Here is an 84,774-nt window from a genome sequence, read left to right as displayed (position 1 = left end):
TGATTTGGCCGTGGTGCGAGGCCGACTGCATTGGCGTCCTGATCCTGGTAGCGATGGCCGGATGAAAAAGTCCGCAGATCGACGCAGATCACGCAGATCAAAGACAAGAAGTCGCGGTCGTTCGCTGTCGTCTGACGCACGCGCCACGCGCTTCCTCATCTGTGCAATCTGCGTAATCTGTGGTTCCGCTTGAGGAACGAAGCCATCACACGCTCGCTTACCGAACTGCGCACACAGGCACCCTCTGCGAATTGCCGTTAGCGTACGGCGCGAACATCTCACCGCCCGGCCTTCGAGCAATCTCCCTTTCGCCTTATTCGCGTGTCTTCGCGTTCATTTGCGGACAACCTACTTGCCTGAGTGCAGCAGCTGCGTTTGAGCCAAGATCGAGAACCCATCGGTTCGTGGATTGCGTAGATGGGTTGTTTGGGCCGTGATTGGCAGTCGCTTCGCTTGCCGGGCCGCGGCCCACGACCGCGCCCGCCAACGCGTACAATACCCGCCTCGATTTCCCACCTCGCGATGTTGTCGCGCCCATGATTCTGCAACTGCGCAACCTGCGTCTGGCCTACGGCACCCATCCGCTGCTCGACGACGCCGAACTGAGTATCGACCGCGGCGAGCGCGTCGCCCTGGTCGGGCGTAACGGCACCGGCAAATCCACGCTCATGCGTATCGTGTCGCGCGAGATCGAGCCGGACGAGGTCATCCGCGAACAAAAGCCGGATCTGCGTATCGCGCGCCTCGAACAGGAGGTGCCGGCGGGTACGTCCGGCGCAGTATTCGACGTGGTGGCCGGCGGACTCGGCGACGTCGGCGCGGCCCTAGCGCGTTTTCACGAACTCACCGCCCGCCTGTCAGCCGGCGAGGACGTGATGGACGCCTTTTCCAAGGCCCAGGCCCGGGTCGAAGCCATGGACGGCTGGACGCTCGCGCCCCAGGTCGAATCCACCCTGTCGCGTTTGAATCTGGACGCCGACTGGCAGTTCGAAGCCCTGTCGGGCGGGCAGAAACGCCGCGTGCTGCTGGCCCGCGCGCTGGTGCAGGAACCCGACCTGCTGCTGCTCGACGAGCCCACCAACCATCTGGATATCTCGGCCATCGCCCAGCTCGAGGAAATGCTGCTGGCCTGGAACGGTGCGCTGCTGTTCATCACCCATGACCGCGCCTTCCTGAAGAATCTGGCCACCCGCATCATCGATCTGGATCGCGGCAAGCTCACCTCCTGGCCGGGCAATTACGACACCTTCATCGAGGGCAAGGAAAAGATGCTGGCCGACGAGGAAAAGGCCAACGCCCTGTTCGACAAGCGCCTGGCCCAGGAAGAAGTCTGGATTCGCCAGGGCATCAAGGCCCGGCGCACCCGCAACGAAGGGCGCGTGCGCGCGCTCAAGGCCATGCGGGCCGAGCGCGCCGAACGGCGCGAACGCGGCGGCACCGCCAATATCGTTACCCAAGACGCCGCCCGCTCCGGCAAGCATGTGATCGTGGCCGAAAACCTGGCCTATACCTGGCGCGACGGCGACAACGAAAAACCGATCGTCAACAATCTGTCGACCGTGATCCAGCGCGGCGACAAGGTCGGCATCATCGGCCCCAACGGCTGCGGCAAGACCACGCTCATCAACCTGCTGCTCGGGCGCATCGAGCCGGATGCCGGCACCATCAAGCTCGGCACCAATCTCGATATCGCCCATTTCGACCAGCACCGGGCCGCGCTCGATGACTCCATCAGCGTGCTCGACAACGTGGCGCAGGGCCGCTCCTCGATCACCATCAACGGCCAGGACCGGCACGTGATGAGTTATCTGCAGGATTTCCTGTTCTCGCCCAAGCGCGCCCGCAGCCCCACGCACGTCCTCTCGGGCGGCGAACGCAACCGCCTGCTGCTGGCCAAGCTGTTCACCCGCCCGGCCAATCTGCTGATCATGGACGAGCCCACCAACGATCTCGACGTGGAGACGCTGGAGCTGCTCGAAGAACGGCTGATGAGCTACGAGGGCACGCTGCTGCTCGTGTCACATGACCGTGCCTTTCTCGACAACGTGGTCACCAGCAGTCTCGTGTTCGAAGGCAACGGCGCGGTCAACGACTATGTAGGCGGCTATACCGACTGGCTGCGCCAGCGCCGGCGCACGGCCGAGCCCGCCCCGGCTGCGGCAAAGAAGCCCCAGGCCACGCCCCAGCCCGCGCCGGCCGCCGCCAAGCCCAAACCGGCCAATCCGTTAAGCAGCGCCGAGCGCAAGGAATTGCGTGCCCTGCCGGACACGATTGAAAAGCTCGAAACGAAGATCGAAGGCTACGAGGCGGAGTTCGGTGAAGCCGGCTTCTACGACCGGCCGGCCGACGAAATCAAGCGCAAGACCGAAGCGCTGGGCAAGGCGCAGAGCGATCTCGAGAACGCCCTGGAGCGCTGGGAGGCTTTGGAAGCCCGACAGGGCTGATTCGCGGCAAGCCGCGTCGGGCGTTTGTTCTGCAACAAATGGAATGGCGCGGCCCGAAGGTTTAACCGGCGCTCACGAAGTAGATTCGAAACGCGCGATCAGACAAGCCCGTGTTTTCGAGCCCAGCACAACCTTCCAGACGGGCCGCCATTCGGCCCGGCTGCTGTCAGGCAGCATCAACCGGGCGCGCCGAGGCGAGCCCTTCGCGGCCGCGGGGTACGCCAAAACGCTGCCGCAGCCGGGCCGCTTCATCGAGCACGGCATCCTTGGCGGCCACTTCCAGCATTTCGCGTTCGCGATCCATGCGCCGGATCTCGTCACGCGGCCAGGCATCGCGCTCTTCGCCGCGCGGCATGGTGCAGGTCGACAGAAACAGGCTGTAGATCGCCGGATAATCGGCCTGGGCACCCCCCGGGGCATGGTAATGGTCGAGCAGTACCTTGAGCCGGATCGCGCCTTCGGAGAGATTGAGCTCGCCGGTGAGCAGGCTGTCGGCAATGATGGCCATGCTGTGTTCGAGGTCGGCCTCGGTTTCGGCGAGCACGGCCGCATTGTGGGTTTCGCGCTCTTTTTGCTGGTTGAGCACGCGCCACCAAAGCCGGCCGGCATAGCCGGCCAGCGCTAGGACAACAACCACCGCAAGCGCGGCGAGCCAGCCCATCACCGCTTAGCGCTGCGTCTGGGCTTGACCGACCGTACCCGGACGCAATGCGTACTGCTCGGTGATATCGATCGTGGCCATGCCGGAGCGGTTGTTCGGGCGGTAGAGCACGATCTGGATCGCCCGATCCGGATAGCTGAAATATACCCGCGAGGTGCTGGCATCGCCGCTCACGCCGGTATCGGTGTGTACCGCCGGCGTATCACCCTGGTTGGGCGCACGCGCGAAGGTGGCGATCAGATTCTCGATGGCCTGTTCGCCATCCTCGCTACGAAACGAGCCGAGGTTGCGCGATATGCGGGTGAGCTTGTCATCGCGAATGGTGAGCGTCCCCACCGGTTTGCCGTAGGTATCACGGCCGACCACCACGGGGCCCTGCTTGGGAAAGAGCATGTACTGGCCGTCGGCCTGGGCCGGTATCGTATTGAAGTGGGCATTGGCGATGGCCAGCGTGTCGGCGCGCGATGCACCCAGCTCCAGGCTGGTGCCACCGATGGACACGGTCTGTGCCGAAGCCAGCGGCGCGATACAAAGCGCCAGCAAACCCAGCGCCGCGCAAGTCCAGAGATGTCGTGTCATGTTCTTTCTACCTCGTTGTTGCTCGAACCCACTCGTGCATCTGCTACTCACTATGCCTGCAACGTACTCAACGAGCGAGGCCCGCAGATGCGGGCCTCCTTCACGGTTGGTGTCGTAAGGCTGTCCGCACCGGCCGTGTCGCAGCCGGTACGGCATGCGCGAACGCCTAGGCGGCCGCGCCCTTGGATACCGCCAGCAGCATCTGGTTCATGCGGCGCACGAAGGTGGCCGGGTCGTCGAGTTCGCCGCCCTCGGCGAGTACCGCCTGCTCGAAGAGCAGCTGCGAGAAGGCGTCGAACTCGTCTTCGCCCTGCTCGCCGGCCAGTTTCTCGACCAGCGGATGCGTCGGGTTGATTTCCAGATGCGGCGCCGTGTTGGGCATTTCCTGACCGGCTTCCTTGAGAATCCGTTCCAGATGGGCGGACATGCCGTGCTCGTCGGCGACCAGACAGGCCGGCGAGTCGGTCAGGCGATGCGTCACCCGTACTTCGTTGACCCGTTCGCCGAGCGCTTTCTTGACGCGCTCCACCAGATCCTTGGACTCTTCTTCGAGCTTGGCCTGCTCGGCCTTTTCTTCCTCGGTTTCGGCGCCGCCGAGATCGAGCGCGCCCTTGGCGACCGACTGGAAGGTCTTGCCTTCGTATTCGGTCATATGGGCCATGACCCACTCATCCACGCGATCGGTGAGCAGCAGCACCTCGATATCCTTCTTCTTGAAGATTTCGAGATGCGGGCTGTGCTTGGCCTCGGCCAGCGTGTCCGCGGTGATGTAGTAGATCTTGGCCTGGCCTTCGGCCATGCGGGCGATGTAGTCGTCCAGAGATACGCCCGGGTCAGCGCTTTCGTCCTTGGTGGTCTTGAAGCGCAGCAGCTTGGCGATCTTGGCCTGGTTTTCGTGGTCTTCGACGATGCCTTCTTTCAGCACCTGGCCGAATTCGTTCCAGAACGTCTTGTACTTCTCCGGCTCTTCGTCGTCCCGGGCCATCGACTCAAGCAGGCCGAGCACCTTCTTCACCGAACCCGCACGGATCTTGTCCAGCAACTGGTTGTTTTGCAGGATCTCGCGGGACACGTTCAACGGCAGATCGTTGGAATCGATGACGCCTTTCACGAAGCGCATGTAGCGCGGCATGAGTTTTTCGGCATCATCCATGATGAACACGCGCTGCACGTACAGCTTCACGCCGTGGGCCTTGCCGTTCGGATCGAACAGGTCATAGGGCGCGCGCTTGGGAATATAGAGCAGGTTCGTATATTCCTGGCTGCCTTCGACCTTGTTGTGGGTCCAGGTCAGCGGGTCTTCGTAGTCGTGGCAGGGGTGCTTGTAGAACTCGGCATAGTCCTCGGCCGAAATCTCCGACTTGGGCTGGGTCCAAAGCGGCGCGCCGCGGTTGACCTGTTCCCAGCCGGCTTCCTTGCCCTCCTTCTCGTCCTCCTCGGACAGCTGCTCGCGCATCATGATCGGGAAGGCGATATGGTCCGAATAGGTGCGCACGAGATGGCGCAGGCGCCAGTCGTCCAAAAATTCGTCTTCGCCTTCGCGCAGGTGCAGGACGACCTCGGTGCCGCGCTTGTCCTTGCTGATCTCTTCCAGCGTGTACTCGCCGCCGCCGTCCGAAGTCCAGCGCACGCCCGCCGTTTCACCGCCATGGCGGGTGTCGACCACGACCTTCTCGGCGACGATGAAGGCAGAATAGAAACCGACGCCGAACTGGCCGATCAGATGGGCATCCTTCTTTTCGTCACCCGACAGCGAATCCAGGAATGCGCGCGTGCCGGACTTTGCAATGGTGCCGAGCCGGTCGATGACCTGCTCGCGGGTCATGCCGATGCCGCTGTCACCGATGGTGACGGTACGGGCGTCCTTGTCGTAGTCGATCCAGATCTTGAGTTCGGGATCGTTCTCGAAAAGGGCATCATTCTTCAGGCCCTCGAAGCGCAGCGTATCCAGCGCGTCGGAGGCGTTGGAGATCAGCTCGCGGGCAAAGACCTCCTTGTTCGAATACATCGAATGGATCATCAGCTGCAGCAGCTGCTTGACCTCGGCCTGAAAGCCACGGGTTTCGGTGTTCTGATTTTCGCTCATGGCGGTATTGAATCGTTGTTGAACGGTGTATGGGCGGCGATCACTCGACAAACTATCGCCTTGATAGCCTTGAGTGTGGCCCGCGGCGGCCATTTTCAAGCGCCGCATGCTGCACAGCGGCATCCAGCCCTTGCACTCACCCGCTCGTGTCCGGATGATGCGCGCTCCGAATTTGCAGCCGGCGTGCCCATGGCCTATACCGAAGACACCCCGATAAACAGCCTGCTGGCCGGGATGGCAGGCGTGGACGCCGAGGCCTGCCACGAATTCGCCCGCCGCCAGCATGTCGCCGGCCATGGCGCGGACCTGCAGACCGCGGCCCGACTACTGCATGATCAGGCGTTTGCCGCCCAGCTCGAGCGACCGGCCGAACTCGTTGCCTGGAAGTATCCCGAGCGCTTCGAGCCGGTGGATCAGGCCCTGCTCACCACCCTGCTCCAGGCGGCATCCAATAACGAGCAGGCGCAGGTACGCAGCCTGATCGCCGACCTCGATTTTGCCGACATCACCGCGTTGTCGAGCATCGCCAATCATCTGGCGCGTGCCTGCGAACAATTCGGGCGCTTTGGCGCTCGCCGGCCCGATCCCCAGCAGTCGCTGTTCTAGTCGTAGGCGGGGCGTGAAGCTCGACCTATTGGTATTGCGCTGCCGGCAACTCGAACCGAGCCGCCAGTTCTACGAAAGCCTTGGGTTTCGCTTCGCCGCGGAAAAACACGGCACCGGGCCGCTGCATTACGCCGCTGTGGGCGACGGTTTCGTTTTCGAACTCTATCCCGCCTCGGCAAACGAAGCAGTCGATAACACCCGTCTTGGCTTTGGGATAGAACACATACCGCAATCGCTAGCGCAGGTACCGGAGACCACCACACGCGAATTCGACGGTACACGGATTTATATCGTGCGCGATCCCGATGGCCGCAAGATTGAACTGCGCGAGAAAACGGCGTCCTGATTCTGTACCAAGTTCGGCACGGGCGCGGGTATCAGTCCCGGGCTTCGAGCAGGCGATGTTCTGCCTTGTTCGCGTGTCTTCGCGTTCATTCGCGAACAATCTGCTTGCTCGAGAACGGGCCCCTCTTTCATCCACAGATTACACCGATTACACAGATGAATTGATTAGGCCGTAGCGGGCAACCGGCGTCATTTGAGCCGTGGCGTTGGTGAGATTAGCGACAAGCAAAGGTCCGCAGATCATGCAGATCAAAGACAAGAAGCCGCGGTCGTTCGCTGTGGTCTGGCGCCTGTGCCACGCACTTCTTCATCTGCGTAATCTGCGAAATCTGTGGTTCCGCTTGAGGAACGAAGCCGACACGGTCGCTTATCGAGCTCCGCATACACCGTGCTGCATTTGCGGACTGCCTCTAGCGTGCGGTGTACACATCAAGTCGCCGGGCCTTCGAGCGATCCGTGGCTTGCCTTATTCGCGTGTCTTGGCGTTCATTTGCGGACAACCTGCCTTTTAACAACAGCCAGCTGCGTTTCATGCATGCCGAAGCGCCACGTCGCCAGACCGCCCATCGCAATCGCGCGCAGCTGAGATTCGGGGCACGGCCGCTACATCGCGCCCCGAACTCCGTTCATTCAGTTCATCGTCAACACCACCCGAAAGCGGGCTTCGTTGTTGATCATGCGTGCATAGGCTTCGTTGACGTCGGCCAGCGGATAGGTCTCGATCCGGGTTTCGATATCGCGCAGCGCCGAAAAGCCTAGCGTGTCCTGGGAATCCTGGGGCGCACCGCTCGGATGCCCGGCCACGCTGCGCCGTGCCATGAGCAGTTGAAACGGCGATACCTCGATCGGCTCCGGCGACGCGCCCACCACCAGTAACTGGCCGTTCACGCCGAGGCCGTCGATGACCGAACTCATCAGCCTGGGGTTCGGTGCGGTGGCCAGAATCACGCGCGCGCCGCCAAGTGCCTGCAACGCCTCCGCAGCGTCCTGTGCTTCGGTATCGATATAGGTATCGGCCCCGAGGTCGAGCGCCAGTTCCTTTTTGTCGGTACCACGCGACAGCGCCACGGTATGAAAGCCCATCGCGTACGCGTATTGGACGGCCAGATGGCCCAGCCCGCCAACACCCAGCACGGCTACGACATCGCCCGGCTGGGCGCTCGAATTGCGCAGGGCGTTGTAAGTGGTTACACCGGCACACAGAAGCGGCGCGGCCGCGACTGATGTCAGCTCATCGGGGATGGCCACCAGCGCTTCAGCCGGTGCGAGCATGTATTCGGCGTAGCCGCCGTCGTACGAAATGCCGCAGATCTGTTGATTCGCACAGGTCACGAAGTCGCCGCGCCGGCAGGAATCGCAGGCGAAGCAGTGCCCGCCGTGCCAACCCACACCCACGCGCTGGCCGGCCTGCCAGTGGTCGACATCGTCGCCGACCGCATCGATCACCCCGGCGACTTCATGGCCGGGCACGCGCGGATAGTCGAGCCCGGGAAAGCCGCCCTCCTTGACGAAAGCATCGGAATGACAGATGCCGCAGGCTTCGACCCTGACCCGAACCTGATCCGGCCCCGGCTCCGGAATATGCCGATCGACCAGTTCGAAATCGCCGCCCGCGCTGTTGATCTGAGCCACTTTCATTTGCGCCATGACACCCAACTCCTGTGGTTTGGCTGAACGTGACAGACGATACCACCGGCGTTCGATTACGCGCGTCCGTGCCAAAGGGCAACACAGTGCTTGCCTCCAGCGAAACACCGTCGCAAGATCGCGTGATGTCGATACGTCAAATCAGTGCCGTCACGCTGTTCGTGACGGACATGGCACGTAGCTGTGCCTTTTATCGGGGGCTGGGGTTCGAGCTGAAATTCGGCGGCGAGGAGGCGGGATTTTCCAGCTTTCATGCCGGCGAGAGCTTTCTTAACCTCAGCGCGGGGGAGAAGGCGCGTCCCGGCGGCGGCCTGACGATATTCTACGTCGACGATGTCGATGCCCAGCACGAACGGGCGCTCGCAGCGGGCCTCAAGCCGGATTTCGAGCCGGCCGATGCGCCCTGGGACGAGCGCTATTTCCATATCCACGATCCGGACGGCTATACCCTGTCGTTCGCCACGCCGCTGGCCGAGTACCGACGCCACAAGCGCCGGCTGCGCGAATGTGTCGGCATCGATGGCTGCCCCGGCGGCTGGATCGGGGTATCGCACGAGGGCGCCTTCGTCGATCGCGATCTGGCCAACCTGCTCAACCGACTGGCCCCGGCCGTGGTCGCCATCGACATGCCCATCGGCCTGGCCGACGAACAGCAGACCCGCGGCTGCGACCATGCCGCGCGCCAGCTGCTCGCCGGACGGCGGGCAACCAGCGTGTTCCCGACCCCGGTACGCGCGGCCCTGCTCGGCCGCGATCACAGCGAGGCCAGCGCCATCAACGCCGAGTACTGCGGCAAACGCTTATCGGCCCAGACCTACAACCTGCTGCCCAAGATTCGCGAACTCGACGACCTGCTGCGCCGTTCGGCCTACTGGCAGGCACGACTCTACGAAACCCATCCCGAAGTCAGCTTTGCGGCCATGAACGGCGGCGAGGCGCTGGCCGACCCCAAGCGCAGCAGCGCCGGCCACATGCAGCGGCGCGAACTCATCGCCGCCCACTTCGGCCGCGATGCCTTTGCCAATGCCCGTGCGCTGGTATCCAAACAACAGGCCGGCGACGACGATATCGCCGACGCCTTTGCCTGCCTGTTCACCGCCGAGCGTATCGCCAACGAAGAAGCAGTCACGCTGCCCGATACGCCCGAATACGACAGCGAAGATCTGCCGATGCGTATCGTCTATTGAACGCAGGCCCGGCAAGGACCGCAGGCCGTAGGTTGGATTAGCGAAGCGTAATCCAACATGGAACAGGGCACCCAGTCCGCGTCTCGCCGCGTGGCTGCGAACATCCGCCAGGCAGTTCTTGTTGGCTTACGGCCTTCGGCATAAGCCAACCGACGCGCCCGGGCCAATCGCGGCGCCGCCGGCCCCGTAACCCGGTTCAGCCGCCGCCGAAAAGCTGGCCGACGATACGAAAACCGGCGATATAGGTGCCGGCCGCCGAGCCGATGGTGGAGAACACGAACACCAGCAGCGTGCGCGATACGCGGTTCTTCCACCAGCCGGTGGCTTTCGTCACGTCGCTCTTGAGTGTGGAGAAATCGCCCACCCGCGGCTTGCGCAGCCACAGCTCGGCGGCAGCGGTGACCATACCGGCGCCAATGGTCGGGTTGAGCGAAGTCAACGGCGCCGCGATGAAGGCAGTGACCACCGTCAACGGGTGCGCAAGCGCCGCCGCCGCGCCGAGCGCGGACAGGGCGCCGTTGATGATCACCCATTCGATGACCATCTGCTGGCCGAGGCCCGCGCTGCGGGAAAACCCTATCGCGAAGCCGGTGAACACCAGAGCGACCACGACCCAGGGAATCCATTTCACCCAGCGCGCGCCGGGCGGTACCTGATCGAGCTCTTCCACCACGGCATTCGGGTCGTCCATGCCGTTTTCGAGATAGCGCGCCAGGCCTTTGAGATGGCCGGCGCCAACCACCACCAGCGTATGGCGCGCCGGCTTGAGCCTGAGCAGCTGGGCGGCCATGTAACGGTCGCGCTCGTCGATGAGCGTTTCGTGCATGGTGGCGGATTCGGCCGCGAACTCGTTGAAGGTCGATTCGAGCATGTCGCCTTCCTTGAGCCGCTCGATATCGGATTCCTCGATCTTTTCGCGCGATAACAGGCTGGCGAACAAGGCGCCCAGGGTGCTCATGCGCTGCCACCAGGGAATACGCCGATACACCCGTTTCAGGGTGACACCGATATTGCGATCGACCAGCTCCAGCGGAAGATCGGCGGCCGCGCAGCTGTTGATCGCCGCCCGCATTTCCGCGCCCGGCTCGATACCGAACTGATCGGCCAGACGCTGCTGATAGGCCCCGAGCGCGAGGTTGGCGGCCACCATGCCGGCCTTGCCCTGACGCAGCACCTGGAACAGATCCATCTGTTCGAGTTCGCCGGCACGCGTGAGCGCGGCATGACGGGCATCGCAGAGTTCGATGGCGACCGTGTCGTAGTCGCCGGCTTCGATTTCGTGCTGCACCTCCTCGGCGCTGGCACGCGAGACGTGGGCGGTGCCCAGCAGCGTGTATCGATGCTCGCCGCGCATGACCACGCGCCGTGGGCCGCCGGTTTGCGCGTCGGCCGCGCTGTCCATATCCGTCATATCTGGCCTTGTCGGCGCCCTCGGGCGCGCTCGTGCCATCGCATCAAGTCGGCGACGCCACTAGAAGTTGTTTGGATTGCCCTCGACGAGCGTGCCCTTGCCCTGGACCTCGCCCTGGCGATGCCATTCCAGCGAACGGCCGTCGATCTTCACGCGGTAGCAGTCGATCTGCAGCGCTTCGTCGTAGTCGAAGCACATCTGATCGTCTTTGATGGTCCAGCGCGCCTGATAGCTCGGCCCGCGAATCGTGCCGTCCGGCGCATAGAACTCGGTATAGGCGCTGTCGGGCGACATCGTGCCCGTCACGGTATTACCGATCACCCGCTCGCGAATGGTATCGGCGTTGACGAAACCGTCGGCGTCGGCGGTTGCGGCATCGGCGTTCGGGGACGCTTCGTCAGCGCTCTGGCTGTCGTCGTTGTTGCCGCAGCCGGCAAGCACCAGCGCGATAGAGGTGGCGATGGCGAAGGCGGCATATCGGGCGGCGCCCGAACGCGCGGCTAAGAGGCTCGGTGTCTGCTGCACGACGATTCTCCGAAAGATGGTTTTGCCGATGGTAGCGGTTTCGCAGGCAAGCGTCAGCGCAAACGCTATACAAGGCGACAGCGTCGCACTATTATTGCGAATCGTTCTCAATAACACTTTCCGGCTTCGGCTTTATCTGGGGGAATTATCTTGCGCTATCCATCCACACGCGCAACGCGTGCGCTTCGCTTCGTGTTTCTGCCGAGCCTGGGGGCAAGCCTTCTTTATAGCGGCATCGTCCTTGCCCAGGACACCACGGGCGCGACCGGTAGCGAAACCCTTTCCACCATTCAGGTCGAGGGGGAATCGGCGCTGGAAACAGCCACGAGCCCGGTCGACGGGTATACCGCCAAGCGCACCCGGTCGGCGACCAAGACGGACACGTCGATCGCGGAAACGCCGCAGTCGATTTCGGTGATCGCCGCCGACCAGATCCAGGCCCAGAACGCACGCGATATCCGTCAGGTACTGCGCTATGTATCGGGCGTGGTACCGGAGCTGCGCGGCAATGTCGCCAGTCGCTACGACCAGCTCACGCTGCGCGGCTTCCAGCCCGACACCTATCTCGACGGGCTCAAGCAGCTGGGTTATTTCTACACCATCCCCAAGACCGACCCCTACCTGCTCGAGCGTGTCGAGGTCATCAAGGGGCCGGCCTCGGTGCTCTATGGCCAGACGCCGCCGGGCGGGCTGATCAATCTCGTATCCAAGCGCCCGACCGAAGATCAGACCAACGAGTTCTATCTGGAAACCGGCAACGACAGCCGGCTGGGCGCGGGCTTCGATATCGGCGGCACGCTCGATGAAGAGGGCGATGCCCTCTATCGCGTGGTTGCCACCGGCAGCCAGCGCAACGGCCCGCAGGAAACCGTCGAAACATCGAACTTCTCGATCGCCCCCTCACTGACGCTGCGCCTGTCCGATGCGACCGAACTCACCCTGCTCGCCAAGTACCGCAACGATCCGGATTCCGGTTCCTACGGCGCGCTGCCGTATCAGGGCACCGTCGATCCGCTGAACGACGGCAGCAAGCTGGCCCGCGACTTCTACGACGGCGACAAGAACTTCGAAAGCTTCGACCGCAAGACGGTACAGCTCGGCTACGAATTTTCGCACTGGTTCAACGACAGCCTGCAGTTTCGCCAGAATTTTCGGTTTCGCGATGCCGAGGTCGACTATCGCAGCGTCTACGGCTCCGGGCTGAGCGCCGACCAGACCACGCTCATCCGGGGCACGGCGGCCTCCCAGGAAAACGTCAACGGCATTTTGGTCGACAACCAGCTGCTCGGTTATGTCGATACCGGCCCGGTCAAGCACACCCTGCTCGGCGGCTTCGATTATCAGAACCTGGATGCCGATCGCTACTACGGCCTCGGGCGTCCGGGTACGGCGACCGCCCCGCCACCGCTTTCGCTCGACAACCCGGACCACGACCAGACCATTCCTGAAATCGAGCGCAATCGCTTCGAATTCGACCAGGATCAAATCGGTTTCTACCTGCAGGATCAGGCCAAAATCGGTCGTCTGACGATGCTCGCGGGCGGGCGCTATGACGTGATCGACACCACCGCGCTGGGCCCGGACGGCAGCAATCGCGATACCCGTACCGACCGAGCCTTCACCGGCCGCCTGGGCACGCTCTATACCTTCGACAACGGCATCGCGCCGTTCTTGAGCTATACCGAGTCGTTTCAGTCGCCCGCGACCAGCGGCACCCGTAACGACGTGCTGGACCCGACCGAGGGCGAGCAGTACGAGGGCGGCGTGAAGTTCCAGCCGCCGGGCACCAATACGCTGGTCACCCTTTCCGCTTTCGAGCTCAAGCAGACCAACGTCACCGGCTCGCTGCAGCCGGACGGCACGCGCTCGCAGACCGGCGAAGTAAGGGTTCGGGGCCTGGAGCTCGATACCAAGGCCAGCCTCGCCAACGGCCTGGATATATCGCTGGCCGCCGCCTATCTGGATTCCGAAATCACCAGCGCGGACGACAACACCGAAGGCAACGAATACCAGCGTACCCCGGACTACACGGCTTCGGTTTGGCTCGACTACACCCAGCCCACCGGGGCCTGGAAGGGCGCGGGCGGCGGTATCGGCGTGCGCTACGTCGGCGAGCAGCAGGTCAGTAACGACAACGAAAACCAGGTGCCCGACTACACCGTGGCCGACGCCGCCCTGCACTACGAGCTGGGCGGCCTCGATCCCGCCTACGAGGGCTGGCGCGTGGGCCTTAACATGCAGAACGTGTTCGACAAGAAGTACGTGGCGTCCTGCCTGAGCTCGAACTTCTGCTACTTCGGCTACGGCCGCGAGACGACCGCCACGGTCAGTTATCGCTGGCAGTAGGCTTCGCCAGAAGCGGCGAAAGGCGGTCCTTCGGGGCCGCCTTTTTTGTTTGCGCGCGACCTAATCGCCTACGCCCGACCCTTGCACTGTCGACCTTCGTATATAAAATGAGAATCGTTCGCATTTGCATCCAAGCGGTTGCTGATGGAACGGAGGGAAACCTTCATCTCGGTGGATTGCGCGGCCCGGATCGGGCCGCGCTCTTTTAACAGCCGCCGGATGAACAGCCATCGGTAACGCCAGCCGGCGTCGACCGATATTCGATTCGGGGGCCATCATCATGAAAAGCTCGCACGTCCTGCGGGACGCCGTGCTCTGCCTGTGCGTATATAGCCCGCGCACGGCCACTCGGCCTGTATCCCAAGACGCGGCCCATGGACGGCCGCCGACATGAGTCTTCGCTCCCGACTGCGGGCGTTCGACCCCCTCTTTCAGCTGCACTGGCTGCTCGGCATCACCGCCGGCACGGTGCTGATGCTCATCGGCGTGACCGGCGGGCTCATGTCGTTCCAGGAAGATATTCTCGGCGGGCTCAACGCCGATCAGGTCGCACACTTCCAGAGCGAGGAGCGCCTGAGCCCGCCCGAACTGATCGCGCGCTATCAGGCCGAACACCCCGACCACAGCGTGGGCAGCATCTTCTGGCGCCAGGACCGCCCCTACCCCGTCTTTCTGGGCTATCGCACGGCGGAGACCACCGGCCAGCGCGGCGAACGCGCCATGCTCGATCCGACCACCGCCGAGCCCATCGGCATGCTGCGCGGCCAGTGGACGTTTGGGCTGATTCGCCAGCTGCACCAGCGCCTGGCCGCGGGTGCGACCGGCAAGCTCATCGTCGGCATCTCGACGATCGCACTGGTGGTGCTTTCGCTCAGCGGTCTGTGGATTCGCTGGAAACGACGTCCGCGCCAGGCCTGGCGCTGGCTGTGGCCGCGTGCGCTCGGCGGCAAACTCGCCGGCGAATGGCATGCCGTACTCGGCCTGTGGGCCCTGCTGGCCTATCTGGTGGCATCGCTGACCGGCCTGTGGTGGTCGTTCGAGTGGTATCGCAGCGCCGGCAAGGCCCTGTTTGAAAGCGATACGGCCGTCCAGGTCGAACTCGAGCGACCTGTCGAAGATGTCGATATCGACCGCCTATGGGCATCGCTCGCGCCGCGGCTGGAAGACGCGAAGTCCGTGTTCATCCGTCTGCCGGAACAGGCCCGCGCCCCGGCCGAGGTCCATTACGTCCCCGGCGACGCCTTCCATCGCTATGCCGACGACGAGCTGTTCGTGCATCCGGCCAGCGGCGAGATTCTCGGCGATGCACGGTTCGCGGACGAGCCGGCCGGCAATCAGCTGCTGGCCAGCCTGTATGCGCTGCATATGGGCGCCTTCTTCGGCACGCCGGGCGTGGTGGTGATGATGCTCGCCAGCTTTTGCCTGCCGGTGTTCTTCATGACCGGCCTTCTGCTGTACCTGCGCCGTCGACGCATGAAACGACAGGTCGCCGCCCCGCCGGTCGTTCAGGCCGATGCCCCGCCCGGCGCGGATACGTTGCTCGTGGCCTACGCCAGCCAGAGCGGTCTGGCCCAGCGTATCGCCAGCCAGACCACCGCCGCGCTGCAGGCAAGCGGGCGCGCGGTACGCCTGTCCGGCCTCAACGAACTACAGCCACCTTCCCTGGCCGCACATCGCCAGGCGCTGTTCGTGGTGAGCACCCATGGCGAGGGGGACGCGCCGGTGGCCGCCCGTGGCTTCGATCGCCGCTTCTGCAGTGCCACCGAGCCGCGCCTGGAAGCCCTCGACTATGCCCTGCTCTCGCTCGGCGACAGCGATTACGGCGACAGCTACTGTGCCTTCGGGCGTCGCCTGGACCGTGCCCTGCGCGAACGCGGCGCGCGCACGCTCATCGCCCCGATCGAGGTCGACAAGGCCGACAGGCACGCACTGGCCGACTGGCATGCCGCGCTGGCCGGCCTGTTCGGTACGGCCCTCGACAACGCCGAACCCGTATTCGACCGCTGGCGCCTGGCCGCGCGCCGTATCGCCAATCCGGCCAGCCTGGGGGCCCCGACCGCCTATCTGCGACTCGAGCCGATCGAAGCCCAGGCAACGAACTGGCAGGCCGGCGACATCGCCGAGATCCGCCCGCGCCATCCACAGACCACTATCGATGCCTGGTTGCGACGACAGGGTATGGACGGTGGGCGACACGTAGTGCATTCCGGCCAAACGCTAGCGCTGCGCGCGGCCCTGGGCGATCGCCAACTGCCGGAGGCTGCCCCGGATCACAACGCCGACTTACAGCACTGGTTCGACGACCTGCCACCGCTGGCCGCCCGGGATTACTCGATCGCCAACGTCAGCGACGGCGACGGCGCGATCGAGCTGCTGATTCGTCTGGCCCGCCACGAAACCGGCACCGGCCTGGCCTCGGGCTGGCTGATCGAGCGGGCCGCGATCGGCGATATCGTCGAACTGCGCCTGCGCACCAACCCCGGCTTTCGCGGCGACGAAGACAGTCGCCAGCAGCCAGCGGTCTTCATCGGCAACGGCACGGGCATGGCCGGGCTACGCAGCCATCTGCTCGCCCGCATCAACGCCGGGCAGCAGGCCAACTGGCTGCTATTCGGCGAACGCCAGCGTGCCGTCGACTTCTATTACGGCGACGAAATCCGGGCCTGGCACCAGCACGGCGATATCACCCATCTCGACGCCGTTTTTTCTCGCGACGCCGACGACGGCCGCTATGTCCAGCACGCCCTCGCCGAGCACGCGCCGCGCCTGCGCGACTGGATCGACCACGGGGCGGCGATCTTCGTGTGCGGCAGCCACGACGGCATGGCCACGGGGGTGACTGAAACGCTCGTCGCCATTCTCGGCGCGCGCCTGTTCGAACGGCTCAACGAGTCCGGGCGTATCCGCATGGATGTCTATTAACAAGCCTTCCGGCGCCCGCCGCCCGGCGGGCCATAACAAACCGCTTTCATAGCCATATCGTTCAAGGGGGATTCATGCACGACCGTAACAGCCGTTTTGGGCTTCGAAACGCCGACATTCGTATTGCCAGCGCGCTCGCCCTGGCCATGGCCGCTTCGGCAACCGGCGCCCAAACCAGCACCACGCCAACGTCGCTTGCGCCGATCGACGTGGAGGGTGGCCGTATCAAAAGCGCCGATGCGCCGGTCGAGGGCTATGTGGCCGAGCGCAGCGCCACCGCCACCAAGACCGATATACCACTCATCGAATCGCCGCAGTCCATCACCGTGATCGGCCGCGACCAGATCGAGGACCGCGGTGCCGACACGCTGGCCGAAGCGGTCGAATATGCGCCCGGCGTGAATACCGCCAACAGCGTTAACAACGACGTCATCGACAGCAACGGTATCCAGATCCGCGGTTTTTCTGCTGCGGATGCGACCTATCGCGACGGTACGCGCCTGTTCGCCGGGCTGCCCTACGACGCCCCCATCGAGGCCTACGGCGTCGAACGTCTCGAGGTGCTGCGCGGGCCGGCCTCGGTGCTCTATGGCCAGGGCCAGCCCGGCGGCATCATCAACCTGGTGACCAAACAGCCCACCGACACACCGCTGCGCGAAATCGGGCTCGAAATGGGTACGTTCCATCACAAGCAGCTCAAGGCCGACGTCAGCGACAGGCTCGATAGCGAAGGCAAGTGGCGCTACCGCCTGACCGGGCTGGTGCAGGAGTCGGGCACGCCCATCGATTACATCGACGACGACCGCCTCTATATCGCCCCGGCGTTGTCGTGGACACCCAGCGCGCGCACCGAGCTGACCCTGCTCGCGCGTTATCAGAAAACCGAATCCGACTATTACTGGACCGGCTTTCCCCTCGCCGGGACGAAGCGCCCCAACCCGACCAACGGCCGGCGTATTCCCGAAGATCGCTATATCGGCCAGCCCGGGCTGGGCGGCTACGATTCCGAGGTTTACGAAATTGGTTATCTGTTCGAGCACCTGATCAACGACCGGCTTACCTTCGAGCAGAACGTGCGCTATCGCCAGATCGATTACGACGTCGTCGACGTGTTCCGAAACTATTTCACCGGCAACCCTTTCAACGCCGACCTCACCACGCTCGAACGCGATATTCGCGTGCGCTACGACGAGGCCGACACCCTGACCGCCGATCAGCGTCTGATCGCCGATGTCGAGTTCGGCGGTATCGACCACAGCCTGCTGGTTGGCCTCGATTACAAGAGCCTGGATTACGACGGCCGCAGCTCCGGTTTTCTGCGCCTTGGCAATCAGGCGCCGGTGCCGGATCTCGATCTCTACAATCCGGACTACACGCAATCGTTCGCCATTCCGGACGCACCCAACCAAAGCGGCACCGAAGCCAGCCAGTACGGGCTCTACGTGCAGGATCACATGAAGTTCGCGGACAAGTGGGCGCTCACGGTCGGCGCCCGCCAGGACTGGGTCGACGAACAATCGCTGGGCGCCGACAAGAACGATCAGGATGAACTGACCTGGCGCGCGGGGCTGGTGTATCTGGCCGACAACGGCCTGGCCCCGTATGTCAGTTATAGCGAATCCTTCGTGCCCCAGTACGGCGTGAACGAGGTCACCGGCGAAAGCCTGGACCCCATCAGCGGCGAACAGTACGAGGCCGGTTTGCGCTATCGTCCCGACGGCTGGAATGCATCGTTCGAACTCGCCGCATTCGAGATCACGCGTGAGAACGAAACCGTGGCACTGCCGGGTAGCCCGAACGTCCAGAGCCAGATCGGCGAAACCCGCTCGCGCGGCGCTGAAGCCTCGGCCCAGATCGATCTCGCCCGTGGTCTGAAAGCCATTGCCAGCTATACCTACAACGAGGTCGAAGTGATCGAGGCCGGCGGCAGCCAGACCACCAACGGCAACCGCGTACCGGACCGCCCCGACCATTTGGCCAAGCTGTGGGTCGACTACAGCTTCCAGCAGCCCGCGCTGGACGGGCTGGGTCTGGGCGCCGGCCTGCGCTATACCAGCTCCTCGTTCGCCGATGCCGCCAACGAGGCGCGTTATCCCTCGGCCACGCTGGTGGATGCCGCCATTCGCTATCGGTTCGACGACGTGACGCTACAGCTGTCGGGGCGCAACGTCTTCGACGAGGTCAAGCTCTACTGTAACGGCTCGCAGGCGACTTCATTCTGCAACTACGGCGTGCCGCGCAGCGTGGTCGGCAGCCTGAGCTATCGTTGGGACTAGCGCCAGAGCCGTGCCTGCGCCGCACAAAACGGCGCAGGCGTTCCAACCACACCATTCGACCCGATAAGCCAGATTCTGGTGCGTCGCCGGCCATTGATCGGAATAGATAAAACCGGTATTTCGCCGGATGCCGTCCTAGCTGACGACCGGGCGGGCGATCGCCGCCGTTCGAGGCTCGATGCGCTGAAAGCGCTGCGCATAGCCGGTATGGCCGCTCTCGGCGCGAGGGATGGCTGCGGCGCCATGACATGAACGCGTCTAGCCGATCACCGTATCGCGGGCGCGTGCCGGTGTTCGAGCGGCCCCGGCACCCCACGATCGCCGTTCAGCACGGTCGCCTCGATCCCGCCATTCATTTGCCCCCAATAGGATTGGGCGGCCGACTAATAGCGCCTACATACAACAACTTACCCTGCCTTGGTATTATTTGTTTCTAGGATCAGCCGGTTACACAGCCCAACGTCTCACCGCCCGGTGGCACGAAGCCGCTTTGTCCCGCAAGACCCCGTCAGCGTCGGCGATTCCGTCGACGACAGCGGCCGCATTCGTGGCCCGGACGAGGTCGCACTGCTGGTCGTGCTCGACTACGAAGCGCCCAACGCCACGCGCCGATGGCCGCATCGCCCACACGCCTATAACAGCAAAGCGCCCGTAAAACCCATGCCGGTCGGAAACACGTCATGAAACGCCCCCTCGGACGCGCCGCCGTTGCATTTCTGCTCGTCGCCGGTGCCGGTATGGCATGGTGGTTCGCGAGCAACCGCGCGACGCCAGCGAGCGTATTCGACGCAGGCGCCGGTGCCGATACGACGTACGTGGTCGGCCACCGGGTCACCGAACATCCGGCCGAGGGCCACGGCTTCGATCGCTGGGTGAAGGCGACCGGCGCCGTACGCTACCGGCTGGAAGATGTCGGCGACTCGCGCCGGCTGCATGTCGAACCGCTGTTCACCGAGGTTTACGGCGACGACGAGAAACGCATGGCCCGAATATGGTTCGAGGGTGATCTGGCACGACGTGTCGGCGGCTTCGATATGCCGATCGAGAACGGCCGCCCGACCTTTGATCTCGCCAGCGCCGAAGCAAATTCCCCGTTCGGCGAGGAACTCGATGCCCCCGCAGGCCATCCGCTCGTGGAATCGATCGTGGTGCCCGCCCTGCAACGCCCGATCGAGCCCCGCGTCGGTGCCGAATACACGCTCGCCGCCTGGCGCGGGCTCAGCGATATTCGCTTTCGCGTCGAACACGTCGACGAGCACAACCTGGGCCTGCGTATCGAATCCACGCCCGCCACCCGCCTGCTCGATACCGATACCCAACCCGAGAACCTGCGCCTGCTCGGGCGCCTGCGCATACGCCGCACAGACGGCTGGTTGGACACGCTTACGCTTGTACGACACGACCGAGTCGAACGCGAAGGCAGGCCGGTGGCTATCGATCGCGTCACCCGTGTCTATCGCAAGCCCGACCTGGCCAGCGGCGATATCGAAGACACGCTGGCGCCCTTCTACGGCGCCAGCGACAGCTACCGTGACGCTATCGAGTTCGCACAGACGCCGGATGACATCGCACGACCGGAGCCGGCCACCCGCAACCCCTCGCTGCAAGCCTATGAAACCGCGCTCAACCACGATTTTCGCGGGCTGAACCTGCACCTGCGCTTCAGGCAGGACGAACGCATCCCGGCGTTTTCGCTGGGCATCGCCGACGTGATCTTCTACGACGCCGACGATAACGTCCTCGACGTGCCGGCCGCCCTGTATTACATCGACCCGTTCTTCGACCATGAGAACTACGACGACGGCCAGACGTTCACCTATAAGCACCTGGGCGGCGACCCGGCCGTGCTCGAACAGGTCGCCCGCGCCGAAGCCACGCTGATCTATCACGAACAGCAGGCGCACTATTTCACGCTGCGTCTCGACGACGACAGGCATACCCTCGAACACGCGGGCGCACGGCTACAGGCCACGCCCGACCCCACGCACGCCCACCGCTGGCGGCTGCGTGCCGACAACACGGCCGATACCCGCTATTACCCCAGCCGTCACGCGATCGCACCCGGGTTGACCGGCGCCTATGACATCGCGCTAGACGACAGCTGGCTGAGCGTTGGCGAAGCGACCCTGCTTTCCCGCGTCGACGGTCTGGGCCGCGACGTCTCCAGCATTCGTATCGACGCCGACCACTCGCCCGTCGACTTGCCGCTGGTGCGGCTGAGCCGCGGCAAGCGCCATGAATACCGTGTCGGATTCAAACGCCGCACATCGCCATGAGAGCACGGCCGAGTTGTTGACGCCCCTTTTCTGATCGTGGGTCTCTCCCAGGCCCTTGCCGCTTTTATCCAACAGGAGTTGCGCGTGCCGCATAGAAAACTCATTTCGGCGCTGGTCGCTGTTTTAGCGCTTAACACCCTGGGCGCCGCCGCATTCGCGGCAGATCCGGCAGTGGCCTTCGACCCGGCCAAGGGCGACCATCGCGATTACCGCGTCGGCATGCGCATGCAGTTCAAGGCCGACGACGAGCCGGCCGCCTCTGCCAGCCGCTGGTTCACGCTTCAAAGCGTGATGCGCTATCGCGTCGACGCGACCGAGCCCATGCTGCAGATCAATATGGAACCCCGCTTCATGCAAGCCGAGAACAACGACGAGGTCCTGTTCTCGAGCGCACAGCCGCAGGCGTTCGAAAAAACCGACATTCCGGACCTGATGCGTGCCGGCTTCGATCTGACCATGAACCGGGAAAGCGGCGAAACACGGTTGCAAGACAACGGCCGTATTGCCATGCGAACGCTCGCGAACGAGGCCGAGGCGCCCATCGATCAGTTCGAGCCACAGCTGTTCGCGCCGGCGCTCGCGCAGCCCGTGCCGGCTCGCCCGGGCGAACAGATCACGATCGACGGCCTCGAGAACTTGCCGCCCCTGCTTCTCACCGTTACCCAGGTCGACAGCAACAGCGTGACCGCCACCTTCAAGCCCGCCAAAGACAGCTCGGCGACGGCCCACGCCATGGACGGCACCGCCTATGGCACCAGCGCACGTTTTACCGATATCCACGGGCGCGTGCGTATCGATCGCGACAGCGGGTGGATCGACGCCATGACGATCATCAGCGAACAGACGTTGAAAAAAGGCGATCGCACCGCCCGCATGCGCAGCGCCACGACCATGCACGCTGTCGATAAGCCGGCGACGGGCGCGCTCCATGACAGCCTGAAGCAGTTCAAGACCAATACCCTGCTCGCAGCCATGCCCGGCAGTGAACTGTATCTACCGGACAGCGCAGAAGACGTACCGGAAGATCAAGGCTTCGACGTATCGCAACAACCGCTGGCCGATGCCGAGGGTGACTTTCATATCGACGATGAAGATGGCGCCCTGGTGCTCACGATCCGGTATCACACAGCCGCTAACCCGAACCTCGATCAACTGACGCTGGACACGCTCACGCTGCGCGATGCCAACGGCAAGGCGCTGGACAACGACTTCGTGCTGGCATGGATCGGCCCGAATTTCACCGAAGAAAACACCGCGGCCGTGCGTCTTCTCCCGCTCGGATGGGACAAGGCAGACCTGGATGATATCGCCGAGGTAGAAGCAGGGTTCACCTACCAGGCGATCGATGCCCCGGCCGATGCCCGATTACCGTTGCAAGACACGCCGAGCCAGCTCGACGACGGTCCTGCACATGCCCGCGCCGTGCCGATCAATGGGGGGTGGCTGGTAACGCTGCGCGGAAGCTATACCCACTACTACGCACCCGACCACAACGCTGTGTTCGAAGGCGATTCGGCGGTCTCCAGCGACCGTGCCGACAAAGGCATGCGCCCCACCGACCGGAGCCTGCTCGACCGTGTCTCCAATACCGATGTGTGGCGCCAACAATACGAGATAAAGGGCGACGTCGACTCATTCGCGCTCGTTCTCTTGCGGCCGACGCCCGGCACGAGCCGGCAAAAGCTGACATTCACCCGACAGAACGCGGCGCCCTAGCGACCGTGACCGGCTACAGCCTGCCATCAACCGGCCCGATAGCGGCCTGCGCGCATGACAGGCGGGCGGGTGGGTCGAATGGCCGCGGCGAATCCGCGCTCGTCGCGAAGCTGTCGACAACTCAGCCGCATCGCCGCTCCTGCAGCGCAGCAACCCGCTGTCGGCAAAAATCGGGGCACGTCAACGCGCACACGAAAGTCGAGTGCTGTACACCCGTTTTCATCCTCCGCTCTCAAAACCCATGTCGCCTCATCCAGCAAGCCTTGCCGGCTCCATGCACGCGACCCTTTCTCGTAGGTCTGTTTTGAATCGAAAAGCTCTTTGGATCGCTTTACTCGTCATCATCGGCGGCTTCGCTCTTGCCGCCTATACGCTGTATTCGCCGGGCGGTGCCGTGCGCTTTACGCCCACCGAAGGCGAGGTGCGCGATTATGCGGTGGCCAGCCGGGTGGAAATCATCCCCGAGGATGCATCGCGCGCCAATGAAACAAGCAGTACGGGCGTGCTGCGCTATCGCGTGGATCATGTCGGCGAAAGCACACGGCTGCGCGTGACCCCGGAACTGCTCGAGATCAAACGCGGTTATCAAACGCTGTTCTCCAGTAGCGAGGCCGAGGACGGCAACGCCGGCGAGGTCGCCGATATGCTGCGCGACGGCTTCGATCTCACCATCGATGCCGACGGCAAGAGCGATATCGCCCTGGTCGATCAGGACAAGATCGACGCACTCGAGATCGAGGCTCCCGGGCTCACCGGCGATGCCTTTCAGACCCAGATCGTCGATCCGACGATCGCCGCATCGCTGCCGGCACGCGAAGGCGCCGAAGTTCGTCTGGATGCCTATCGCGGCATGCACGACGTTGCCGTTAAGGTCACGCGGGTAACCGACGACTCGGTCTTGCTGCAAATCACCGGCCGTGCCGACACCCTCGACAACGACAACCCGATTAGCCGGCAACTGGCCGGCCTGGCCCTGGACGCACGTATCTCCGACGTACGTCTTGAAGCACGCGTACGCCTGGATCGCGCCACCGGCTGGCTTGAGTCGATGGCCGCCGTTTCGCATATGAATATACGCGTCGGCGACCACTCGGCCGCCGTTCGCAGTCTGGCCTATGCCGTGCACCGCGAGGACCTGGCCACGGGCTTGTATGCCGATGGCCTGTCGAACCTGATCACCGGCCCGTCGTTCGACGACGACCGCGAGTACCCCATACCGCAAACCCAGGCACAGGCCCAGGATGAGTCGCCCACCGCGCCCACCGAGCTCGATCTCGACGCGCGCAACCCGGTGTTCATGGCCGACGGCCACCAGCTGGGGCTGGCTTTTGAAGTCGACGCCTTTGACGAAATACCCTTCGGCTCGCTCGAGCTGACCGATATAACGCTCTACGACGACCAGGATCAACCGCTGAATATCCCGCTGGTATTCGACACACTCGACTACGACAGCCGGCCGGACAACCCCGGTGCCCTGCAGATATTCAAACTCCGCAGCCTGGGCTGGAACACGCCCGCGCTCGATCGCGTGGCCCGCGTCGAGGCGCAGTTCGAATACACGCCGACCGACGCGGGAGAGAAGACAACGCTCAAGCTCGGCGAACAACCCACGCAAGTGGGCGAAGACCGCGTCAAGGTGACCGCAAAGCCGGTCGCCAATGAAGACGACAGCTGGTGGGTGGATCTGTATACCTCGGGCACCGCGTATTACTGGCCCGATTCGACCACGCCCCAGCCCGGTCTGAGTGCACGAACGCTGGGCACAGCCCATGACAGCTGGCTCAGCACCACCGAAGAAATCGCACTGGCGCGTGTCGATCAGCCGCTGACCTGGATACAGCACTTCAAGGTGCAATCCGACCACACGCCCGCCGAGCTTGCGCTGCGCCATGCAAAGACCAGCACCGAAAGCCGCGCCTATCGCGTGTCATTCCGGGATTTCGCCGCGCGCTATAGCAACCGCGATCTGGCGCCGCCCGAGAAGAAGACGTTAAGCCGGCCAGACGAGCAGGCCACGCCGGCCGAAGGCCCGGTCGCATTTGACGACGTCCACACCGAGGATGCCGACAAGAACCGCCTGCGCCTGGTACTGCCCGAAGGTTTGGCCGGCGCCTGCGAACTGACCGCCGACGCCCCCGCGCTGGCCGGCCATGCGCTGCTCTGGCAACCCCGGCCCAGCGCCAATCGTTACGGCAGGCGCGCAGACGACGAAGACGCGCCGGGCGAGCAAACCTGGGAGCTGGCAACCGACGACGGCGTGCGGACCTATTTCTACGGCATCGAAGTGCAAACCACCCTCGCCTGCCCCGGTACGCCGCGCTGGCAGCGCATCGCGATCGACTCCGACAAGCCCTGGCTGATCGACCTGAAAGCCGTAACCGGCCGTACGCCAGATCCGCAGCGTTCCGCAGCGGCCTTTTTCGACAGCATTCGGTTTTACGACGCCGACGGCCATGCGTTACGTCCGATGCGCAAGGACGCCGCACCGGATCAACGCCTGGACGACTGGCAGACAGAAGCCAGCGAGCACGCACTGGACGATTACATGTACGACGATGGAGTCATCCGGCTCTGGGGCGCGGCGGATCACGTGATGGTCATGCAACTCGACGGCGAACCGCGCACACACAGCTGGCATGACACGCTCAAGGCGCTGCCATGAAGTGGATCCGGCATAGCGCAATCGCACTCAGTCTGGCCTGTGCGCATAGCGCAGCATTCGCCCAGGGCGTGTTCTGGCTCGATGAAGATTTCGACCCCGTAGCCAAAGCACAGGCCGTCTACAAGGCCACCGTCGCCGACGAGCGCGACGGCCCTGGCTGGCTGACCGATGTCCACACGATCGACAGCGATCGGCTGCGCTATCGCAGCTATCTGTCCGACCCCGACATAAACGCCGACGACAGCTACTGGGTCGGCTATTACGAAAGCCACGACCCGGAAAGCGGCGCGCTGCAACAGGTCGGGATCCACGACGCCGAGGGCCGCTTCAACGGTCTGGTGGTCGGTTTCACCGACGACGGCAAACTGGGGTTCGAAAAACCGGTCAAACATGGCGTGGTGGACGGCGAGGTGCGCTGCTACAACCGTGTTACCGGTCTGCTTCGCTGTCGTACGCCCTATGTCGACGGCAGGATCGAAGGCATCAAGCAAACCTACTCGGCGGGTACGCTCTACCGTCTCGAACAGTACGAAAACGACGAACGCAACGGCTGGGCCGAAAGCTATGGCAACGACGGCGAACACCTGACGCGGCGCAGCCACTATCGTAATGACAAACTCGACGGCGAGCAGCGTCACTGGAACGAAAAGGGCCGGCTTGTCCGGCTATGGCGCTACGCCGACGGCAAGCGACACGGCGAACAACGCAACTGGTTCGATAACGGCCAGCTCAGGAGCGTCGAACATTATCGCAACGGAAAATACGTTGGCGAGAATCGATGGTACGACCAGAAAGGCCGACCCTCGCGTTCGCGCACCTATGCCGACGACGGCAGCGGCGAACTCATCGCCTCGAAGAGCTACAACGGCGGCAAGCCCAGCGTGTTCATGCACCATGTCGAGCGCGATGGTGAAACGCTCAAGATCACGCGCTGGCACGACAAAAACGGCTATGTAACCTCCAAACGTATCGAGAACCCCGACACCGGCTATCGCGAGAATCTGTCTTTCTCCAGCAACGGCCTGGTTCGTCGGCACACAGTCGAACGCAACGGCCACCCGGTCGGCAAGCAATACAAGGCCAGCGGGTCCGACGGCGGGCGCTACACGATCGAACGCTATGACGACAACGGCAAACGCCACGGCGAGCAGGCCAGCTACCGCGACTTCGAGCTGTACGAGCATTCGCGTTTTCGCCATGGCACCCAGGTGGGCGATGCCGTGTCATACGACTACAGCGGCCTGCGTACCGAAAGCCACTACGACGATCACGGCGAACTCCACGGTACGCTGACGCATACCGACGACAAAGGCGAGCTGGTCTCGCGCGCACACTATCGACACGGCGTTCAGGTGGGCGAATACGTCGAATATCGTGCCTACGATCACCGGCTGGCGGCACAGGGTCGCTACGAAAACGGTAAGCGCGATGGCCCGTGGCGCACCCGCACGAACGAGCAGCTCTGGCAGGGGCGTTATCGCGACGGCGTTCAGGTCGGCCGCTGGGTCGCCAAGGACGAAGCCGGCTATGTCCTGGCATCCGGACAGTTCGACGATCAGGGCCGGCGCGATGGCCGCTGGTACCAGTTCGCGGACAACGGCCGCATGGTCGAGCTGACGACCTACAGCCACGGCGCCCGCGACGGACGCAGCGCGCGCTACGACGACGATGGCTCGATACTTTACGAGCAGCACTACCGCGACGACCGACGGGTCGCGCTCCCCGCCGACGACGCCTGAAACAAAGACAGCCCCCGCTGGCCTACAGCCAGCGCGGGGCGATCGTCGGCGTCAAAGTCGCCGGCTGCGGATCAGAAATCCGCGGTGAGGCTCACATAGGCGTTGCGGCCCGCGCCGGGCAGGCGCTGGCCGACGTCGATATCGCTGCCCGTCGCCCGGTTATAGCCGGCCAGGAAGTCGCGATACCCCTTGTCGAAGAGGTTGTCGAGGCCGGCGGTCACGGTCACGCTCGGGCTCACCCGGTAGCTCGCCGCGATATCGGTCAGCGCATAGCCGGCCGTTTCGGGCTCGCCCAGCCGTGCATCGGCGTGCGTACGCGAAACATGGTTCTGCTCGAAGATATAGCGCTGGGTGAGCGATACACGCCAGTCGGCGTCCTGCCAGGTCACGCCCGCACGCAGATTGGCCGGGGCGATACGATAGAGATCGTCATCGGTATCCCGACGCTTGCCGCGGGTATAGCCTGCCCCGGCATCCAGCCGCCAGGCGTCGTTGATGGCGTAGGCCGCGGCGATATCCGCGCCGTAGAGTTCGGCATCGACATTGGCATAGCGCAGCGGCGTGGGGTCGCCGTTGACGTTGCTCACCCGCTCGACATCGGAATCGATCGTGCCCGGCGTATCGTCGACCGCCACGCCGGTGATGTAGTCGTTCACGCGCCGGTAGAACAGCTGCGGCGAAAAGCTCAGGCGCTGGCCTTCGAAGTCGGTGCCCAGATTGATCTCGTAGGCCACCTCGGGGTCGAGATCGATATCGCCGATATGGTTGTTGCCGTCGGCGAGCCCCGCGGTGGCTTCCAGCGGGATATAGGCATAGCGCTCGACGTAGTGCGGAGAACGCGTCTTGCGCGCCAGCCCGGCATACACCGACCACTCGTCGGTGAGCGTACGGGTGAGCTTGGCGACGAGATCGATATTGTCGTCGCTTCGACGCTTGTCGGCGGCCGCGAAATCGGTAGCCACGTTCCGGGCCGGCTGCGGCAGACCGGGGGCCACGCCGCCGTCGCCGGCATCGGTGACCACCCGCGTGTAGCGCAGGCCCGCCTCGCCCGTCCAGAGCTCGGCCAGGGGCCCGGCCCATTGCCCGTACAGGCTATAGGTTTCGCGGCGGATATCGTCGAAGGCGTCGACGAAGAACATCGCGTTGTCCGGATCGCGCACGCGGGCATCGTGCTCGGCATAGCGCAAATCGAGCCCGCCGGAGAGCGTGCCGCCGAAGGCGGGATGGCCGAGATCAAGCTCGGCCGTATAACCACGACTGCTGGCGTCGATAAGACGTCGATCGGGCGCGCCGCCGTTGAGCGGACTGAAATCCGGCGCTTCGCGCAGGGTGTCGTTGCGCATCTGGTGGTCGACGTCATTGAACGAGATACGTGCATCGACCGTCGTATCGCCCAGCGTGGTCTTGCGCCCGAGCTGGGCGAGCGTGGTATCGAAGAACTCGATATCCAGCGGCAGGGCCGGCGTGCCGGTGCGCCCCGTATCCTGATGGCGTACGAACCCGGTGGTTTCGCCGGCAGACCAGCGTTTGCCGAAATCCAGGCCGTACTGGCGCCGGTCGTAGCTGGAGGCTCGAATACGCCCCAGCGGTGTTTTCTTATCGCTGGCCTGGTCGGTGACCGCGGACAGCCCGATCTTGTTGTGCTCGTTGGCCAGCTGTGCGCGCCCGCCCACGCTGTGGCTGTTATTCACGCTGCGCACGGTCGAGGACAGGCGCCCGCCCAGTTCGAATTGGTCGTTATCGCCGTACTGCCCCCGGTCGGTTTTCGCATCGATCACCGCGCCGATCTGGTCCACGCTGTCGGCAACCGACGACAGGCCACGTGTGACCGTTACGTCGTCCACGAGCGCGGCCGGCGCATAGTGCAGCGGCGGATCCATCCAGTTCGGCCCGCCGCTTGTCACGCCCATGCCGTCGATACGGACCGCGTTGCGATAGCCCGCACTGCCACGATACTGCGTCTGACCGGAGATACCGCCGTTGTCGAGCAGTGCGCCGTTGGGCACGTCGCGCAGTGCCGCTGCCGTATCCGCCGCCCCCGGCGCCGGTGTGCGCGTCTGCCGCTCGGCAGCGGGGGCCTCACCCTGGATATCGATCGGTTCAAGCGCGCTCGGCGACTGCGCCCAACCTGTCGTTGCCCAGACGCAACCCGTTGCCAACACGCCAAAAACAATACGCGACATGCTTTCCCCAAACGCTTGAAAGTGGCGAAACCATAGCGGGCACGGCCACTTGCGCCCATGCGGCAAATCGTCGCAGCGCCGGCTTGAAAGTGGTATACGCTCACCTGCAGGCGTTGCCGCGGCAGACCCGACCCCCGCTGGTATGCTGTCAGCGATACGCTCAAGACGCTTTTTTTCATGTCCATCGCTGTCGATATTGTCGTCAACACCGGACTGCTGTTCCTCAAGGCAGCGCCCTGGCTGTTGCTCGGACTGGTGATCGCCGCCGGTATCCGCGCCTTCGTACCGCAGCCGCGTATCGCGGGCTGGCTGGGCGGGCACGGTGCCTGGCCCACGATCAAGGCCGCGCTCATCGGCGCGCCGCTACCGCTTTGTTCCTGCAGCGTGATTCCGGTGGCGGTCGGCCTGCATCGCAGCGGCGCGTCGCGGGCGTCGACCACCTCGTTTCTGATCGCCACCCCGGAAACCGGCGCCGATTCGGTCGGCGCCTCCTATGCCCTGCTCGGCCCGTTTTTCACCGTCGTACGACCCGTTGCGGCGATCGCCAGCGCAATCATTACCGGCCTGGCCTCGCACCTGATGCCGATCGCAAAGCCCAGCGCCGCAGCGACTACCGGCGGCTGTTGTTCCCGCGTCAGCAACGAGCCGAACTGCTGTGCATCGCCCCCCGCGGCGAGCGCGGACAATTGCTGTGCGGGCGCCGAACCGGCTCGGCATCGCTCGGCTGGCGCGGCGGCGGCCCAACCGTCGAACACCGCGACGAGTGCGGACTGCTGCGGCTCACGCGATACCCCGGCAGGCAAACGCGCCCGCCTGGCCGAGGGGATGCACTATGCGATCACCCGCATCCTCGACGAATTCGGACTCTGGCTGCTGGCCGGGCTGGTGGTGGCCGGCATCACGTTGACGGTGGTACCGCCAGAAACCCTGGCCACCTATGGCAGCGGCTTTCCGGCCATGCTCATCATGCTGGCGATCAGCGTGCCGCTGTATGTCTGCGCGACCCAGTCCACGCCGATTGCCACCGCCCTGCTCGCCGCCGGCATGTCGCCGGGCGCGGTGCTGGTCTTTCTGCTGGCCGGCCCGGCCACCAACCTGGCCACGATCGGCGCCGTGCGACAGGAGTTCGGCAGCGCCTTTGCCGGCTTCTACCTGGGCTGCATGGGCGCCTGTGCGCTGGCATTCGGCCTGGCCACCGATGCGGCGGTCGCGGCCTTAGGTATCGACATGGTCACCGGCGTCGACGCCGATCATGCATTGATGCCGCTCTGGCTGTCGTTGCCGGCCGCCGTCGTGCTCGTCGCGATCTCGATCAAGCCGCTGCGGGCGCCCCTGCTGCGGCGACTCGAACCGGCATGAGCGGCCGGCCGACACCCCGGCACCGGGCCACCGGCGTGCTGCTCATGCTCGCCATGGCCTTCGCGCCCGGGCTGCAGGCGGCCACGCCCTATGTCTTCAGTCAGGGATTCGATAGCCCGTCGCAGGCCGTGCCGGCGCCACGTGGCGGCACCACCCGGGGTGCGCCGGTAGAACTGGACGCACGGGTGCCCGACGCCTATCGGGCGGTCCACGCAGCCGGCCTCGACAAGCGCGAGCGCGATGCCCGAGCCATTCGTGCCCTGGCCGGCGACTATCGCGCGACCTTCGAGTTCATCGAAACCGCCACGCTCGCGCCCGATATCGAACGCGACGCCCGGCCCTATCGTTCCTGGGCCACCGAACGCATCTTCTTGATCGCCGACCGTGCGACCGAGATCGAGCTGCAGCACATCATGGTGATGCGCTTCGTCGGCGACGACGGCGAGATCAGCGAACCGATGGTGATGAAGCACTGGCGCCAGCGCTGGCAGTGGCAGCCGGCCTCGATCTGGCGCTACGCCGGTGATCGCGTCTGGCGCAAAGCCACCCTATCCGATCGCGAAGCCGCCGGGCGCTGGAAACAGACGGTCTATCAGGTGGACGACTCGCCGCGCTACGAAGCACTCGGGCGCTGGCATTACGACAACGACGTGGCGAGCTGGCAAAGCGAACGCTTCGGCCGGCCGCTGCCGCGCCGCGAGGCCAGCGTGCGCGACGACTATGACGTACTCTCAGGCCGGCATACGCTCACGCTGACCCCGCACGGCTGGCTACACGAACAGCATGCCCGCAAGATCGCCGAGCGCGATGGCAAGACCACAGCTCTGGCCCAGGAGATCGGCCTGGTTCGCTACCAGCGAATCGTGGATACCGATTTCTCGCCGGCCGATACCTACTGGGTGCAAACACAGGCGTTCTGGGCAGCCGTACGGCGCTACTGGGATCGGGCCATGGCCGAACACGACCGCCTGGAAATCCGCGCGAGCGTGGACGGTAAGCCCTTGTTCGCACGGCTTTTCGAGGCCGCACAAAATACCGACACCGACGATGGCGACGCGCTCTCGGCGCAAGTCGCGGATATCATCGCGCCCTATATCGACGCGCCCTGATCGGCTGGCCCGCGGCGGCGGGGGCTCGCCAGCGCGACACGCCGGCGTGCGCGTCGCTAATTGGCTGTCGTATTGACGCTGCGCAACACCCTGCGCCGCGAGTTGCGACGGCTGGTCGTGAGCCGGAATACAAACGCCAGGATGAACAGCGCGGTCAGAACAAGCACGATGGTCGGAGCGGTCGCGCTGTCGATGAAAAAACTCAGATAAGCCCCGCCGAGCATCGAGGCCAGGCATACACCGACCGACACCACCAGCATGCGCCCGAAGCTGCGCACGGTCAGAAAGGCGATAGCGCCCGGCGTGATCACCAGCCCCACCGCCAGAATCAGCCCCACCGATGTCAGCGTGGCGACGATGGTCAGCGACAGACACACCAGCAGGCCGTAATGCAGCAGCGCCGTGTTCAACCCCGAAGCGCGCGCCTGGGCGGGATCGAAGGCATGCAGAACGAAATCCTTCCACTTGAGCAAGAGCAGTGCCGACACAGCCGCGCCGATCACCCCCGAGGTCATCAGATCCTCCCGGCTGATACCGAGCATATTGCCGAACAGCACATGGGTGAGATGTTCGTTGGTGTGCACCCAGGTGTACATGACGATGCCCACTGCGAACATGCCCGAGAACACCACGCCCAGCACCGTGTCCTGCTTCACGCGGCTGTTCTGCGACAGATAGCCGGTCGCCAGCACGCAGGCCATGCCGGCCACGAACGCGCCCACGATCAGCGGCGCGCCCAGAATCCAGGCCAGCACCACGCCCGGCAGCGTGGCATGGCTGGCGCCGTCGCCCATCAGTGCCCAGCCCTTGAGCACGAGAAAACAGGACAGCAGCGCGGTCGGCGGCGCCACGCACAGCGCAATCCAGAACGCGTTGCGCATGAAAGAGAATTCGAACGGTAGCAGCAGGGTATCCACGCTCATGAGCCCGGCCCCGTGTTGCCCGGCGCCGGCCTGTGCTCGCTGCCCTCTGCCCGGCGCATGGCCCGCTGGTCGCGCAAAGCCTGCGCGGCCTCGCGGCGGCTGGCCAGCAGGCCGTGCTTGGGCGCGAAAACGAACGCGCCCAGGAAGATGAGCGTTTGCAGACTGACGATGATCCCGCCCGTCGCGCCATCGAGAAAATAGCTGATATAGGCGCCGACGAAGCTCGTGAGCGTGCCGATGAGCACCGACAGCGCGATCAGCCGCGGGAAGCGATCTGATAGCAGATAGGCCGTGGCCCCGGGGGTGACCACCATGGCAATGACCAGAAACGCGCCCACCGTGATCATCGCCGCCACGATCGCCGCCGAGAGCAGCGCGAAGAACAGCAGCTTGAGCAGGTCGGGCTTCAGGCCGATGGAGCGGGCATGGTTTTCGTCGAAGAAGGTCACCATCAGGTCCTTCCACTTGGCCAGCAGCACCGCCAGCGATACGAAGCCGATGAGTGCGAGCTGCAACGTATCCTCGGGCGTGATGGCGAGGATATTGCCCATGATGATGGTCTGAATGCTTACCGCCATCGGGTTGAGCGACACCATGAACAGGCCCAGCCCGAAGAACGAGGTGAAGATGATGCCGATGATCACGTCCACCTTGAGCCCGGAGCGCTCGCTGAGAAACAGCATCGCTCCCGCGGCCAGCCCGCCGGCGATGAAGGCGCCCACGGAAAACGGCAGGCCCAGCATGAAGGCGCCGGCCACCCCGGGCACCACCGAGTGGCTCAGCGCATCGCCGATCAGCGACCAGCCCTTGAGCATGAGGTAGGCCGACAGGAACGCACAGACCCCGCCCACCAGTGCCGACACCCACATGGCCGTAAGCATGTAGCTATAGGTGAACGGCTCGACGAGCGTAGCGATCACGCGTCGCGCTCGCGCTGGGCCCGGGTCAGCGGCGCCTGGCGATGGCTGTCGTGCTCACCCGGATCCCCGTAGTGCACGAAGGGCCGCTCGTCGTCGGTGATGATCGACACTTCGCGCGGGTCGTCATCGTCGTGCAAGGTCGCGCCGCCCAGGCTGAAATGACGCAGCACGCCGCCGAAGGCGCGTTCCAGGTTGGCCCGGGTGAAGGTGGTTTCGGTCGGGCCGTAGGCGAGCACGGTCTGCTTGACCAGCACGCTCTGATCGCAGAATTCGGGCACGCTGCCGAGATTATGGGTGGAAACCAGCATCACCCGCCCTTCATCGCGCAGTTCGCGCAAAAGAGCAACGATGCGCTCCTCGGTGCCCACATCCACGCCGGTGAACGGCTCGTCCAGCAGGATCACCTGGCCGTCCTGGGCGAGCGAGCGGGCCAGAAACACGCGCTTGCGCTGGCCGCCGGAGAGCTCGCCAATCTGGCGCTGACGAAAATCGGTCATGCCGACACGTTGCAGCGCCAGCTCGACGGCCTCGTGATCGGCCCGCCGGGGTCGGCGCAGAAACCCCATATGGCCGTAGCGGCCCATCATCACCACGTCTTCGACGAGCACCGGAAAACTCCAGTCCACATCTTCCGACTGCGGCACGTAGGCGACCATATTGCTGGCCAGGGCCTGCTTGACGCTGCGCCCGAGCAGGCGGATATCGCCTCCGGCGACCGGCACGAAGCCCATGATCGCCTTGAAAAGGGTGGACTTGCCCGCGCCGTTCACGCCCACCAGCGCGGCGATCGAACCGCGCGGCGTGGTAAAGCTGGCGTCGTAGAGCGCGGTATGGCCGTTGCGATAGGTCACGGTGACATGCCGCGCCGCGATGCCCTCCGCCCGGCTGTTTTCCGGCGTAGCCCGGTCGGAGCGCGCGCCAGACTCAGCCATGCTGCATGTCTCGGCGGGTGTTTCGGCTGCGATCAAGGCTCATTCGCGGCGCCCGTGCAGGCCGTCGGCGATGGTTTGTGCATCGACACGCAGCAGGTCCAGATAGGTGGGCACCGGGCCGTTGGCCTCGGATAGGGAGTCCACATAGAGCACCCCGCCGTAACGCGCGCCCGTGTCGCGGGCGACCTGCCGGGCCGGCGAGGTGTTAACGGTGCTTTCACAGAAAACGGCCGGAATAGCGTGTTGCTTGACGCCGTCCACCACCTTGCGCACCTGTTGCGGGGTGCCGGTGCGCTCGGCGTTGATGGGCCAGAGATAAAGCTCTTTCATCCCGAAATCGCGGGCCAGATAGCTGAACGCCCCCTCGCAGCTGACCAGCCAGCGCTGGGACTCGGGAATCCGGGCGATGCGATCGCGCAGCGGTGCGATGGTGTCGCGGATCTGTTTTTTGTAGGCGGCGGCGTTGTCGCGATAGGCATTGGCGTGGTCCGGATCGTGCTCGATCAACGCATCGCGAATGTTGTCGACATAGATTTCAGCCCCTTCAAGCCCCATCCAGGCATGCGGGTTGGCCATGCCTTCATAGTCGCCGGCCGCGATGGCAATGGGGCGCACGCCGTCGCTGAGCGTGGCCGAAGGCACATCGCCCAGATGGGCCAGGAACTGCTCGAACCAGCGCTCCAGATTGAAGCCGTTATAGAGAATCAGGTCTGCATCGCTGGCGCGTACGATGTCCTGCGGCGTGGGCGAATAATCGTGAATCTCGGCGCCCGGCTTGGTGATCGAGACCACCTCGGCATGATCGCCGGCGACGTTGCGCGCCATGTCGGCCAGGATGGTGAACGTGGTCGCTACCTTGAAGCGCGCATCGTCACTGGCCAAGGTGGGCGTCGCGCCCGCCCAGCAGGCCATGGCTACGACCGTGATCATCCAGCCTCGAATGCCCATGCGTAACTCCGCCAAGAACTGAACAAGAAACCAGGACGCGCCCACAGCCTGTATAACGTCTGGCCCTAAAGTTTAGCCAATGCTAAATTTTGGCGCCGAGGCTGTCAATCGCAATATTGGCGCCGAGCAATCGAATAAGAAGACTCAAGGAATCCCCATGCCCGGACACCGTACTCAGCCCGCCTCGAAACCGTCAGTTCGCCTCGCCTGGCGAACGACACGACGTTCAGGCGGTGCACTCGTCTCCACCCTGCTCCTTGGCGCGTTGATGGTCGGCACCGAACCGTCCATGGCCGAATCCACCGACGAGGCCGACGTGAGCGGCGCACCGGATATCGCGACCCGCGATACGCTGTTCGGCGATATGGGCGGGCTGCGCCCGGCCGCCGAAGCCGGTGGGCTGAGCTTCGACGCGGTGGCCATCGGCGATTATTCGATCGTACTCGATGGCGGCGCCGACCCGCGCGCCACCGCGGCACGCTATCTGATCGAGGCCGGCATCGAACTGGATACCGAGGCCGCCTTTGGCTGGCCGGGCGGCACGCTGCGTGCGTCCTACCTGGGCTTTCACGGCGACAACGGCAACCTCGACAGCGGCGATATTCAGGTGTATTCCAACATCGACGAAACGCCGCTGGATGCCTTCTATTCGCTCTGGTATCGCCAGGATCTGTTCGACGAGCGTCTGGCCGTCAAGCTCGGCAAGATGGACGCCAACGAAGACTTCGCCTATGTCGACAACGGCGACCAGTTCCTGAATTCCTCGCCCGGCTTTTCGCCCACGATCCTGGCGTTCCCCTCCTACCCGGATCCGGCCACCGCCATCGCGCTATTCGCCGAGCTGCCGGGCGGTGTCTATGCCCGTGCCGGCCTCTATGACGGCTCCAGCCTCAACGGCCGACGCACCGGCACGCGTGGGCCGGATAACTTCCTTGGCGACGACAGCGATCGCTTCAGCGTGGGCGAAGTCGGCCTCGATTACAGCTGGGCCGACCGGGATGGCCGCCTGGGCCTGGGTTACTGGCGCCACGACGGCGATTTCGCCCGCTTCGACGGCGGCATGGATGACAGCAGCGACGGCCTGTATCTGGTCTGGGATCAATCGCTCTACGAAGACCCGGCCTCGTCGCTGGCCGTGGACGGCTTTGCCCAATACGGCCAGGCAGGCCGACGAACAGGTGAGCGAATTGGCCACGCATATCGGCGCCGGGGTTCAGGCGACCGGCCTGGTCACCGACCGCCCCGACGATGTCACCGGCTTGATGGTCAGCCGGGTGGATTTCTCCGACGCGCCGGGCGCCGGCTTTATCGACGACCACGAGACCGCGGTCGAAGTCTTCCATGCCGTACAGCTCACGCCCTGGATGACGCTCAAGCCGGATTTCCAGTACATCGTCAATCCCGGCGGAATGGGCCTGGACGATGCGAAGGTCGCCACGCTGCGCGCAGAGATCGCTTTGTGATCACGACCGGCCCGGCATGACGGCACGGGTTTGACGTCGAAGCCGTGTCAGCCTAAAACGTTCGCCATGAAATTCGGCGTCATCGGCGACATACACGGCTTCTGGGACGAACGCGACACGGCGTTCTTCAATACCAGCGACTACGACATGCTGTTGTTCGTGGGCGACTTCGCGCGGGTGGTCAACGCCCTGCCGGTCGCCCGCCAGCTCGCCGCGCTCACCAAGCCTGCCTGGGCGATTCCCGGCAATCACGACGGCGTGGGGCTGTGGCAGCTGCTCGCCGAGGTCAAGAACCGGCCGTTGGCGGCCCGGCTGGGCGCGCGCGGCATGCAAAAACGCGTACGCCAGCTCGACGAGGCCCTGGGCGGCATACGCCTGGGCGGCTATACCCTGGCCGAACTGGGTCGCGATCTCGGCCTGCTTGTCGCCCGTCCCCATGCCATGGGGCCGAACCGCTTCTACTATCGCCACTACCTGCAATCGGCGTTCGGCGTGACCGATTTCCAGTCCAGTGCGGACAAACTCTGCGCGCTTGTCGACGCCGCACCTGCCAATCTCGTTGTGCTTGCCCACAACGGCCCCGCCGGGCTGGGCAATACGCCGGGTACACCCTTCGGCTGCGACTTCGACCCGGAATACGGCGATTTCGGCGACCCAGATTTGCGTGCGGCCATCGATCATGCCCATGCCACGGGCCGGCGCGTGCACGCCGTGCTGGCCGGGCATATGCACCATCGCAGCAAGCATACCGGCGCCTGGCGTGATACCTGGGCCCAGGACGCCACCACGCTCTACCTCAACGCTGCGCGCGTGCCGCGTATCGAGGACGACGGCGCGAAGCGCCACCATATTGCGCTCACCGTCGAGGGCGATACGGTTCGGGCCGAAACGGTATTCGTGGACAACGACGGCCGTGAAACCGGACGGTGCCCGCTTGGGCGCACGACGCCGACTAACGACTGATCCGGCGACTCAAAGCCTTGCCTGATGCGGCGAACGACTCGTTCCGTCGCCCTCATAAAAACAGAAGACTTGTCCGCGAATTAACGCGAATCAAGGCAAGAGACAGGTGGCTGGGAGGCGGGCTGATCTGCTGTTCGCGCCTTAAGCCGAAGGTTTTGAAACGCGCGTCAGAAGCCGTCAGCGTTCACGCGCGATCAGCCAGCACAGGGGCAGCGCCATCGCCAGCATCAATACGCCGACGCCGGCATAGCTCGGCCCAAAGCCGAGCCAACGGCCCAACTCGAGCCCCGCAGCGGGGCCGAGCGCGCCGCCGAAGTCACTCGACCACTGATAGACCGATAACGCCCGGCCGTGCAGATGCGCCGGCGCCACGTCGCCGAGCAACGTGAGCAGCGGAATGGTCAGCCCGCCCGAACCGACGCCGATCACGAGCAGCGCCGCCGCCGCGGTAAGCGACGTGCCGGCCAGGCCGAGGCCCACGAAACCGAGCGCAACCAGGGCCATGGCCGGCAGCAGCAGGCGTGTACGCGAGGTCGAACGATCGAGTACGCCGCCGGCAGCCAGCGACGCGCCAGCCCGGGCGCTCATCAACACCGCCATCAGCAGCCCGGCGCTGCCTTCCGCGCCGAGCCCGAACACGAACAGGCCGCGCTGATCGACCAGCACCGCGATGGTGGCCAGCAGCACGCCGGAGACGGCAAAGAACAGCAGCGCGTTCGCCGCCCAGATGATGCGCAGCGTTTTCACGCTCAGAAGCGCATGCCACTGTTCGCGGGTGCTTTGGCCGTCGGCCCGGCGTCGCTTTTCTTCAGCCCTTGGCGCGGGCGTGGGTGGCAGCACGAACAGCGTCAGTGCCGCCGCGGCCACGCTCAGCGCGGTCGCAGTCAAGAACGCGGCATTGGCCGATGCGCTATCGGCGATCAGTCCGCCGATGACCAGCCCCGCCGGCAGGCCGAGGCTAATGGCCGTACGCACGCGCGCGGTCATGCCACCACGGCTGGCACGGGGCGCGATGGCCATCACCGCCGCCAGGGTGCCCACCAGCAGCAGCGACGAACCGATGCCCCAGATCACCCGCCCGGCGAGAAACCAGAGGCCCGGTGAGTCGGCGACCAGCCCGAAGGAGAAGGCGAGCGTACCCAGCGCCTCGATCGCCAGGCCGACGGCCACCGGCCAGCGCGCACCGAAGCGATCCAGCAGACTGCCGGTGACTGGATTGAACCCCAGACGGGTGATGCGGTTCGCCGACAGGATCAGCCCGATCATGAAGCCGGAGATGCCCAGATCCATACCGATGACCGGCAGAATCGGAAACACCACCCCACCGCCTACACCGCCCAGAAAGGCGATCCCGGCGATGGCCCAGCCGGTCGCCGGCCGGGCCGGCGCAGCCATGCTCAGCGCGTGACTCCCGCGCCCGCACGGCCGACATCGTCAGCTTCGGCCGCATCCGCCGCACGGCCATAACGGGCGGCGATCAGCGCACAGACGATCAGCTGCAACTGATGAAACAGCATCAGCGGCAGCACCGCACTGCCCAGCGCGCTGCCCGCGAACAATACCTTGGCGATGGGAATACCGCTGGCCAGGGATTTCTTGGAACCGCAGAACAGCAGCACGATTTCATCCTCGCGGGAGAAAAAGCGCCGACCGACCAGGAAAGTCAGGCTCATCACCAGGGCCAACAACACGGCACATACCACCGCGATGACCGCCAGCGCCGACAACGGCGTGCGCTGCCAGAGCCCTTCCACCACCGAAGCACTGAAGGCGCCATAGACCACCAGCACGATCGAGCCCTGATCGACGAACTTCACCAGCTTCGGATGGGCGGCCACCCAGCCGCCGATCCAGCGCCGGGCGATCTGGCCGACCACGAAGGGCAGCAGAATCTTGACCAGGATATCGACCACGGCATTGAGCGAGCCGCCGCCGCTGATCGACTCGCTGCTGATCAACAGGCCGGCAAGCAGCGGCGTGATGAAAACGCCCAGCAGGTTGGACAGGCTGGCACTGCATACGGCGCCCGGAATGTTGCCACGGGCGACCGAGGTGAAAGCGATCGACGACTGCACCGTCGACGGCAGCAGGCAGAGAAACAGCACGCCCGCGAGCAGTTCCGGCGTGAGCCAGCCGGCGAGCAAGGGTTGGCTCACCAGGCCAATCAACGGGAACAGCGCGAAGGTGGCCAGCAACACCGCCACATGCAGCCGCCAGTTCGTCGCCCCCGCATAAATGGCATCGCGCGAAAGCTTTGCCCCGTGCAGGAAGAACAGCAACGCGATGGCGGCGTTGGTGAGATAGTCGTAGTAGACCGCCGCCGTGCCGTGGATCGGCAAGAAACTCGCGAGCGCGATTGCACACAGCAGCGCCACGATGAATCGATCCGGCAGGATCCGCTTGAGCCAGCTAAGTTTCTGCATAGCGCAATTATACCGGCGGCAACGCGCCATGTTCATGGTGCGTGAATATCACCGGATTCCGGCAGCCGTTTGGACGGCGCATTCACGGGGGAGAAGGCCATGCCGGGGCGGCCCTGTTCGATGATCGTGGCAGAATGTCGCGATGCCCGAACTGCCCGAAGTCGAAACCACGCGCGCGGGGATCGAACCGCATGTGCGCGGCCAGCGCGTACGCACGGTCATCGTGCGGCAACCGCAGCTGCGCTGGCCGGTCTCCGCTGCACTTGCCGAGGTCTTACCCGGCCAGGTGATCCGCACCGTGCACCGGCGGGCGAAGTATCTGCTGTTCGAAGCCGAAACCGGGCATGTCTGCCTGCATCTGGGCATGTCCGGGCGGCTGCGTATCGTGCCGGCGGATACGCCGGTGGTCGCCCATGACCATGTCGATATCGCCCTCGACAACGACTGGACGGTGCGCTTCAACGACGCCCGGCGTTTCGGCTCGATCTTCTGGCTTGACGAAGCACCGGACACGTTTGCCCTGCTCGCCCATCTGGGCCCCGAGCCGCTGGGCGATACGTTCGACGGCGACTGGCTTTACGAGCGCTCGCGGGGCCGTCGCGCGCCGGTGAAAACATTCATCATGGACAGCACGACCGTGGTCGGGGTGGGCAATATCTATGCCTGCGAAGCATTGCACGCCGCGCGTATTCATCCACGTCGGCCGGCCGGGCGTATCGGCCGGAGGCGTTACCATGCGCTTGCGACGGCCATACGGCAGGTACTCGCCGATGCCATCGTCGCCGGGGGCACGACATTGCGCGACTATATCGGCGTGGATGGGGATACCGGGTATTTTCAGCTCAGCCTCGCAGCCTATGGCAAGGCCGGACAGCCCTGCCCGCGCGGCTGCGGGCCGATTCGCCGCGAAGTGATCGGCCAGCGCAGCACCTTTTTCTGCCCGGTGTGCCAGACATGAACGCGCTGTACCGGCGCCCCGATTTCTACTGCCTGGATTGAGTCCATGCGCTATATCGCTCTAATCGCCTTCGTCGTTGCCACCGTGGGGTTCGGCTATCTCACCCTCGGCATGCCGCGCTATTTCGGGCTGTTCTTTTTGATCAGCGTCACCTTTCTGGGCATGGGCCTGCACGATTTCTTCCAGCGCGAACATGCGCTGCTGCGCAACTATCCGTTGCTGGCCCATTTTCGCTGGATGATCGAAGCGATCCGCCCCGAGATCCGCCAGTACCTGCTGGAGTCGGATACCGAGGCCGCCCCCTTTTCGCGCGAGCATCGTTCGCAGGTGTACCAGCGCGCCAAGAACGTCAACGACGCCGATCCGTTCGGCACCGAGCACAACGTCTATGCCGAAGGCCACGAATGGCTGGTGCATTCCATTGCCGCCAAGACCCCGAGCGAAACGCCGCCGCGGGTGCGTATCGGCGGCCCGCAGTGCACCCAGCCCTATGAAGCCTCCACGCTCAACATTTCGGCGATGAGCTTCGGCTCGCTGTCGGCGAATGCGATCCGCGCGCTCAACCTGGGCGCGGCCAAGGGCGGCTTTGCCCACGATACCGGCGAAGGATCGGTCAGCCGACACCACAAGGAGTTTGGCGGCGATCTCATCTGGGAGATTGGCAGCGGCTATTTCGGCTGCCGACACGCCGACGGCAGCTTCGATCGCGATCAATACGTGCAGGTCGCCAACGACGACCAGGTCAAGATGATCGAGATCAAGCTCAGCCAGGGCGCCAAGCCCGGCCACGGCGGCGTGCTGCCCGGCTCCAAGGTCACCCCCGAGATCGCCGAGGCACGGGGTATCGAAGTCGGCCAGACCTGCGTGTCGCCGCCGGCACACCCCGCCTTTTCGACCCCCATCGAACTCATGGAATTCATCGCCGATCTGCGCGAGGGCGCGAACGGCAAGCCGGTGGGCTTCAAGCTGTGCGTCGGTCACGGCTGGCAGTTCATGTCCATTGCCAAGGCCATGCTCAAGACCGGCATCACCCCGGATTTCATCGTCGTCGACGGTGCCGAGGGCGGTACCGGTGCGGCCCCGCTGGAGCTGGCCGATCATGTCGGCACGCCGCTGCGCGAGGGCCTGGTGTGGGTACACAACACGCTGGTGGGCGCGGGGCTGCGCGATCGTATCCGTATCGGCGCCTCGGGCAAGATCACCTCGGGCTTCAAGATGGCCGCGAACATGGCCCTGGGCGCGGACTGGTGCAACTCGGCACGCGGCTTCATGTTCGCGGTGGGCTGTGTGCAGTCGGAATCCTGTCATACCGACCGCTGCCCGACCGGCGTGGCCACCCAGAACAAATGGCGTCAGCGCGCGGTGGTGGTGCCCGACAAGGGCGAGCGTGTCTACAACTTCCATCGGCGCACGGTCGCGGCCATGCAGGAAGTCGTGGCCACGGTCGGCCTCGATCACCCGGGCCAGCTCCGCCCGGAGCATCTGTGCCGGCGTACCACCGACTCCGAAATCCATACCGCCGATCAGGTCTACCGGTTTCTGGAAACCGGCGAGCTGCTCACCCGCCAGGGCGACGGCCGCTACGAGCAGGCCTGGCGCAAGGCGCAGGCGCACAGCTTCCTGCCGGCGATCTAGGGCGTATCGTCATATCTCATGACGATACGCCCTCGACCGGCGAACGATACGGATACGCGCAGGGCCCGTGCATGCGCTACGCTCGGTGATACCGTTCTCATCCAGGGCGCACCGCGCCGGGAGTACCGATGACCGTAACGACCGTTCACCGACCGGCGGAGCCCCCGCAGAGCGCGGCCGAAGTCCGCGACTATGCCGGGCAGTATTCCAATACGCGCTTCTGGACCAAGGTATCGCGGGTGGCCAAGCGCGCCGGCTACGAACTGCTGGAAAAGGCCCTGTGGCTTCACTATGCCGCGCAGCGGCCGGAAACGCCGCGCTGGGCCCGGGTGACGGCCTACGGCGCGCTGGGCTACTTCATCCTGCCGATGGACGCGATCCCGGACTGGCTGTTCGGTTTCGGGCTCACCGACGATCTGTCGGCCCTCGCGCTGGCCGTGGCCGCGCTTTCGCAGTACATCAACGACGACGTACGTCGACGCACCGCCCAGAAGCTCGATCAATGGTTCGACCGCCCCGAACACAGGCGCCCACTGCGGCGGGTCGAGTAACGCCATGGCCATTCAGGATTTTTCGGGCCGAGTCGCGCTGGTAACCGGCGCCTCGGCCGGGGTCGGCGAAGCCACGGCGCGCGCGCTCTCAGCCGCGGGGGCGAAAGTCATCGTCGCCGCCCGCGGTATCGAAAAGCTCGAGCGCGTTGCCGCCGATATCGGTGCCACAGCCATCGCCGCCGACGTATCGAGCGAATCCGGCTGTCGAGCGCTCATCGAGCAGACGCTGGCCGTGCACGGGCGTCTGGATCTGCTGGTCAACAACGCCGGCTGTCATCATCGCGGGCCGGTGGCCACACGCAGCGCCGACGAAATCGGCCAGATGGTGGATACCAACCTGCGTGCGCCGCTGATGCTTTCCCGCCTGGCGCTGGACGCGCTCGGCCAAAGCGACGGCGCGGCCATCGTCAACGTGGCCTCGATCGCCGGCCATATGCCGCTGGCCGGCAGTGCGAGCTATTCGGCCACCAAATTCGGGCTGCGGGCCTTCACCTATGCCCTGTCCGATGAACTCGCCGATACCGACATCAGCGTGAGCGTGGTTTCACCCGGCCCGATCGCCACCGATTTCATTCTTGAGGATATCGACTCGGTTTCGGATATCACCTTCTCCCAGGACATGAGCACGCCCGAGCAGATCGCCGAACTCATCCTCGCCTGTGCCCGCGACGGCCGCGTGGAACGCAGCCGCCCGGCCATGAGCCGGGTGATGGCCACCGCCGGCTATCTCATGCCCTCGCTGCCCCGTCTGCTGCAGCCGCTGCTGGCCGCGAAGGGGCGCCGGGCCAAGGATCGCTACCGACGCAAGGCGTAAAATCACCCACTTGCACGGCTCTGCGGCGGCGCGCACAGTACTCGAACCCCCTACGAACAAGGATTTAACTGATGGGCATCATTGCATGGATCATCTTCGGCCTGATTGCCGGCGCCGTCGCCAAGCTGCTCATGCCGGGCAAGGACCCGGGCGGCATCATCGTGACCATCGTCATCGGCATACTCGGCGCGGTGCTCGGCGGCTTCATTTCCACCGCCCTGGGCATGGGCACGGTATCCGGCTTTAATCTCGGCAGCTTTGTGATCGCCATTCTCGGCGCCATCCTGCTGCTGTGGCTGTATCGCGTGATGAAATCGCGTTGATTAACGCGTTGGTCTTGTAAACCGACAGCCGGCGCAGCGATGCGCCGGTTTTTTTATGCAAATCGATATCAAGGTCGTACCCGGCGCATCGAAGGATCAGATCAGCGGCTGGCTGGGCCCCGCGCTCAAAGTGCGCGTGCGCGCCGCGCCGGAAAAAGGCAAGGCCAATCGGGCCGTTATCGCGTTGCTGGCCGAGGCGCTGCACGTCGCGCCGGCCACGATACGTATCGAGCGTGGCCAGACGCGCGCGCTCAAGCGTGTCGCAATCGATGATATCGACCCGGGCGAATTCGCCCGGCGCCTGGGCCGGCCCACGCCATGATCGTTGTCTACTGCACGCTGGCCGCGCTGGCCGCGATCGGGGTGGTCCTGCTCGGTCACGCCACGACACGCCTGCGCCGACGGCGGCTGTTCACTGCCACCTGCTCGGGCGCCTGCGGCGGCCTGTGTCTGGCGTTGACCGCACTGGCCGGCGCCCTGCTACTCAACCTGCATACCTACCAGCGCCTGAGCTACGAACAGCCGGTGGCACAGCTGAGCTTCCAGGCGCTGGACGACCAGCGCTTTCAGGCAACGCTTGCCAGCGATAACGGTGCGCCGCGGCTGTTCGAGCTGACCGGCGACGAATTTCAGCTCGATGCCCGCGTGCTCAAATGGCGGGCCTGGGCCAATCTGCTCGGCTTCGATGCCCTGTTCAGGCTTGAGCGCCTGAGCGGTCGATATCGCGATATTGCCGATGAGCGAACCCGGCCGCGCAGCGTGGTAGCCCTCGACGCCGAAGAACCGGGGGTCAACGCCTTCGCGCTTGCCAGGCGCCTGCCCGGCTGGGCGAAGGCGGTCGATGCCCGCTACGGCAGCGCGACCTATGTTCCCATGGCCGACAACGCGCGCTACGACATCACCCTGACCCAGAGCGGGCTGATCGCACGTCCGGCCAATGCGGCCGCCCGGGCGGCGATCGAACGCTGGTAGCGCGGCGGCTCAGACGGTGCCGCTGGTGGCGGTATTCATGCGCGCATAGGCGCCGGTGACATGGGCCACCAGGGTGTCGAAATCCTGCGAGAACAGCTCGACCCGGCAGGTCACCGTGCGCCGGCCCACGCGAAGCAAGGTAGCGCGCGCCAGCACGTCGGCGGCTTTCGGCCGGCGCAGAAAATCGATATTGAAATGGCTGGTCACCGCATATTCGCCGTCCGGCACGTGGGCGATGATGGCGGCATACATGGCCGCATCGGCCGCGGTCATGAGCACCGGGCCGGATATCGTATCGCCCAGGCGGGTCATGCCCTCGTCGTAGGGCAGACAGATATCGGCATGGGCCGAACCCACTGCGAGCACGCGAAAGGCGGGCTGGCCGGGCGATCCGACGTTGCGCCGTATCACCGTTTCGATCTGGCCGGCGTCTTTCAGGCTCACGGCGCGCTTTCGGTTTGCGAACGCGCTTCCAGCCGATCGATACGCTTTTTGAGCGTGGCGGTCTGGGCAAACGCGACGGCAGCCAGCGAAAAGCCGACCAGGCCGAACACGAAGGCGAGTATCACGAAGGTCGACAACGGCTTCTCCCGAATATGAGCAACAAAACGCCGACGCTGGGGAACGCGCCAAGCCTCAAGGCCACAGGCCGCCCAGCCCGTCCCAGGCCAGACGCAGCGCCAGCACGATCATGACAGCCCGTACCGCGAGGCGGAAACCACGCTCGGAAAACACCCCGTGCAGCCGGCGGCCCACCAGCGTCCCCAGCAAGGCCGCCAGCGCCATGGGTAGCAGCAGATCGAGGCGCGCGAACACGTTGAAACCGCTGAGCGAAAAGGCGCCGATCTTGAGCAGGTGACTGCCGGCCTGGGCCACGGCCAGGGTGGCGATGATCTGTTCCTTGCGCCAGTCATCGCGCAGAAAGAACGGCGCGACGAGCAGGCCGGTGGCACCGACCACCGGGCCCAGCACGCCCGCGATCGCGCCGGCGGCAAGCAGCCCACCCCGCCCGTGGATCTTCAGGCGTGCCGCCCAGCTCGGCCAGACCGCCATGACAACGAACACGGCGAGCAGCAGACGAATCCAGTCCGGGTTGGCATCGACCACCCAGGGCGCGACGAGAAACGGCCCGGGCACGGCCGTGAGCGCGAATAGCGCCAGCGCCCGCCAGCGCACATGGCTGCCATAGACCACGCTGCGCGAGGCGTTGGCCGCGAACTGCACCCCTGCATGCAGCGGCAGAGCCAGCGCCGGCTGCATGCCCAGGGCGAACATCAGCGCAATCAGCAGGGTGCCGCCGCCCATGCCGGCCATGCCCGAGAGCACGGCCGTGACAAAGGCGGCCGCCACCAGCAGGCCAGTCAAGGCGAAAGCGGCCCGCGCTCGTCCGGCGCCTGCATGCTATCGGCGCCAGGCATGAAAGCGCGCAAGCCACGGGAAGACCCACTCAGGCGCGTGCGCTTTTTTCCACTCGCTGGCGGCAAAACGGTTGGCCTCGGCCAGCGTCGGATAGGGATGGATGGTCGCCAGCATCTTGTTCAGGCCGATGCCGTGTTTCATCGCCGATACGAATTCGATGATCAGCTCGCCGGCCGCCTCGCCCACGATGGTCGCGCCCAGGATGGTGTCCTTGCCGGGTACGGTGAGCACCTTCACCACCCCCTCGCGGGCCGATTCGGCGATCGCCCGATCCAGGCCGGCCAGATCGTAGCGGGTGACTTCGTATTCGATGGAGGCCGCGCGCGCGCTGTTTTCGTTATGACCTACATGGGCGACCTGGGGGTCGGTGAACGTACACCAGGGCAGCCTGGAATAATCCACGGCAAAGCGCTTGAAGGCGCCAAACAGGGCGTTGACCGTCGCATGCCAGGCTTCATGGGAGGCCGCATGGGTGAGCTGATAGCCGCCGATGGCGTCGCCACAGGCATAGATGCTCGGCAGCGCGGTCTGCAGGTATTCGTCCACCGCGATCCGCCCGTCCTTGACCAGGCCGAGCTCTTCCAGGCCCATGCCTTGCGTGCGTGCCTTGCGGCCGACCGCGACCAGCACCCGATCGCAGCGAATCTCGGTTTCGCGCTCGCCCAGCTTGCAGGTAAGCACGGTCTCGCGGCTGTTGCGGCTGGCCGCTGTCACCTTGAGACCGGTTCGCACGGACACGCCTTCCGCGACGAGCCGATCGCGCATCTGTGCGCTGATATCGTCGTCCTCGACCGAAAGAATGCGCTCGCCCTGTTCGATGAGCGTGACCTGACTGCCCAGCCGCGCAAACGCCTGGGCCATTTCGCAGCCGATCGAACCCGCCCCCATGACCGCCAGGCGCTCGGGCAGTTCGGTGAGATCCCAGAGATTGTCGGAGGTGAGATAGTCGATATCGGCCAGCCCGTCGATGGCCGGCACGAACGGCACTGCGCCCGTGGCCAGCACGATATGGCGTGCCGTCAGCCGTTGGCCATCGTCGGTTTCCACCGTCCACGGATCGACCAGCCGTGCGCCGGCCTGAATACAGTCCACGCCCAGCGACTCGTAGCGTTCGACCGAATCATGCGGTGCGATGGTCGCGATTACCGACCTCACCCGATCCATGACGTCCTGGAAATGAAAGTTCGCGCTGGCCGAACGGATGCCGTACTCCCGGCTGTGGCGAATTTCGTGCATGAGCTTCGCGCTGCGTATGAGCGCTTTCGAGGGCACACAGCCGGTGTTGAGGCAGTCGCCGCCCATTTCGTTCTTTTCGATGAGCGTGACCTTGGCCTTAACAGTGGCCGCGATCAAAGAGGCCACCAGCCCGGCCGAACCGGCGCCGATCACGATCAGGTTGCGATCGAACTCCTTGGGTTTGTCGTAGCCGGAGAGCGCCTTGCGCGAGGCTACGAAATCCAGCGTCTTGCGGGCGATCAGCGGAAACAGGCCGAGCAGCACGAAGGAGCCGATCAACCCCGGCGAAAGCACGCCCGACAGGGATTGCACCTGACCGAGCTGGGTGCCGGCATTCACATAGACGAGCGTGCCCGGCAGCATGCCGAGCTGGCTGACCCAGTAGAAGGTGCGGGTGCGAATGGGGGTGAGGCCCATGGCCAGATTGATCACGAAAAACGGGAATACCGGCACCAGCCTCAAGGCGAACAGATAAAAGGCCCCGTCGCGCTCGACGCCACGATTGAGGGCTTTCAGGCGCGAACCGAAGCGTTTCTGCACGCTTTCGCGCAGCACGAAGCGGGCGATGAGAAAGGCAAGCGTCGCCCCTATGGCCGATGCGAACGACACCAGCAGGGTGCCCTCCACCAGGCCGAACAGCGCGCCGCCGATAAGCGTCATCACCGCTGCCCCCGGCAGCGAAATGGCGGTCACCGCGACATAGATCGCGAAGAAGCCGACAGCGAACAGCAGGCCGTGGGCGGCGGCCAGCTCGCCCAGCGCGGCGCGCTGGCTTTCGAAACAGGCCAGGCTGAATACCTGATCGCTACAGGCGCCGCCCAGATACTGCCCGGGGTTGGCCACGAACCAGGCCACGATGAGTGCGACTACGAAAACGGCCAGGCCGATACGCGTGATGGTCATGGATTGCTTTCCTTTCAAACGCCTGCGGGCTTGTGCGGCCACAGGCTACGCCGTGAATGCCGCTACGCCCTGGCGGGCCAGACAGACGCCGTGATTCATGTCCGTGTATACGCCCCAACTATCGGTCCGACCGGCCCGTGCCTGAAATCACGGTACGTCTGCTAGACTCGCCGCTCATTTTTACACGGTCGTCGCCGGCCGCATTCGCCCGAATTACCATGCACGAAACCGACAACCTCCGTATCAAGGGCATTCAGGAATTGATTTCTTCGCAGGCGCTACTCGAAGAGCTGCCCGTGAGCGAAGCCGCTTCCGAGACGGTCTACAACACGCGCACGGCCATCCAGAAGATTCTGCACGGCGAGGACGACCGCCTGCTGGTCGTGGTCGGGCCCTGCTCCATTCATGACGTGGACGCCGCGCTCGAATACGCGAAAAAACTCGCCGAGGCGCGCGAACGCTATGCCGACGACCTGCTCATCGTCATGCGGGTGTATTTCGAAAAGCCGCGTACCACGGTGGGCTGGAAGGGTCTGATCAACGACCCGGACATGGACGATTCGTTCAAGATCAACAAGGGCATCCGCCTGGCGCGTGAACTGCTGCTCAAGCTGGCCGATCAGGGCATTCCGGCCGGCGTCGAGTTTCTTGATCTCATCTCGCCGCAGTATCTGGCCGATCTGGTGGCCTGGGGCGCGATCGGCGCCCGCACCACCGAAAGCCAGGGCCATCGCGAGCTGGCCTCGGGGCTGTCCTGCCCGGTCGGCTTCAAGAACGGCACCGGCGGTTCCATCAAGATCGCAGTGGACGCGGTCGGCGCGGCCCATCATCCGCACCACTTCCTGTCGCTGACCAAGGAAGGCCAGTCCGCGATCTTTGCCACCGAAGGCAATCGCGATACGCATATCATTCTGCGTGGCGGTGCGAACGGGCCGAACTACGACGCCGACTCGGTGGCCGGCGCGGTCGCCCTGCTCGAACAGGCCCAGCTGTCGGGCCGGCTGATGATCGACTTCTCGCATGCCAACAGCCGCAAGCAGCACAAGAAGCAGCTGGAAGTCGGCGACGACGTCGGCGGCCAGATCGCGGCCGGCAGCCGTGCGATCTTCGGCGTGATGATCGAATCCCATCTCAAGGAAGGCAATCAGAAGCTGGTGCCGGGCGTCGAACCCGAATACGGCGTCTCGATCACCGATGCCTGCCTGCACTGGGAAGACACCGACGCCCTGCTCGGCGAACTGGCCAAGGCCGTGTCCGAGCGTCGTGACCTGCGCGCACACAGCGACGACGACTGAACCGTGGCCCTCTCTCGCGAGAGGCCAGCGCCGATAAAGAAAGCCGCCCGAGGGCGGCTTTTTTACGTTCGGGCTACCAGTAGGGCCCCGGCAACAGTGCCGCGAGCACCCGGCCCGGGATATTGGGCTTTTCGTCCTCGGACGAACGCCCGCCCCGGGCGGCCTTGGAGGACGGGAACATGTGAAACGCCTTGTGCAGCACGAAGTCGTTCACCTTCGGCCAGAGGGCATAGCTGATCTGGGCGGTGGTACCCAGCGGCGAAGCGATGCGCTTGGGCTTTTCCAGAATCGCGCACACGATCATGTCGGCGGCCTGTTCCGGGGTGAGCGTGGGCACGTAGTCGTAGAGCTTGGTGGGCGCGATCATGGGCGTACGCACCAGCGGCATGTAGATCGTGGTCAGATCGATATTGCGCGAGGCCACCTCCGGCGACAGACAGCGCGAAAACGCATCCAGCGCGGATTTGGAGGCCACATAGGCCGAAAAACGCGGCACGTTGGTCAGACAGCCGATACTGGAGATATTGATGATATGCCCGGTACGCCGTTTCGCCATCGCCGGCAGGAAGTCGAAGATCATGCGGATGGCGCCGAAGTAGTTCAGCTGCATCGTGCGTTCGTAGTCGTGGAAGCGATTGAGCGACTCGAACACGCCGCGGCGGATCGAATGCCCGGCGTTGTTGATGAGAATATCGACGTGATGATGGTCGGCCAGGATCTGCTTCGTGCAGGCATCGATGGCTTCCATGTCGCTTAGATCACAGGGATAGGCATAGGCGTTGCCGAGCCCGATCTTGTCCACGATGGCCCGCGTTTCTTCGAGCTTGTCCGGCGTGCGCGCGATCATGCATACCGTCGCCCCCGCCCGGGCGAGCTTCTTGGCGGTCATGAAACCGATACCGCTGGAGGCGCCGGTGATCACCACCACCTTGTCCTGCATGCGGCGAAGCAGCTTCTCGGGCACATGGAAATCGCAGTCCATATGCATTTCCCAGTAGCACCATAGCGTCTCCGCATAGTCTTCCAGGCGCGGGCAATGGATACCGCTGCCCTTGAGCGCAGCCTGGGTATTCACGTCCTCGAAAACGGCGCGATTGTTGACATAGCCCAGAATCGACAGCGGCACGCCAATACGTTTGGAAATACGCTTTTCCAGCCATTCGGCCTTGGGAATATTGCCGGCCAGACGCTTGAGCTGGTGCTCGATATTTGCCGGCCATTCGTGGGTGGGCAGGCTGCGTACGATATCGGGGCCGTGGGCTGCGCGCATGAAGATACGCAGCATCTCGCCGGCGGTGGGCGGCTCGTTCTGGATCAGAAAGAACGCGCGGCCGTCGAGATTGCGCTTGTGGGCGATATGCACCATGGCATCGACGACATAGTCCACCGGCGCGACCGGCATCTGGCCGCCTTCGATGCCGAGTAGCGGCATCCACTTGGGCACGTTGTCGCGGATGCGCTTGATCGGCTTGAAGAAGTAATACGGACCGTCGATCTTGTCCATTTCGCCGGTCTCGGAATGCCCGACCACCATGCCCGGCCGATACACCCGCCACGGCACCTTGCAGTGCTCGCGCACGATCGCCTCGGACTGGAACTTGGTCCGGTAGTAGGGGTGGCGAACATGCTGGCCCTCGTCGAACATCTCGTCGGTGAACAGGCCTTCGTAGTCGGCACCGGCCACTGCCACCGACGACACATGATGAAAGCACGGCTTACTGCCGGATTCATTGGCCAGCGCGCCGGCAAGCGCCACGATATTCGCCGTGCCCTCGTTGTTGACCTTGTCGGCCTGGGCGTCGGTCATGTTCATGTCGTAGACCGCGGCCAGATGGAAGACATGATCGATGCTGCCGGCCAGATGCTCGAGCGCTTCGCGATCGATCACCCCGCGCTTGGTGATATCGCCCCAGACCGGAATCAGGCGGTCCTCGCCCACCCCCAGCCGCTCGCACAGGCCGGCATAACGATCGGCGCTGGCACGACGCATCAGCACGTACACGGTCGCATTGCGCCGTGCCAGAAGCTTTTCGACAAGGAAACGACCGATGAAACCGGTCGCGCCGGTCACGAGATAGTTCATTATTGCTTTGTCCTGGTCTGGATATCGTCCTCAGCGATGCCGCTGGCGGCGTCGCTCGCATCGCTGACGTTAACCCCATGCGGGGCCCTTGCGCCACTATCAGGAATTGCACGATCGCTTCTGACACAATGCCTCGACGCGCAATGGTTCACCCAACCCGGATTCACCCATGAGCGAAACCATATTTTCCAAGATCATCAATCGCGAGATCGATGCCGATATCGTCCACGAAGACGACCAGTGCCTGGCGTTTCGCGATATCAACGCGCAGGCGCCGATGCATATCCTGGTGATCCCGAAAAAGCCCATCGACATGCTCGTCAACGCGCAAGCCGACGACCAGGCCCTGCTCGGCCACCTGCTGCTGACCGCGCGTCAGGTCGCCAGGAACGAAGGCTACGGCGAAGCCTTTCGCCTGGTGGTCAATAACGGCGAGGCCGTGGGCCAGAGCGTATTCCACCTGCATGTGCATATTCTGGGTGGGCGCGACTTCTCCTGGCCGCCGGGCTAGGCGCGTCTTGCAAGGGCGCGGATCGACCCCATCAATCAGACACAGCCGCTTTGTGGGCCGAGTCCGCGCGCGCTAACATGGCGCGCTTTGGATCGGCTCGGCGGCCGATTCGCCTGACTGGAACCAACACGATGAGTACCGTGGCCAAGGCGCAGGGCGCCAGCAAGAACACCGCTTCCAACGCGCGCGACAATGCGCGTACCGGTGCCGAGATCGAGGATGTCCAGAGCCGAGCCGATCAGCGTCATCTGGCGATCAACAAGGTCGGGATCTGCGACATACGCCACCCGGTATCGATCGAGCAGCGCGTGGGCGGCCACCAGAGCACGGTGGCCACCTTCGGCATGTACGTGAACCTGCCGCACCACTTCAAGGGCACGCACATGTCCCGCTTCGTGCAGATCCTCAACGCGCACGAGCACCAGATTACCGTCGATTCGTTCCGGGCCATGCTCGGTGAGATGACCGAGCGTCTCGAAGCCGACAACGGCCATATCGAGATGAGCTTCCCCTACTTCATCGACAAGTACGCGCCGGTGACCCGGGAAAAAGGCGTGATGGACTATAACGTCACCTTCATCGGCGACCAGCGCGGCGAGCGTACCGATCTGTATGTCGAAGTGAAGGTGCCGGTGACCACCCTGTGCCCCTGCTCCAAGGATATTTCCGACTACGGCGCCCATAACCAGCGCTCGCTGATCACCATCCGCGTACGCGCGACCGAATTCTTCTGGCTGGAAGAGCTCATCGAAATCGCGGAATCCCAGGCATCATCCGAGCTTTACGGCATTCTCAAGCGCGTGGACGAAAAGTCCGTGACCGAACGCGCCTACGAGAACCCGAAGTTTGTCGAAGACGTGGTGCGCGATGTCGCACAGTGCCTGAACGACGACCCGCGTTTTCGGTATTACGTTGTGGAGTCGGAGAACTTCGAATCGATTCACAACCATTCGGCCTACGCGATGATCGAACACGACAAGGATCGGCCGACCGGCTAAGCCTTCGTTCGATTCGAAGTCCGGCTGACATCAGCGATCGCATCCCGCGGCCAAGCCGCGGGAACCCTGCTCTGTCGTCGCTGAATCAGCCGACTCCTCATCGATTCACAATCACTCGGCCTACGCGATGATCGAACACGACAAGGATCGGCCGACCGGCTGAGGCTTCGGTCGATTCGAAGTCCGGCATACATCGGCAAGCGCATCCCGCCGACAAGCGGCGGGAACCCTGCTCAAGTTGCCGAGAATGCCGACTCCTCATCGATTCACAATCATTCGGCCTACGCGATGATCGAACACGATAAGGATCGCTCCACCGGCTAAGCCTTCGTTCGATTCGAAGTCCGGCTGACATCAGCGATCGCATCCCGCGGACAAGCCGCGGGAGCCCTGCTCTGGCGTCGCTGAATCAGCCGACTCCTCATCGATCCACAATCACTCGGCATACACGATGATCGAACGCGCTAAGGATGCGCCGTCCGCGTGAGCCTTCTCTTGCCAGGTGGCCGGCTTGGCAAAGCGGGTTGTCCGCAAATGAACGCGAAGAAACGCGAATAAGGCGGAAGACAGAGCGCTCGAAGGCCGGGTGGACTAGTGTCCCCGCTGCATGCTGGACGTTATCCAGAGCCAGGAATCTTCTTGTAATTGGGCAAACGGCGCACAAGGCTTGAAGGGCTCATCACACGCCCTGGACCTGTCTGCCTGCTGACTTCATTCGCGTTTCTTCGCGTTCATTCGCGGATGATATTTTCCTTGCGCATGCAGCCAGCCGTGTCTTGCATACGCAAGTAAGCCCTTGTTCGATTGAGCGCCCGGCTATGGCCGGGGCCGTGCTATAGCAGGCACAAAAAAGCCCGGCCGAAGCCGGGCTTTTTCGTTGCGCTAGCGCTCGCTAACCAGCGTTGGCTTACGAGGCGCTGCTGTCGGTGCTGCCGGGCGTGGCCTCGGCGCTGTTCGACGGCGCCGGTGCGCTCGCCTTCTTGGCGGTGCTGCGCTTGCGCGTGGTGCTCGTGCCGGACTTGGCGTTCGATGCACTGGCCGTGCTCTTGCGCGTCGAGGTCGTCTTGCGCTTGGTAGCCGTGGTCTGGCCCGACGTGCTCTTCTTGGCACTCGTGCTCTTGCCGGCCGTGGCATTCGCCGTCTTGCGGCTGCTCGAGGCAGCACGCTTACGCGTGGTCGACGCCTTCTTCGTTTCGCCGGAGAGCTTGCCGACGACCGACTTGTAGCCGCTGGTGAACACGTTGCTCAACTCGTTGGTGGTCTGCACCAGCAGATCGATGGTGTCCTTGTAGGCCGACACGATCTGGTCGCGGCCGTTGGGCACATAGGCCTGCGGGTTGTTGGCGACCTTGCGCACGCCGTCCTTGCGCGCCTTGTCGAAGCTCGACTTGGCTGCAGCAAACACGTTCTTGGCGGCGCCGATTTCGGTATTGGCAAGCGTCTGACCGTTCTTGGTCACAACCCCTACAGCCTGACGCTGCGCGTCGAAATAAGCCTTGAACGCATCCTGGTAATTGCGCCCTACCGTACCGACGCGATTACGGACATCCGAAACGATTTCCTGAATCTTCATGTTGGCCCTCTCACAATTAATTTCTTTTCGTTTGCTGCGTTGCAGCATGTGTATAGATTAACGCTCGTGTTGCAGCGCGTCAAACGCGTTTCCTGCGCGCTTTTGATTGCGCGCGGGCACGGCAACTGGATATCCTTACACGATGAACGAGCTCACCGAAAAACAGCGGCGCGTCTACGCCTTCATCCGGGACACGATCGCCGAACGCCATACGCCGCCCACCCGGGCCGAGATCGCCGAAGCCCTCGGATTTGCCTCGGCGAACGCGGCCCAGGCGCATCTGCGTACGCTCGAGCGCAAGGGTTTTATCGAACTCAACGCTCGCCTGAGCCGTGGTATCCGCCTGACCGCGGCCGACGACACGCCCGAGCGCAGCGAAGCCGCTGCGGCGCATACGCTCAATCTGGCGGTGATCGGGCGCGTGGCTGCGGGCGCGCCGCTGCTCGCGGTGGAGCATGTGGAACGTCATTGCGAGGTCGATTCGGCGCTGTTTTCGCGCCGGCCCGATTACCTGCTGCGCGTCAGCGGCGACAGCATGATCGGCGTGGGCATTTTCGATGGCGATCTGCTGGCCGTGTCCCAGGCCAGCGAAGTGCGCAACGGCCAGGTGGCCGTGTTCCGGGTCGATGATGAAGTCACGGTCAAACGGTTTGCCCGCGATGGGCAGACCGCACGCCTACAGGCCGAAAACCCGGACTATGCCGATATCGTGGTCGATACCGAACGCGAGTCGCTGGCCCTGGAAGGCATCGCGGTCGGCGTGATCCGCAGCCTGCAGTAGACGGCCGGACGGCGCACGCACGAAGCGCGCGTCGTCCTTCGCTTTCCCAGCCTAGGAGCCCGAGCGCGCGCTGCGGGCTTCGGGGCTGTCGGGACCCGGTACGATCACGGCTTCGATACGGCGGTTGGCGCGCCGCCCCTCGGCGGTGTCGTTGGAGGCCACCGGCTGGGTATCCCCGAAACCACGGGCGCCAATACGCCGTGCCGGAACACCGTTTTCCACCAGCTGCTGGGCCACGGCCCGTGCCCGCGCGGCCGACAACGCAAGGTTGAAGGCGCGCACCTTGTCTTCGCGAGTCGGGGCCTGTTCGTCCAGGCCGGGGTTAGCCGCCACGAAGCGGTCGATGGATTCCGGCGCGGGGCCAACGCTGTCGGTGTGGCCAAAGATGGCCACGCCCACGGTCGGATGCGCCTTGAGCAGGTCGGCAAGCTGGCGCACGGCGGCCTGGGATTCGGCCTTCATGCGCGCCGTACCGGTTTCGAACGAGACATCGCCGAAGCGGTCCGGCACCACCTGTTGTCCGACCAGCTTGCGATCGGCCGGCGATACCGGCTGTACTTCGCCCGCGCCGGCGGCCGGCGCACTGCCCGAGGCGGGCGCCGAGCGCTCGCCGCGCGCCTTGAGCTCGTCGTTGACCGCGATCAGCTTTTCGAGATTGATTTCGCGTACCGCGGTATAGCGGGCGATTTCGGCCAGACGCCGTGCCCGATGGGCCTGTTCGGCTACTGCCACCAGCTTGGCATCGGCCGGACGCTGCTTGTTGGCGAGCCCCTGCCAGCCCTGCTCGGCCTCTTCGAGCGCGCTGCGCGCCCCGGCCAGTTCGTTGGCCGCGTATTGCTCGACGTCCGGCTGTGCTTCGGCAGCAGTAAGCGCCTCGCGGGCGTTGTCCAGCGGCGCAAAGCGTGCTTCGCCGTCCCGCACGCGCTTGATCTGGCTCTGCAGCGCGGCGTTCTGTGCATTGACACCGGTGAGCGCCGGGCCCGGCGGCACCACGTTGCTTTCGAATACGGAACAGCCGGCGATGAAAGGGGCCAGGCTGAGCGCGATCATCCAGGACTTGTTCATCGCGCACCCTCCGTCGCGTTCGCGGCCGAACCGTCGAGCTGGCCCTGCAGCTCGGCCAGCTTGGTCTGTACCGCCTTTGCCTGGGTCTGGGTCAACGCCGAACGGGCATCCAGCTCGGCCGCTGCTACCAGCGCCTCGACCCGGGCGCGTTCGGTGTCGTTGAGTTCGCGATTGGCACGCGCCGCGCTGTAGAGAATATCGCGGGCGGTGGAAATACGGCGTCGCGAAGCATCGACCGCACGTGGCGCAAAGGTGTCGGCATCGGCCGCGCGTGCCTTGGCCAGCGCCTGTTCCGCCGGCGCCAGTACGCTTTGGTCGGGCGCGCTGGGCGTGACCACCGCATTCGATGCACAGCCCGCGCTCGCGAGAATCACGAGCCCGGCAAACAGTATCCGGATCAAAGAGTTCGACATACTCGCCGGCATGCGGCTTCTCCATTGTCTTGACGGTGCGTCGGCCCGATTCGCCCTCGGTGACCGGCGCGACAGGCCCGGGATTCTAACAGCGCTTTCGACTTCAGCCACGCTCGGCCGCGCGGCGGGCCGCCTCGAGCGCGCTGGGCCGGCCGACGTCGATCCATTCGCCCTGATGATGCTCGCCGCTGGCCCGGCCCTCGGCCAGCGCTTCGCGTATGACCACGGATAAGGCAAAGCGTTGCGTATCGCGCGCGGCGAATCGCCGCGGATCAAACACACCGATGCCGGCATAGGTCAGCCGCGGGTCGCGATCGACCAGCCGGCCGTCGACGAGGCCGAAGTCACCCCGTGCATGGTGTTCGGGGTTATCGACCAGCACGCAGTGCGCATCGGCATGGTGGCGTTCCTGCAGCCGGGCATAGTCGTAGTCGGTGAACACGTCGGCGCTGATCAGCGCGAATGGTGCCTCGCCCAGCAGCGGCAGGGCCTGGCGGATGCCGCCGCCGGTATCCAGTTCGCCGGGTATTTCGCGACTGTAGTGCAGGCGCAGCCCCCAGGCACTGCCGTCGCCGAGCGCGGCCACGATCTGCTCGCCGCGATATGCGACGTTGATCACCACGTCTTCGAAACCGCCGGCTGCCAATGCATGCAGGTGATGGCCGATCAACGAGCGGGCCCCGACCTCGATCAACGGCTTGGGGGTTTCGTCGGTGAGCGGGCGCAGGCGCTCGCCGCGTCCGGCGGCCAGAATCATCGCTTTCATGGGTGCGCTCATGGCGCGGACTTCGCCAGCAGCGGGGCCAGTCCGTTCAACGGTTCGTATGCCGCCACCACGGGCTCCAGATAGCGCACGAAGCGCGGCGTATCGGCGAGATAGCGCGGCTTGCCGTCGCGGTGGGCGATACGCGCGAAGATGCCCAGCACCTTGAGATGGCGCTGTGCGCCCATGAGCGCGAGATCACGCTTGAACGCTTCGAAATCGTCGCCGACCGGGATACGACGCTCGCGGGCGGCGTCCCAGTAGTGGCGAACCCAGCCGTCGATACGATCGGCCGGCCAGCTGATGAAGGCATCGCGAAACAGACTGGCCAGGTCGTAGGTCACCGGCCCGTAACGAGCATCCTGAAAATCAAGCACGCCCGGCAGCGGATGGCTGACCATGAGATTGCGCGGCATGTAGTCGCGATGCACGTAAACCTTTGGCTGGGCACAGATTTCATCGAGCAGAAAAGTGAAGGCGCGATCGATATCGGCCTGTTCTTCAGCCGTCGGCGTGTAGCGCAGATGGCGCGCCAGATACCAGTCGCGAAACAGTTCCAGCTCGGTGCCCAGGGTGGCGCGATCGTAGTTCGCCAGCACACCCGGCTGGCTGGCCTGCTGCCAATCGATGAGCGCACCGGTGGCCGCGCCGAACAGGGCATCGGCGTTGTCGGCATCGAGCACGTCGAGAAAGGTGCGCGTGCCCAGATCGCTGAGCAGCATGAAGCCGTGCTCGTAGTCGACCGCCAGCACCCGCGGCACGTTCAGGCCGGCGGCGGCCATGAGTTCGGCGATGCGTACGAATGCGGGATTGTCCTCGCGTTCGGGCGGGGCATCCATGGCGATATAGCTGCGCTCGGCTTCGCCTTCGCCCAGTCGGGCGCGGAAGTAGCGTCGGAAACTGGCGTCGGCGGAGGCGACCGTCCAGCTCGGCATGGCCTCGAGTTGCTGCGCGACCCAGGCTTCCAGTGCGTGCCTGCGGGAATCCTGGCTGCCGTTCATGCGGCTGACTCCCCGACGCGTGGTGCGACCTGTTTTATTGCGGGTATTCGAGCGGGTGCGCATAATCGGGCGGCATTGGGGGTTCGCTTGCGAACACAACCGCTTTCTGCGGCGCCGCGCCGTGGCCAGGGCCACGCGTTTCGCCACGCCAAAGGGTGAGACATCCCGCCGTGATTCGTATCGCTGTTCACTATTGTCGCTTCGGTTTGGGTCGTTTCAGTTCGGGTCGTTTCGATACCGGCTGCCTGCAGCGCCAGTCGGCGTTGCAGCGGGGTCGTTTCGCGCTGCGCCTGCCGACCGCGACGCCGTGGGTGCTGGGCGTTTCGGTTATCTGTGTCGGCGCGCTGGCGCCCAAGCCTAGCATTGCCGCGGAGATGGGGTGTGCGGTCGATACGCCGCCCATCGCCCTGCCCGAACCGAGCGCGGATTCCACCCTCGTCGCCGATCAGGCCAGTCTGCAGGACGAAGTCGCCGAGGCCACCGGCAATGTCCGGCTCGAGCGCAACGGCCAGGCCCTGGAAGCACCGTTCGTGCGCTACGACCGCAAGAGCGGCCGTGCCCAGGCACGCGACGGCCTGCAATATTATCGGCCCGGCGTTTTCCTGACCGCCGACAGCGGCGACGTGCTGGTCAACGACGAGACCGGCGAGTTCAAGCAGGCCAACTATTCGATACTGACCAACGGCGGCCGGGGTCAGGCGGCCACGGTCAACGCGCTGGGGGGTGGGCGTTTCGAGCTCACCGACGCCGACTACACCACCTGCGACGGCGAAACCAAGGCCTGGCTGCTGTCGGCGAACCGTATCGAGCTGGATCGCACCAGCGGCCGCGGCGAGGCCTTCGATACGGTCATGCGCTTCTATGGCGTACCGGTGTTCTATTCGCCCTACCTGAATTTCCCGATCGACAACCGGCGCCACACCGGCGTGCTGCCGCCGACGATCGGCAGTACCAGCGATTCCGGCTTCGAACTGGCCGTGCCCTACTACTTCAACCTGGCGCCCAACTACGACGCCACCCTCGTGCCGCGCATACTCGGCAAGCGGGGCCTGCAGCTGGGCGGCCAGCTACGCTATCTCTATGCCCACCACCGCGGCGAATTCGACGGCGAATACCTGCCCAGCGATAACGAATACGACGACGATCGCGCGCTGTTCCACTTCGAGCATATTGGCCAGCTCACCCCGCATCTGGGTGTCGAGGCCAATTACACGCGCGTGAGCGACGATCAGTATTTCGACGATCTCAGCAACGATCTCGCCGGCACCTCGACCTCGCAGCTGGAACAGGCCGTGCGCCTGACCGCGGTGGACACCGGCCTGCGCTTCACCCTGCTCGCCCAGGATTTCCAGACCCTGGACGACTACGACGATGACAACGACAACCTCGACCGGGCGTTCAGCAACGAGCCCTACAAGCGCATGCCTCAGGCGCGCCTGGAAATGCTCACCCCGAGCACGCCCGTACGTGCCGGACTCGACGCCGAGTTCAGCAATTTTCAACGCGACGACGATATCGATGCCTATCGCGCCGAAGCACGCCCACGCCTGCTCTGGGGCGTGGATCGCGGCGGCTGGTATGCCAACAGCGAAGCCTCCTATCGCGTAACCCGCTACCAGCTTCGCAATTTCGACGACGCCAACAACTTCAGTCCCGCGGATACCGGCGGCGACGATGTGATCACCCGCGATATCCCCCAGTTCACCTTCGGCAGCGGGCTGCGCTTCGCGCGCAGCTTCAACGATGGCTGGGTACAGACGCTGGAGCCGCGCGCACAGTATCTGTACACCGCTTACGAGGACCAGTCGGATATCCCCATCTTCGATTCCGGCGTGGCCGATCTGCACTTCGACCGCCTGTTTTCGGATAACCGTTTTGTCGGCTCGGATCGTATCGGCGACGCCAACCAGCTCACCCTGGGCGTGTCCTCGCGTTTCATCGAGCCGGAGAGCGGGCGCACCGTGGCCAAGGTCGACTTCGGTCGTGTCACCGGCTTTCGGGATCTGCGCGTGAACATGCCCGCCAGCGGCGAAATCGGCTACGGCGATCGCGGTTCGGACTATGTGGCCGGCCTGGAGCTGCGCCCCACCGAGCACATCACCGCCCGTACCACGGTGCAGTACGACCCCGACGACAGCCGCGTCAATCGCGCCTCTGCCACGGCCAGCTATCGCACCGATGCCGGCTATCAACTCGATCTGGGCTATCGCCGCTACAACGACTATCGGCCGCTGCGCGTAGTCGACCGTATCGACGACGACAACACCCGTACCACGCTGGTGCCCGGCGCCTACGAGGATCTGGAACAGACCGCGGTCGGCCTGCGCGCACCGGTCACCGAGAACCTCGACGTACTCGGACGTTGGAACTACTCGCTCGAGGAGAGTCAAAACGTGGAGACGCTGGCCGGCTTCGAATACCGCCCCTCCTGCTGCTGGGCAGGGCGTGTGGCCTGGCGGCGCTATGTGGCAGACAACGACGGCAGCATGGATACCGCCATCATGTTCCAGTTCGTACTCAACGGCCTCGGCCAGTTCGGCGACACCGTCCAGTCGTTCGTCGACGATGACGTCTACGACGACGACAACCGTGGCCGCAGTTCGAGCAGCTCTTTTGATACCATCCGCTTCCCATGAGATATCTCCTCGCTACGGGCCTAGCGCTCGCCATCACGCCGCTGGCGTTCCTCTCTCTGCCGGCATCGGCACAGAGCCTGGGCTTTCCCGACGACTACTCGCTGATGAGCCGCTCGTCGGACAGCGCCGACGCCGCCCCCGCACAGCCCAGCGCCCAGACCCTGGACGAAATCGTGGCCGTGGTCGGCGATGGCGTGATTCTGGAGAGCGAACTCAACGAGGCGGTGGCGCGTATTCGTGCCCGCGCCGGCGGGCGCGCCGACCAGATGCCGCCCAATATCCTGCGCTCGCAGGTGCTCGATCAGCTGATCATGCAGCGCCTGCAGGTCCAGCGCGCGCGTGAGCGCGGTATCGAAGTCAGCGATCAGGAAATCGATGCCGGCATCGGCCGTATCGCCCAGCAGAACAACATGGACATGCAGCAGTTCATGCGTGCGGTGGCCGCCGACAGCATGACCATGGAACAGCTGCGCGAGCAGGTGCGCGAAGAACTTCTGGTCAGCAAGCTGCGTCGCCAGGAAGTGATGTCCAAGGTCTCGGTGAGCGACGAGGACGTCGACCGCTACCTGGAAAATCAGTCGCTGCGCAACGCCCAGGATCGTGAGTATCGGGTACGCCATATCCTGTTGCCGGTAAGCGAGGGCGCGGATTCGGCCACCATCGAAGCCACCCGCGACCAGCTGGAAGCACTGCGTGAGCAGATCGTGGACGGCGATGCCGACTTCGCCGACGTGGCCGCGTCCCATTCCAAGGGCGAGAACGCGCTCGACGGTGGCGATATGGGCTGGATGCAGGGCAACTATCTGTCGCGCACCTTCCGCGACGTGGTGCCCTCGCTATCGCCCGGCGAGACCAGCGAGGTATTCCGCGACAGCCAAGGCTTTCATCTGGTGCAGCTGGAAGACGTGCGCGGCCGCGACGCCCAGAATCAGCCCAAGGTCATGGTGCAGGAAGTACAGACCCGCCATATCCTGCTCAAGCCCAACGAAATTCGCGACGCCGAACGCACCCGCGAACTCGGCCGCCAGATTCGCGAGCGCCTCGAGGCCGGCGACGACTTCGCCGCGCTGGCGCGCGAGTATTCCGACGATACGGCAACCGCCAACCAGGGCGGCGACCTGGGCTGGGTACAGCCCGAACAGCAGCGGCTCGACCCGATCACCCGGCGCCAGCTCGAAGCGCTGTCGCCCGGTGAGGTCAGCCCGGTCTTCCAGACCGGCGAAGGCTACGAGATCCTGAAGGTCACCGATCGGCGCCAGCGCGACCAGACCCAGGAAGCCGCTCGCGACCGCGTACGGCGTACGCTGGGCGAACAGAAGTCGGTCGAGGAAGGCGAGCTGTGGCTGCGCAAGCTGCGCGACGAAGCCTATGTCGATGTACGCATGCCGGGCTATCAGGCCACCGGCGGTGGCTAGCCACCCTTGAGCGCGACTGCCCGCCTGGCCTTCACTCCGGGCGAACCCGCCGGTATCGGCCCGGATCTGGCCGTACGTATCGCCCAGCGCGAGCAGTCGGCCCAGCTGGTGGCCGTGGCCGATCCGGACCTGCTCCAGGCCCGTGCTGCCCAGCTCGGGCTGGCGCTCACGCTCGAGACCATCGACTACGACGCGCCGCCGCGGCCGCTGCCGGCCGGCACGCTGGGCATCGAACCGCTGCGATGCATGAACACCCCCAAACCCGGCGTGCTGGATTGCGCCAACGCCCGCTACGTGCTCGACTGCCTGGATCGCGCGGTCGACCTGTGCCAAGACGGGCGCTGCGCGGGTCTGGTGACCGGGCCGGTGCACAAGGCGGTGATCAACGAGGCCGGTATCGTGTTTTCCGGCCACACAGGCTATCTGGCTGAGCGCTGTGCAAGCGACGAGCCGGTGATGATGCTGGCCACCGACGATGGCGCGCTGCGCGTTGCTTTGGCGAGCGTGCATATTCCCCTCGCCCATGTACCGGCCGCGCTGACCCGCGAGTCGTTGACCCACACCCTGCGCGTGACTGAAACCGGCCTGCGCGAGCGCTTCGGTATCGCCCGGCCGAGGCTTCTCGTGGCCGGGCTGAACCCGCATGCCGGTGAAGACGGCTATCTCGGTCGCGAAGAGATCGAGGTCATCACGCCGGTGCTCGAAGCCGAGCGCGCACGCGGCCTCGACCTGGTGGGGCCGCTACCGGCCGATACGCTGTTCACCCCGCATCGGCTGGCCGGCGCCGATGCGGTGGTCGCGATGTATCACGATCAGGGCCTGCCCGTGATCAAGCACCTGGGCTTTGGCCGCACGGTGAACATCAGCCTGGGCCTGCCCATCGTTCGCACCTCGGTCGACCACGGCACGGCCGTTGATCTGGCCGGCAGCGATGCGGTGGATTGCGGCAGTCTGCAGGCTGCCATCGATACCGCCCTGCACATGGCCGCTGCCGTTCACAGCAGTGGCCGTGCACGATGAACGGACTTTCGCCAGCCCACGCTCGATGAACCACGGCGGCCGTTGCCGCCAGCGGCCCCGTCGCCGCTTATTACCCGCTCGATAGAATCGACCGTGCGGCGTACGAACGCCGCCCTGCCCGTTGACCGTCCTCGAAGAGCTCTGCCATGGCCCGTAAACGATTTGGACAGCATTTCTTGCACGAACGCGGCGTGATCGACCGTATCGTGAGCATGCTCGCGCCGGCCACGGACGATGCCCTGGTGGAAATCGGCCCCGGCCAGGGGGCGCTGACCACGCCCCTGCTCGAACAGGTCGAGCGGCTGAGCGTCATCGAGATCGACCGCGACCTCATTGCCGAACTCGAAGCCCGGGCCACCCGCGACCCGCGTCTGGAGGTCATCGCAGGCGACGCACTGCGTATCGACTACGCCGCCCTGGCCGAGCGCCGTGGGCCACTGCGACTGGTTGGCAACCTGCCCTACAACATTTCCTCGCCGCTGCTGTTCGCGCTGCTGGGCAGCACCGCGCCGATCGTGGACATGCATTTCATGCTGCAAAAGGAAGTGGTGGATCGCATGACGGCCGCCCCCGGTAGCCGCGACTATGGCCGACTGACCGTCTCCGTGGCCGCCCGGGCCCGGGCCGAGGCGTTGTTCGACGTGGGCCCGGGGGCCTTCAATCCGCCGCCGAAAGTGATGTCGTCGGTGGTGCGCATCACGCCACGGGCGCCGGATTTCGAAATCCACGATCCGGCCTTGTTCGACCGGCTGGTGACGGCGGCTTTCAGTCAGCGGCGCAAGACGCTGCGCAATGCCGTGGGCGGTTTTCTCGATGCTGCGGCGATCGAAGCCTGCGATATCGATCCGATGCTGCGACCCGAACGCCTTGCCGCAGCCGATTTCGCCCGTCTTGCCAACCGTGCCCACGCCGACAAGGACAACGCCGGCGAGCTCTGAACCGGCAATTTCCGCCGCGCGGGCGCGGGCCGATGAATTGGCCGAGCTAGATCGGCCGGGTACTGCAGCGTGTCAGCAGGCGGGCGAACTCGCGCGGCGAACACAGCGCCTGGGCATCGTCACTGAACCAGAGCACGCGCTCGTGATTGATCAAGCGCGCATAGGGCTCCGGATCGGTCAGCGGGCCCAGAAGCACCGGTGATTTGAGCTGCTCGACACGTGCAAACCAGGCTTCGATGTCCGGGCCGACCTGCTCCGGGTCGATACAGGCGACGTCACAGTCGGCCGGCACCGGCTTGTCGTGGCCGACCAGCGTCAAGGCACGCCGTACCGGTAGCGAGGCATGCGCACCGCGGTGAGAGCGGGCGCTGGTCAGGCGCAGAATCAGATCGTTGGGGTCGCGATCGGTTCGGCGTAGCGTATCCCGCCATACCGCCTCGGCATCGGCGAAGGCCAGCATCGCGCTCGGAATGGGCAGCACGATCGGCACCGTGTTGATTTCCAGCGTTCGCCAGTTGCTGTGCAACAACGAAAACCGCCGTGCGATCCATTGGGTGAATGCCCGCAGCGCGCCCTTCTGTTCGGCCAGCCGCGTCAGGGTATCGGCATCCACCAGCCGGGTATCGGGGCGCCGCCATGCGAGGGCCGCACAGGCCCCGGCCAGAACTTCGCGGTTACTGTCGCGCCAGATTGGATAGAAACGCAGATCCAGGGTGGCATCGCCCAGCTGCGGCTCCGCGTCCAGACGCGGCGCATGCAGTTCGGCCTCGGCCGGGGCAATCGCTGGACGCGCCGGCGCCGGGGCCTTGGTCTGTGCCTGGGTTTGCGCCCCCGGCGCAGCCGGGGTTTTCGGCCTGGACCGGGGGCGCGTGTCGTCGGGAACGGATGCCGCCGGGGCTACAGTCTTTTCAGTATGCCCGGCCTGCGACTGCTGCGGCTGGGCTGGCGTACGGGCCGGAGCCGCGGTGCTGGCCGGACTCGCCGACCGCTTCGGCTCGGGCGTCGGCTTCGGCTCAGACGTCTGCTTTGGCTTCGGCTCAGGCGTGGGCTCGGCCGCCGGGACGGGCCCGGGCGCACCTGCAGGGACGGGCTCTGATGCCCGCGCCGACGGTGTCGCGGCTACGATGGGTTCGAATTCGTTGTCGGTATCTTTCCTGGCCCCGCGTCGAAACAGGCGCGACGAAGCCGTCTTTCCCGCGCGCTGTCTTTTCGCCGGCTCTACGGCAGGCGTGTTCGCCGCTGCAGGCGTGGGCACCGGCTCGGTCTCGGCGTGAGCGAAGACGTCCCGCGGCGCGGCACGGGCGGCCACCAGAGCACCCACCAGGCCGACGATACCGGCCAGCAGGACGATAACCCAGATCACCATACCCACACCGGCATGGCCCAGTACGGCAAACCAGCTCACGCCGAACTCGGCCGACCCCACCGCGCCGGCCTGACCTGCGGCAGACAAGGGTACTGTCGTCTGCGTCGATTCCAGGCGATAGTCCCAGGCACGCAGCGTGCGTGCGATATCGGGGCCCAAGAATTCGAACCGGTTCGAAAACCTGCCGCGCGACACCAGCGTGGCGTCACCGGCGTTGCGCACGGTGACATAGTTCAACCGCAGCGCCGGGTCGGCCAGCAGGGTTTCGGCGGCCTCAATCAGGCGAGTGGGGACGCGATCCTGGCGTATATGCCCGGCCGTTTCGGATACGACCGCCGCTTCGGCGTCTGCGAGCATATCGGCCCGCGCCGTACTCGCCAGTTCCAGCGTGCGCAATCCGGCGTAGCCGATCAGAATCACACAGAGCGCGGCCAGTGCATACAGCGCGGTCCGCGGCGTCGATTTGGCCGGCTTCTCTTTGGGCGCAGCGGTCTTCATGCGTTATTCATCCTCGAGTCCAAGCCCACCTGTCAACGCCTGCCTGCAGGCGTCGCGCTGGTACGTCCATGCGGGCCCCGTTCGGCCCCGCCTGCCGCTCCATGCACGCACCGTTCTGCATGGCGGCTTATCCACGGGATCACACAGACCGGATGCGTACGGCGCGCAAGCGTCCTTGCAGGCGTAATCGAAGCGCGCGTACGCACAGACGCGAACGCTCGCAAGCAACTGCGCACTCGGGCGTTACGACCGGGTTCTCCAATTGCCCTTGAAACCCACATTAGCAGACCGTGATCCTTTTTATTCAGCTCGTTAGCCTCGCGTCGGGCACAGCGCCGCGGCCGAGCCGGATTATTCCCTTGGCGCCGGCAAACCCCGTTCGAGGCCTCAGCGGCGAGCGCTTCGCTACCGCGGGCCGCATACCTGTCTTCATGTATCGGCATCACGGCTTTCGAATTGATTGTCGCGGCACGTATCGTCGCGGCCTGCGTGCGGGCGACCCGCGCCGGATGGATTTCGGCCGTGTTGCGGCTACGGCTTAAAATAGTCGATCCTTCACGCTGACGACACGCTTGCGCGTCTGCGCGCGGGCGCCGCGCACGGGACAGGCGTGGCGCTGCACAGCGCGTGCACCGCCAGCCACCCGGCGCTGGATCACTCACAAGCCTTTGCGACAAGGACATGCCTCGTGGCCATATTCTGTATCGGTGACATTCACGGCGCGGCGTCGACGCTGGACCGGCTGCTCGAGCGGCTGCGTACCGAGCACGACGACCCGCGCTTCTGGTTCGTCGGCGATCTGGTCAATCGGGGGCCGGATTCGCTCGGCGTGTTACGGCGCGTGCGCGCCCTCGGCGAGCACGCCATCACGGTGCTCGGCAATCATGATCTGAGCCTGCTTGCCCTGGCGCAGCGCCGGGATGCGCTCGACAAGGCCAAGCCGGGCTTGCGCGAGGTGCTCGAGGCGCCCGACCGCGATGAACTGCTTGCCTGGCTGCGTCATCGCCCGCTCTTGCATCAAGACCCCAGCCTGGACTGGACGATGGTCCATGCCGGCATCCCCCCCGAGTGGACCGTGGCCGATGCCCGGGAACACGCGCACGAGCTTGAGGCTGCGCTACGCGGCCCGGCCCACGTCGAGTTCCTGGCCGGCCTCTATGGCGATACCCCCACCCACTGGTCGCCGGCACTTCGCGGCCTGGAACGCCTGCGCTATATCGCCAACGCGCTCACGCGCCAGCGCTTCATCCGGCCCGACGGTGGGTTGGACATGGACTACAAGAAAACCCTGGCCGATGCGCCACCGGCGCTGGTGCCCTGGTTCGCCTGGCCACGCCGTGCGGCGGCCGGAGAGCGCATCGTGTTCGGCCACTGGTCGGCGCTCGAACAGGTCGCCTGGCCGGAACACCGGGTATGGGGCATCGATACCGGCGCCGCCTGGGGTGGCCAGCTCAGCGTCCTGCGCATCGATACGGCCGCGCCCTACCTCGTACAGGTCGAGGCCGACGCGGCCGACGACTAGCGAAGCTCTGCATAACCTCTCGCGGGTCGCCTTCGCGTCCTCACAGATGCTGCGGCAAGGCGTTCAGCGCCCGCATTGTTGGCAGGTCAAGCCTGGCAACGTAGACGCGGCCTTTTTGAGTCGGTGACCGTTTGTGCAGAGCGCCCCTAAAAGCCGCGCACCACGCCGAGGTTGTAGGTGGTATCGAGGTCCTCGACACCCGGCTCCGGGTTGTTGTTGTACTGGTGTTCCAGCCCTGCCCGAAGATGCCAGGCGTCGCTATTGGCAATCGGCACCTCGACGCCCAGCGCGGATTCGAGGATGAAGTTTTCGCTCGGGCTGTTCGTCACCTCGGGATAGATCGTGAAATCGTGAGTCAACTTGAGCCATTCACCGACCAGCTGGGCGTAGTCCCAACCCGCCGAGAAGATCGCCTCGTGGCTGCTGCCGCCACTGGTGTAACGCTCGTATTGGTGACCAATACCACTACGGACCTTGAATGTCAGGCGATCGCGTCGGGCCAGAAAATAGCCGGGGCCGATCAGGCTGCGCGAGCGCAGATCGATATCCTCGAACTCGTCGCGCTCCAGCTCCTGCTGCAGGAACCAGAACAGACGCTGGGTCAGATCGTACTCGAACCGTGCATTGCCGAGATACTCCTCGGCCGTCGTCTCGTCGTCTTCTTCCTCTCGGTCAGCGGTCGCTGACAGCGACAGACGCGTATCGCCCGTATCGCGCAGCGCGGACAGCTTGGTGCGCCAGGCGCTGGTATCAGTATTGCCGGAGCGACCGTTCAGGCCGAGCTCGACGTTGCCCGACCAGTAGTCGGCATCTTCGGGCGGCAGACTGTCGGATTCCGGCAGCGCGTACTCGTCGTCGTCCTGCTGTGCGGCAACCACCTTGGGCGCAATCTGGCTTACGTCGTCGAGCGCGAGCGCGCCGTTCGTATCGTCGCTGTCGGCCTGAACAACCTGAGCGCCGCTCTGCTCATCATAAGACAACCGTGCACGGGTTGTCTTGCCGCTCGCCAGCATCACCTCGACCGCCTCGTCGCTGGTCAAACCCGATAGACGCGCACGCTCGATGGTCAGCGTATCCGTGAACGCCGGATCAATGACCACTTCGTCCGACGACAACGACACGATCTTGCCGTTGATTCGACTTCCATCGTCGAGAAACACCGTATCGGCCTGCGCGACCGGCACAAACAACCCCAACCCCACTGCCGCGGCGGCAGCAACGCCCCTGAACAAATGCATCTCAACTCCCCGGAAACACGTCGCACGAAAAACCGCGCTTATTCTACTCATAAAAAAAGCCGGCCCTAGGGCCGGCTTTAATCAGACGACGCCGTCGTCTTAAGCGGAGGCTTCGACCGACTCGTCTTCGTCGTCTTCGATCATTGGGCGATCGACGAGTTCGACATACGCCATCGGCGCGTTATCGCCGGGGCGGTAGCCGCACTTGAGAATCCGCAGATAGCCGCCCGGGCGCTGCGCGTAACGCTGACCCAGCTCGCCGAACAGCTTGCCGACCGCTTCCTTGTCGCGCAGACGCGAGAACGCCAGTCGACGGTTGGCGACCGTATCGGTCTTGCCGAGGGTGATCAGCGGCTCTGCGACCCGACGCAATTCCTTTGCCTTGGGCAGCGTTGTCCGGATCAGCTCCGCCTTGAACAGCGACGCCGACATGTTTTTCATCATGGCCGCGCGATGCGAGGATTCGCGCCCCAGGTTAGTACCGCTCTTGCGATGACGCATAGCTCTGTCCTTAGTCTATATTCGCGAAAAAACGCTAGGCTTTTTCGAGTTCGGCCGGCGGCCAGTTCTCGACCGTCATGCCGAGTTTCAGGCCGTGCTCGGCGAGCACCTCGCTGATCTCGGTTAACGACTTCTTGCCGAGGTTCGGCGTACGCATGAGTTCCGTTTCGGTCCGCTGAACCAGATCACCCACGTAGTGGATGTCTTCTGCCTTGAGGCAGTTGGTCGAGCGTACCGTCAACTCGAGGTCTTCGATCGGCTTGAGCAGGGTCGGGTCGGTCTTGCCGGTTTCGCCCTTGCGGCTCGACTCCTGACGCGCCTCGAGGTCGACGAACACGGCCAGCTGGTCGTACAGCGTCGCCGCTGCCGTGCGAACCGCGTCTTCGGGTTCGACGCTGCCGTTGGTTTCGATATCGAGCACGAGCTTATCGAGGTCGGTGCGCTGTTCCACACGCGCACGTTCGACGGCATAGCTCACGCGACGGATCGGGCTGAAGCTGGCGTCCAGTCGCAGCGCGCCGATTTCGCTCGCACCGGTATCCTCATCGCCCGCTTCGGACTTGCTCTGCGCCGGCTGGTAACCACGACCGCGCTCGACCTTCATGCTCATCCGCAGCTCGCCGCTGGTCAGATGCGCAATCACGAGATCCGGGTTGACGATTTCAACGTCATGATCGGTGGTGATATCACCGGCGGTCACCGGGCCTTCACCGCTTTTGTGCAGGTGAAGCTCGGCTTCTTCGCGCGAGTGCATGCGCACCGCTACGTTCTTGAGGTTGAGCAGCACGTCGATGACGTCTTCCTGCATACCCTCGACCGTGGTGTACTCGTGGAGTACGCCGTCGATCTTGACTTCGGTGATCGCCGCCCCGGGAATCGAGGACAGCAGGATCCGCCGAATCGCGTTGCCAAGCGTATGGCCGTAGCCACGCTCGAGCGGCTCAAGCGCAATCTTGGCGCGCCGCTCGTTCGCCCGCTCGACCTCGACCAGGCGCGGTTTCAGCAATTCACTGGACTGCATAATGCAAATACCTCTTGCTGTCTAAGACAGCGCCTATTACTTCGAGTAAAGCTCGACGACCAGATTCTCGTTGATATCCGGCAGCACCTGGTCGCGATCCGGGACGGCCTTGAACGTGCCTTTCAGGCCCTTCTCGTCCACCTCGACCCATTCGCTCAAACCGAGCTGCGATGCAACCTGCAGCGACTCGATGATGCGGGGCTGATGCTTCGCACGGTTACGGATCGCGACGGTATCGCCGACCTTCACCTCGTACGAGGGAATGTTCACCGGATAATCGTTGACCGCGACCGCCTTGTGGTTCACCAGCTGACGGGCCTCGGCACGCGTGGAGGCAAAACCCATGCGGTACACGACGTTGTCCAGACGGCTCTCCAGCTGCTGCAGCAACACTACGCCAGTCGCGCCCTTGTTCTGCGCGGCCTTCTTGTAGTAGTTGCGGAACTGCTTCTCAAGCACGCCGTACATATGCCGCAGCTTCTGCTTCTCGCGCAGCTGCAGGGCATAGTCCGACAGACGCTGGCGGCGCTGGGTACCCTGCGCGCCGGGCGGCGTATCGATCTTGCACTTGCCTTCCAGCGAACGACCACGCCCCTTGAGGAACAGGTCAGTGCCTGCCCGGCGCGAAAGTTTGCATTTCGGTCCTGTGTACTTAGCCATTGTTCTCTACCTGTTCCGGTTCGGTCGCCCGAGCGCGCTAGACGCGGCGCTTCTTGGGCGGACGACAGCCATTGTGCGGGATCGGGGTGACGTCGATGATGCCGGTCACCTTGAAGCCTGCACCATTGAGCGAACGCACCGCGGCTTCACGTCCCGGGCCGGGGCCCTTGACCCGAACCTCGAGATTCTTGACGCCGTACTGCGCCGCGCCTTCGCCGGCGCGCTCGGCAGCAACCTGCGCTGCGAACGGCGTGCTCTTGCGCGAACCCTTGAAGCCACAGCTACCCGACGTGCACCAGGACAACACGTTGCCTTGACGATCGGAGATCGTGATGATCGTGTTGTTGAAGGTGGCATACACGAACGCGATGCCATCGGTGACATTGCGGCGTGCGCGCGCTTTGCGCGTACGAGATGCTGTGGAAGACGTGCCTGTCGCCATAAAGCGTTACCTGTACTCTCGTGCGAGAACGAACTAGCGGCGAATGGGCCGACGGGGGCCCTTACGCGTGCGCGAATTGGTTTTGGTACGCTGACCGCGCACCGGAAGACCGCGACGATGACGCAGACCGCGATAGCAGCCCAGATCCATCAGTCGCTTGATGTTCATGGAGATCTCACGACGAAGGTCACCTTCGATCGTGTACTGCTGAACCTGGGCACGCAGCGCCTCGACCTCACCCTCGGTGAGATCCTTGACCTTGGTGTCCGTTGCCACGTTGCAGGCCGCGCAGATTTCACGTGCTCGCGTGAAACCGACGCCGTAAAGCGACGTCAACGCTACCACCGCATGCTTGTTGATCGGGAGGTTAACTCCAGCGATTCGCGCCATTCGATTGATCTCCCAGCTACCGGGCTATGGTTGTCGCGCGCATCTTGCCGCCCGCGAATATTCAACCGTGGAAAAGCCCGCCAATATAGCCTTTCTGTTCTGTGATTACAAGGTTTTCCGACTAACCCTGGCGCTGCTTATGGCGCGGGTCGGTCGAACAGATCACCATCACGGCGCCGTTGCGCCGGATGACTTTGCAATTGCGGCAAATTTTCTTAACCGATGCTCTAACTTTCATGTCCTACCTCTGACATCTCGCCGACCGTTGTAGACGACGGTCGGTGGTGTAATCGTTGTTGCGCTTGGTGACGGCCCGCTAGCGGAGCATGCCGGCGCCGGCACCGCCGCGCCCCTGGGACTTCAGGTTGTTCTTCTTCATCAACCCTTCGTACTGATGCGACATCAGATGCGCCTGCAGCTGCGCCATGAAGTCCATGACAACCACTACGATGATCAGCAACGAAGTCCCGCCGAAATAGAAGGGTACGTTGTATTGAAGAATCAACAGCTCGGGCAGCAGACAGACCGCCGTGACGTACACCGCACCGGCCACGGTCAACCGGGTCAGAACGGTATCGATATAGTTGGCTGTCTGAATGCCGGGCCGAACACCCGGGATGAAGGCCCCGGATTTCTTCAGGTTGTCTGCCGTTTCCCGCGAATCGAACACGAGCGCGGTATAGAAAAAGCAGAAGAACACGATCATCAACGAATAGAACAGCACGTACAGCGGCTGCCCCGGCGCGATCGCATTCGATACCCAGTTCGCCACCGAACCGCCTTCACCCAGAAACCGTACAACGGTCGCGGGGAAAAGAATGATGCTCGAAGCGAAGATCGGCGGAATCACGCCCGCCATGTTCAGCTTGAGCGGAAGATGCTGGGTCTGGGCCGCATACATCTTGCGCCCGCGCTGGCGCTGGGCATGATGAACCGGAATCCGCCGCTGAGCGCGTTCCACGAACACGACGAAGGCGAGCACGGCCATCGCGCCCACGAACAGGGCAATCACGAAGAATATGCTCAGCTCGCCGGTGCGCACCAGGTCTAGCGTCCCACCGATAGCAGAAGGCAGCCCCGCCACGATCGCGGCAAAGATCAGCATCGAGATGCCGTTGCCAATGCCACGCTCGGTGACCTGCTCGCCCAGCCACATCAGAAACATAGCGCCGGTGGTCAAACACACCGCGGTCGTGAAGATGAAGGCGAACTCGCTGGTACCGCTCTGTGCAATCCCCTGATTCCACAGCGCGATGCCGGTCCCGATCGACTGGAATGAAGCCAGGGCGACGGTGCCGTACCGCGTGTATTGCGTAATCTTGCGGCGACCGGCCTCGCCTTCCTTCTTGATTTCCTTCAATGCCGGGACCGTCGCCGTCATCAACTGCATGATGATGGACGCCGAGATATACGGCATCACGCCGAGCGCGAAGATCGACAGGCGCTTGAGAGCGCCGCCGGTAAACATCACGCCGACGTCGAGGATCGTGCCCGCCTGCTGTTCGAACAGCCGCGCCAGCTGAGCGGGGTCGATACCGGGCACGGGAATGAACGTGCCGATACGGAAGACAATCAGCGCACCCACCAGGAACAGCAGGCGCTGACGCACTTCCGTGAGGCTACCCGAGTTCGGGTTAAAGCCGCCGGGCGCTGCAGTGTTGGGACGCTTGGCCATGGTTACTCGGCGACGCTGCCGCCAGCGGCTTCGATCGCCTTGACCGCACCCGCGGTCGCGGCTACACCCTTGAGGTTGACCGCCACGTTGATCTCGCCGGAAGCGATCACCTTGGCACGCCGTGCTTCACGCGCAACGACACCGGCGGCCTTGAGGGCCGCCAGATCCACGTCGCCTTCCAGGCGATTCAGGTTATCGAGACGCACTTCAGCGGGCGCGTCCACCGGGCTGCGAAAACCACGCTTGGGCACGCGCCGCTGCAACGGCATCTGGCCGCCTTCGAAACCCATCTTGGTGTAACCACCGCTACGCGACTTCTGACCCTTGTGGCCACGGCCGGCCGTCTTGCCCAGGTCTGAGCCCGGGCCGCGGCCGACGCGCTTGCGCAGCTTGCGCGCGCCGTCGTTCGGCTGTAGATCGTTGAGTTTCATCCTAGGACTCCTGGATCGCGAGCATGTCGACGATCTTGTTGATCATGCCCCGGTTTTCCGGCGTATCCGCCACCGTCACCTGATGATGCAGCCGACGCAGCCCCAGACCGCGCACACAGGCGCGATGACGCTTGACTCGGCCGATCGGACTCTTGATGAGTTTGATCGTGATTTCTTTGCTGGCCATCCCGCGCCTCCGTTAAGCCGTGATTTCTTCGACCGACTTGCCACGCTTGGCAGCGATGAACTCGGGATCGTGCATTTCGCGCAGCCCGTTGATCGTCGCCCGAACGAGGTTGATCGGGTTACGCGAGCCGTAGCTCTTGGCCAAAACGTTGCTCACGCCCGCGACCTCGAATACGGCGCGCATACCGCCGCCAGCGATCACGCCGGTACCTTCGGAGGCCGGACGCATGATCACCTTGGTGGCGCCATGGCGACCGACGATGGCGTGCTGCAGCGTCGAGCCTTCCTTGATCTGCACGCGGATCATGCTCTTGCGAGCCGCTTCCATCGCCTTGGCGATGGCCAGCGGCACTTCACGTGCCTTGCCATAGCCAAAGCCGACGCGGCCTTCGCCGTCGCCGACCACGGTCAGCGCGGTGAAACCGAACTGACGGCCACCCTTGACCACCTTGGCCACGCGATTGACGGTGATCAGCTTCTCGAGCAGATCGCCTTCGGTGCGTTGTTCGTTACGTGTTGCCATTGAGAAATCCCGTTAGAACTGCAGGCCGCTTTCACGTGCGGCGTCGGCGAGTGCCTTGACTCGACCGTGATAGGCAAAACCCGAACGGTCGAACGCTACGGCTTCCACGCCAGCAGCCTTGGCCCGGTCGGCGATCGTCCGGCCGATGACGCGAGCGGCGTCACAGTTGCCGGTCTTGCCGCATTCCTCGCGCAGGGTCTTTTCGACCGTCGAAGCGCTCGCGATTGTACGCGAACCATCGGGCGCTACGATCTGCGCATAAATATGTTGCGGCGTGCGGTGTACAGACAGGCGATGCGCGCCCAGGTTGCGCATGTGCATGCGGCCCCGACGGGCGCGACGCAGTCGCGAAATCGTTTTCTTGTGCATGGCGTAATGAATCTGTTGTTGGCCGTAAATGAAACGCGCCGTTGATTACTTCTTCTTCGCGTCCTTGCGAACCACGCGCTCGTCGGCGTAGCGAATACCCTTGCCCTTGTAGGGCTCCGGCGGCCGGTAATTGCGGATTTCGGCGGCGGCCTGGCCGACCACCTGCTTGTCCGCGCCCGTCAGCACGATTTCGGTATTGCTCGGCGTCGCGACCGTCACACCCTGGGGCATCTTGTAGGCCACCGGATGCGACAGGCCAAGCGACAGGTTCAGCGTGTCGCCCTGAGCCTGGGCACGATAGCCCACGCCGACCAGCTCGAGCTTGCGCTCGAAGCCTTCGGTGACGCCTTTCACCATGTTCGCGACCGTCGCGCGCACCGTGCCGGCCATTGCCATATTCGGCTTGCGGCCCGTGGGCTTGGCGGTGGCGGCACCGTCGGCGACCTCGACATCGACGCCGTCCGGCAGTCGAAAGCTGAGTTCGCCGTTCTTGCCCTTCACCCGCACGTCCCGCTCGGCGACGTTGCATTCAACGCCGCTGGGCAAGCTCACCGGGGCTTTAGCTACTCTGGACATATTCGAACTTCCTGTGCGTTGCTCGACGTGCCTTACGACACGTAGCAGAGAATCTCGCCGCCATGACCCGCTTCGCGAGCCGCGCGGTCGGTCATCACGCCCTGCGACGTGGACACGATCGAGATACCGAGACCACCGACAACCGTGGGCACTTCCTTCTTGCCGCGGTAGACACGCAGACCGGGCTTGGACACCCGCTCGATGTGCTCGATCACGCCGTGTCCCTGGAAGTACTTCAGCTCCACGCGCAAACGCGGTTTGCCGTCCAGGTCAACGGTTTCGAATCCGGAGATATAACCTTCGTCCTGCAGCACCTGGGCAATCGCCAGTTTCAGCTTGGACGAGGGCATTTCGACGCTTTCCTTATCTGCCGACTGCCCGTTACGAATACGGGTCAACATGTCGGCGATGGGGTCAGTCATACTCATGCGTACCGATACCTTTTCTGTGGCCTACCAGGAGGACATAACGAGACCGGGCACTTCACCGCGCATTGCGGCTTCCCGCAGCTTGTTACGCGAGAGCCCGAACTTGCGGTAAACACCGCGCGGACGACCGGTCGCCTGACAGCGACGCGTGACCCGGGTGGGGCTCGCATCGCGCGGCAGCGCCTGCAGTTCCTGCGCAGCGGCGAAACGCTCTTCCGGCGTCGCCTCCGGGTCGTTGATACGTTCCTTGATCGCGGCGCGCTTTTCGGCGTACTTCGCCACCAGCTTCATGCGCTTGCGATCGCGGGCGATCATGCTTTTCTTTGCCATACTTGGGGTCTCCGGGGCCGGCTTACTTGCGGAACGGGAAGTTGAACCCGTCCAGCAGTGCCCGCCCCTCTTCGTCGTTCTTGGCCGAGGTCGAAATCACGATATCCATACCGCGAAGTGCGTCGACCCGGTCGTAATCGATTTCCGGGAACACGATCTGCTCACGGATACCGAGGCTATAGTTGCCGCGGCCATCGAAGGCACGCGGGTTCAAGCCGCGAAAGTCACGGATACGCGGCAGCGACACGTTCACCAGACGATCGAGAAACTCGTACATCTGGGCGCGGCGCAGCGTTACCTTGCAACCGATGGGCCAGCCTTCGCGGATCTTGAAACCGGCCACCGACTTGCGGGCCCGGGTCATGACCGGCTTCTGGCCGGCGATCTTGGCCATATCGGCCATGGCCGACTCGATGACCTTGCGATCGGAAACCGCTTCGCCCACACCCATGTTCAGGGTGATCTTGGTCACGCGCGGCGCCGCCATCGGGCTGCTGAAGCCGAACTGCTCCATCAGCTTGGGTACGATTTGATCGGCATACACCGATTTCAAGCGCGCGGGATGTTTGCTCGTATTTTCCATGGTGTCTTCCATGTCGTTCACCTACGCGTCGACCACTTCGCCGGACGATTTGTAGATACGGACCTTGCGTCGATCCGCTCCTTCGCCCAGCCACTTGAAACCGACCCGTTCACCCTTCTGGGTATCCGGGTTGTAAAGCATCACATTGGAAATATGCAGCGGCATTTCCCGCTCTTCGATGCCGCCCTGGATACCCTGGTTCGGGTCCGCGCGAACATGCTTTTTCGCAATGTTGATGCCTTCGACAACGACCTTGTCTTCGAGCACGCGATTGACCGTGCCGCGACGACCGCGGTCCTTGCCGCTGGTCACGATGACTTCGTCACCGCTACGAATCTTTCTGGAGCTCATAGAACCTCCGGCGCAAGCGAGATGATGCGCATGAACTTCTCACGCAGCTCGCGCGTGACCGGCCCGAAGATACGGGTGCCGATCGGCTCGTTGTTGTTGTTGAGCAGCACGGCGGCGTTGTTGTCGAAACGGATCAGCGACCCGTCGTTGCGACGAACACCGTGGCGCGTACGTACGACCACCGCGTTCATCACTTCGCCCTTCTTGACACGACCACGCGGGATCGCGTCCTTGACGCTGACCTTGATGATGTCGCCAACGCGCGCATAACGGCGATGCGAGCCGCCCAGCACCTTGATGCACTGGACCCGGCGGGCGCCGCTGTTATCGGCTGCATTGAGTACCGATTCTGTCTGGATCATGGCTGTCGTTTATCCTGCGGTATCGAATTCGCCGGCCTTCTCGACCACGCGCCGCAGCGACCACGCCTTGCGGCGGGACACCGGGCGACCCTCTGCGATTTCAACAAAATCGCCCACCTGGCAGGTATTCTCCGGATCGTGCGCCTTCAGACGCGTGCTCCGACGGATGTACTTGCCGTACAGCGGGTGCTGCGTGCGCCGCTCGATGAGCACGACGATGGTCTTGTCCATCGCATTGCTCACGACCTTGCCGGCCAGAACGCGCTGGCGCTTGTCCTGCTCGGCGGCGGTGCTTTTGTTTTCGCTCGTTTCGCTCATGGCTCAACTGTTCCTATTTGCCGGCTTCGCGCAGCACGGTCTTGATGCGCGCGATGTCACGGCGAATGACGCCGAACTGATGGGTCTGCGAGAGCTGGCCCGTAGCCTGCTGCATGCGCAGGTTGAACTGCTCGCGACGCAGCGAGAGCAATTCCTTTTCCAGATCTTCGGGCGATTTCTCGCGCAATTCTTTCGCTTTCATCTTTGCCTCTACAGAATCTTGCGTTCGACAAAGGCCGTCTTGACCGGCAGCTTCGACGCGGCCAGACGGAAGGCTTCCTGTGCCACTTCGCGGCTCACGCCTTCCATCTCGTAGAGCATGGAACCGGGCTGCACCTTGGCCACCCAGAATTCGACGTTGCCCTTACCCTTACCCATACGAACCTCGATGGGCTTCTTGGTAACCGGCTTGTCGGGGAACACGCGGATCCAGGTCTTGCCGCCACGCTTGATATGACGGGTCATGGCACGACGCGCCGCTTCGATCTGGCGCGCCGTCAGACGACCGCGCTCGACCGCCTTCAGGCCATACTCGCCGAAGCTCACGGCATTACCGCGCTGGGCCAGACCACGGTTGCGGCCTTTCTGGACCTTGCGGAACTTGACTCGTTTCGGTTGCAACATGGCTTATTACCCCGCGGCCGCGCCGGTATCGGCGGGCTTTTCTTCGATCTTGGGATCGGTATCGAACACTTCGCCCTTGAAGATCCAGACCTTCACGCCGAGTACGCCGTAGGTGGTCTTGGCTTCAGCCAGGCCGTAGTCGATGTCGGCACGCAGCGTATGCAGCGGCACGCGACCATCGCGATACCACTCGGTACGCGCGATTTCGGCGCCGTTCAGACGACCGGCCACGTTCACGCGAATACCGCCGGCGCCGAGACGCATCGCATTGCCCACCGCGCGCTTCATGGCGCGACGGAACATGATACGGCGCTCAAGCTGCTGCGCGATGTTCTGGGCCACAAGCAGAGCGTCAAGCTCCGGACGGCGAATCTCTTCGACCGACAGGTGCACCGGAACACCCATACGCTCGGAGACTTCCGAACGCAGCTTGTCGATATCCTCGCCCTTCTTGCCGATCACGATGCCCGGACGCGCCGTATGAATCGTGATCCGCGCGCTGCGCGCCGGACGGTCGATCTGAATACGGCTCACCGACGCATGCGCCAGCTTTTCGCGAATGAAATCACGAATCTCCAGATCCGTGTTCAGCGCGTCGCGGTAGCCGGCGTTCTCTGCATACCAGCGCGAGCTCCACTCGGAGGTAATACCGAGACGGAAACCGACAGGATGTACTTTATGACCCATATCTTTATCCGTTTACTTGTCTGCGACGCGAATCGTCACGTGACTCGTACGCTTGAAAATCCGATCGGCACGACCGCGGGCACGAGGCTTCATCCGCTTCATGGTCGGACCCTCGTCCACCATGATCGTGGCAACCTTGAGCTCGTCGATATCCGCGCCCTCATTGTGCTCGGCGTTGGCTACGGCCGACTCAAGCACCTTGCGCACGATATGCGCCGCTTTCTTGCTCGAAAACTGCAGCGTTTCCAGCGCACGCTCGACCGGCATGCCCCGCACCTCATCGGCGACAAGACGGGCTTTCTGCGGCGAGATACGCGCGAAACGAAGTTTGGCGAACGATTCCATATTGATAAGTCCTCGCCTTAACCCTTGCGGTCGCCCAGATGGCCTTTGAAGGTCCGCGTCGGGGAAAACTCGCCGAGCTTGTGGCCGACCATGTTTTCCGACACGAACACCGGCACGTGCTGACGGCCGTTGTGCACGGCAATCGTCAGACCGATCATGTCGGGCGTCACCATGGAGCGACGCGACCAGGTCTTGATCGGACGCTTGGTGCTGCTGTTCGCGGCTGCTTCCACCTTGGCGGCGAGATGCAGGTCGACGAACGGGCCTTTCTTGATTGAACGGGGCATAGCTATTCCTGTGCCTTTATAAAACGCGGCTTACCGCTTCTTACGCTTGACGCTGCGACGAACGATCATGCCGTCGGTGCGCTTGTTAGCACGCGTCTTGAAACCCTTGGTCTTCCAACCCCAGGGGCTGGTCGGATGACGACCGCCACTGGTACGGCCTTCACCACCACCGTGCGGGTGATCGACCGGATTCATTGCCACGCCGCGAACCGTCGGGCGACGACCACGCCAGCGCTTCGCACCCGCCTTACCGAGCTGACGCAGGCTGTGCTCGTAGTTGCCGACTTCACCCACGGTCGCGCGGCAGTTGATATGCACGCGACGGGTCTCGCCGGACTTCAAGCGCAGCACAGCATACTCGCCGGCACGCGCAGCGACCTGCACCGCGGCACCCGCGCTGCGACCGAGCTGCGCACCCTTGCCGGGACGCATTTCGACGCAGTGCACAGTGGTGCCGACCGGAATGCTTGCCAGCGGCAGCGCATTGCCCGGACGAATCGGCGACTGCGGACCCGACATGATCTTCGTGTCGACCGTCACGCCGCGCGGCGCAATGATGTAACGACGCTCGCCGTCGGCGTAGCACAGCAGCGCAATGTTCGCGCTACGGTTCGGGTCGTATTCCAGACGCTCGACCTTGGCCGGTACGCCATCCTTGTCGCGCTTGAAATCCACCAGACGATAATGCTGGCGATGACCACCACCGCGATGACGCACGGTGATACGACCGTTGTTGTTGCGACCGCCCTGCTTGTGCTTCTTGACGACGAGCGAGGACTCGGGCTTGCCGTTGTGCAGCGTCGCATCCTTGACGCTGACGACAAAGCGACGACCCGCGGATGTCGGCTTGGCTTTCTTGAGTGCCATAGTTTCTTACCTTTTGGCGCTTGCTATGAGCGCTTACTGGGTGGCGCCGTCGAGGAAATCGATTTCCTCGCCCTGGGCCAGCGTGACGTAGGCCTTCTTCCAGCCACTGCGCACGCCCGGCCGACCGCGAAACCGTTTCAGCTTCGGCTTGGCATTGACCGTCGTCACGCCTTCAACCTTCACGTCGAAAAGCGCAGCGACCGCCGCCTTGATTTCGGGCTTCGTTGCCGTCTTGGCAACTTCGAAGACCACCTGGTTATTCGCGTCTGCGACCACCGTGCTCTTTTCAGAGATATGGGGCGCGCGCAGAATCTGAAAAATGCGTTCCTGGTTCATTGCAGCCAACCTTCAAGGGCGCGCAGCGCCTCTTCCGTGATGAGCACTTTCTCGGCACCGACCAGAACCACCGGATCCAGCGCGTTCACCGCGACCACGTCCAGACCGACCACGTTGTTGGCCGAATAGCCCAGCTTGTCGTCCACCTCGGACACGACGATCAGGCCGCGCGGCTCACAGCTCTGATCGGCAAGCGCCTTGATCAGGCCTTTCGTGCTGCGCGCTTCGAGCGCCGGCGCTTCGATGACCGTGAGACGATCCTGGCGCAGCAGCTCCGAGACGATCGCACTCATGCCGGCGCGATACATCTTGCGGTTGACCTTCTGCGAATAGTCGCGCGGGGTCGCCGCGAAGGTCACGCCACCGCCGGTCCAGATCGGGCTACGGATGGTGCCTGCACGAGCACGACCGGTACCCTTCTGGCGCCACGGCTTCTTGCCGCCACCGCTAACCTCGGCGCGATTCTTCTGCGCCTTGGTGCCGGCACGGGCGCCGGCCAGGTATGCCGTCACGATCTGGTGAACCAGATCCTTGTTAAACGGGCGCGCAAAGATAGAGTCGGAAACCGATACCGTCTTGCCGCCTGCTGCCAAATTAAGTTCCATGACTTATGCCTGTCGTAAAAGTCGGGCCTAGCCGGCCTTCTTGACCGCGGGGCTGATGATCACGTCACCACCCTTCGCGCCCGGAACGCCGCCCTCGATCAGAATCAGGTTGCGCTCGGCATCCACTCGGACGACCCGAAGGTTCTGCACCGTGGTGCGCGCATTACCCAACTGACCGGACATCTTCTTGCCCTTGAACACATGGCCGGGCGACTGGTTCTGGCCGATGGAACCCGGCGCACGGTGCGCCTTGGAATTACCATGCGACATGCGCTGCGAGCGGAAGTTATGACGCTTGATGACGCCGCCATAACCCTTACCGATCGAACGCCCGACCACGTCGACGATCTGGCCTTCCGAAAACAGCGACACGGTCAGCTCGCCGCCAACGGCCAGCTCGACCTGCTCTGCCTCGGCGGGCTCCTCGCCTTCTTCGGTCGGCTGCGGGGCCGCCACCGGCACCGTCGGCCAATCGCCTTCGACGCGGAACTCCCACAGACCACGACCCGCTTCAACGCCGGCCTTCTTGAAATGACCCGCGGCCGCCTTGGTGACGCGGCTCGCACGACGGGCGCCGGTCGTAACCTGCACCGCGCGATAGCCGTCGCTGTCACTGTCCTTCATCTGGACGACGCGATTCGGCTCGACTTCGACGACCGTTACGGGAACGGACACGCCGTTTTCGTCGAAAACGCGGGACATGCCGCGCTTGCGACCTACCAATCCAATAGCCATGTGTTAAGTACCTTCTCGCTTATCGCCACTCGCTAGAGGGGGCGACAGTTCAAGTTTGGTTGCATCCAGTAAACGAAGCCCGCGTGGTGCGGGCTTCGTTCGCCAGGGCCGCGGACTATACCAGACCGCAACCGATTTGTCTCGGTCTTACTGCAATTTAATTTGGACGTCGACGCCCGCAGCAAGATCCAGCTTCATGAGCGCGTCCACGGTCTTCTCCGTGGGCTCCACGATATCCATCATCCGCTTGTGCGTACGGATCTCGTACTGATCCCGCGCGTCCTTGTTGACGTGCGGCGAAATCAGGATCGTGTAGCGCTCCTTGCGCGTCGGCAGCGGGATCGGGCCGTGCACCTGCGCACCCGTGCGCTTGGCCGTTTCCACGATCTCACGTGCCGACTTGTCGATCAGACGATGATCGAAGGCCTTGAGACGAATACGAATGTTCTGACTTGCGGCCATGTTTATTCCGTAATCTTGGTCACGACGCCGGCACCCACGGTGCGGCCGCCTTCACGAATGGCGAAGCGCAGGCCTTCTTCCATCGCGATCGGGTGGATCAGT

Annotated in this window: 85 protein-coding genes and 2 pseudogenes; 33 read left to right on the top strand and 54 right to left on the bottom strand. The window is 64.1% G+C overall.

Going from position 1 to position 84,774, the window contains the following annotated elements; all coding sequences use genetic code 11:
• The first annotated feature begins 536 nt into the window (after nucleotides 1-536).
• Nucleotides 537-2,444 (top strand): ATP-binding cassette domain-containing protein, encoded by a 1,908-nt coding sequence (locus tag CMN27_RS10685; protein ID WP_293626329.1) that lies wholly within the window; start codon nucleotides 537-539, stop codon nucleotides 2,442-2,444.
• A 166-nt stretch (nucleotides 2,445-2,610) separates the two neighbouring features.
• Here CMN27_RS10685 and CMN27_RS10680 read toward each other — a convergent pair whose 3' ends face one another.
• From CMN27_RS10680 to htpG, 3 genes are all read right to left on the bottom strand, one after another.
• A complete protein-coding gene (locus CMN27_RS10680) occupies nucleotides 2,611-3,105 on the bottom strand; it encodes a DUF2489 domain-containing protein (protein WP_293626333.1) in 495 nt (164 codons plus the stop codon).
• 6 nt (nucleotides 3,106-3,111) lie between these two features.
• Nucleotides 3,112-3,684, bottom strand: coding sequence for a hypothetical protein (locus CMN27_RS10675; protein WP_293626327.1), 573 nt, complete (start codon nucleotides 3,682-3,684; stop codon nucleotides 3,112-3,114).
• A gap of 166 nt (nucleotides 3,685-3,850) precedes the next feature.
• Nucleotides 3,851-5,770 carry a molecular chaperone HtpG gene (htpG, locus tag CMN27_RS10670; protein WP_293626326.1) on the bottom strand — a complete coding sequence of 640 codons (1,920 nt, stop codon included), beginning with the start codon at nucleotides 5,768-5,770 and terminating at the stop codon, nucleotides 3,851-3,853.
• Between the two features lie 189 nt (nucleotides 5,771-5,959).
• On the opposite strand from htpG, the gene CMN27_RS10665 reads away from it, so the two are divergent.
• Together CMN27_RS10665 and CMN27_RS10660 are read left to right on the top strand one after the other, a co-directional pair.
• A complete protein-coding gene (locus CMN27_RS10665; RefSeq protein WP_293626324.1) occupies nucleotides 5,960-6,376 on the top strand; it encodes a hypothetical protein in 417 nt (138 codons plus the stop codon).
• Nucleotides 6,377-6,389: 13 nt separating this feature from the next.
• Nucleotides 6,390-6,722, top strand: coding sequence for a VOC family protein (locus tag CMN27_RS10660; protein ID WP_293626322.1), 333 nt, complete (start codon nucleotides 6,390-6,392; stop codon nucleotides 6,720-6,722).
• Nucleotides 6,723-7,351: 629 nt separating this feature from the next.
• Here CMN27_RS10660 and CMN27_RS10655 read toward each other — a convergent pair.
• Nucleotides 7,352-8,368 carry an alcohol dehydrogenase gene (locus tag CMN27_RS10655; RefSeq protein ID WP_293626320.1) on the bottom strand — a complete coding sequence of 339 codons (1,017 nt, stop codon included), beginning with the start codon at nucleotides 8,366-8,368 and terminating at the stop codon, nucleotides 7,352-7,354.
• Nucleotides 8,369-8,493: 125 nt separating this feature from the next.
• Between CMN27_RS10655 and CMN27_RS10650 the strand changes: the two genes are divergently transcribed.
• Nucleotides 8,494-9,555: a DUF429 domain-containing protein gene (locus CMN27_RS10650; protein ID WP_293626318.1), complete on the top strand. Its 1,062-nt coding sequence runs from the start codon at nucleotides 8,494-8,496 to the stop codon at nucleotides 9,553-9,555.
• Between the two features lie 196 nt (nucleotides 9,556-9,751).
• Here CMN27_RS10650 and CMN27_RS10645 read toward each other — a convergent pair whose 3' ends face one another.
• Nucleotides 9,752-10,909, bottom strand: a complete 1,158-nt coding sequence (locus tag CMN27_RS10645; protein WP_366515449.1) for a TraB/GumN family protein — start codon at nucleotides 10,907-10,909, stop codon at nucleotides 9,752-9,754.
• 117 nt (nucleotides 10,910-11,026) lie between these two features.
• Nucleotides 11,027-11,491, bottom strand: a complete 465-nt coding sequence (locus tag CMN27_RS10640; protein WP_293626315.1) for a hypothetical protein — start codon at nucleotides 11,489-11,491, stop codon at nucleotides 11,027-11,029.
• 192 nt (nucleotides 11,492-11,683) lie between these two features.
• Here CMN27_RS10640 and CMN27_RS10635 point away from each other — a divergent pair, with 192 nt between their 5' ends.
• The 8 genes from CMN27_RS10635 (at nucleotide 11,684) to CMN27_RS10600 (ending at nucleotide 27,428) form a co-directional block, all read left to right on the top strand.
• A complete protein-coding gene (locus CMN27_RS10635; protein ID WP_293626313.1) occupies nucleotides 11,684-13,837 on the top strand; it encodes a TonB-dependent siderophore receptor in 2,154 nt (717 codons plus the stop codon).
• A 390-nt stretch (nucleotides 13,838-14,227) separates the two neighbouring features.
• Nucleotides 14,228-16,759, top strand: coding sequence for a sulfite reductase flavoprotein subunit alpha (locus tag CMN27_RS10630; RefSeq protein ID WP_293626312.1), 2,532 nt, complete (start codon nucleotides 14,228-14,230; stop codon nucleotides 16,757-16,759).
• Between the two features lie 74 nt (nucleotides 16,760-16,833).
• The gene (locus CMN27_RS10625; protein WP_293626311.1) at nucleotides 16,834-19,035 is read left to right on the top strand and encodes a TonB-dependent siderophore receptor; all 2,202 of its coding nucleotides are present in this window, start codon (nucleotides 16,834-16,836) and stop codon (nucleotides 19,033-19,035) included.
• A 474-nt stretch (nucleotides 19,036-19,509) separates the two neighbouring features.
• Nucleotides 19,510-19,719, top strand: coding sequence for a hypothetical protein (locus CMN27_RS10620; RefSeq protein ID WP_293626310.1), 210 nt, complete (start codon nucleotides 19,510-19,512; stop codon nucleotides 19,717-19,719).
• Entirely contained in the window at nucleotides 19,716-21,311 is a 1,596-nt protein-coding gene (locus tag CMN27_RS10615; RefSeq protein WP_293626308.1) for a hypothetical protein, read from the top strand. Before CMN27_RS10620 ends, CMN27_RS10615 begins: the two co-directional genes overlap by 4 nt.
• Before the next feature lie 84 nt (nucleotides 21,312-21,395).
• Nucleotides 21,396-23,027: a hypothetical protein gene (locus CMN27_RS10610; protein WP_293626306.1), complete on the top strand. Its 1,632-nt coding sequence runs from the start codon at nucleotides 21,396-21,398 to the stop codon at nucleotides 23,025-23,027.
• A 304-nt stretch (nucleotides 23,028-23,331) separates the two neighbouring features.
• Complete coding sequence (locus tag CMN27_RS10605) at nucleotides 23,332-25,689, top strand: hypothetical protein (RefSeq protein WP_293626304.1); 2,358 nt, start codon at nucleotides 23,332-23,334, stop codon at nucleotides 25,687-25,689.
• Nucleotides 25,686-27,428 carry a hypothetical protein gene (locus CMN27_RS10600; RefSeq protein WP_293626302.1) on the top strand — a complete coding sequence of 581 codons (1,743 nt, stop codon included), beginning with the start codon at nucleotides 25,686-25,688 and terminating at the stop codon, nucleotides 27,426-27,428. Before CMN27_RS10605 ends, CMN27_RS10600 begins: the two co-directional genes overlap by 4 nt.
• A 71-nt stretch (nucleotides 27,429-27,499) precedes the next feature.
• Here CMN27_RS10600 and CMN27_RS10595 read toward each other — a convergent pair whose 3' ends face one another.
• Nucleotides 27,500-29,611 carry a TonB-dependent receptor gene (locus tag CMN27_RS10595; protein ID WP_293626300.1) on the bottom strand — a complete coding sequence of 704 codons (2,112 nt, stop codon included), beginning with the start codon at nucleotides 29,609-29,611 and terminating at the stop codon, nucleotides 27,500-27,502.
• A gap of 177 nt (nucleotides 29,612-29,788) precedes the next feature.
• Here CMN27_RS10595 and CMN27_RS10590 point away from each other — a divergent pair, with 177 nt between their 5' ends.
• A complete protein-coding gene (locus CMN27_RS10590; RefSeq protein WP_293626298.1) occupies nucleotides 29,789-30,970 on the top strand; it encodes an SO_0444 family Cu/Zn efflux transporter in 1,182 nt (393 codons plus the stop codon).
• Nucleotides 30,967-32,079, top strand: a complete 1,113-nt coding sequence (locus CMN27_RS10585) for a DUF6607 family protein (protein ID WP_293626296.1) — start codon at nucleotides 30,967-30,969, stop codon at nucleotides 32,077-32,079. Before CMN27_RS10590 ends, CMN27_RS10585 begins: the two co-directional genes overlap by 4 nt.
• Nucleotides 32,080-32,135: 56 nt before the next feature.
• On the opposite strand, the gene CMN27_RS10580 is transcribed toward CMN27_RS10585, so the two are convergent.
• The 4 genes from CMN27_RS10580 to CMN27_RS10565 are packed head-to-tail and all read right to left on the bottom strand — an operon-like array spanning nucleotide 32,136 to nucleotide 35,766.
• Nucleotides 32,136-33,002 (bottom strand): metal ABC transporter permease, encoded by an 867-nt coding sequence (locus CMN27_RS10580; protein ID WP_293626294.1) that lies wholly within the window; start codon nucleotides 33,000-33,002, stop codon nucleotides 32,136-32,138.
• Nucleotides 32,999-33,922: a metal ABC transporter permease gene (locus tag CMN27_RS10575; protein WP_293626292.1), complete on the bottom strand. Its 924-nt coding sequence runs from the start codon at nucleotides 33,920-33,922 to the stop codon at nucleotides 32,999-33,001. The genes CMN27_RS10580 and CMN27_RS10575 overlap by 4 nt, the downstream gene beginning before the upstream one ends.
• Complete coding sequence (locus CMN27_RS10570; protein ID WP_293626290.1) at nucleotides 33,919-34,854, bottom strand: manganese/iron ABC transporter ATP-binding protein; 936 nt, start codon at nucleotides 34,852-34,854, stop codon at nucleotides 33,919-33,921. The genes CMN27_RS10575 and CMN27_RS10570 overlap by 4 nt, the downstream gene beginning before the upstream one ends.
• A 39-nt stretch (nucleotides 34,855-34,893) precedes the next feature.
• On the bottom strand, nucleotides 34,894-35,766 hold the full coding sequence (locus tag CMN27_RS10565; RefSeq protein WP_366515448.1) for a metal ABC transporter substrate-binding protein: 873 nt from the start codon (nucleotides 35,764-35,766) through the stop codon (nucleotides 34,894-34,896).
• 115 nt (nucleotides 35,767-35,881) lie between these two features.
• On the opposite strand from CMN27_RS10565, the pseudogene CMN27_RS10560 reads away from it, so the two are divergent.
• From CMN27_RS10560 to CMN27_RS10555, 3 genes and pseudogenes are all read left to right on the top strand, one after another.
• Nucleotides 35,882-36,949 (top strand): annotated as a pseudogene (locus CMN27_RS10560) (carbohydrate porin); the annotation flags it as partial.
• Nucleotides 36,867-37,265, top strand: coding sequence for a carbohydrate porin (locus CMN27_RS17445; RefSeq protein ID WP_366515447.1), 399 nt, complete (start codon nucleotides 36,867-36,869; stop codon nucleotides 37,263-37,265). The pseudogene CMN27_RS10560 and the gene CMN27_RS17445, both read left to right, overlap by 83 nt.
• A 66-nt stretch (nucleotides 37,266-37,331) precedes the next feature.
• Nucleotides 37,332-38,228: a metallophosphoesterase gene (locus CMN27_RS10555; RefSeq protein ID WP_293626287.1), complete on the top strand. Its 897-nt coding sequence runs from the start codon at nucleotides 37,332-37,334 to the stop codon at nucleotides 38,226-38,228.
• Between the two features lie 177 nt (nucleotides 38,229-38,405).
• Here the strand turns inward: CMN27_RS10555 and CMN27_RS10550 are convergent, their stop codons facing one another.
• Together CMN27_RS10550 and CMN27_RS10545 are read right to left on the bottom strand one after the other, a co-directional pair.
• Nucleotides 38,406-39,623, bottom strand: coding sequence for an MFS transporter (locus tag CMN27_RS10550; protein WP_293626286.1), 1,218 nt, complete (start codon nucleotides 39,621-39,623; stop codon nucleotides 38,406-38,408).
• A gap of 2 nt (nucleotides 39,624-39,625) precedes the next feature.
• Nucleotides 39,626-40,651, bottom strand: a complete 1,026-nt coding sequence (locus tag CMN27_RS10545) for a bile acid:sodium symporter family protein (protein WP_293626285.1) — start codon at nucleotides 40,649-40,651, stop codon at nucleotides 39,626-39,628.
• Between the two features lie 142 nt (nucleotides 40,652-40,793).
• On the opposite strand from CMN27_RS10545, the gene mutM reads away from it, so the two are divergent.
• The 7 genes from mutM to CMN27_RS10510 all read left to right on the top strand — a co-directional run bounded on the left by mutM (nucleotide 40,794) and on the right by CMN27_RS10510 (nucleotide 45,904).
• Nucleotides 40,794-41,609 (top strand): bifunctional DNA-formamidopyrimidine glycosylase/DNA-(apurinic or apyrimidinic site) lyase, encoded by an 816-nt coding sequence (gene mutM / locus CMN27_RS10540; protein ID WP_293626284.1) that lies wholly within the window; start codon nucleotides 40,794-40,796, stop codon nucleotides 41,607-41,609.
• A gap of 45 nt (nucleotides 41,610-41,654) precedes the next feature.
• Entirely contained in the window at nucleotides 41,655-43,244 is a 1,590-nt protein-coding gene (locus CMN27_RS10535; RefSeq protein ID WP_293626283.1) for an FMN-binding glutamate synthase family protein, read from the top strand.
• Between the two features lie 128 nt (nucleotides 43,245-43,372).
• Nucleotides 43,373-43,795, top strand: a complete 423-nt coding sequence (locus CMN27_RS10530) for a DUF1232 domain-containing protein (RefSeq protein ID WP_293626281.1) — start codon at nucleotides 43,373-43,375, stop codon at nucleotides 43,793-43,795.
• 4 nt (nucleotides 43,796-43,799) lie between these two features.
• Nucleotides 43,800-44,609, top strand: coding sequence for an SDR family oxidoreductase (locus tag CMN27_RS10525; protein WP_293626279.1), 810 nt, complete (start codon nucleotides 43,800-43,802; stop codon nucleotides 44,607-44,609).
• Nucleotides 44,610-44,680: 71 nt separating this feature from the next.
• Nucleotides 44,681-44,932 (top strand): GlsB/YeaQ/YmgE family stress response membrane protein, encoded by a 252-nt coding sequence (locus tag CMN27_RS10520; RefSeq protein ID WP_293626277.1) that lies wholly within the window; start codon nucleotides 44,681-44,683, stop codon nucleotides 44,930-44,932.
• A gap of 55 nt (nucleotides 44,933-44,987) precedes the next feature.
• A complete protein-coding gene (locus CMN27_RS10515; protein WP_293626275.1) occupies nucleotides 44,988-45,254 on the top strand; it encodes a DUF167 domain-containing protein in 267 nt (88 codons plus the stop codon).
• Nucleotides 45,251-45,904, top strand: coding sequence for a hypothetical protein (locus CMN27_RS10510; protein ID WP_293626274.1), 654 nt, complete (start codon nucleotides 45,251-45,253; stop codon nucleotides 45,902-45,904). Before CMN27_RS10515 ends, CMN27_RS10510 begins: the two co-directional genes overlap by 4 nt.
• A 9-nt stretch (nucleotides 45,905-45,913) precedes the next feature.
• On the opposite strand, the gene CMN27_RS10505 is transcribed toward CMN27_RS10510, so the two are convergent.
• The 4 genes from CMN27_RS10505 to CMN27_RS10490 are packed head-to-tail and all read right to left on the bottom strand — an operon-like array spanning nucleotide 45,914 to nucleotide 49,462.
• On the bottom strand, nucleotides 45,914-46,348 hold the full coding sequence (locus tag CMN27_RS10505; RefSeq protein ID WP_293626273.1) for a PaaI family thioesterase: 435 nt from the start codon (nucleotides 46,346-46,348) through the stop codon (nucleotides 45,914-45,916).
• Entirely contained in the window at nucleotides 46,345-46,485 is a 141-nt protein-coding gene (locus tag CMN27_RS10500) for a hypothetical protein (protein ID WP_293626272.1), read from the bottom strand. Before CMN27_RS10500 ends, CMN27_RS10505 begins: the two co-directional genes overlap by 4 nt.
• Before the next feature lie 55 nt (nucleotides 46,486-46,540).
• Nucleotides 46,541-47,269, bottom strand: coding sequence for a sulfite exporter TauE/SafE family protein (locus CMN27_RS10495; protein WP_293626270.1), 729 nt, complete (start codon nucleotides 47,267-47,269; stop codon nucleotides 46,541-46,543).
• 36 nt (nucleotides 47,270-47,305) lie between these two features.
• Entirely contained in the window at nucleotides 47,306-49,462 is a 2,157-nt protein-coding gene (locus CMN27_RS10490; protein ID WP_293626268.1) for a bifunctional TVP38/TMEM64 family protein/FAD-dependent oxidoreductase, read from the bottom strand.
• Between the two features lie 218 nt (nucleotides 49,463-49,680).
• Here CMN27_RS10490 and CMN27_RS10485 point away from each other — a divergent pair, with 218 nt between their 5' ends.
• Nucleotides 49,681-50,757, top strand: coding sequence for a 3-deoxy-7-phosphoheptulonate synthase (locus tag CMN27_RS10485; RefSeq protein WP_293626266.1), 1,077 nt, complete (start codon nucleotides 49,681-49,683; stop codon nucleotides 50,755-50,757).
• 73 nt (nucleotides 50,758-50,830) lie between these two features.
• Here CMN27_RS10485 and CMN27_RS10480 read toward each other — a convergent pair whose 3' ends face one another.
• Nucleotides 50,831-52,840 carry an SDR family oxidoreductase gene (locus CMN27_RS10480; RefSeq protein ID WP_293626264.1) on the bottom strand — a complete coding sequence of 670 codons (2,010 nt, stop codon included), beginning with the start codon at nucleotides 52,838-52,840 and terminating at the stop codon, nucleotides 50,831-50,833.
• A gap of 169 nt (nucleotides 52,841-53,009) precedes the next feature.
• On the opposite strand from CMN27_RS10480, the gene CMN27_RS10475 reads away from it, so the two are divergent.
• Together CMN27_RS10475 and folE2 are read left to right on the top strand one after the other, a co-directional pair.
• Nucleotides 53,010-53,351: a histidine triad nucleotide-binding protein gene (locus CMN27_RS10475; RefSeq protein WP_293626262.1), complete on the top strand. Its 342-nt coding sequence runs from the start codon at nucleotides 53,010-53,012 to the stop codon at nucleotides 53,349-53,351.
• Between the two features lie 131 nt (nucleotides 53,352-53,482).
• Nucleotides 53,483-54,349, top strand: a complete 867-nt coding sequence (gene folE2 / locus CMN27_RS10470; protein WP_293626260.1) for a GTP cyclohydrolase FolE2 — start codon at nucleotides 53,483-53,485, stop codon at nucleotides 54,347-54,349.
• A 907-nt stretch (nucleotides 54,350-55,256) separates the two neighbouring features.
• On the opposite strand, the gene CMN27_RS10465 is transcribed toward folE2, so the two are convergent.
• Entirely contained in the window at nucleotides 55,257-55,922 is a 666-nt protein-coding gene (locus tag CMN27_RS10465) for a hypothetical protein (RefSeq protein WP_293626258.1), read from the bottom strand.
• 142 nt (nucleotides 55,923-56,064) lie between these two features.
• Between CMN27_RS10465 and lexA the strand changes: the two genes are divergently transcribed.
• On the top strand, nucleotides 56,065-56,703 hold the full coding sequence (gene lexA / locus CMN27_RS10460; protein WP_293626256.1) for a transcriptional repressor LexA: 639 nt from the start codon (nucleotides 56,065-56,067) through the stop codon (nucleotides 56,701-56,703).
• Between the two features lie 51 nt (nucleotides 56,704-56,754).
• Here the strand turns inward: lexA and CMN27_RS10455 are convergent, their stop codons facing one another.
• The 4 genes from CMN27_RS10455 to CMN27_RS10440 form a co-directional block, all read right to left on the bottom strand.
• Nucleotides 56,755-57,768 carry an OmpA family protein gene (locus tag CMN27_RS10455; protein ID WP_293626255.1) on the bottom strand — a complete coding sequence of 338 codons (1,014 nt, stop codon included), beginning with the start codon at nucleotides 57,766-57,768 and terminating at the stop codon, nucleotides 56,755-56,757.
• The gene (locus tag CMN27_RS10450) at nucleotides 57,765-58,193 is read right to left on the bottom strand and encodes a hypothetical protein (protein ID WP_293626254.1); all 429 of its coding nucleotides are present in this window, start codon (nucleotides 58,191-58,193) and stop codon (nucleotides 57,765-57,767) included. Before CMN27_RS10450 ends, CMN27_RS10455 begins: the two co-directional genes overlap by 4 nt.
• Before the next feature lie 91 nt (nucleotides 58,194-58,284).
• A complete protein-coding gene (gene murU, locus CMN27_RS10445) occupies nucleotides 58,285-58,959 on the bottom strand; it encodes an N-acetylmuramate alpha-1-phosphate uridylyltransferase MurU (RefSeq protein ID WP_293626253.1) in 675 nt (224 codons plus the stop codon).
• A complete protein-coding gene (locus CMN27_RS10440) occupies nucleotides 58,956-59,945 on the bottom strand; it encodes a phosphotransferase (RefSeq protein WP_293626252.1) in 990 nt (329 codons plus the stop codon). Before CMN27_RS10440 ends, murU begins: the two co-directional genes overlap by 4 nt.
• Nucleotides 59,946-60,115: 170 nt before the next feature.
• Here CMN27_RS10440 and CMN27_RS10435 point away from each other — a divergent pair, with 170 nt between their 5' ends.
• The 4 genes from CMN27_RS10435 to rsmA all read left to right on the top strand — a co-directional run bounded on the left by CMN27_RS10435 (nucleotide 60,116) and on the right by rsmA (nucleotide 65,954).
• A complete protein-coding gene (locus tag CMN27_RS10435; protein ID WP_293626251.1) occupies nucleotides 60,116-62,581 on the top strand; it encodes an LPS-assembly protein LptD in 2,466 nt (821 codons plus the stop codon).
• The gene (locus tag CMN27_RS10430; RefSeq protein ID WP_293626250.1) at nucleotides 62,578-63,996 is read left to right on the top strand and encodes a peptidylprolyl isomerase; all 1,419 of its coding nucleotides are present in this window, start codon (nucleotides 62,578-62,580) and stop codon (nucleotides 63,994-63,996) included. Before CMN27_RS10435 ends, CMN27_RS10430 begins: the two co-directional genes overlap by 4 nt.
• Before the next feature lie 6 nt (nucleotides 63,997-64,002).
• Nucleotides 64,003-65,016, top strand: a complete 1,014-nt coding sequence (gene pdxA, locus CMN27_RS10425) for a 4-hydroxythreonine-4-phosphate dehydrogenase PdxA (RefSeq protein ID WP_293626249.1) — start codon at nucleotides 64,003-64,005, stop codon at nucleotides 65,014-65,016.
• Nucleotides 65,017-65,162: 146 nt separating this feature from the next.
• A complete protein-coding gene (rsmA, locus tag CMN27_RS10420; RefSeq protein ID WP_293626248.1) occupies nucleotides 65,163-65,954 on the top strand; it encodes a 16S rRNA (adenine(1518)-N(6)/adenine(1519)-N(6))-dimethyltransferase RsmA in 792 nt (263 codons plus the stop codon).
• Between the two features lie 46 nt (nucleotides 65,955-66,000).
• Here the strand turns inward: rsmA and CMN27_RS10415 are convergent, their stop codons facing one another.
• A complete protein-coding gene (locus tag CMN27_RS10415) occupies nucleotides 66,001-67,818 on the bottom strand; it encodes a hypothetical protein (RefSeq protein ID WP_293626247.1) in 1,818 nt (605 codons plus the stop codon).
• 688 nt (nucleotides 67,819-68,506) lie between these two features.
• Here CMN27_RS10415 and CMN27_RS10410 point away from each other — a divergent pair.
• Nucleotides 68,507-69,340 (top strand): symmetrical bis(5'-nucleosyl)-tetraphosphatase, encoded by an 834-nt coding sequence (locus CMN27_RS10410; RefSeq protein WP_293626246.1) that lies wholly within the window; start codon nucleotides 68,507-68,509, stop codon nucleotides 69,338-69,340.
• A gap of 146 nt (nucleotides 69,341-69,486) precedes the next feature.
• Here CMN27_RS10410 and CMN27_RS10405 read toward each other — a convergent pair whose 3' ends face one another.
• From CMN27_RS10405 to CMN27_RS10260, 30 genes and pseudogenes are all read right to left on the bottom strand, one after another.
• Nucleotides 69,487-70,578: a DUF481 domain-containing protein gene (locus CMN27_RS10405; RefSeq protein ID WP_293626245.1), complete on the bottom strand. Its 1,092-nt coding sequence runs from the start codon at nucleotides 70,576-70,578 to the stop codon at nucleotides 69,487-69,489.
• Nucleotides 70,579-70,677: 99 nt separating this feature from the next.
• Complete coding sequence (gene rplQ / locus CMN27_RS10400) at nucleotides 70,678-71,079, bottom strand: 50S ribosomal protein L17 (RefSeq protein WP_293626244.1); 402 nt, start codon at nucleotides 71,077-71,079, stop codon at nucleotides 70,678-70,680.
• A gap of 34 nt (nucleotides 71,080-71,113) precedes the next feature.
• Nucleotides 71,114-72,100 carry a DNA-directed RNA polymerase subunit alpha gene (gene rpoA, locus CMN27_RS10395; protein WP_293626243.1) on the bottom strand — a complete coding sequence of 329 codons (987 nt, stop codon included), beginning with the start codon at nucleotides 72,098-72,100 and terminating at the stop codon, nucleotides 71,114-71,116.
• A 36-nt stretch (nucleotides 72,101-72,136) separates the two neighbouring features.
• Nucleotides 72,137-72,760: a 30S ribosomal protein S4 gene (rpsD, locus tag CMN27_RS10390; RefSeq protein WP_293626242.1), complete on the bottom strand. Its 624-nt coding sequence runs from the start codon at nucleotides 72,758-72,760 to the stop codon at nucleotides 72,137-72,139.
• A 37-nt stretch (nucleotides 72,761-72,797) separates the two neighbouring features.
• On the bottom strand, nucleotides 72,798-73,202 hold the full coding sequence (rpsK, locus tag CMN27_RS10385) for a 30S ribosomal protein S11 (protein WP_006913652.1): 405 nt from the start codon (nucleotides 73,200-73,202) through the stop codon (nucleotides 72,798-72,800).
• Between the two features lie 33 nt (nucleotides 73,203-73,235).
• Nucleotides 73,236-73,592 (bottom strand): 30S ribosomal protein S13, encoded by a 357-nt coding sequence (rpsM, locus tag CMN27_RS10380; protein ID WP_293626240.1) that lies wholly within the window; start codon nucleotides 73,590-73,592, stop codon nucleotides 73,236-73,238.
• 121 nt (nucleotides 73,593-73,713) lie between these two features.
• Nucleotides 73,714-73,830 (bottom strand): 50S ribosomal protein L36, encoded by a 117-nt coding sequence (gene rpmJ / locus CMN27_RS10375; RefSeq protein ID WP_006913650.1) that lies wholly within the window; start codon nucleotides 73,828-73,830, stop codon nucleotides 73,714-73,716.
• Between the two features lie 78 nt (nucleotides 73,831-73,908).
• Complete coding sequence (gene secY, locus CMN27_RS10370; RefSeq protein WP_293626238.1) at nucleotides 73,909-75,267, bottom strand: preprotein translocase subunit SecY; 1,359 nt, start codon at nucleotides 75,265-75,267, stop codon at nucleotides 73,909-73,911.
• A gap of 2 nt (nucleotides 75,268-75,269) precedes the next feature.
• Nucleotides 75,270-75,698 carry a 50S ribosomal protein L15 gene (rplO, locus tag CMN27_RS10365; protein ID WP_293626236.1) on the bottom strand — a complete coding sequence of 143 codons (429 nt, stop codon included), beginning with the start codon at nucleotides 75,696-75,698 and terminating at the stop codon, nucleotides 75,270-75,272.
• Nucleotide 75,699: 1 nt separating this feature from the next.
• A complete protein-coding gene (gene rpmD, locus CMN27_RS10360; RefSeq protein ID WP_293626234.1) occupies nucleotides 75,700-75,885 on the bottom strand; it encodes a 50S ribosomal protein L30 in 186 nt (61 codons plus the stop codon).
• Between the two features lie 12 nt (nucleotides 75,886-75,897).
• Nucleotides 75,898-76,407 carry a 30S ribosomal protein S5 gene (gene rpsE / locus CMN27_RS10355; protein ID WP_293626232.1) on the bottom strand — a complete coding sequence of 170 codons (510 nt, stop codon included), beginning with the start codon at nucleotides 76,405-76,407 and terminating at the stop codon, nucleotides 75,898-75,900.
• Between the two features lie 12 nt (nucleotides 76,408-76,419).
• Nucleotides 76,420-76,776 carry a 50S ribosomal protein L18 gene (rplR, locus tag CMN27_RS10350; RefSeq protein ID WP_293626230.1) on the bottom strand — a complete coding sequence of 119 codons (357 nt, stop codon included), beginning with the start codon at nucleotides 76,774-76,776 and terminating at the stop codon, nucleotides 76,420-76,422.
• A 45-nt stretch (nucleotides 76,777-76,821) separates the two neighbouring features.
• A complete protein-coding gene (gene rplF, locus CMN27_RS10345) occupies nucleotides 76,822-77,352 on the bottom strand; it encodes a 50S ribosomal protein L6 (RefSeq protein ID WP_293626228.1) in 531 nt (176 codons plus the stop codon).
• Between the two features lie 32 nt (nucleotides 77,353-77,384).
• A complete protein-coding gene (gene rpsH, locus CMN27_RS10340) occupies nucleotides 77,385-77,780 on the bottom strand; it encodes a 30S ribosomal protein S8 (RefSeq protein ID WP_293626226.1) in 396 nt (131 codons plus the stop codon).
• A 24-nt stretch (nucleotides 77,781-77,804) separates the two neighbouring features.
• Complete coding sequence (rpsN, locus tag CMN27_RS10335; protein WP_006913642.1) at nucleotides 77,805-78,110, bottom strand: 30S ribosomal protein S14; 306 nt, start codon at nucleotides 78,108-78,110, stop codon at nucleotides 77,805-77,807.
• Nucleotides 78,111-78,132: 22 nt separating this feature from the next.
• Nucleotides 78,133-78,705, bottom strand: a complete 573-nt coding sequence (rplE, locus tag CMN27_RS10330) for a 50S ribosomal protein L5 (RefSeq protein ID WP_366515446.1) — start codon at nucleotides 78,703-78,705, stop codon at nucleotides 78,133-78,135.
• A gap of 9 nt (nucleotides 78,706-78,714) precedes the next feature.
• Nucleotides 78,715-79,044, bottom strand: a complete 330-nt coding sequence (gene rplX, locus CMN27_RS10325; protein WP_293626222.1) for a 50S ribosomal protein L24 — start codon at nucleotides 79,042-79,044, stop codon at nucleotides 78,715-78,717.
• Nucleotides 79,041-79,406 carry a 50S ribosomal protein L14 gene (rplN, locus tag CMN27_RS10320; RefSeq protein ID WP_006913639.1) on the bottom strand — a complete coding sequence of 122 codons (366 nt, stop codon included), beginning with the start codon at nucleotides 79,404-79,406 and terminating at the stop codon, nucleotides 79,041-79,043. The genes rplX and rplN overlap by 4 nt, the downstream gene beginning before the upstream one ends.
• Before the next feature lie 9 nt (nucleotides 79,407-79,415).
• Nucleotides 79,416-79,724 carry a 30S ribosomal protein S17 gene (rpsQ, locus tag CMN27_RS10315; RefSeq protein WP_293626218.1) on the bottom strand — a complete coding sequence of 103 codons (309 nt, stop codon included), beginning with the start codon at nucleotides 79,722-79,724 and terminating at the stop codon, nucleotides 79,416-79,418.
• Nucleotides 79,725-79,737: 13 nt separating this feature from the next.
• Complete coding sequence (gene rpmC / locus CMN27_RS10310) at nucleotides 79,738-79,926, bottom strand: 50S ribosomal protein L29 (protein WP_293626216.1); 189 nt, start codon at nucleotides 79,924-79,926, stop codon at nucleotides 79,738-79,740.
• 8 nt (nucleotides 79,927-79,934) lie between these two features.
• Complete coding sequence (gene rplP, locus CMN27_RS10305; protein ID WP_006913636.1) at nucleotides 79,935-80,348, bottom strand: 50S ribosomal protein L16; 414 nt, start codon at nucleotides 80,346-80,348, stop codon at nucleotides 79,935-79,937.
• A gap of 6 nt (nucleotides 80,349-80,354) precedes the next feature.
• Nucleotides 80,355-81,035, bottom strand: a complete 681-nt coding sequence (gene rpsC, locus CMN27_RS10300) for a 30S ribosomal protein S3 (RefSeq protein ID WP_348767724.1) — start codon at nucleotides 81,033-81,035, stop codon at nucleotides 80,355-80,357.
• 12 nt (nucleotides 81,036-81,047) lie between these two features.
• Nucleotides 81,048-81,380 carry a 50S ribosomal protein L22 gene (gene rplV, locus CMN27_RS10295; RefSeq protein ID WP_293626211.1) on the bottom strand — a complete coding sequence of 111 codons (333 nt, stop codon included), beginning with the start codon at nucleotides 81,378-81,380 and terminating at the stop codon, nucleotides 81,048-81,050.
• A gap of 17 nt (nucleotides 81,381-81,397) precedes the next feature.
• Complete coding sequence (gene rpsS / locus CMN27_RS10290; protein WP_006913633.1) at nucleotides 81,398-81,667, bottom strand: 30S ribosomal protein S19; 270 nt, start codon at nucleotides 81,665-81,667, stop codon at nucleotides 81,398-81,400.
• Between the two features lie 30 nt (nucleotides 81,668-81,697).
• Nucleotides 81,698-82,534: a 50S ribosomal protein L2 gene (rplB, locus tag CMN27_RS10285; RefSeq protein ID WP_293626206.1), complete on the bottom strand. Its 837-nt coding sequence runs from the start codon at nucleotides 82,532-82,534 to the stop codon at nucleotides 81,698-81,700.
• Nucleotides 82,535-82,567: 33 nt separating this feature from the next.
• The gene (gene rplW, locus CMN27_RS10280) at nucleotides 82,568-82,870 is read right to left on the bottom strand and encodes a 50S ribosomal protein L23 (protein WP_293626204.1); all 303 of its coding nucleotides are present in this window, start codon (nucleotides 82,868-82,870) and stop codon (nucleotides 82,568-82,570) included.
• Nucleotides 82,867-83,475 (bottom strand): 50S ribosomal protein L4, encoded by a 609-nt coding sequence (rplD, locus tag CMN27_RS10275; RefSeq protein WP_293626202.1) that lies wholly within the window; start codon nucleotides 83,473-83,475, stop codon nucleotides 82,867-82,869. Before rplD ends, rplW begins: the two co-directional genes overlap by 4 nt.
• Before the next feature lie 27 nt (nucleotides 83,476-83,502).
• Complete coding sequence (gene rplC, locus CMN27_RS10270) at nucleotides 83,503-84,210, bottom strand: 50S ribosomal protein L3 (RefSeq protein WP_293626200.1); 708 nt, start codon at nucleotides 84,208-84,210, stop codon at nucleotides 83,503-83,505.
• 147 nt (nucleotides 84,211-84,357) lie between these two features.
• Complete coding sequence (rpsJ, locus tag CMN27_RS10265; protein WP_006913628.1) at nucleotides 84,358-84,672, bottom strand: 30S ribosomal protein S10; 315 nt, start codon at nucleotides 84,670-84,672, stop codon at nucleotides 84,358-84,360.
• Nucleotides 84,673-84,674: 2 nt separating this feature from the next.
• Nucleotides 84,675-84,774 (bottom strand): annotated as a pseudogene (locus CMN27_RS10260) (elongation factor Tu); the annotation flags it as partial.

The sequence above is a fragment of the Salinisphaera sp. genome (genome assembly GCF_002729955.1).
Lineage (GTDB): Bacteria > Pseudomonadota > Gammaproteobacteria > Nevskiales > Salinisphaeraceae > Salinisphaera.
The sequence above is the reverse complement of the archived record's forward strand: the minus strand, read 5'-3'. Positions and strand labels throughout refer to the sequence as shown.

Coding starts and splice junctions, on each gene's coding strand:
- CMN27_RS17445 (WP_366515447.1), top strand. CDS start 36,867: ATGACAGCAGCGACGGCCTGTATCTGGTCTGGGATCAATCGCTCTACG.
- CMN27_RS10515 (WP_293626275.1), top strand. CDS start 44,988: ATGCAAATCGATATCAAGGTCGTACCCGGCGCATCGAAGGATCAGATC.
- CMN27_RS10570 (WP_293626290.1), bottom strand. CDS start 34,854: ATGGCTGAGTCTGGCGCGCGCTCCGACCGGGCTACGCCGGAAAACAGC.
- rplX (WP_293626222.1), bottom strand. CDS start 79,044: ATGAGCTCCAGAAAGATTCGTAGCGGTGACGAAGTCATCGTGACCAGC.
- CMN27_RS10625 (WP_293626311.1), top strand. CDS start 16,834: ATGCACGACCGTAACAGCCGTTTTGGGCTTCGAAACGCCGACATTCGT.
- CMN27_RS10450 (WP_293626254.1), bottom strand. CDS start 58,193: ATGCCGGCGAGTATGTCGAACTCTTTGATCCGGATACTGTTTGCCGGG.
- htpG (WP_293626326.1), bottom strand. CDS start 5,770: ATGAGCGAAAATCAGAACACCGAAACCCGTGGCTTTCAGGCCGAGGTC.
- rpsE (WP_293626232.1), bottom strand. CDS start 76,407: ATGGCAACACGTAACGAACAACGCACCGAAGGCGATCTGCTCGAGAAG.
- mutM (WP_293626284.1), top strand. CDS start 40,794: ATGCCCGAACTGCCCGAAGTCGAAACCACGCGCGCGGGGATCGAACCG.
- CMN27_RS10480 (WP_293626264.1), bottom strand. CDS start 52,840: ATGAACTATCTCGTGACCGGCGCGACCGGTTTCATCGGTCGTTTCCTT.
- rplP (WP_006913636.1), bottom strand. CDS start 80,348: ATGTTGCAACCGAAACGAGTCAAGTTCCGCAAGGTCCAGAAAGGCCGC.
- rpsQ (WP_293626218.1), bottom strand. CDS start 79,724: ATGAGCGAAACGAGCGAAAACAAAAGCACCGCCGCCGAGCAGGACAAG.
- CMN27_RS10550 (WP_293626286.1), bottom strand. CDS start 39,623: ATGGCTGCGCCGGCCCGGCCGGCGACCGGCTGGGCCATCGCCGGGATC.
- CMN27_RS10580 (WP_293626294.1), bottom strand. CDS start 33,002: ATGAGCGTGGATACCCTGCTGCTACCGTTCGAATTCTCTTTCATGCGC.
- rpsN (WP_006913642.1), bottom strand. CDS start 78,110: ATGGCAAAGAAAAGCATGATCGCCCGCGATCGCAAGCGCATGAAGCTG.
- CMN27_RS10465 (WP_293626258.1), bottom strand. CDS start 55,922: ATGAAGATTCAGGAAATCGTTTCGGATGTCCGTAATCGCGTCGGTACG.
- CMN27_RS10430 (WP_293626250.1), top strand. CDS start 62,578: ATGAGATATCTCCTCGCTACGGGCCTAGCGCTCGCCATCACGCCGCTG.
- rpsD (WP_293626242.1), bottom strand. CDS start 72,760: ATGGCTAAGTACACAGGACCGAAATGCAAACTTTCGCGCCGGGCAGGC.
- CMN27_RS10630 (WP_293626312.1), top strand. CDS start 14,228: ATGAGTCTTCGCTCCCGACTGCGGGCGTTCGACCCCCTCTTTCAGCTG.
- folE2 (WP_293626260.1), top strand. CDS start 53,483: ATGAGTACCGTGGCCAAGGCGCAGGGCGCCAGCAAGAACACCGCTTCC.
- CMN27_RS10685 (WP_293626329.1), top strand. CDS start 537: ATGATTCTGCAACTGCGCAACCTGCGTCTGGCCTACGGCACCCATCCG.
- CMN27_RS10545 (WP_293626285.1), bottom strand. CDS start 40,651: ATGCAGAAACTTAGCTGGCTCAAGCGGATCCTGCCGGATCGATTCATC.
- rpsJ (WP_006913628.1), bottom strand. CDS start 84,672: ATGGCCGCAAGTCAGAACATTCGTATTCGTCTCAAGGCCTTCGATCAT.
- rpsS (WP_006913633.1), bottom strand. CDS start 81,667: ATGCCCCGTTCAATCAAGAAAGGCCCGTTCGTCGACCTGCATCTCGCC.
- CMN27_RS10555 (WP_293626287.1), top strand. CDS start 37,332: ATGAAATTCGGCGTCATCGGCGACATACACGGCTTCTGGGACGAACGC.
- CMN27_RS10590 (WP_293626298.1), top strand. CDS start 29,789: ATGTCCATCGCTGTCGATATTGTCGTCAACACCGGACTGCTGTTCCTC.
- CMN27_RS10455 (WP_293626255.1), bottom strand. CDS start 57,768: ATGAACAAGTCCTGGATGATCGCGCTCAGCCTGGCCCCTTTCATCGCC.
- rplQ (WP_293626244.1), bottom strand. CDS start 71,079: ATGCGTCATCGCAAGAGCGGTACTAACCTGGGGCGCGAATCCTCGCAT.
- rplE (WP_366515446.1), bottom strand. CDS start 78,705: ATGGAAGACACCATGGAAAATACGAGCAAACATCCCGCGCGCTTGAAA.
- rpsH (WP_293626226.1), bottom strand. CDS start 77,780: ATGAGTATGACTGACCCCATCGCCGACATGTTGACCCGTATTCGTAAC.
- CMN27_RS10440 (WP_293626252.1), bottom strand. CDS start 59,945: ATGAACGGCAGCCAGGATTCCCGCAGGCACGCACTGGAAGCCTGGGTC.
- rpmC (WP_293626216.1), bottom strand. CDS start 79,926: ATGAAAGCGAAAGAATTGCGCGAGAAATCGCCCGAAGATCTGGAAAAG.
- CMN27_RS10525 (WP_293626279.1), top strand. CDS start 43,800: ATGGCCATTCAGGATTTTTCGGGCCGAGTCGCGCTGGTAACCGGCGCC.
- CMN27_RS10530 (WP_293626281.1), top strand. CDS start 43,373: ATGACCGTAACGACCGTTCACCGACCGGCGGAGCCCCCGCAGAGCGCG.
- rplR (WP_293626230.1), bottom strand. CDS start 76,776: ATGCACAAGAAAACGATTTCGCGACTGCGTCGCGCCCGTCGGGGCCGC.
- CMN27_RS10655 (WP_293626320.1), bottom strand. CDS start 8,368: ATGGCGCAAATGAAAGTGGCTCAGATCAACAGCGCGGGCGGCGATTTC.
- rpoA (WP_293626243.1), bottom strand. CDS start 72,100: ATGCAGTCCAGTGAATTGCTGAAACCGCGCCTGGTCGAGGTCGAGCGG.
- rplW (WP_293626204.1), bottom strand. CDS start 82,870: ATGAACCAGGAACGCATTTTTCAGATTCTGCGCGCGCCCCATATCTCT.
- rplO (WP_293626236.1), bottom strand. CDS start 75,698: ATGAAACTCAACGATCTACAGCCGAACGACGGCGCGCGCAAGCTGCGC.
- CMN27_RS10510 (WP_293626274.1), top strand. CDS start 45,251: ATGATCGTTGTCTACTGCACGCTGGCCGCGCTGGCCGCGATCGGGGTG.
- CMN27_RS10535 (WP_293626283.1), top strand. CDS start 41,655: ATGCGCTATATCGCTCTAATCGCCTTCGTCGTTGCCACCGTGGGGTTC.
- CMN27_RS10490 (WP_293626268.1), bottom strand. CDS start 49,462: ATGACCATCACGCGTATCGGCCTGGCCGTTTTCGTAGTCGCACTCATC.
- CMN27_RS10680 (WP_293626333.1), bottom strand. CDS start 3,105: ATGGGCTGGCTCGCCGCGCTTGCGGTGGTTGTTGTCCTAGCGCTGGCC.
- rsmA (WP_293626248.1), top strand. CDS start 65,163: ATGGCCCGTAAACGATTTGGACAGCATTTCTTGCACGAACGCGGCGTG.
- rplB (WP_293626206.1), bottom strand. CDS start 82,534: ATGGCACTCAAGAAAGCCAAGCCGACATCCGCGGGTCGTCGCTTTGTC.
- CMN27_RS10600 (WP_293626302.1), top strand. CDS start 25,686: ATGAAGTGGATCCGGCATAGCGCAATCGCACTCAGTCTGGCCTGTGCG.
- lexA (WP_293626256.1), top strand. CDS start 56,065: ATGAACGAGCTCACCGAAAAACAGCGGCGCGTCTACGCCTTCATCCGG.
- rplV (WP_293626211.1), bottom strand. CDS start 81,380: ATGGAATCGTTCGCCAAACTTCGTTTCGCGCGTATCTCGCCGCAGAAA.
- CMN27_RS10615 (WP_293626308.1), top strand. CDS start 19,716: ATGAAACGCCCCCTCGGACGCGCCGCCGTTGCATTTCTGCTCGTCGCC.
- rpmJ (WP_006913650.1), bottom strand. CDS start 73,830: ATGAAAGTTAGAGCATCGGTTAAGAAAATTTGCCGCAATTGCAAAGTC.
- rplC (WP_293626200.1), bottom strand. CDS start 84,210: ATGGCTATTGGATTGGTAGGTCGCAAGCGCGGCATGTCCCGCGTTTTC.
- CMN27_RS10645 (WP_366515449.1), bottom strand. CDS start 10,909: ATGCGCGGCGAGCATCGATACACGCTGCTGGGCACCGCCCACGTCTCG.
- CMN27_RS10665 (WP_293626324.1), top strand. CDS start 5,960: ATGGCCTATACCGAAGACACCCCGATAAACAGCCTGCTGGCCGGGATG.
- CMN27_RS10585 (WP_293626296.1), top strand. CDS start 30,967: ATGAGCGGCCGGCCGACACCCCGGCACCGGGCCACCGGCGTGCTGCTC.
- CMN27_RS10415 (WP_293626247.1), bottom strand. CDS start 67,818: ATGAAGACCGCTGCGCCCAAAGAGAAGCCGGCCAAATCGACGCCGCGG.
- CMN27_RS10520 (WP_293626277.1), top strand. CDS start 44,681: ATGGGCATCATTGCATGGATCATCTTCGGCCTGATTGCCGGCGCCGTC.
- rpmD (WP_293626234.1), bottom strand. CDS start 75,885: ATGGCCAGCAAAGAAATCACGATCAAACTCATCAAGAGTCCGATCGGC.
- CMN27_RS10475 (WP_293626262.1), top strand. CDS start 53,010: ATGAGCGAAACCATATTTTCCAAGATCATCAATCGCGAGATCGATGCC.
- rplN (WP_006913639.1), bottom strand. CDS start 79,406: ATGATCCAGACAGAATCGGTACTCAATGCAGCCGATAACAGCGGCGCC.
- rpsC (WP_348767724.1), bottom strand. CDS start 81,035: ATGGGTCATAAAGTACATCCTGTCGGTTTCCGTCTCGGTATTACCTCC.
- secY (WP_293626238.1), bottom strand. CDS start 75,267: ATGGCCAAGCGTCCCAACACTGCAGCGCCCGGCGGCTTTAACCCGAAC.
- CMN27_RS10565 (WP_366515448.1), bottom strand. CDS start 35,766: ATGGCCTGCTGGGCGGGCGCGACGCCCACCTTGGCCAGTGACGATGCG.
- CMN27_RS10485 (WP_293626266.1), top strand. CDS start 49,681: ATGCACGAAACCGACAACCTCCGTATCAAGGGCATTCAGGAATTGATT.
- rpsK (WP_006913652.1), bottom strand. CDS start 73,202: ATGGCGACAGGCACGTCTTCCACAGCATCTCGTACGCGCAAAGCGCGC.
- CMN27_RS10675 (WP_293626327.1), bottom strand. CDS start 3,684: ATGACACGACATCTCTGGACTTGCGCGGCGCTGGGTTTGCTGGCGCTT.
- CMN27_RS10405 (WP_293626245.1), bottom strand. CDS start 70,578: ATGCATTTGTTCAGGGGCGTTGCTGCCGCCGCGGCAGTGGGGTTGGGG.
- CMN27_RS10650 (WP_293626318.1), top strand. CDS start 8,494: ATGTCGATACGTCAAATCAGTGCCGTCACGCTGTTCGTGACGGACATG.
- rplD (WP_293626202.1), bottom strand. CDS start 83,475: ATGGAACTTAATTTGGCAGCAGGCGGCAAGACGGTATCGGTTTCCGAC.
- rpsM (WP_293626240.1), bottom strand. CDS start 73,592: ATGGCGCGAATCGCTGGAGTTAACCTCCCGATCAACAAGCATGCGGTG.
- murU (WP_293626253.1), bottom strand. CDS start 58,959: ATGAGCGCACCCATGAAAGCGATGATTCTGGCCGCCGGACGCGGCGAG.
- CMN27_RS10595 (WP_293626300.1), bottom strand. CDS start 29,611: ATGTCGCGTATTGTTTTTGGCGTGTTGGCAACGGGTTGCGTCTGGGCA.
- rplF (WP_293626228.1), bottom strand. CDS start 77,352: ATGTCCAGAGTAGCTAAAGCCCCGGTGAGCTTGCCCAGCGGCGTTGAA.